This window comes from Streptomyces sp. RLA012, assembly GCF_056270325.1.
Genome location: NZ_JBWDPA010000002.1, coordinates 11,337,150 through 11,450,506, shown reverse-complemented (window position 1 = coordinate 11,450,506; position 113,357 = coordinate 11,337,150). Strand labels below are relative to the sequence as shown.

General features: G+C 68.7%; 100 protein-coding genes and 28 pseudogenes (1 of these 128 only partly in view). 65 read left to right on the top strand and 63 right to left on the bottom strand.

Features of this window, described 5'->3' with window-relative positions:
• Positions 1–998, top strand: the 3' portion of a protein-coding gene (locus tag RV986_RS52160) for a cytochrome P450 (RefSeq protein ID WP_475924101.1). It extends 199 nt beyond the left edge of the window; only the last 998 of its 1,197 coding nucleotides appear in the window; the start codon falls outside the window, past its left edge; it ends in the stop codon at positions 996–998.
• A gap of 135 nt (positions 999–1,133) precedes the next feature.
• On the opposite strand, the gene RV986_RS52155 is transcribed toward RV986_RS52160, so the two are convergent.
• The 3 genes from RV986_RS52155 to RV986_RS52145 form a co-directional block, all read right to left on the bottom strand.
• A complete protein-coding gene (locus RV986_RS52155; RefSeq protein ID WP_475915735.1) occupies positions 1,134–2,075 on the bottom strand; it encodes an IS3 family transposase in 942 nt (313 codons plus the stop codon).
• A complete protein-coding gene (locus RV986_RS52150; protein ID WP_102914224.1) occupies positions 2,063–2,353 on the bottom strand; it encodes a transposase in 291 nt (96 codons plus the stop codon). The genes RV986_RS52155 and RV986_RS52150 overlap by 13 nt, the downstream gene beginning before the upstream one ends.
• 66 nt (positions 2,354–2,419) lie before the next feature.
• Positions 2,420–3,055, bottom strand: a complete 636-nt coding sequence (locus RV986_RS52145) for a TetR/AcrR family transcriptional regulator (RefSeq protein WP_475924100.1) — start codon at positions 3,053–3,055, stop codon at positions 2,420–2,422.
• A gap of 98 nt (positions 3,056–3,153) precedes the next feature.
• Between RV986_RS52145 and RV986_RS52140 the strand changes: the two are divergent.
• A pseudogene (locus tag RV986_RS52140) lies at positions 3,154–4,155 on the top strand (PAS domain-containing protein); the annotation flags it as partial.
• Complete coding sequence (locus RV986_RS52135) at positions 4,077–5,969, top strand: ATP-binding SpoIIE family protein phosphatase (RefSeq protein WP_475924099.1); 1,893 nt, start codon at positions 4,077–4,079, stop codon at positions 5,967–5,969. The pseudogene RV986_RS52140 and the gene RV986_RS52135, both read left to right, overlap by 79 nt.
• A gap of 132 nt (positions 5,970–6,101) precedes the next feature.
• Here the strand turns inward: RV986_RS52135 and RV986_RS52130 are convergent.
• From RV986_RS52130 to RV986_RS52115, 4 genes and pseudogenes are all read right to left on the bottom strand, one after another.
• A pseudogene (locus RV986_RS52130) lies at positions 6,102–6,754 on the bottom strand (TetR/AcrR family transcriptional regulator).
• A gap of 679 nt (positions 6,755–7,433) precedes the next feature.
• Positions 7,434–7,886 (bottom strand): annotated as a pseudogene (locus RV986_RS52125) (SRPBCC family protein); the annotation flags it as partial.
• Positions 7,887–8,019: 133 nt separating this feature from the next.
• Positions 8,020–8,343 (bottom strand): plasmid stabilization protein, encoded by a 324-nt coding sequence (locus RV986_RS52120; protein WP_475924098.1) that lies wholly within the window; start codon positions 8,341–8,343, stop codon positions 8,020–8,022.
• Between the two features lie 647 nt (positions 8,344–8,990).
• Positions 8,991–9,833: an ANTAR domain-containing protein gene (locus RV986_RS52115; RefSeq protein ID WP_475924097.1), complete on the bottom strand. Its 843-nt coding sequence runs from the start codon at positions 9,831–9,833 to the stop codon at positions 8,991–8,993.
• A gap of 134 nt (positions 9,834–9,967) precedes the next feature.
• Here RV986_RS52115 and RV986_RS52110 point away from each other — a divergent pair, with 134 nt between their 5' ends.
• Positions 9,968–10,396 (top strand): helix-turn-helix transcriptional regulator, encoded by a 429-nt coding sequence (locus tag RV986_RS52110; protein WP_475924096.1) that lies wholly within the window; start codon positions 9,968–9,970, stop codon positions 10,394–10,396.
• 280 nt (positions 10,397–10,676) lie between these two features.
• Here RV986_RS52110 and RV986_RS52105 read toward each other — a convergent pair whose 3' ends face one another.
• The gene (locus RV986_RS52105) at positions 10,677–11,372 is read right to left on the bottom strand and encodes a VOC family protein (protein WP_475924095.1); all 696 of its coding nucleotides are present in this window, start codon (positions 11,370–11,372) and stop codon (positions 10,677–10,679) included.
• On the opposite strand from RV986_RS52105, the gene RV986_RS52100 reads away from it, so the two are divergent.
• The 6 genes and pseudogenes from RV986_RS52100 (at position 11,260) to RV986_RS52075 (ending at position 15,783) form a co-directional block, all read left to right on the top strand.
• Entirely contained in the window at positions 11,260–11,646 is a 387-nt protein-coding gene (locus RV986_RS52100) for a hypothetical protein (RefSeq protein WP_475924094.1), read from the top strand. The genes RV986_RS52105 and RV986_RS52100 overlap by 113 nt on opposite strands.
• Positions 11,639–11,899: a Na(+)/H(+) antiporter subunit B gene (locus RV986_RS52095; RefSeq protein ID WP_475924093.1), complete on the top strand. Its 261-nt coding sequence runs from the start codon at positions 11,639–11,641 to the stop codon at positions 11,897–11,899. Before RV986_RS52100 ends, RV986_RS52095 begins: the two co-directional genes overlap by 8 nt.
• A pseudogene (locus RV986_RS52090) lies at positions 11,896–12,638 on the top strand (MnhB domain-containing protein). Before RV986_RS52095 ends, RV986_RS52090 begins: the two are co-directional and overlap by 4 nt.
• Positions 12,638–12,984: pseudogene (locus tag RV986_RS52085) on the top strand (sodium:proton antiporter). The pseudogenes RV986_RS52090 and RV986_RS52085 overlap by 1 nt, the downstream one beginning before the upstream one ends.
• On the top strand, positions 12,984–14,732 hold the full coding sequence (locus RV986_RS52080; RefSeq protein WP_475924092.1) for a complex I subunit 5 family protein: 1,749 nt from the start codon (positions 12,984–12,986) through the stop codon (positions 14,730–14,732). Before RV986_RS52085 ends, RV986_RS52080 begins: the two are co-directional and overlap by 1 nt.
• 64 nt (positions 14,733–14,796) lie before the next feature.
• Positions 14,797–15,783 (top strand): YihY/virulence factor BrkB family protein, encoded by a 987-nt coding sequence (locus tag RV986_RS52075; protein WP_475924091.1) that lies wholly within the window; start codon positions 14,797–14,799, stop codon positions 15,781–15,783.
• A gap of 398 nt (positions 15,784–16,181) precedes the next feature.
• Here RV986_RS52075 and RV986_RS52070 read toward each other — a convergent pair.
• A protein-coding gene (locus RV986_RS52070; protein WP_475924090.1) for an IS3 family transposase occupies positions 16,182–17,419 on the bottom strand; the annotation gives its coding sequence in 2 pieces (ribosomal slippage) (positions 16,182–17,146 and positions 17,146–17,419; 1,239 coding nt in all).
• Between the two features lie 359 nt (positions 17,420–17,778).
• Between RV986_RS52070 and RV986_RS52065 the strand changes: the two genes are divergently transcribed.
• A complete protein-coding gene (locus RV986_RS52065) occupies positions 17,779–17,952 on the top strand; it encodes a hypothetical protein (protein ID WP_475924089.1) in 174 nt (57 codons plus the stop codon).
• Between the two features lie 647 nt (positions 17,953–18,599).
• Here the strand turns inward: RV986_RS52065 and RV986_RS52060 are convergent.
• From RV986_RS52060 to istA (RV986_RS52050), 3 genes and pseudogenes are all read right to left on the bottom strand, one after another.
• A pseudogene (locus RV986_RS52060) lies at positions 18,600–19,592 on the bottom strand (IS5 family transposase).
• 464 nt (positions 19,593–20,056) lie between these two features.
• Positions 20,057–20,830, bottom strand: coding sequence for an IS21-like element helper ATPase IstB (gene istB / locus RV986_RS52055; protein WP_475920473.1), 774 nt, complete (start codon positions 20,828–20,830; stop codon positions 20,057–20,059).
• Positions 20,827–22,366: pseudogene (gene istA, locus RV986_RS52050) on the bottom strand (IS21 family transposase). Before istA (RV986_RS52050) ends, istB begins: the two are co-directional and overlap by 4 nt.
• Before the next feature lie 98 nt (positions 22,367–22,464).
• Here istA (RV986_RS52050) and RV986_RS52045 point away from each other — a divergent pair.
• On the top strand, positions 22,465–22,686 hold the full coding sequence (locus RV986_RS52045) for a hypothetical protein (protein WP_475924088.1): 222 nt from the start codon (positions 22,465–22,467) through the stop codon (positions 22,684–22,686).
• Between the two features lie 128 nt (positions 22,687–22,814).
• Here the strand turns inward: RV986_RS52045 and RV986_RS52040 are convergent, their stop codons facing one another.
• The 6 genes from RV986_RS52040 to RV986_RS52015 form a co-directional block, all read right to left on the bottom strand.
• Positions 22,815–23,219: an actin-binding ADF family protein gene (locus RV986_RS52040; protein ID WP_475924087.1), complete on the bottom strand. Its 405-nt coding sequence runs from the start codon at positions 23,217–23,219 to the stop codon at positions 22,815–22,817.
• A 457-nt stretch (positions 23,220–23,676) separates the two neighbouring features.
• A complete protein-coding gene (locus RV986_RS52035) occupies positions 23,677–23,844 on the bottom strand; it encodes a hypothetical protein (protein WP_475924086.1) in 168 nt (55 codons plus the stop codon).
• Positions 23,845–23,985: 141 nt separating this feature from the next.
• Positions 23,986–24,237 (bottom strand): CYTH domain-containing protein, encoded by a 252-nt coding sequence (locus RV986_RS52030; protein ID WP_475924085.1) that lies wholly within the window; start codon positions 24,235–24,237, stop codon positions 23,986–23,988.
• A gap of 247 nt (positions 24,238–24,484) precedes the next feature.
• Entirely contained in the window at positions 24,485–24,862 is a 378-nt protein-coding gene (locus RV986_RS52025) for a hypothetical protein (protein ID WP_475924084.1), read from the bottom strand.
• A complete protein-coding gene (locus RV986_RS52020) occupies positions 24,862–25,533 on the bottom strand; it encodes an Asp23/Gls24 family envelope stress response protein (protein WP_475924083.1) in 672 nt (223 codons plus the stop codon). The genes RV986_RS52025 and RV986_RS52020 overlap by 1 nt, the downstream gene beginning before the upstream one ends.
• Positions 25,524–26,102 carry an RNA polymerase sigma factor gene (locus tag RV986_RS52015; protein WP_475924082.1) on the bottom strand — a complete coding sequence of 193 codons (579 nt, stop codon included), beginning with the start codon at positions 26,100–26,102 and terminating at the stop codon, positions 25,524–25,526. Before RV986_RS52015 ends, RV986_RS52020 begins: the two co-directional genes overlap by 10 nt.
• A 157-nt stretch (positions 26,103–26,259) precedes the next feature.
• On the opposite strand from RV986_RS52015, the gene RV986_RS52010 reads away from it, so the two are divergent.
• The 11 genes and pseudogenes from RV986_RS52010 to RV986_RS51960 all read left to right on the top strand — a co-directional run bounded on the left by RV986_RS52010 (position 26,260) and on the right by RV986_RS51960 (position 34,116).
• Positions 26,260–26,742, top strand: a complete 483-nt coding sequence (locus tag RV986_RS52010) for an Asp23/Gls24 family envelope stress response protein (protein ID WP_475924081.1) — start codon at positions 26,260–26,262, stop codon at positions 26,740–26,742.
• Positions 26,743–26,823: 81 nt separating this feature from the next.
• Entirely contained in the window at positions 26,824–26,994 is a 171-nt protein-coding gene (locus tag RV986_RS52005; protein WP_475924765.1) for a hypothetical protein, read from the top strand.
• A complete protein-coding gene (locus tag RV986_RS52000) occupies positions 26,991–27,404 on the top strand; it encodes an Asp23/Gls24 family envelope stress response protein (protein WP_475923287.1) in 414 nt (137 codons plus the stop codon). Before RV986_RS52005 ends, RV986_RS52000 begins: the two co-directional genes overlap by 4 nt.
• A gap of 52 nt (positions 27,405–27,456) precedes the next feature.
• Positions 27,457–28,167 carry a DUF6286 domain-containing protein gene (locus RV986_RS51995; protein ID WP_475924080.1) on the top strand — a complete coding sequence of 237 codons (711 nt, stop codon included), beginning with the start codon at positions 27,457–27,459 and terminating at the stop codon, positions 28,165–28,167.
• A gap of 23 nt (positions 28,168–28,190) precedes the next feature.
• Complete coding sequence (locus RV986_RS51990) at positions 28,191–28,808, top strand: alkaline shock response membrane anchor protein AmaP (protein WP_475924079.1); 618 nt, start codon at positions 28,191–28,193, stop codon at positions 28,806–28,808.
• Positions 28,809–28,965: 157 nt separating this feature from the next.
• On the top strand, positions 28,966–29,154 hold the full coding sequence (locus RV986_RS51985; protein ID WP_475924078.1) for a CsbD family protein: 189 nt from the start codon (positions 28,966–28,968) through the stop codon (positions 29,152–29,154).
• Between the two features lie 128 nt (positions 29,155–29,282).
• Positions 29,283–29,741: pseudogene (locus RV986_RS51980) on the top strand (glutamate synthase-related protein); the annotation flags it as partial.
• Between the two features lie 75 nt (positions 29,742–29,816).
• A pseudogene (locus RV986_RS51975) lies at positions 29,817–31,474 on the top strand (thiamine pyrophosphate-dependent enzyme).
• A 367-nt stretch (positions 31,475–31,841) separates the two neighbouring features.
• The gene (locus RV986_RS51970) at positions 31,842–32,651 is read left to right on the top strand and encodes an alpha/beta fold hydrolase (RefSeq protein WP_475924716.1); all 810 of its coding nucleotides are present in this window, start codon (positions 31,842–31,844) and stop codon (positions 32,649–32,651) included.
• On the top strand, positions 32,651–33,901 hold the full coding sequence (locus RV986_RS51965; RefSeq protein WP_475924715.1) for a SpoIIE family protein phosphatase: 1,251 nt from the start codon (positions 32,651–32,653) through the stop codon (positions 33,899–33,901). Before RV986_RS51970 ends, RV986_RS51965 begins: the two co-directional genes overlap by 1 nt.
• Entirely contained in the window at positions 33,898–34,116 is a 219-nt protein-coding gene (locus RV986_RS51960) for an STAS domain-containing protein (RefSeq protein WP_475924077.1), read from the top strand. The genes RV986_RS51965 and RV986_RS51960 overlap by 4 nt, the downstream gene beginning before the upstream one ends.
• A gap of 254 nt (positions 34,117–34,370) precedes the next feature.
• On the opposite strand, the gene RV986_RS51955 is transcribed toward RV986_RS51960, so the two are convergent.
• Both RV986_RS51955 and RV986_RS51950 read right to left on the bottom strand, forming a co-directional pair.
• Positions 34,371–34,724, bottom strand: coding sequence for a VOC family protein (locus RV986_RS51955; protein WP_475924076.1), 354 nt, complete (start codon positions 34,722–34,724; stop codon positions 34,371–34,373).
• A 4-nt stretch (positions 34,725–34,728) separates the two neighbouring features.
• Complete coding sequence (locus tag RV986_RS51950; RefSeq protein WP_475924075.1) at positions 34,729–34,923, bottom strand: MerR family DNA-binding transcriptional regulator; 195 nt, start codon at positions 34,921–34,923, stop codon at positions 34,729–34,731.
• An 87-nt stretch (positions 34,924–35,010) separates the two neighbouring features.
• Here RV986_RS51950 and RV986_RS51945 point away from each other — a divergent pair, with 87 nt between their 5' ends.
• The 5 genes from RV986_RS51945 (at position 35,011) to RV986_RS51925 (ending at position 40,095) form a co-directional block, all read left to right on the top strand.
• Complete coding sequence (locus tag RV986_RS51945) at positions 35,011–36,264, top strand: IS4 family transposase (RefSeq protein WP_475918579.1); 1,254 nt, start codon at positions 35,011–35,013, stop codon at positions 36,262–36,264.
• 297 nt (positions 36,265–36,561) lie between these two features.
• Positions 36,562–37,742 (top strand): IS3 family transposase gene (locus RV986_RS51940; protein ID WP_475924074.1). Its coding sequence is split into 2 segments (ribosomal slippage): positions 36,562–36,826 and positions 36,826–37,742, totalling 1,182 coding nucleotides; the frame shifts between segments, so codons are not numbered across the junction.
• A gap of 109 nt (positions 37,743–37,851) precedes the next feature.
• Positions 37,852–38,379: an MFS transporter gene (locus RV986_RS51935; RefSeq protein WP_475924073.1), complete on the top strand. Its 528-nt coding sequence runs from the start codon at positions 37,852–37,854 to the stop codon at positions 38,377–38,379.
• Positions 38,380–38,414: 35 nt separating this feature from the next.
• Positions 38,415–39,655 (top strand): IS3 family transposase gene (locus tag RV986_RS51930; protein WP_475916178.1). Its coding sequence is split into 2 segments (ribosomal slippage): positions 38,415–38,688 and positions 38,688–39,655, totalling 1,242 coding nucleotides; the frame shifts between segments, so codons are not numbered across the junction.
• Positions 39,598–40,095: an MFS transporter gene (locus RV986_RS51925; protein ID WP_475924714.1), complete on the top strand. Its 498-nt coding sequence runs from the start codon at positions 39,598–39,600 to the stop codon at positions 40,093–40,095. Before RV986_RS51930 ends, RV986_RS51925 begins: the two co-directional genes overlap by 58 nt.
• Positions 40,096–40,179: 84 nt before the next feature.
• On the opposite strand, the gene RV986_RS51920 is transcribed toward RV986_RS51925, so the two are convergent.
• On the bottom strand, positions 40,180–41,907 hold the full coding sequence (locus tag RV986_RS51920; protein ID WP_475922758.1) for an IS1634 family transposase: 1,728 nt from the start codon (positions 41,905–41,907) through the stop codon (positions 40,180–40,182).
• A gap of 173 nt (positions 41,908–42,080) precedes the next feature.
• Here RV986_RS51920 and RV986_RS51915 point away from each other — a divergent pair, with 173 nt between their 5' ends.
• Positions 42,081–42,440 (top strand): hypothetical protein, encoded by a 360-nt coding sequence (locus RV986_RS51915; protein ID WP_475924072.1) that lies wholly within the window; start codon positions 42,081–42,083, stop codon positions 42,438–42,440.
• A gap of 215 nt (positions 42,441–42,655) precedes the next feature.
• Here the strand turns inward: RV986_RS51915 and RV986_RS51910 are convergent.
• A pseudogene (locus RV986_RS51910) lies at positions 42,656–42,998 on the bottom strand (transposase); the annotation flags it as partial.
• A 244-nt stretch (positions 42,999–43,242) separates the two neighbouring features.
• Here RV986_RS51910 and RV986_RS51905 point away from each other — a divergent pair.
• From RV986_RS51905 to istA (RV986_RS51895), 3 genes are all read left to right on the top strand, one after another.
• Positions 43,243–43,650 carry an ester cyclase gene (locus RV986_RS51905; protein ID WP_475924071.1) on the top strand — a complete coding sequence of 136 codons (408 nt, stop codon included), beginning with the start codon at positions 43,243–43,245 and terminating at the stop codon, positions 43,648–43,650.
• 807 nt (positions 43,651–44,457) lie between these two features.
• Positions 44,458–45,711: an IS4 family transposase gene (locus RV986_RS51900; RefSeq protein ID WP_475918579.1), complete on the top strand. Its 1,254-nt coding sequence runs from the start codon at positions 44,458–44,460 to the stop codon at positions 45,709–45,711.
• 328 nt (positions 45,712–46,039) lie between these two features.
• Complete coding sequence (istA, locus tag RV986_RS51895) at positions 46,040–47,320, top strand: IS21 family transposase (RefSeq protein ID WP_475924070.1); 1,281 nt, start codon at positions 46,040–46,042, stop codon at positions 47,318–47,320.
• On the opposite strand, the gene RV986_RS51890 is transcribed toward istA (RV986_RS51895), so the two are convergent.
• Positions 47,257–49,071 (bottom strand): AAA family ATPase, encoded by a 1,815-nt coding sequence (locus RV986_RS51890; RefSeq protein WP_475924069.1) that lies wholly within the window; start codon positions 49,069–49,071, stop codon positions 47,257–47,259. The genes istA (RV986_RS51895) and RV986_RS51890 overlap by 64 nt on opposite strands.
• 158 nt (positions 49,072–49,229) lie before the next feature.
• On the opposite strand from RV986_RS51890, the gene RV986_RS51885 reads away from it, so the two are divergent.
• The 5 genes and pseudogenes from RV986_RS51885 to RV986_RS51865 form a co-directional block, all read left to right on the top strand.
• Positions 49,230–50,105: an alpha/beta fold hydrolase gene (locus RV986_RS51885; RefSeq protein ID WP_475924068.1), complete on the top strand. Its 876-nt coding sequence runs from the start codon at positions 49,230–49,232 to the stop codon at positions 50,103–50,105.
• 19 nt (positions 50,106–50,124) lie between these two features.
• A complete protein-coding gene (locus RV986_RS51880) occupies positions 50,125–50,820 on the top strand; it encodes an SDR family oxidoreductase (RefSeq protein ID WP_475924067.1) in 696 nt (231 codons plus the stop codon).
• A 33-nt stretch (positions 50,821–50,853) separates the two neighbouring features.
• Positions 50,854–51,723 carry a DUF427 domain-containing protein gene (locus tag RV986_RS51875; RefSeq protein ID WP_475924066.1) on the top strand — a complete coding sequence of 290 codons (870 nt, stop codon included), beginning with the start codon at positions 50,854–50,856 and terminating at the stop codon, positions 51,721–51,723.
• Between the two features lie 34 nt (positions 51,724–51,757).
• Positions 51,758–52,951, top strand: coding sequence for an MOSC domain-containing protein (locus RV986_RS51870; RefSeq protein ID WP_475924065.1), 1,194 nt, complete (start codon positions 51,758–51,760; stop codon positions 52,949–52,951).
• A pseudogene (locus RV986_RS51865) lies at positions 52,924–53,046 on the top strand (Na+/H+ antiporter NhaA); the annotation flags it as partial. The gene RV986_RS51870 and the pseudogene RV986_RS51865, both read left to right, overlap by 28 nt.
• A gap of 195 nt (positions 53,047–53,241) precedes the next feature.
• Here RV986_RS51865 and RV986_RS51860 read toward each other — a convergent pair.
• A complete protein-coding gene (locus RV986_RS51860; protein WP_475924064.1) occupies positions 53,242–54,240 on the bottom strand; it encodes an NAD(P)H-dependent flavin oxidoreductase in 999 nt (332 codons plus the stop codon).
• Positions 54,241–54,333: 93 nt separating this feature from the next.
• Positions 54,334–54,591, bottom strand: a pseudogene (locus RV986_RS51855) (cytochrome P450); the annotation flags it as partial.
• Here RV986_RS51855 and RV986_RS51850 point away from each other — a divergent pair.
• A pseudogene (locus tag RV986_RS51850) lies at positions 54,567–54,986 on the top strand (transposase); the annotation flags it as partial. The pseudogenes RV986_RS51855 and RV986_RS51850 overlap by 25 nt on opposite strands.
• A gap of 293 nt (positions 54,987–55,279) precedes the next feature.
• Here RV986_RS51850 and RV986_RS51845 read toward each other — a convergent pair.
• Entirely contained in the window at positions 55,280–56,272 is a 993-nt protein-coding gene (locus tag RV986_RS51845; RefSeq protein ID WP_475924063.1) for a hypothetical protein, read from the bottom strand.
• Positions 56,273–56,689: 417 nt separating this feature from the next.
• On the opposite strand from RV986_RS51845, the gene RV986_RS51840 reads away from it, so the two are divergent.
• Positions 56,690–57,193, top strand: a complete 504-nt coding sequence (locus tag RV986_RS51840) for a class I SAM-dependent methyltransferase (RefSeq protein ID WP_475924062.1) — start codon at positions 56,690–56,692, stop codon at positions 57,191–57,193.
• Between the two features lie 531 nt (positions 57,194–57,724).
• On the opposite strand, the gene RV986_RS51835 is transcribed toward RV986_RS51840, so the two are convergent.
• Both RV986_RS51835 and RV986_RS51830 read right to left on the bottom strand, forming a co-directional pair.
• Positions 57,725–57,919: a hypothetical protein gene (locus RV986_RS51835; protein ID WP_475924061.1), complete on the bottom strand. Its 195-nt coding sequence runs from the start codon at positions 57,917–57,919 to the stop codon at positions 57,725–57,727.
• Positions 57,920–58,061: 142 nt separating this feature from the next.
• Positions 58,062–58,913: a class I SAM-dependent methyltransferase gene (locus RV986_RS51830; RefSeq protein ID WP_475924060.1), complete on the bottom strand. Its 852-nt coding sequence runs from the start codon at positions 58,911–58,913 to the stop codon at positions 58,062–58,064.
• Between the two features lie 366 nt (positions 58,914–59,279).
• Between RV986_RS51830 and RV986_RS51825 the strand changes: the two genes are divergently transcribed.
• Entirely contained in the window at positions 59,280–59,720 is a 441-nt protein-coding gene (locus RV986_RS51825) for a carotenoid oxygenase family protein (RefSeq protein WP_475924713.1), read from the top strand.
• Here RV986_RS51825 and RV986_RS51820 read toward each other — a convergent pair.
• A complete protein-coding gene (locus RV986_RS51820) occupies positions 59,650–60,105 on the bottom strand; it encodes a DUF2690 domain-containing protein (protein WP_475924059.1) in 456 nt (151 codons plus the stop codon). The two genes, RV986_RS51825 and RV986_RS51820, sit on opposite strands and share 71 nt — an antisense overlap.
• Before the next feature lie 561 nt (positions 60,106–60,666).
• On the opposite strand from RV986_RS51820, the gene RV986_RS51815 reads away from it, so the two are divergent.
• The 6 genes and pseudogenes from RV986_RS51815 to RV986_RS51790 all read left to right on the top strand — a co-directional run.
• Positions 60,667–63,852, top strand: coding sequence for an AfsR/SARP family transcriptional regulator (locus tag RV986_RS51815; protein WP_475924058.1), 3,186 nt, complete (start codon positions 60,667–60,669; stop codon positions 63,850–63,852).
• Between the two features lie 127 nt (positions 63,853–63,979).
• Positions 63,980–64,237 carry an EF-hand domain-containing protein gene (locus tag RV986_RS51810; RefSeq protein ID WP_475924712.1) on the top strand — a complete coding sequence of 86 codons (258 nt, stop codon included), beginning with the start codon at positions 63,980–63,982 and terminating at the stop codon, positions 64,235–64,237.
• 241 nt (positions 64,238–64,478) lie between these two features.
• Positions 64,479–64,721, top strand: a pseudogene (locus tag RV986_RS51805) (hypothetical protein); the annotation flags it as partial.
• 329 nt (positions 64,722–65,050) lie between these two features.
• Positions 65,051–65,500 (top strand): DUF3618 domain-containing protein, encoded by a 450-nt coding sequence (locus RV986_RS51800; protein ID WP_475924057.1) that lies wholly within the window; start codon positions 65,051–65,053, stop codon positions 65,498–65,500.
• A 5-nt stretch (positions 65,501–65,505) separates the two neighbouring features.
• A complete protein-coding gene (locus RV986_RS51795) occupies positions 65,506–65,778 on the top strand; it encodes a DUF4235 domain-containing protein (protein ID WP_475924056.1) in 273 nt (90 codons plus the stop codon).
• Positions 65,779–65,964: 186 nt separating this feature from the next.
• Positions 65,965–66,376 (top strand): annotated as a pseudogene (locus RV986_RS51790) (CocE/NonD family hydrolase C-terminal non-catalytic domain-containing protein); the annotation flags it as partial.
• A 69-nt stretch (positions 66,377–66,445) separates the two neighbouring features.
• On the opposite strand, the gene RV986_RS51785 reads toward RV986_RS51790, so the two are convergent.
• From RV986_RS51785 to RV986_RS51770, 4 genes and pseudogenes are all read right to left on the bottom strand, one after another.
• Positions 66,446–66,730, bottom strand: a complete 285-nt coding sequence (locus tag RV986_RS51785; RefSeq protein ID WP_475924764.1) for a hypothetical protein — start codon at positions 66,728–66,730, stop codon at positions 66,446–66,448.
• 41 nt (positions 66,731–66,771) lie between these two features.
• Positions 66,772–67,179: pseudogene (locus RV986_RS51780) on the bottom strand (hypothetical protein); the annotation flags it as partial.
• Between the two features lie 91 nt (positions 67,180–67,270).
• Complete coding sequence (locus RV986_RS51775) at positions 67,271–67,531, bottom strand: hypothetical protein (protein WP_475924055.1); 261 nt, start codon at positions 67,529–67,531, stop codon at positions 67,271–67,273.
• Between the two features lie 916 nt (positions 67,532–68,447).
• Positions 68,448–68,687, bottom strand: coding sequence for a hypothetical protein (locus RV986_RS51770; protein WP_475924763.1), 240 nt, complete (start codon positions 68,685–68,687; stop codon positions 68,448–68,450).
• Between RV986_RS51770 and RV986_RS51765 the strand changes: the two are divergent.
• A pseudogene (locus RV986_RS51765) lies at positions 68,577–68,960 on the top strand (FAD-dependent oxidoreductase); the annotation flags it as partial. The gene RV986_RS51770 and the pseudogene RV986_RS51765 sit on opposite strands and share 111 nt — an antisense overlap.
• 59 nt (positions 68,961–69,019) lie before the next feature.
• On the opposite strand, the gene RV986_RS51760 reads toward RV986_RS51765, so the two are convergent.
• Positions 69,020–69,523, bottom strand: coding sequence for a hypothetical protein (locus RV986_RS51760; protein WP_475924762.1), 504 nt, complete (start codon positions 69,521–69,523; stop codon positions 69,020–69,022).
• Positions 69,524–69,768: 245 nt separating this feature from the next.
• Positions 69,769–70,458: a cysteine hydrolase family protein gene (locus RV986_RS51755; RefSeq protein WP_475924054.1), complete on the bottom strand. Its 690-nt coding sequence runs from the start codon at positions 70,456–70,458 to the stop codon at positions 69,769–69,771.
• A 54-nt stretch (positions 70,459–70,512) separates the two neighbouring features.
• On the opposite strand from RV986_RS51755, the gene RV986_RS51750 reads away from it, so the two are divergent.
• From RV986_RS51750 to RV986_RS51740, 3 genes and pseudogenes are all read left to right on the top strand, one after another.
• Positions 70,513–71,025, top strand: coding sequence for a PadR family transcriptional regulator (locus RV986_RS51750; RefSeq protein ID WP_475924053.1), 513 nt, complete (start codon positions 70,513–70,515; stop codon positions 71,023–71,025).
• A gap of 36 nt (positions 71,026–71,061) precedes the next feature.
• Positions 71,062–71,631 (top strand): annotated as a pseudogene (locus RV986_RS51745) (transposase); the annotation flags it as partial.
• Between the two features lie 121 nt (positions 71,632–71,752).
• Complete coding sequence (locus RV986_RS51740) at positions 71,753–71,971, top strand: PLDc N-terminal domain-containing protein (protein WP_475924052.1); 219 nt, start codon at positions 71,753–71,755, stop codon at positions 71,969–71,971.
• Positions 71,972–72,065: 94 nt separating this feature from the next.
• Here the strand turns inward: RV986_RS51740 and RV986_RS51735 are convergent.
• The 4 genes and pseudogenes from RV986_RS51735 to RV986_RS51720 form a co-directional block, all read right to left on the bottom strand.
• Positions 72,066–72,760: pseudogene (locus RV986_RS51735) on the bottom strand (IS5 family transposase); the annotation flags it as partial.
• A gap of 9 nt (positions 72,761–72,769) precedes the next feature.
• Positions 72,770–72,985, bottom strand: coding sequence for a transposase (locus tag RV986_RS51730; protein ID WP_475924051.1), 216 nt, complete (start codon positions 72,983–72,985; stop codon positions 72,770–72,772).
• 256 nt (positions 72,986–73,241) lie between these two features.
• Complete coding sequence (locus RV986_RS51725) at positions 73,242–75,656, bottom strand: penicillin acylase family protein (RefSeq protein WP_475924050.1); 2,415 nt, start codon at positions 75,654–75,656, stop codon at positions 73,242–73,244.
• A 514-nt stretch (positions 75,657–76,170) separates the two neighbouring features.
• Positions 76,171–76,824, bottom strand: coding sequence for a TetR/AcrR family transcriptional regulator (locus RV986_RS51720; protein WP_475924049.1), 654 nt, complete (start codon positions 76,822–76,824; stop codon positions 76,171–76,173).
• A 94-nt stretch (positions 76,825–76,918) separates the two neighbouring features.
• Here RV986_RS51720 and RV986_RS51715 point away from each other — a divergent pair, with 94 nt between their 5' ends.
• Positions 76,919–77,674 carry an SDR family NAD(P)-dependent oxidoreductase gene (locus RV986_RS51715; protein ID WP_475924048.1) on the top strand — a complete coding sequence of 252 codons (756 nt, stop codon included), beginning with the start codon at positions 76,919–76,921 and terminating at the stop codon, positions 77,672–77,674.
• 111 nt (positions 77,675–77,785) lie between these two features.
• Here the strand turns inward: RV986_RS51715 and RV986_RS51710 are convergent.
• The 3 genes and pseudogenes from RV986_RS51710 to RV986_RS51700 all read right to left on the bottom strand — a co-directional run.
• Positions 77,786–78,022, bottom strand: a pseudogene (locus RV986_RS51710) (IS5/IS1182 family transposase); the annotation flags it as partial.
• Positions 78,023–78,092: 70 nt separating this feature from the next.
• Positions 78,093–78,446 (bottom strand): PRC-barrel domain containing protein, encoded by a 354-nt coding sequence (locus tag RV986_RS51705; RefSeq protein ID WP_475924047.1) that lies wholly within the window; start codon positions 78,444–78,446, stop codon positions 78,093–78,095.
• A gap of 296 nt (positions 78,447–78,742) precedes the next feature.
• Positions 78,743–78,904 (bottom strand): annotated as a pseudogene (locus tag RV986_RS51700) (hydrophobic protein).
• 152 nt (positions 78,905–79,056) lie between these two features.
• Here RV986_RS51700 and RV986_RS51695 point away from each other — a divergent pair.
• Positions 79,057–79,580 (top strand): annotated as a pseudogene (locus RV986_RS51695) (flavodoxin family protein); the annotation flags it as partial.
• Positions 79,581–79,825: 245 nt separating this feature from the next.
• Here RV986_RS51695 and RV986_RS51690 read toward each other — a convergent pair.
• From RV986_RS51690 to map, 4 genes and pseudogenes are all read right to left on the bottom strand, one after another.
• Positions 79,826–80,059 carry a hypothetical protein gene (locus tag RV986_RS51690; RefSeq protein ID WP_475924046.1) on the bottom strand — a complete coding sequence of 78 codons (234 nt, stop codon included), beginning with the start codon at positions 80,057–80,059 and terminating at the stop codon, positions 79,826–79,828.
• A 4-nt stretch (positions 80,060–80,063) separates the two neighbouring features.
• Entirely contained in the window at positions 80,064–80,198 is a 135-nt protein-coding gene (locus RV986_RS51685; RefSeq protein ID WP_475924761.1) for a hypothetical protein, read from the bottom strand.
• 97 nt (positions 80,199–80,295) lie between these two features.
• A pseudogene (locus RV986_RS51680) lies at positions 80,296–80,550 on the bottom strand (helix-turn-helix domain-containing protein); the annotation flags it as partial.
• Positions 80,551–80,811: 261 nt separating this feature from the next.
• On the bottom strand, positions 80,812–81,579 hold the full coding sequence (map, locus tag RV986_RS51675; RefSeq protein WP_475924045.1) for a type I methionyl aminopeptidase: 768 nt from the start codon (positions 81,577–81,579) through the stop codon (positions 80,812–80,814).
• A 62-nt stretch (positions 81,580–81,641) separates the two neighbouring features.
• Here map and RV986_RS51670 point away from each other — a divergent pair, with 62 nt between their 5' ends.
• Positions 81,642–81,917: a helix-turn-helix domain-containing protein gene (locus RV986_RS51670; RefSeq protein WP_475924044.1), complete on the top strand. Its 276-nt coding sequence runs from the start codon at positions 81,642–81,644 to the stop codon at positions 81,915–81,917.
• A gap of 170 nt (positions 81,918–82,087) precedes the next feature.
• Here the strand turns inward: RV986_RS51670 and RV986_RS51665 are convergent.
• Positions 82,088–82,525: pseudogene (locus RV986_RS51665) on the bottom strand (ISAzo13 family transposase); the annotation flags it as partial.
• A 150-nt stretch (positions 82,526–82,675) separates the two neighbouring features.
• Here RV986_RS51665 and RV986_RS51660 point away from each other — a divergent pair.
• Complete coding sequence (locus tag RV986_RS51660; protein ID WP_475924043.1) at positions 82,676–83,029, top strand: hypothetical protein; 354 nt, start codon at positions 82,676–82,678, stop codon at positions 83,027–83,029.
• 150 nt (positions 83,030–83,179) lie between these two features.
• On the opposite strand, the pseudogene RV986_RS51655 reads toward RV986_RS51660, so the two are convergent.
• The 5 genes and pseudogenes from RV986_RS51655 to RV986_RS51635 form a co-directional block, all read right to left on the bottom strand.
• Positions 83,180–83,479, bottom strand: a pseudogene (locus RV986_RS51655) (transposase); the annotation flags it as partial.
• A gap of 43 nt (positions 83,480–83,522) precedes the next feature.
• A pseudogene (locus tag RV986_RS51650) lies at positions 83,523–83,771 on the bottom strand (hypothetical protein); the annotation flags it as partial.
• Positions 83,740–83,922, bottom strand: a complete 183-nt coding sequence (locus tag RV986_RS51645; protein WP_475924042.1) for a hypothetical protein — start codon at positions 83,920–83,922, stop codon at positions 83,740–83,742. The pseudogene RV986_RS51650 and the gene RV986_RS51645, both read right to left, overlap by 32 nt.
• A 441-nt stretch (positions 83,923–84,363) precedes the next feature.
• Positions 84,364–84,738, bottom strand: coding sequence for a hypothetical protein (locus tag RV986_RS51640; RefSeq protein WP_475924711.1), 375 nt, complete (start codon positions 84,736–84,738; stop codon positions 84,364–84,366).
• Positions 84,739–84,934: 196 nt separating this feature from the next.
• Positions 84,935–85,429: an RICIN domain-containing protein gene (locus RV986_RS51635; protein WP_475924041.1), complete on the bottom strand. Its 495-nt coding sequence runs from the start codon at positions 85,427–85,429 to the stop codon at positions 84,935–84,937.
• A 518-nt stretch (positions 85,430–85,947) separates the two neighbouring features.
• On the opposite strand from RV986_RS51635, the pseudogene RV986_RS51630 reads away from it, so the two are divergent.
• The 9 genes and pseudogenes from RV986_RS51630 to RV986_RS51590 all read left to right on the top strand — a co-directional run bounded on the left by RV986_RS51630 (position 85,948) and on the right by RV986_RS51590 (position 98,600).
• A pseudogene (locus RV986_RS51630) lies at positions 85,948–86,728 on the top strand (IS5 family transposase).
• A gap of 287 nt (positions 86,729–87,015) precedes the next feature.
• Positions 87,016–87,863 (top strand): annotated as a pseudogene (locus tag RV986_RS51625) (PhzF family phenazine biosynthesis protein).
• A 178-nt stretch (positions 87,864–88,041) separates the two neighbouring features.
• Positions 88,042–89,052, top strand: coding sequence for a LacI family DNA-binding transcriptional regulator (locus tag RV986_RS51620; protein WP_475924040.1), 1,011 nt, complete (start codon positions 88,042–88,044; stop codon positions 89,050–89,052).
• Positions 89,053–89,327: 275 nt separating this feature from the next.
• A complete protein-coding gene (locus tag RV986_RS51615; protein ID WP_475924039.1) occupies positions 89,328–90,662 on the top strand; it encodes an ABC transporter substrate-binding protein in 1,335 nt (444 codons plus the stop codon).
• 7 nt (positions 90,663–90,669) lie between these two features.
• A complete protein-coding gene (locus tag RV986_RS51610) occupies positions 90,670–91,620 on the top strand; it encodes a carbohydrate ABC transporter permease (RefSeq protein ID WP_475924038.1) in 951 nt (316 codons plus the stop codon).
• Positions 91,617–92,474, top strand: a complete 858-nt coding sequence (locus RV986_RS51605; protein ID WP_475924037.1) for a carbohydrate ABC transporter permease — start codon at positions 91,617–91,619, stop codon at positions 92,472–92,474. Before RV986_RS51610 ends, RV986_RS51605 begins: the two co-directional genes overlap by 4 nt.
• A gap of 55 nt (positions 92,475–92,529) precedes the next feature.
• On the top strand, positions 92,530–95,259 hold the full coding sequence (locus tag RV986_RS51600) for a glycoside hydrolase family 38 N-terminal domain-containing protein (protein ID WP_475924036.1): 2,730 nt from the start codon (positions 92,530–92,532) through the stop codon (positions 95,257–95,259).
• 56 nt (positions 95,260–95,315) lie between these two features.
• Positions 95,316–98,303 (top strand): glycoside hydrolase family 2 TIM barrel-domain containing protein, encoded by a 2,988-nt coding sequence (locus tag RV986_RS51595; protein WP_475924035.1) that lies wholly within the window; start codon positions 95,316–95,318, stop codon positions 98,301–98,303.
• Positions 98,304–98,429: 126 nt separating this feature from the next.
• A complete protein-coding gene (locus tag RV986_RS51590; protein ID WP_475924034.1) occupies positions 98,430–98,600 on the top strand; it encodes a hypothetical protein in 171 nt (56 codons plus the stop codon).
• An 81-nt stretch (positions 98,601–98,681) separates the two neighbouring features.
• Here RV986_RS51590 and RV986_RS51585 read toward each other — a convergent pair whose 3' ends face one another.
• Positions 98,682–99,419 (bottom strand): SDR family oxidoreductase, encoded by a 738-nt coding sequence (locus RV986_RS51585; RefSeq protein ID WP_475924033.1) that lies wholly within the window; start codon positions 99,417–99,419, stop codon positions 98,682–98,684.
• Between the two features lie 93 nt (positions 99,420–99,512).
• Between RV986_RS51585 and RV986_RS51580 the strand changes: the two genes are divergently transcribed.
• Entirely contained in the window at positions 99,513–100,376 is an 864-nt protein-coding gene (locus RV986_RS51580; protein WP_475924032.1) for a LysR family transcriptional regulator, read from the top strand.
• Here RV986_RS51580 and RV986_RS51575 read toward each other — a convergent pair.
• The 8 genes from RV986_RS51575 to RV986_RS51540 form a co-directional block, all read right to left on the bottom strand.
• Positions 100,371–100,529: a hypothetical protein gene (locus tag RV986_RS51575; RefSeq protein ID WP_475924031.1), complete on the bottom strand. Its 159-nt coding sequence runs from the start codon at positions 100,527–100,529 to the stop codon at positions 100,371–100,373. The two genes, RV986_RS51580 and RV986_RS51575, sit on opposite strands and share 6 nt — an antisense overlap.
• Before the next feature lie 107 nt (positions 100,530–100,636).
• Positions 100,637–100,816 carry a hypothetical protein gene (locus RV986_RS51570; RefSeq protein WP_475924030.1) on the bottom strand — a complete coding sequence of 60 codons (180 nt, stop codon included), beginning with the start codon at positions 100,814–100,816 and terminating at the stop codon, positions 100,637–100,639.
• 44 nt (positions 100,817–100,860) lie between these two features.
• Positions 100,861–102,597 (bottom strand): asparagine synthetase B family protein, encoded by a 1,737-nt coding sequence (locus RV986_RS51565; protein ID WP_475924029.1) that lies wholly within the window; start codon positions 102,595–102,597, stop codon positions 100,861–100,863.
• Between the two features lie 136 nt (positions 102,598–102,733).
• Positions 102,734–103,270 (bottom strand): hypothetical protein, encoded by a 537-nt coding sequence (locus RV986_RS51560; RefSeq protein ID WP_475924028.1) that lies wholly within the window; start codon positions 103,268–103,270, stop codon positions 102,734–102,736.
• 40 nt (positions 103,271–103,310) lie between these two features.
• The gene (locus tag RV986_RS51555; RefSeq protein WP_475924027.1) at positions 103,311–104,201 is read right to left on the bottom strand and encodes a hypothetical protein; all 891 of its coding nucleotides are present in this window, start codon (positions 104,199–104,201) and stop codon (positions 103,311–103,313) included.
• Positions 104,202–104,458: 257 nt separating this feature from the next.
• A complete protein-coding gene (locus RV986_RS51550; protein WP_475924026.1) occupies positions 104,459–105,625 on the bottom strand; it encodes a hypothetical protein in 1,167 nt (388 codons plus the stop codon).
• Positions 105,625–106,581 carry a hypothetical protein gene (locus tag RV986_RS51545; RefSeq protein WP_475924025.1) on the bottom strand — a complete coding sequence of 319 codons (957 nt, stop codon included), beginning with the start codon at positions 106,579–106,581 and terminating at the stop codon, positions 105,625–105,627. Before RV986_RS51545 ends, RV986_RS51550 begins: the two co-directional genes overlap by 1 nt.
• Before the next feature lie 59 nt (positions 106,582–106,640).
• The gene (locus RV986_RS51540) at positions 106,641–107,417 is read right to left on the bottom strand and encodes a cupin domain-containing protein (protein ID WP_475924024.1); all 777 of its coding nucleotides are present in this window, start codon (positions 107,415–107,417) and stop codon (positions 106,641–106,643) included.
• A gap of 389 nt (positions 107,418–107,806) precedes the next feature.
• On the opposite strand from RV986_RS51540, the gene RV986_RS51535 reads away from it, so the two are divergent.
• Positions 107,807–109,210: a PQQ-binding-like beta-propeller repeat protein gene (locus RV986_RS51535; protein WP_475924023.1), complete on the top strand. Its 1,404-nt coding sequence runs from the start codon at positions 107,807–107,809 to the stop codon at positions 109,208–109,210.
• A gap of 951 nt (positions 109,211–110,161) precedes the next feature.
• Here the strand turns inward: RV986_RS51535 and RV986_RS51530 are convergent.
• Both RV986_RS51530 and RV986_RS51525 read right to left on the bottom strand, forming a co-directional pair.
• On the bottom strand, positions 110,162–111,310 hold the full coding sequence (locus RV986_RS51530) for a WD40 repeat domain-containing protein (RefSeq protein WP_475924022.1): 1,149 nt from the start codon (positions 111,308–111,310) through the stop codon (positions 110,162–110,164).
• A gap of 394 nt (positions 111,311–111,704) precedes the next feature.
• Positions 111,705–112,844, bottom strand: a complete 1,140-nt coding sequence (locus RV986_RS51525) for a hypothetical protein (RefSeq protein WP_475924021.1) — start codon at positions 112,842–112,844, stop codon at positions 111,705–111,707.
• Between the last annotated feature and the right edge of the window lie 513 nt (positions 112,845–113,357).

Genomic DNA, 113,357 nt, shown 5'->3' with positions numbered 1-113,357 from the left:
CGTCGTCCGAGGAGACGAGGCGGCCGCCGTTCCTGCGGATCGACGACCCCGAGCACCACAGACTGCGCACCCTGACCATGCGGCCGTTCGGGCCGCCGCACACCCCCGGCCGGGTCGACGCCATGCGCGGCGAGATCGCCCACATCACCGGGGAACTGATCGATGCGCTCCGGGACCGCGAGCAGTTCGACGTCGTCGACGACTTCGCCTACCCCCTGCCCATCACCGTCATCTGCCGGCTGATGGGCGTCCCGCGCGAGGACGAGGCACTGTTCCAGGGATGGACCGACGTGATCGTCGCGGCCGCCGACATCGGGCCCGACGAGGACACCACCGAACGGGACAAGGCGGGCCTGCAGGCCCGCCAGGAGATGGGCGGGTACCTGGTCAACCTCGCCGAACGGCGCCGCGGCCGTCCCACCGGCGACATGCTCTCCGACTTCGTCAACGAACCGGACCCCGCCCTGCGGCTCACCGTCGACGAACTGGCGGAAACCACCATCCTGTTGTTCATCGCCGGACACGAGACCACGGTCAACCTGATCACCAACGGCGTCCTCACCCTGCTGCGCCGGCCCGACGAGCTGGACCGGCTGCGCCGCGAACCCGGCCTGCTGCCGCGCGCGGTGGAGGAACTGCTGCGCTACGAACCCCCGGTCCACATGCGCGAGAGGATCCCTCTCGCCGACATCGAGGTCGCCGGCACCACGATCCCCGAGGGCACGTCCGTCATCCTGGCGCTGGCCTCGGGCAGCCGCGACCCCAAGCGGTTCCACGAGCCCGACCGGTTCGACCCCACTCGCCCGGACAACCAGCACTTCGGCTTCGGCAGCGGGATCCATCTCTGCTACGGCGCGCCACTCGCCCGCATCGAAGCCGAGACCGCACTCGGCGCGCTGCTTCCCCACCTCGGCACGGCCCGCCTGGTCCAGGACCCGCCTCCCTACCGGCAGAACGCCATGCTCCGTGGACCGCGCCACCTGCCCATCCAACTCTGAGACTGAGGGGCGGCGACAGCAGGCGAGAGAGACCAGCCACCCCGGTCTATTACGCAGGCCGCGGGAACCGGTGCGCAGTCGGCGCCAGTCGGCCGGTGCGCAACTGTCAATCCCCTGGTTGCGTAGAGACGTTGGTTATGCGGCCCGGCCTTCCTGATCGGTCCGAGCTCGCGCTTCCTGGATGATCCGTTCGAACTCGGCGGGTGGCTTCCCCCCGGCCGCGCTGTGACGGCGTTTCGTGTTGTAGAAGTCCGCGATCCACGTGGCGGTCTTCAGCCGGGCCTCGGTGCGGGTGGCGAAGGTGTGCCGGTGGATGTACTCGACCTTGAGGACCGAGTGGAACGACTCCGCGGCGGCGTTGTCCAGCGCCGACCCGACGCGCCCCATCGACTGCACCACGCCCCACCTGCCGCACAGCTGCTGGAACGCCTCGGACGTGTATTCGCTGCCGCGGTCCGTATGGAAAATGACGCCGTCGACCTGGCCGCCCCGGGTCGCGATCGCCATCTGCAGGGCCGCGCTGACCAGCGCGGCGTCGTGCCGCGCGCCCATCGCGTAGCCAAGGGCGCGGCGGGAGAAGGCGTCGTGGACGGATGCGAGGTAGAGCTTGCCCTCTCCGGTCTCGATCTCCGTCATGTCGCCCCACCACAAGACGTCGGGAGCGATGGCGTCGAACTTGCGTCGCACCAGGTCAGGAGCGGTCTTCCGCTTGCCTGGGCGGGTGAGCGAGCGGCGTCGACGAGGCGGCTTGCGGCCCTGCAGGCCGAGTTCGGCCATGATCTCGGCGACGGTGTTCTGCGACACCTGCCAGCCCTCCTCCCACAAATCCAGCGTGATCCTCGGCGAGCCGTACGTCCGGCCGGAGCAGTCGAAGAAGTAACGGATCCGCTCGGCCAGCTCTGCGCGTCTGATCTCGCGTTTTGTCGGCTCGGACGGCCTGCGGCGCCACTTGTAGAACCACGCCTCCGACACGCCCAGGGCCCGACAGGAGGTGCGGTGCGAAATGCTGTGCACGGTCTTCTGGTCGCTGATCACCCCGACAAGCAACGCCGGGTCCGCCACAGCTACTTCACCCACAAGACCATGCAGCGTTTGAGCACATCACGCTCCATGGCCAGCTCCTTGTTGTCCTTCTTCAGCTGCGCGTTCTCCCGCCGCAGCCGCGCGAGCTCCTCGCTCTCACCCGTCGCCGTGGCCCCGCCGGCCCTGCGAGCCCGCGACACCCAACTCGCCAGCGTGGTCTCGTTGATCCCGAGATCCTCCGCGACCTGCGCGATCGGCTTGCCGGTCTCGGCGACGATCCGCACAGCCCCCTCACGGAACTCCGCGTCGAACTTCCGCCTCTTGCCTGCCATGACCCTCAACTTCCCCTGCAGTCAGGGTCTCTACGCTACGAGGGGAAGGTCACAACCGGATCCTCTTCACGCTGCAGCGGGAAGGGGCCGCCGGGCGAGGTCACGGGCCTCATCCGGGGAGAGGCCGAGCATGTGCAGGATCATCTCGGCCATGGTGCCCGCGGCCTGGTCGCCATCGGCCTCGGGCTGGTTGCACCGCAGCTCCAGGAGCGCCAGCAGGCTGCCGTTCAGCACGGTCAGGGCGATCACCGGGTCGACCACGGTGAACCGGCCTGCGGCCATGCCCTCGTCCACGTCGCGCTTGGCCCGCGGAGCCAGTCCGTCGCCGGCGCATATCCGACCGAGCTGGCTGTGGCACAGGATCTGCATGATCTCCGGGTACGACTCGGCCATGCGCGCGCTGAGCCGCACGCCCCCAGCGAGGCGCTCGGCGGGATCATGGACGCCGTGCAGGCGTTCGTCGACGGCTTGGGCGTACTCCTCGAGTGCATCGGCCACGGCCGCGTCGAACAGGTCCGGCTTGCCCGTGAAGTGGTTGTAGAAGGAGCCGAGGCCCACGTCTGCTCGCTCCGCGATGGCATGGATGCTGGCGCCGACGCCACCGGACTCGGCCAGGATCTTCCGCGCGGCGCGGACGAGTGCCTGGCGGGTCTCGGCACGACGGCGTTCGAATCGGTTCCTGCGTAGGTCTGACATCGGCATGCTCCATAGATAAGAGCAGCAGTTCTGATGAATTCATCATCACATCACCCGCCTCAGGTGTCCACCCTGGACGGCCATCCCGACTCCGCGGTCACACGATGCGACAGCGCACGGTCACATCTGATGCTTTGATCAATTCCGGGGGACTTGACGATGAAGCGTTCGTATCTGACTATTTCATCAGAAGTGGACAAAGTGGTCCAAGGCTGGCAGACGTCGCGCCGGTGGACCACTCAACCATCGGCGAGGCAGCGCGCTCCATCGCACGCCCGTCGCGGCCGGTCCCGTCGGGGCGCTCCTCAGCCCCCGGCCACGACCGTTCCACCACGGCTGCAGATCGGCCCGACGCCGCACATTCCGACGCTGTCTCACACCTCCGCACCGATGGGAAGAACCGGATGACGAACACCGACTACACGCCACTCGCCGAGCCGGTGAGCCCCCGAGAGATACCCGATGCGGCAATAGCGATGCTCGATGCGGAGGGGGCCGTGGTGGGGTGGACGCACGCCGCCGAGCAGCTTGTCGGGTACTCGGCCGGGGAAGTGGTGGGCCGGTCCGCCGCACACGTGCTGCCGCCCGCCGAGGACGCCCCGAGTGCTGCAGCGTTCGCCGAGCAGTGCCGTGCCCAGAATGGCTGGTCCGGCGCCGTGACGGTCCGCCACCGCGACGGCCACGCCATCAAAATGACGCTGCGGATCTCGCTGTTGTGGGGGCAGGACGCCGGCACCCGGTGGCTGGTGTCCGTGACCGACATAGGCACCCTGTCCTCGGGGGCGTCCAAGGGGGCTGTGCGGGAGTCGCTCCTGGCCCGCGCGCCGATCGGCATCGCCGTCTATGACCCGCAGCTGCGTTGTACCTGGGTGAGCGACGCCATGGAGCGCCACGTTGGCGTTCCTCGTGACCGATGGTTCGGACACCGCCTGAAAGATCTGTTCCCTGGCTTCGAGGCGGAAGCGCTCGAGTCAGTGATGCGGCAGGTGCTGGAGAGCGGCCCCACCAAGGTCCACGAGTACCGGGCGTGGCCGTCGGCGGACCGGGGCCGGGCGCACGTGTTCTCGGCCTCGTTCTTCTGCCTCCAGGACGCGGACGGCAAGGCACTGGGCGTGTGCTTCATGAGCGTGGATGTCACCGGCAATCGGCGGGCGCGCGAGCGCCTTGCCATCCTCAGCGAAGCCGGCACGCGCATCGGCAGCACCCTCGATTTGATGCAGACCAGTCAGGAACTGGCCGACCTTGCCGTGCCCCTGCTGGCCGACCACGCCATCGTCGACCTGGTGGAGTCGGTTCCGTTCGGCGTGGAGCCCTCGGCACGGATCGGCACAACGAGCGACCGCCCTGTGTTGCGCCGTGCCGGGGTGGCCTCCACCGAACAAGGTGTCCTGGAGTCCGCCCTGTGTTGCGCCGTGCCGGGGTGGCCTCCACCGAACAAGGTGTCCTGGAGTTGCCGGCGGTGCGCGAAGAGGTGGTCCACGTCCCCCCGACCTCGTCATTCGCCGCCGCCCTGCGCACGGGCAGGTCTCACCTGGAACCGGTGCTGGACACCCATGCCGGCCCATGGGTCGACCACGACCCATCGCGAGCGCAGAAGGTCCGTGACAGCGGGATCCACTCTTTGATGGTCGTACCCATCCGTGCGCGGCGCTGCGTGCTGGGATTGGCGCTGTTCGGCCGCTCCACGGAACAGACGCCCTTCCAGGAGGACGACCTCCTCCTCGCCGAGGAGCTCGTCACCCGGGCCGCGCTCAGCCTGGACAACGCTCTCCAGTACGCCCGCCAACGCACCGCGGCCCTGACGCTCCAACGCGACCTGCTCCCCCACCATGTGGGAGGCGGCGCCGCCCTCGATGTGGCCTCGCGCTATGTGCCGGCTGACATGGACCACGGCGTGGGAGGCGACTGGTTCGACGTGATCAAGCTGTCCGGCGCCCGGGTGGCCCTCGTCGTCGGAGATGTGGTCGGACACGGCATCAACGCCGCGGCGACGATGGGCCGGTTGCGCACCGCCGTCCGCACGCTCGCAGACATGGAAATGCCTCCCCACGAACTGCTGGCGCATCTCGATGACACGGTCAGGCGGCTGAGCGAGGAAGATGCCGACGCTCCGGACCAGTTCCCCGCGGCGGTGGGCGCCACGTGTCTGTATGCCGTCTACGACCCGGTCACCCGGCGGTGCACGATGGCGCGGGCCGGGCATCCCCCGCCCGCGATCATCGACCCGCAGGGCCATATCACGTTCCCCGACATGCCCGCCGGGGCCCCGCTCGGCCTCGGCCTCGGTCTGGTCCCCTTCGAGTCCGTGGAACTGGACCTGCCCGAGGGAACTCTGCTCGCGCTCTACACCGACGGTCTGGTCGAGTCCCGCGACGACGACATCGACGTGGGCCTGGATCGCCTGGGCGCCGCCCTGGCACAGACAGGTTCGTCCCTGGAAGACCTGTGCTCTCACGTGATCGAGACCTTGCCGACTCAGTCCCCGGCCGACGATGTCACCTTGCTCCTTGCGCGGACTCGCGGACTCGAACCGGCTCAGGTCGCCTCCTGGGAACTGCCGAACGATCCGGCCGCCGTCCGCGTCGCCCGGCAGGCAACCGCCCGTCAGCTCAGCGAATGGGAGCTTGAGCATCTGGTGGGCACCGTGGAGCTGATCGTCAGTGAACTGGTCACCAACGCCATCCGCTACGGCGGCGGACCGATCCGCCTACGGCTCATCCAGCACCAGGTCCTGACGTGCGAAGTCTCCGACAGCAACACCAGCCACCCACGCCCCCGTCAGCCCCACATCATCGACGAGAACGGCCGCGGTCTTTTCCTCGTCGCTCAGTTGTCCCGCAGGTGGGGCTCCCGCTCCACAACGGACGGCAAGGTCGTCTGGGCCGAGCAAGACCTGCCCTCCAAAGCCGTCGCGGTGTGACGCGCTGCCGACCGGGTGGCCGACGGCCGGACGACCTGCGCGGCGCCAAGGAGATGCCGACGTCCGGCCGGATACGGCTGTGGCACCAGTGCGGCGACACCATCGATGTCACCTTCCGGACCGCAACCGGGATCATGTGCCATTACCGAAGCCCGGCTTGGCATTGATCACGGAAGAGACGTCCACGACCACGTCACTCGCACGTTTTTCCGGCACCCCGGCAGCGGTCAGGGGGACGATGACGAGTGGGACGTCATCATCATCCAGTACCCCGTCATTAACGCTGTCCAGCAAGGCGACGGTCAGAGCTTCCAGTCCGGCGCTGAGCGCCACGGGTGGCAGGTGGGAATGGAAAACTCCCTCCCGCTGTCCCCTTTTCAAAATGTCCGTCGCCGCGTCCCGGATCGGAGCCAGGATCTCCGTTACGCGTTCGGCTCCCAAGTGCTTGCGAGCCAGCGACAAGAGCATCCGGTACCTGTCTCCCACGGGCCGCATCCCAAGGAACAGCCTCGCCAGAGCCCGCTCGGCCGGCTCATCCAGCCCACCGCTTCCTACGCCGCCTCCCGCAGCGCTGCAGACGCCTCGTCGGCGAGCGCAACCCGCAGGGCTTCCCGCCCGGGAAAATGCCCAAAGAGCGTGCGCCGCACGACACCGGCGGCTCGCGCGAGCTCCTCCATCGTGATGTTCGGGTTCCGGCCGAGCTCCTGGCGGGCCGTGACCAGGATGCGCGCCCGGTTGGATCGTGCGTTGCGGCGCTGAGGCGCACGGGCCACGGGCTTGGTCACGACAACCTCGGTAGATCTGTATTGCGGGGTGGCGGCGCAGAGGCCAAGCGGTAGTACGTCCGATTTTCGCAGAAGCGGGAATCGCCTGCTCTCTCAGCTCATCGCTGTGCACCATTCTCGTCGGCAGCCGCCGCCTGTGGAGTTCGCACGGTCGATGCCGACCCATGCGGGCCAGAGCTCTCAGTCTCGCAGACAGTCCTCGACGCCGCGGTGGTAAGGGCCGCGGATACCGGGGCACATGGGTCAGTCGAGCGAGATCAACCCGCCCGGCAGCCCCCTCCCCCCGTCCCGTCCCAATAGCCGTCCAAGAAATTGAGCAGCTATACGGGATCGGCCGCTGCCTCCGCCGACCCGGCGACACCGTCGCCTCTGGGGTGGCTTCTGGACCGAGCACCAGATCCCGGCGGCTTGGTCAGACAACTGGGCGGGGTGGCCCCGTCGCCGGACAGGAAGTAGCCGCAGGTGGACACGCCTACCAGATCCCTTTCGGAGCGGTGACGGTCCTGAGGCCGGGTGCTGGTCAACCGTGCCGCATGTCGTCCGGGTCAGCCGGAAGCGATCCCGGGAAACCCTGCGAGGCGTCCTCGGGCCCGACCGGCGCCCCTTCACCGGTCATCCGGGACTGCGGCGTCTCCCTGATCGGGGTGTCCCCGGCGGACGGCCCGGCGTCGGTGCCGACGGGCCTGATCCGGCCACGCCAGCCGCCGCTCTCCTGCCCGCGCTCTTCGATGAAGCCTTTGAACCGCCTCAGGTCACCCTTGACTTCCCGGTCGAGCACACCGAGCATGTCACCCGCCTTCTCCGCCATGCCATGGGGTTCGAACTCCATGGCCAGGCTGATGCGGGTGTGCGCGTCGTCGAGCCTCTGGAACGTGACGACGCCCCTCTGCTCAGCCTCGCCGCCCACAGTGCGCCAGGCGATCCGCTCATCGGGCAGCTGGTCGACGATCTCAGTGTCGAACTCGCGCCGGGCACCAGCGACCTTCGTCGTCCAGTGGCAGTGCTCGGCATCGATCTGACGGACCTCCTCGACGCCGTCCATGAAGCGCGGGAACTCCTCGAACTGCGTCCACTGGTTGTACGCACGGTGCAGCGGGACGTCGACATCGATGGATTCCTTCACAGTACTCACGGCATCCTCCCCACATTCGAACATTCCGGATATTCCTGGTCAAAGCACGCGTTCCCCGGTCGGTGGTCCCTAATCCCGGCAGTTCGGCAAAGGCCCGTGCGACACCGACACCCGAAGACGGCAGGCCCCCGCTCTACTTGCCGAGTTTCTCCTTGAGCTGGGCCTTGTTCATGGACGAGCGCCCTTCGATGTTGCGACGCTTGGCCTCCTCGTACAGCTGATCGTAAGTAGGACCTTGAGAGCCCCTCTGCGAACGCCGACCGCCCCGCTGGGACGACGACTTGTGCTGTGTGGACGTCCTGCTCGCTGTCTTCGACTCGCCGGTGCGGGCCCGTTCCTTGTTGACCGTGCGGGAGGCGATCTCCTTGGCCCGCTTCGTGCTCTCGCCGCGCTGCTCGGCACTTTCCTTGATGTGTTCGTACTGCCGCTCCCGTTTGGGGCTCGACCCACGAGGCATGATCACTCCCTGAATGGCTGTCGGGGCGCCTTGCTCACCCTGTGCGCCGCCGGGGCGAAGTCGCAAACGCATGTACTGCGTCCGGGCCGCCTGCACTACCTGGGCCGCCGTCGAGTACTCCACCGAAGCGTCTCGACGACTCGGTGCACCTGTCGATACCGATGGAGCCCTGACCACCTGCTCTCCGTGGCGGCAACCGCGAAGTCGAATATCGTCGGACAGGGGACGAGCCAACTGGCCGCGGTCCAGCGGCGGCCTCTCTCACTTCGCTCCCCTACTATGTGGCCGACCAGTGCCGAGAGAGTTTCGGCTCGGAGGCCGACGGGATGCCTCGGGCACACGGGCCCTGGCCATCCATAGCCACCTCGTCGACTGCTGCTCGGTCGCGAGTGCGGCACGTTGCTGTCCAGTGCGCCGCCCTGGGGCTGTCGGCCTGGGCCTTGCGCGGCAGGTCCGCGTCGCCTGTATCCCGTTCACACTCCGCTACAGCCCTGCATCTACTCGCTGGAGCAGCACATCGCCGGCCGACCGTGCCACCGGCGACAGACACCGGCTCGGACGAGCATGAGCGGACAGCATCCACAGTGCTCCGGGTCTAGCAGCGGCTGCCGGAATCCAGTGTCGGCAGTGGACGCCTTGAGGAAGGGTCACGGCGCTGGGCTGTCGCTGTCCGGTGGCGCGGGTCTGCCGGTGGGAGAGGTCCAGTCATGGCGTCGGTGGTTCGGGGAGAGGGGGTTGAGTGTTTCGGTGACCGCCGCGGAGATCCCCTGCTGCAACCGGTCGGACAGCGGAGCGTCGTTGACCGCCCCCACCAACTCATGGGCCAGGTGGTGGAGTTTGGTGTTGGTGCGCTGCGAGACCTCGACCAGGACGCTCCAGGCGTCCTCGGCGTTCAGACCGAAGGAGGCCATCAGGACCCCACGGGCCAGATCGATGACCGGCCTGGTTTGCATGGCCCGTTTGAGCTGGCCGATTTCGATGCGCAGGTCCTCCTCGACATCCTTGGGCAACCCGTCCGCCTCCACGGGGCTGGGGGTGGTACCGGTACACATGCCCCGGCCGTATGCGGCCACGCCGGGACCGGCGTCATCCCGGTGCACGAAGAGCGGCCAGGTGCGGGTAAGTGTGAGCAGGCACTCGACCGCGATCCCCGCGGTCTGGATGCGGACCGTCTTGGCCTCCGCCAGGGCCAGGCGGCGGATGTACAGCAGGACGTTGAGGCCGGAGCAGTCACAGAAGTCGACCCCGGCGAAGTCGAGGTCGAGGCCGTGGACCGACTGGGCCAGTGCTTCACTCAGGGCGTGCCGCAGCGCCTGCTCCGTGTCGATGTCGAGTTCACCCGCGACCGCCACAACCGTCCGCTCGCCGGCGGGGTATGCCGCGACCTTCAGGAACGGCGAGGTGTGGGCTCCGATCGCGCCATCCGCTTGCGTTTCGTGGACGGCTTCGTCTGCGCCCCTCGCCTGGGAAGAAGGCAGATGTTCTTGCATGGGAGTCGCTCCCGGGGCATTCACTGGTCTTTGCCTCCTCCAGGCTCGACCTCCCCCACCTCGCACGTCAAGAGATACATGAACTCATTTTCACCCTTTTGAATACGTGAACGTCGGGCACTACGCTGAGAGGCATGGGTGGAGTACCTGAGGGACACAGCGGCTGGACCTTCCTGACCAACCACGCCCGAGTGCTGGCCTCGATCGCCGACGATCCGGGCACCCGTATCCGTGACATCGCCGCGCGATGCCGGCTCACCGAGCGCGCTGTCCAGAAGATCATTTCCGATCTTGAGCAGAACGGCTATCTCACCCACACCCGGCAGGGCCGCTCGAATCGCTACCGCATCGAAGAGGGAACCATCCTCCGGCATCCGGCCGACGCCGGCCTCACCGTGGCGGGCCTGCTGGCCGCCCTCGACCAGCACGAGAACGCACACGAAACCCAGCCCGGGCAGGGGGCAAGGCGTCAAGGGAGCGATGGAACGGAGGGGCCTGCTGACGACGACAGCATGACGGCCACGAGATCCGTTCAGGTCGGCCGTCACCGAGTGAAGTCATGACTCGCGATGATCGACCTTATGGGGACGGCTCACCAGCAAGGCCACGGGGTGCGGCCTGGGCTCAATCGCCGATGCCTTCGAGGGGCGGCAGTATCTCAGTCGGCCCTCGATCGAGGAGGATCCGGGCGCGGTGATGCCCGCGCAAACGTCCCGGCAGCCCCGTCGCCCGTGCACGGCTGGGCGCTCAGCTTCCCGGGGAAGCTGGTGTGCTGGCCGCGGGGGCAAGGCACGCGGCATGCCGGTCGGCGTCTGCTCCACGGCCTCGACAACTGCGCGACCCTCAGAGCGCCCTTCGCGCGGTCACAAAGAAGCGGGCCCCGTCGGGGTCGGTCAGGATGGCCTCGGTCGAGCCGAGGCCCTGCTGGTGGGCCGTGCCGCCGTGGGCGCGTGCGGCTCGGGCGGCGGCCTCGACGTCGTCGACGGCGAAGTCGACGGTGAAGTCGATCTGCCAGTGCGGCCGGATCGTCGGGTCGGGCGCCGCCTCGACCGCGCCGGAGTGGATACGGGCCACGACGTCGCCCCGGCTGCGCAGGACGACCTCGTTGTCCTCGTAGCGCACCTCGCAGGACCCGGGGGCCGAGGACGCCAACTCCAGGACCTCCGCGTAGAAGATGGCGGCGTCGAAGGCATCGCGGGTGTGCAGCCGTACGAAGACCGGTGCCGCCCTGCGCCACTCCTCCCAGCCGGCCACCAGCTCGCCCTCCCAGATGCCGAACACCGCTCCGTCCCGGTCGGCCAGCAGGGCCGCCCGGCCCGGCGGGAACGACGGCGGCCCCACCGCGGTCGTACCCCCGCGCTCCTGGCTACGGGCCACCGTCTCGTCCGCACTCGCCACCGCGAAATACGGCGTCCACGCGACGGCCGTGTTCACCCCGAAGTTCACTTCCGAAATCCCTGCGACCGGGACCCGCCGCACGCTCGCGACCCGGTACTGGTCGCCCATCGTGCTGCCCGTGCGCCACTCCCAGCCCAGCACTCTCGCCCTGCTCCTGGCCCTGTTGGGGCCGGTCGGCACCCTCGTCTTCGCCCGGCTGCTCGCGGAGGATCTGGCGAACGGTCCGCCGCGGGCGTGGGGGCTCACGTACGCGGTCGCGGCGTTCGGTGGCGGCGTCGTGTTCACCGTGTGCGTGGCCACGGGTCCGGGCCGTGCGCTGGTGAAACTCCTGGTCGTCGGTGCCTTGTTGATCGGCGGGAACCTCACCGCGTCCCGTGCCCTGTCCGGCGGCTTCACGGGGAGCCGGCGTGGATGACCCGCTGATCGTCGTGGCGCTGCTGCTGGTCGCGGCGTCCGCGACCGCCGCCGTGGCCACCCGTGATCCCTCGCGGCAGGCACTCGTACTGGCGGTGCTCGGAACGGTTCTGGCCGTTCTGTTCACCGTGCTCCAGGCCCCCGACGTGGCGCTCTCCCAGCTTGCTGCGGGCTCCGCCCTGGCTCCCCTGCTGCTGATGCTGTCCGTGCGCAAGGTCCGGCGGCCGCAGCGGCGGAAGGAGAAGGAACGGTGACCCGACGGGTGCGGCTGATCGTCCTGGCCGTCGGCGGTACGGGCCTCGCGGCCCTGCTGGTCGCCGCCTGCTTCGGTCTGCCGGGCTTCGGCGGGGACCGGCACCCGTACGGGGACCGGGTGGTACGGGCCTCCCTAGCCCGGCACACCGCGAACACGATCGCCTCCGTCAACTTCGGCCAGCGCGCCTTCGACACCCTCGGCGAAATGAGCATCCTCTTCGCGTCCGTCCTCGGCACCGTCGTCCTGCTGCGCCAGACCCGCGACGAACACCGCGCCGAGCCCGAACCCGAGGAGGTCTCGCTCCCCGTACGCCGGTACGCGCTCGTCGTTCTGCCCGTCGCCGTCCTCACCGGCCTGTACGTGATCGCGCACGGCCGGCTCAGCCCGGGCGGCGGCTTCCAGGGCGGTGTCGTGGTGGCGACCGCCCTGCACCTGCTCTACCTGGTCTGGGCGCCGACTACCGCGCACTGGAGCGCATCCGCCCGGTCGGCTCCTACGAGGCCGGCGACGCCCTCGCGGCCTCCGCCTACCTCGTGCTGGGCCTCGTCGGCGCCGTCGCCGGCACCGCCGTCCTCGCCAACTTCCTTCCCTACGGCACTTTCAACACGCTGTCGTCGGGCGGCACCGTCCCGCTGCTGAACGCGGCCATCGGCATGGAGGTCGCCTGCGCGGTCGTCGCGCTGCTCGCCCGTTTCCTGGACCAGGCCGTGGAGATCGAGAAAGGAGACGGGAAGTGATGTCGGTCCTGCCGTATCTCGTCGCAGCCTGGGTATTCCTCGTCGGCTGCTACGGGCTGGCGACCAGCCGGAATCTCATCCACGCCGTAGGCTGTCTCGCGGTCTGCCAGTCCGCCACCACGTCCTGTTGCTGGCCGTCGGCTATCGCGACGGCGGCACCGCGCCCGTCTTCTCCGACCTGAAGCCCGGCTCGCGCCCCGTGGTCGACCCGGTGGTCCAGGCCCTCGCCCTCACCGATGTGGTCGTGGGGGCGACGGTGACCGCCGTACTGCTCGCCCTGGTTCTCCACATCTCCAAACGCCATGGCACGGTCGACCCCGACGAACTCTCCGAGCTGCGCGGCTGATGCACCACCTGCTGCCGGTGCTCGTCGCCGTCCCCCTGCTCGGAGCCACTCTCCTCGTCGCCGGCGGGCACCGCCTGCCCCGCATCGTCGCCGAGACGGTGGGGTGCGCCTTCGCCGCGGGGACGGCCGGACTCGCGATCGTCCTCCTGCTCAACTCCTCGCCGCCCCTGACCGAATGGGTGGGCGGCTGGACCCACGAGGGCGGCGAGAGCGTCGGGATCGTCCTCGTCGGAGACGGCCCCGGCCTCGGCACGGCCGCGCTCGCCTCGCTCCTGACCGTGCCGGCTCTGGCGTACTCCTGGCACTACTTCGACGAACCGCCCCGTCGCCACGCAGGCTCCTTCCCCGCCCTGATGCTGCTCTTCCAGGGCGGCATGTCCGGCTTCGCGATCGCGGGGGACCTGTTCGACGCCTTCGTGTTCTTCGAGTCGATGAGTGTCGTGGCGTACGCGTTGACCGGTCATCGCGTCGAGGAGGCCAAGGCCGTGCAGGGCGCGTTGTCCTTTGGTGTCCTCAACTCCCTTGGCGCGTATGCCGTGTTGATGGGCATCGGTCTGTTGTACGCGCGTACCGGCGAACTCGCCCTGGTGAAGATCGGCCAGGGTCTCGACCGGCACGGCGGCCCCGACGCCCTCGCCCTCGCGACCTTCGCGCTGGTCCTGACCGGCCTGCTGGTGAAGGCCGCGGCCGTGCCGTTCCACTTCTGGCTGCCGGACGCGCACGCGGTCGCCCCCACGCCCGTGTGCATGCTGCTGTCCGGCGTCATGGTCGAACTCGGCGCCTACGGCGTCTGGCGGATCTACCGGACGGTCTTCTCCGGCCCCGCTGGAATCCTGGCGTCCGACCTGGAGCGCGCCCTCGTCGTCCTCGGCGTACTGACCGCCGTGGTCGGCGCGGTCATGTGCTGGTACCAGCGGCACGTCAAACGGCTGCTGGCGTACTCCACGGTCGCCCACATGGGGCTCTTCCTCATCGGGATCGGCAGCCTCGGTCCCGAGGCCGACGACGGGGTCGTGCTGTACATCCTGGGCCACGCAGGGGTGAAAGCCGCCCTGTTCGCCTGTACCGGTGTACTCCTCGACCGGTACGGCTCGGTTGACGAACACGCCCTGCACGGGCGCGCCCGCAGGCTGCGCGGAGTCGCCGTACTGTACGTCGTCGGCGCGTTGAGCCTCGCCGGTCTGCCACCCTTCGGCATCGGGCTCGGGAAGGCGCTGCTGGAGGAGTCGGTCGGCGGCCCGTTGACCGTGCTGTTCGTCGCCGTTTCGGCGGTGACCGCGGGCGCGGTACTCCGGGTCGCCGCGCGGGTGTTCTTCGGCCTCGGCACCCAGCCCGGCGACGAGTCGTCGTACGAGACCACCGGCATCAGAGAGGCACCGGAGACTCGGCACCGACTGAGCCGGGTACCGGACACCATGACCGCGGTCCCCGCCGTGCTGCTCGTCGCGTCCCTCGCCGTGGGCGCGGTACCCGGCTTCGCCGCCGCGATCGGGCACGCCGTGTCCGGCGAGGCCGCCCCATCGCCGCACTGGACCTTTGCCGGACTACTCCTCGGTCTCACCTCGACCCTACTGGCCCTCGGCCTGGCCACGCTCGCCGTGACCCGCCCGAAGCCGCTCGGTGAACCGTCACGGACGGCTCCGCTACGACGCCTGCAGTCAGGCCACATCGGCGACTACGTGGCGTGGATGCTGGTGGGCACGACGCTGCTGGCGGCGCTGGCCCTGCCGGGCATCCTGAACGGCTGAGCGGACCAATGCAACAAAGGCGACGCCGACGCATGATCGAGCCGGACCGGGATACCCCAATGGTATGGCACGGACACCGGGACCCGGACAGCAGGTCGAGCGCCCTACACCGGACAAGCCCAGCAAACTGCCGAAGCGGTCCTGGTGGGCGGTACTCAAGGGCACGATCAGGGAATTCCAGAACGACGAACTCGCTGACCGGGCCGCCGCGTTGACCTACTACGGGGTCCTGTCGCTGTTCCCGGCGCTGCTGGTCCTGGTCTCACTGCTCGGTATCGCCGGCAGGTCGGCGACCCAGCAAGTCCTGGACAACATCGAGAAACTGGCGCCGAGTTCGACCCGGGACATCATCAGCGACGCGGTACGGCAGCTTCAGGCGCCAGGCGGCCTCGGCTCGATCGTGGCCGTGGTCGGCATCGTGCTGGCGGTGTGGTCGGCCTCCGGCTACATCGCGGCGTTCATCCGCAGTGCCAACGTGGTGTACGACATGCCCGAGGGACGCCCCGTGTGGAAGGTGCTGCCGATCCGGGTCGGTGTCACGGTGGTGCTGCTGGTCCTGACGGTGATCAGCGCACTGATCGTGGTGTTCACTGGCGGCGTGGCCCGCGCGGCCGGTTCGGCGCTCGGAATCGGGGACGCCACGCTGAAGGTGTGGTCGATCGCGAAGTGGCCGGGGCTGGTCATCCTGGTCATGGTCATGATCGCGATCCTGTACTGGGCGGCGCCGAACGTGAAGGGCCGCGGCTTCCGTTGGGTCACTCCGGGCAGTGTGCTGGCCCTGCTGGTCTGGATGATCACCTCGGCGGGGTTCGCGTTCTACGTGGCTCACTTCGCGTCGTACAACAAGACGTACGGCACGCTCGCCGGCGTGATCGTTTTCCTGATGTGGCTGTGGTTCAGCAATATCGCGGTCCTGCTCGGCCTCGAATTCGACGCGGAACTGGCCCGCCAGCGTGCCGTCGTCGGCGGACTCCCGAAGGGGGAAGAGCCGTACCTCCCGCCCCGTGACACCCGCGCCTGGAGCAAGAAAGACCACCGCCGTACGGAGTGACGCCGCTCGCGACCGAGAAGGCAGCCGAGCACGCGGGGGGGCTACGCGCTCTCAGCAGACACCCTCTGGACCGAAGCCGTAGTCATGCGGAACGCGAGCTCCAACGCCGACGATCGTCTGGTCGCCAGGCTCCACGGCGTGTCGCGGCGGACCGGGACACGCACAGCGGCATGAGCGGAATTGCTGAGCGGTGCCGCCCGGCAAACCGGTCCGCTGTTTCCACTCACCCGCCGCCTGCACCGCTGACCGATGGCGGAAGGTGTTGACCGGACGCCCGCAGGACCGCTGGCGCTACCGTGGACGGGTCTCCGCCGGCCACCCACCGGAAGCGAGCCACCATCATCAGGTTGTCGATGTTCTCCCGCACGAACTGAACCGTTCCGGATTCGGTAGAGACTCTAGATTGTGGCTGTGGCCTGCAGATTTGGCTGCTGTTGGTAATAGACGGCTTCGTATTCGGCTGGCGGGACGTGGCCTATCTCACCGTGGAGTCGGCGGTGGTTGTACCAGTCGGCCCACTCCGCCGTGGCCAACTCGACGTCGCTGAGGGCCTTCCATGGCCGCTGAGGCTTGATGAGCTCGGTCTTGTACAGGCCGATCGTCGATTCCATCAGTGCGTTGTCGAGGGCGTCGCCGACGGTGCCGATGGACGCCGCGATCTGTTCGGCGGTCAGGTGGGCGGCGAGGCGGAAGCTGGTGTACTGCGATCCGGCATCGGAGTGATGGATCAACTCCCCTGCGATGACAGGGGTGTTCGCGCGGTCACGTTGCCACAGGCCCATTTCGAGTGCGGACAGTACCAGCGGCGTCTGCTTGTTCGTCGCGGCGGACCAGCCGACGATCCGGCGGGAGAAGGTGTCCACGACGAACGCGACGTAGATGGTGCCCGACCAGGTGGCCACGTAGGTGAAGTCGGCGACCCACACCCGGTTGGGGGTGCTGGCCACGAACTGCCGGCCCAGCCGGTCCGGGGCCCGGTCTGCTTCCTTGTCCGCCCTGGTGGTGACGGCCTTCTTCCCGCGCACCGCTCCCGTGATGCCTTCGGCCTTCATCAGGCGCTCGACAGTGCACCGGGCCACCTGATGTCCTTGCCGTTTCAGTTCGGCCCAGATCTTGCGGGCTCCGTGGACGCTGTAGTTGTCGCGGTAGATCTTGGTGATGAGCGGTGCCAGTTCCGCGTCCCGCAGTGAGCGGGCCGACGGCATGCGCTTCTTGTGTGCGTAATAGGTGGACGGGTGGATGCTGCAGTCGTGCTCGGTGAGCGTCCTGCAGATCGGCTCGACTCCGCCGAAGCGGTCGCGGTGCTTGTCGATGAACGCTACGAGCGTGTGTGTGGCCGGTCGAGCTCGGCCGCGAAGAAACTCGCCGCAGCCTTCAAGATCTCGTTCGCCCGCTTCAGCTCGGCGACTTCTTTCCTGAGGGACTTGAGCTGGGCGGATTCCCCGGTCGTGGTACCGGTCCGGGCACCGGCGTCGACTTCGGCCTGACGCACCCAGTTCCGCAGGGACTCCGGCCCGATGTCGAGTTTCGCTCCGATCGAGCGGATCGCCGCGGACTCGGTCTTGTACTGATCACGAGTCTCCAGGACCAGACGCACGGCCCGCTCCTTGAGCTCCTTGGGGTATTGCTTCGCCATAACGGACTCGATCCTTCCAAAAGATCGAGCCTCGATCAAACCCGGAACGGTTCAATCGGCGGCCGCCACAACGTGTGGGCTCGGTGGTCGATGATGCGGCCCACGCGTATCCCGACGAACGCCGAGACGAGCAGGGCGGCGGAGGACGCGGCGGCGGCAACCTCGGCAGGCGAGGCGCTGGCCTAGGTGATCTGCGAGAGCAGTGGGAGCGCCCGGTCTCTTGGACACTCACCGGAGCGGGAGGACGTGCAGGTAGAGGTTCACGCTCTGCCCAGGGTGCGCAGAGCGGACGAGGTTCCTGCACGTCTCATTCGAGCGGCGTCAAACGCGAGAACCCGCTACTGAGGGCCCCCGAGCAGGTGGACGAAGCAGTCGCCGACAAGCAAGGGCACCAGGTCCCGCAACGGCTGCCACAGTGGATCCATCTGCGTGACGCCACCGGCCTCGCCGGAACCAGCGGGCCCGTGGTCATGCCCTTGTGGCGCGGCCGGCTCACGGACGTGTCCGGCTGGTCCCTGGGCAGACCCGAGTAGCCGCGAAGACGGGCGCCATTCCGGCAACACGCTGCATCGACTCCCTCATCGCCTGCCATCCCACGGTGAACCACGCACTGGAGACCTGATCGCGCAGCCCCACGCGGATCCCGGGCATCGTCTGCCGGCCCGTCTCCGCCGTCGCAGAGGCGATCCGGGCCGGATTCCAAGCGGACGAGCCCCCTGATCTGATCGAGAAACGCATCCGCGCCGCCGAGGAAGCAGGTCTGCCACTCACGCTCTGGTGAGAAGCAGCCGTAGCGTGCGAACACCAGCAGCGACATACCTCTCCTTCTGCATTGCCCCACCAGTCCTTGACCCGCGGGACGATGCACGGCGCGGCCGTCGCACGCAATGAAGGCGCCGCCATCTGCTACCTCCCGCATTCCGACCACCGGATCGACCTACTGCGGGGCGCGATTAGCGGAGCCACCTTCCGCTAGAGGTTTCTCCTACCTTGCAAGGCATGGGTCTGATCCGATCATTCGTACGATCGGAGGGCCCGGGGGCTTCGGGAATGGCTGTAAAGGTTGAGCCGCTGGATGGCTTACGGGATTTGGCCGCCCGGAGCCCGCAACGACTCGACCGCCAACGGGGAGATGCGACTCGATCGCTACTGGAGTACCAGGGCGCGTATCGAGTCGTGATCATTGGGTGACCCGGGTGAGGTCTTTGAGCCAGATCATCGAGGCGCGCAGGTGGAGGCCAGCGAGGTAGCTGTTCGGGGTCTTGTCGTACCGGGTGGCGATGCCTCGCCAGGCCTTGAGCTTGTTGATCAGGCGCTCGACGGTGTTTCGCTCCTTGTAGAGGTCGGCGTCGTGGCTGACGGGCCGACCGCCCCCGGAGCCCCTCCTTCTCCGGTGGGCGGCCTGGTCCCTCTTCTCCGGGATCACTGCCTTGATGCCGCGTCTGCGCAGGTGGGCCCCGATACCGCGGGACGAGTAGGCCTTGTCCCCGGTGACCACGTCCGGCCGGGTGCGGCCGACGGGGCCGCGGACTCGGATCTTCCCAGCACGGGGATGAACTGCGGGCTGTCCGCGGCCTGGCCCGCAGTCAGGGCGAACGCCAGCGGCCGGCACCTGCGGTCGGCGGCGATGTGGACCTTGCTGATCTGTCCGCCCCTGGAGCGTTCCAGCAGGGCGGCCTTCAGCCGCAGCTTTCGCCGACGCCAGCTGCGTCGTCGCTCTTCCCGCTCGGGATCGATCCCGGGCCCTGTCCGTTTTGCTCTTCGAGACAGCCTCCTTTGACCTGGCCTTCTCCTCAGCGGCGGCCTTCTCCAGGGCGGTGATTACGTCCTGGTCCGGGTGCATCCCGGCAGCATCGTGGTGAGCATGCGCGGTGACGGAGTCGACGCTGACCAGGGACAGGTCCACCTCACCCCGCTTCTCAGGCTCCGCGATCAGGCCCTCCAGCAGAGCCTCGAAGACACCCGCGTCACGCCACTGCCGGAAGCAGTTGGAAACGGTCGACCACGCGCCGAACTCCTGCGGCATCTCCCGCCGCTGCCCGCCGGTCTTGAACCACCAGATCATGCCCTCGAACTGCTGCCGCAGCCGCTCGGGGTACGGGCCGTACTCGCCGATCGGCAGGTACGGCCCGACGAACCCCCACTCCTCGTCCGTCAGTTGCACGCGCGTCACGCAAGAAGATCCAGTGGTCCAGGCCTCCGCCGCGAGTCAGCGGCCGACTGGAGTGCGGAGCACGCTTTGCGATCGATTGCTTTGCGCCAAGTTGGCAAGTCGACATAGCGGCAGACAATGAACTCGTCACCACAACAGCACCAACCGGCTCAATGGATTCGATCTCGGGTGTCCTACGGCAGGGGACTCGCAGGACCGAGGGGAAACGTGCAGGGGTGCGCAAGGGCAAAGGGGGCGCACCCCTTTACTCGCCGCTCGAGCAGGAAGGACCGCTCTCACTATGACCACGCCGCCGACAAAGCACGTACCCCGCCCTCCAAGGGCCCCAGGCCAGGTCACCATGTACTGCGCCGCGCTGGGGTGTCAACGGTCATTGAGATGCCCAGGTAGGTGGCCGTTGGAGGCCCAGGCTGGTGGCCATCAGAAAGCCAGGCGTGTGGCCGGTGGTGTTCCTGGGGTGGGGGTCAGTTCAAGGGGACCACTCCCTTCCCTGCGAGGGCCTCGGCGAGGCGATGCGAGTCCCCGGTGGTGTTCACAAGGTGTGCGTGATGCATGAGGCGATCGGTGCTCGCGCCCGCGAGAGTCTTCGGCATGATCGTGTCGAAGCCCGAGGGGTGGATGTTGCTGGTCACCGCGATGGACCGGCGCTCATAGGCGGCATCGATGATCCGGTAGAACGCCTCGGCGGCGTCCTCACCGACCGGCAGCAGGCCAATGTCATCAATCACGATCAAATCAGCCCGGCAGATCCGGGCGACAGTCCGTGCGGTGGACCCATCGACCTTCGACTTGCCGATCGCGGCGCTCAGCGTCTCCAGAGTGAACCAGGACACCCGCATGTCGGTTTCGATCGCAGCCTGGGCCAGGCCCTCGGTGAAGTGGCTCTTGCCCGTCCCCGACGGGCCGGCGATCACCAAGTTTTCGGCGCGGCCGATCCATTCCAGGGTGGTCAGGGAGTTCTGGGTGGGTTCGGGGATGGTGGAGTCCTCGGCCCGCCAGGAGCCCAGGGTCTTGCCGGTGGGGAAGTTCGCCGAGTGGCGGCGAAGACGCCGGGTGGCCGCGTCGCGGCCGGTGACCTCCTCGGCTATCAGCAGCCGCAGAACCTCGGCGGGGTCCCAGCGTTGGGCTCGGGCGGTGGCCAGGACGTCCGGGGCCGCTTTGCGCATATAGGGCAGGCGCATCCGGCGCATGAGCTTGTCGAGTTCCTCGGGGATCGCGGGCGGGTTGGGAAAACTCATGGAGGTGCCGTTCTCTTGGGTGAGGTGTCGTCAGAATGATGTGGTGGGCTGCGTGTTGGCTCAGTTGCCCAGGGCCTGCCAGCCGATGGTTCCGTTCTGGACGGAGTGGGCTTCGTCCGCGCGGACGACCTCGCCGGCGGGCTTGCTGTCCGCGATGTGTCCCAGGATCGAGAGCAGGTCGTCGTCGGCGAAGCGCCCGGCCGTCGCCGCAAGTCCGAGGGCCTGGTCGACCTTGTCGTTGCCCAGGACGGTGGCCAGCTCGACCGCGCGGGCCATCTTGGCGCGGATACGGACCGCGCCGGCGGGTCCGGCTTCCTTGAGCCAGCGTCCGGCTCCGGGGCCGATGCCCACGAACGCGATCTCCGCTTCCGAGCGGGGCCGCAGCCTGGGCTGGTGGATGCTGCGGCCGTCGGGATGGTCGGGATAGTGGGCGTCGATGATCTGCGGAACACCCGGGGTGGAAAGCCTGTGGCGCCAAATCTCCGAGAGATCACCGGAGTTGGTACGGGCGGTGATGGAGAGTTCTTCGCCGACCACCCGGCACCACACCCTCACGCCGGTATAGCCCGGCGGGGTCGAGTAGCGCACCGCGTTGAAGCTGATCGTGCGGTCCGAGCCGACCAGCCTCTCCTCGCCCAGCGCGAGCGCGAGCGGCTCGATGGGCAGGACATGCAGCGTGGTGCGTTCGACGTCCAGACGGCTCGCGGGTATCTGTCCGGTCGCCCGGTGACGGCGCGAGTTCACCGCATCGCACCAGGTCAGGCAGGCATCGGCGAGATCGGTGAAGGTGTCGTAGGCGGCCAGCAGGTTCGCGCTGGTGGGCACCAGGTCGGCCTTCGCGATGCGGACCGTGGCCTCCGCACCGCCCTTCGACTCAGGGTCGTAGGGCACGCAACTGACCACCTGGCAGCCGTAATGCCCGCCTGCGGCGACCATCTGCGGATGACGTACCGGGATCCCGGCGATGTGCTCGACGGTCACCGTTTTCGCGTTGTCGGTCAGCACATACGTCGGAGCCCCGCCGATCCGCCTGAGCGTGGTGTCCAGGCAGGCCACCAGCGTGCCCAGCGTGCAGTCCCAGACCGGGATCACAACTCGGAACCGCGACCAGGACAGCCACGCGCAGAACAGCCAGGTCCGCCGGCCGCCGATCCGCGGCCCCTCACCCCAGTCGAACTGCAGCCACCGGCCCGGCTCGGGAATCCACGGCCGGTAGGTGCGGCGCTTACCCGCCTTCCACGCGCTCTTCGACGCGTTCACCGCACGCCTCGTCGAACGCTCGCTGCCCCGGTAGCCCATCTTCACGAGCTTCTCGTGGACCACATCGGCGCGGATCGTCGCCTTCGACTGCTCGACCCACTCCTCGACCTTCTCCCCGAACGCGTCGATCATCTTCGGCCGGGGCTCTCGCTCATAGGGATTGCGCCCGCCGTTGCGGGCCTCGACATACCGCTTGACCGTCTTCGGGTCGTGCCCCGTCAAGGCCGCCGCCGACCAGACCGTCCCGGTCAGGTCGTACGCCTCAAGGATTTCCATAATCTCCGTGTCAGACTTCGTCACAGGACCTCTCCGGCCGGTAGCTGATGCGCGCAAACACCAGCAAACGGTCGGAGGGGTCTCCTCCAGTTAAGGAAGTGATCAGGAACACCACTGGTCAGACGGCCATCCACCTGGAATTCCGGTGGCCATCAGCCTGGACTCGGCTGGCCGCACATCTGGACTTTGCCACGGCCGCCGTCATGGGGGCTGGAGTGATGTTGGTGCTGTTCGGTCACGCCAGTCCTGTCGAGGCCACCGGTTATGTCGCCCCGTTCCTCGTGATCTTCGAGCGCACCCACCGGGGCGGCGAGGGCTGAGGAAGAGGTACTCAGCGCTCGCGCATCTCTGACTACCGCTCCCATCGTCACAGTCTGCGCACCAGCGGCGATAGGACCTGGATTCCGCCCGGCGCGATCACCTGCCACCGCCAAGGAGTAAAGGTGGATCAAGAGGCCCGGGATACGAGTGCCTTGTACGCCACGTCGGACAGGTCTGTGGCCTGTGCGTATACCTGGACACCGTCGAGCAGGTTTCGGAGCGTGCTGTAGCCGGAGGAGTGCGCGATCCTCTCCTCGGCCTTCGTCCCCGCCGGGCACCAGGAGATCAGCACGATCTTCTCCTGACGGGTCCCGTCCGCTGTCGCGAAGAGCAGGTCGTGGACGACGTACCGGGGCTCGTCGGCCGGCAGGGCCTTCAGCAGTTCGTCGTGTGTCAGGTTCCCCTTGGCGTCGGGGATGACGGTCTCCAGGTTGTCGCTGAGCCGGTAGATCACTGTGTTGATGTCCCGCCTGCTTTTCAGCTCCTGGAAGGCGCTGATACAGCTGTCGTCCACTGGGATACCACCGCTCACGACGAGTCCTTCTGATCATTGGGAGAACAGGCCTAGCGGCTCAACGAACTGACACCCCGGGAGGTTCTGGGCCGCTTGCCCTGAGCACCTGTTCCGCTCCCCGGTGCCCTGGCCGGTAACCGGGCGCCGACGGAGCAGCGCTCCGCCGTACGCGGGCGGCCCGCATCCAGGCGTGACGGTCCAGGACGTCCCGAGCAGCCCGCAAGGAAGCGGCGCAGCACGCTGTCGCGGGTGAACGGGCTCACGGCCAATCGCTCAACGGCCACGGCGGTCACGATCAGGCGCTTGCGTTCCGTGAGGTAATTCCTGCTGCCGCGAGAGGTCGGCGATCCCGCCCCTCCCACCGACAGGGGGCTGGCGCCTCAGCCGAACGGCCGTGCTTCCCAGCTCGCTACGCGTCTCTCCTCGGCCATGCAGGCGATACGGAGAACACCGACGACGCCTACTGTGACCTGCGCTAACTCGGACGCGTGTTCGGCAGGCGCGACGTTCCCGTTCCTGTTTCCTCCACGGCCCGGCTCAGCTTGGACGGACAACTCGCACGGTCGATGTCCTTCTTGCGGAGCGCCTTGTCCACGAGGTCGAGCAGCAAGGGATCGGCGTCCTCAGCGAGTTCGACCTCCATCTCCGTCCATGAGGTCCGTTGTGGTCGTGGTCAGAAGGGACTAGGCGCGGACCTTGTCGAGGCTCAGCTCAGCGAGGACCGCGCCTTCGGAATCGACGAGGTTCCGCGTGCTGCGAGTGGACCGGATACGGACGACTGGCCTCAGCTCCGCCCCTCGGGTGCGAGAAAGGCCAGGTCACGCACGGCTTCCGGAACCACGTCGGACAACGGCACCTGCACCTCCTCCCGGCTGTCCCCGGACATGGGCAGTTTGAAGTGCCCTCCCGCGTCAGCCCCACCGGTCCTTCGCCGGAGCGTTGCCGACGCTCCGACCGGGCGCAGGCCGTCGGTGTCGTAGTACACGACGTCCAGTTCGTCGAGGCCCTTTCCCACGACCGATGCGATGCCGTCCACGCGGGTGAGGTCCGGCAGCCACGAGGTGTCATCGGCCGACGGGGCTTCGTCCTTTCGCTCTGTCTCTCGCTTCGAAATGGCCCTGCGGGGGTCGTCCATCAGTCTCGGCAGCACATTGCGTCAGGCGCATCCTCGTGGCGAACAGCTGAAGCATGAGCACACCTGAGGCGATCACCGCCAGGAGCACGCCCATTATCGCGGAGGCCTTCAAGGCGGTGACGGTTCGCGAAGCCGGTGCTCGCGGCGCTCATGCCATGGCGGGTCGGGCGGCGATACGCGTCACCGAGACCGCGACGGTGACCGGCTCCGCAACGCCGTGGGTGGCGAGGTGGGAGCTGACGGCGGTCCGAACCCGGTTGTGGACGTTCCTTGCGGTGTCCAGGGCTCGGTGGCCCTCGACCAGGACGCAGCGCACCTCGATACGCCATCCCGAACCGTCCGGCGCCCGGTCGGCGCGGATGCCCGCCTCAGGCGGCATGCGGTGCGGCGCGGTGTCCGTCCGGGTAGGCGCGGCGACTGCCGCGAGGCAGTGGGCCAGGCGGGGCTGCAGACCGGACACGCCGGGAACCGCGAGGGCTGCCTCGGCCGCGACGCCGAGGAGCATGGTCATGCCGGAGGCGGTCATCACGTGCCCCTGCCCGTAGGGTCGCCGGGGCTCAGGGGTGGCCAAGGCTCCAGAACGTCGACCACGGTGATGTCGACGGCCGTCACGGCCAGACCCAGGTCCCGTCCGGCCGAGTCGAGGACCGATTGGCGTACCCGATCAACCCGGTCGGGCAGCGGGCGGTCGAGGGCAGCGGCCAGTTCCATGGTCACCCGCACGTCGGTGCCCTCGCCCGCGGGTACGAGCCGGCAGGTCGCGGCCCTCACACCGGGGACCATGTCCGCGGCCTGCCGCAGTACCTTCGCAGCAGCGCTCTCGGCGATCCGCAGATCCCGGTCCGGGTCGGCCAGGGGGAGCAGCCGTCCGAGCCGGATCTCTGCCCTGACGACGTTCATGACACGGTCGGCGAGCGCCTGCAGGCCGGGAGGGTCTTCCGCACGCAGCGCCTGGGCGGCCGCGTTCACCGTGGCCAGTCCCTCGACCGCCTCGCGGCAGTGAGGACAGGACACCGTGTGCGGGTCCGCGACCGGCGCAGCGTCCCGCGCCTGTTCCCAGGCCCGGCTGAGCAGGCGGCCGCAGGGCAGTACCTCATCACCCGCGAACGGGGGCAGGCCGGCGGCGGTTGGGCTGGGGCGGGGCCCGTCGGCGCGGGGCGGCTCAAAAGGCCAGGCGTGCGGGTCGTCTAGCGCCATGGGTCCATCGCCTCCCGCAGGGATCGGCGTGCTCTGAACAGTCTGCCGCGCACCGTCTGCTCACTGGTCCGTGTCACGTGGGCGATCTCGTTGTAGGGCAGGCCCTGCAGTTCCCGCAGGATCCAGCAGATCCGCTGGCCGGCGTCCAGCTCGGCGAGCGCGCGGGACAGCGCCTCGGTGGCCGCGTCCTGCTCGGCGGACCGGGCGGGCTGGCTCCTCGCGTCGCCCGTCGCGGGTTCGGCGACGGTGTCCAGAGGGAGGGGCGGCGGTCGGCGCCGCCGTCGCATGGTCAGGCAGCGATTGATGGTGATCCGGTACATCCAGGTGCGGAACTCCGCACTGTGACGGTACTCCGGTAGACACCGCCAGGCGCTGACAAAGGCGTCCTGAACGGCCTCTTCGGCGTCCTGGGGGTTGCCGAGCATGCCACGGGCCAGGGCCAGGAGGGACCGGTGGTGCCGCTGGACGAGAACGGCGAAGGAGTCTTCGTCTCCCTCGGCCGCCCGCACGGCAAGCACTCCGTCCGGCAGGTCGCATCCCAGCCGTGGGGAAGCAGTACGTTGAATCATGACGTTCTCGCAGGGGGCTCGGAAAGAGCGTGTACCCCCGCCACGCCTGTGTGACGCACATCACATGTCACGTCTGTGAGAGGTACGCCGCCCCGGGTGTCCAACGTCTTGAGAGACACCACGCAGGTGTCACACCGAGCCACTCGAGGCGACCGCCATGACGGACAACATCACCAGCGTCGGCGGGGGCAGCCGGCCCGACACAGGCGTGAGCGCGCTGAAGGGCCGTACCGGGGCCGGAGCACCGGCCGAGACACGGGGGAAGACCACCATCGCGGACGGTGTGGTGGCCAAGATCGCAGGCATGGCCACACGCGAGGTACCGGGCATCCACAGCCTGGGAGCGGGGATGGCCCGCGCCTTCGGCGCCATGCGGGAACGCGTCCCGGGCGGAGGCGGAGGCGTCACGCGCGGAGTGAAGGTCGAGGTCGGCGAGCGCCAGGCCGCGGTGGACCTGGACGTCGTCGTCGAATACGGCGTCTCCATCGTCGACGTCGCCGGCGCCGTACGCACCAACGTGATCAGCGCCGTGGAGCGGATGACGGGCCTGGAGGTCGTCGAGGTGAACATCGCCGTCGACGACGTCCACCTCCCCGACGAGGAGGAAGAGGCCGAACGGGACGAGGGCCGCGTGAGGTGACCGACCGCCGTGACCACGGCCATGCCCTGAGCATGAGCAGGTGCTCACACGGACGATCACGTTCGCGAGACGGGTGAGTGCATGATGAACGCAGCAACGACGGGCCTCGCGGCCGGCATCGCCCTGGGCTTCGCCGGATACTTCGGCGGCTTCTGGGCATTCCTGCTCGTCCTGGTTCTGGGTGCGGCGGGGCTGTTCGTCGGCCTCGTCGTGCAGGGCGACCTCGACCTCCATATGCGGAGGCAGCGGTGAGTACCCGGCCCGGTTCCCAACCCCCGGGCGAAGGGGCCGGCCCACCGGGGCGATCCGCCGACCTGCCGCCCCCGGCCGAACGGGGCGCCACCGTCATCCCGGACAGGGTGGTCGCCCGTATCGCCGCCAAGGCCGCACGCACAGCCCAGTCCCGGCGCGCCGCCATACCGCCCGACCGGAGCGGACCGGCGGCACCCAGCGCCTCCGCAGCCGTCCGTACCGGATCGGTGCGCCTGCACCTGGCCATGGACCTGCCCTACCCCACCGACATCCCCCACGTCTGCGAACGGATCCAGCACGACGTCGCCGAACGGGTGACTCAGCTGACCGGCCTGAAGGTGGGAGAGGTCACCCTCACCGTCCGGCGGCTGGTGACCGCCGCCGACGCGAGCCGGGGACGGGTCCGATGAGGCGCCACGCGACCCGGGCCGCCGGGCACGCCGCGCAGAAAGGAGGACCGGAATGACACCCGACCCGGACCCTCCCGCACGCAGCTCCACGCCATCCGCGCGCCGTGCCACCGTGCCGATGACGAAACAGCCCGAGGAGCCGAGGCAGCCGACAGAGCCCGGTCCACCCGAACACAACCCGCCCCTTCCGCCGGACCCGGTAGCGAGCGAGCACGACAGACGGCACCGGACCCACCGCCCGTGGTCCGCGCGCCGCATTCCGGCCGCGCTGGTCGCCTCGGTAATTCTCGTGGCGGCGGTCGCGGCGCTGTTCGACGTCGTCGCCGTACGGGCGGGACGCCCTGCGGCAGCCTGGCGACGGCACCTGGCCGACGAACTGGCCACCCGCCCCGTAGACGACGTGTGGGTGCTCACGGGAGCCGCCGTGGCCGCCGCGCTCGGCATCTGGTTGATCGTCCTGGCCCTCACCCCCGGCCTACGCCACTGGCTGCCCCTGCGCTCCCCCGCGCCCGGGCTACGGGCCTCCCTGGACCGCGACGGCGCCGCCGACCTGCTGCGCGACGCCGCCATCCGAGTCCCAGGAGTCAGCACGGCTCGCATCCGCGTGCGCCGCCACCGCGTCAAGGCCCGCGCGGACGTCCGCTTCCGCGACCCCCAGCAGGTGAAGGACGACCTCACCGCCGACCTCGACGAGGAGCGCGATCAGCTCGTCCTCGCCCGCCCTCCCCGCATCGTCGTACGAGTGCGGCAACGCACCCACTGACCCCCCGCACCGGAGCCCACACCATGACGCAGCGAACCGTACTCAACCGCAGTCTGCTGGCCCTCGCCGGACTGGTACTGCTCGGCGGCGGTCTGCTGATCCTCTTCGCCGGGCTCGACGTCTACCGGCGACACGATCTGGTCCCGCCCGTCGGCTGGCCCCTGACCACCCCGCCCGACGTCCTGCTCGGCTCCGCCGACCGGGCCCGCTGGAACAGTCAGGGCTGGTGGTGGTGGCCCGCCGTCATCGCCGCCCTCACGATCGTCGCCCTGCTCGCCCTGTGGTGGCTGCTCGCCCAACTGCACCAGCGCCACCCCGGAGCGCTGCCCGTCGGCGGCACACCCCCGCAGGAAGGCGTCGAACTGCGCGACCACGCGCTCAGCGACGCGATCGCCGCCGAAGCCGGCGCCCTGCCGGGGGTTGAGCATGCAACCGTGCACATCACCGGCCGACCTGCCCACCCCCACACCCACATCACGCTCGCTCTCACCCCCCAGGGTGCACCCGGCGCCGCCCTCGACGCCCTGTGCGAAGGCCCGCTCCGTACCGCTCGTCGGTCCACCGGCTCCCCCGACACCCCCCACATGCACACCGACGTCCGCCTACGGATCGCCCACCATAAGCCGCACCGCGCACAGTAAGGCGGGGCACCGACGGCCTGCCTCAGCAGCGGATCCCGCTTGCAAGCACGAGGTGCTCCCAGTTGCCGGGCCCCGCGGGCAGGCGCACGGTGAACAGAGATGTGTCGGTCCTGGACGGGCCGCGTTTCCCAGCGTCTTCGAGAGGACGGCGATTCCGATGGCCAAGGCCAAGGCCAAGGGCAATGCGAAGGTGCATCAGATCAGGGGCAAGATGAAGGAGACTCTCGGCAAGGCCCTGGGGGACTCATCGATGCAGCAGGCTGGACGTGGGGAACAGCTGCGTGCCAAGGCACATGAGATGACGGAAAGGGCGACGGGCCACCTCCGTAAGCGGAACGGGCGCTGATCGAGGACGTACGGCTGGTCCGCATCTTCGGGGGCTCGTGTCGTCACCGTCGATACCGCGCCGGACGGGAGTGATCGCGCAGTGGTTCAAGCCCCGCGCCCGCGCCCGTCCGATGGCTTCTCCAACCGGAGCAGATCCGGATCGGGGCCAGCGGCAAGGTCGCCACCGGCAGCGACCTCGTCAAACGCCTGATTCAGGGAGCCGATTACACCAACACCGCCCGTGCCATGATGTTCGCGATCGGATGCATCCAGGCCCAGCGCTGCCACACCAACACCTGCCCCGTCGGGGTCGCCACCCAGGACGAGCGGCGCGCCCGCGCCGTCGACGTTCCCGACAAGTCCCAGCGCGTGCGGCGCTATCAGCAGGCAACGGTCAAGAGCGCTCTGCAGATTATGGCCTCGATGAGCGTCGACAACCCGCGCGGGCTGCAACCTCACATGCTGCTCCAGCGGATGAACCCGCACACCGTCCGCTCCTACGCGGACCTCCACGAGTGGCTCACCCTCGGACAACTGCTCACATCGGCGCCCTCCAACTGGGCAGCTGACTGGAAGGCGGCAGACCCCGACCGCTTCACCCACTGAACCCGGCACTCGTTCCGAGGGCCGGAACCGGACCGAAGGGCACTCCCGTGGCACGAACCGTCGCCCGCGTGATACGTGATAGTCGATGCACTCAAGGACCTGGGCGTCCAGCACGTCTTCGGAGTAGTCGGAGGCGCCTTGAACCCACTGGCCGACGCGATCCGCACCACTGACGACCTGAACTGGGTCGGCTGCCGGCACGAAGAAGCCGCGGCCTTCGCCGCCGGAGCGCAGTCCCAGCTTTCGGGAACCCTGGGGGTGTGCATGGGAACGGTGGGACCCGGCTCCGTACACCTTCTCAACGGGCTCTACGACGCGGCCAAGAGCCGTACGCCCGTCCTCGCGATCTGCGGTCAGGTTCCCCTCGCCGAGGTCGGCAGCGACTACTTCCAGGAAGTCGACAACGACCTGCTCTTCCGTGACGACGCCGTGTACCGCGCCACCGTCTCCTCCCCCGACCAGATGCCGCGGATGCTCGAGTCCGCCGTACGTACGGCCGTCAGCCAAGGCGGAGTGGCAGCGCTCACCGTGCCCGGGGACCTGGGTGACCGGAAGCTGAGCGACGACCGGGCCGCCCGCTTCGCCCTCGACCGCCCCGTCGCCCGCCCGGACGACCCGGCGCTCGCGGCGGCCGCCGAACTCCTGAACACCGCGGACCGCGTCACCCTGCTCGTCGGCCGCGGAGCGCGCGCCGCCCGCGCCGAGGTCCTTCGGACCGCCGACGTGCTTGCCGCGCCGATGGTACTCACCCTCAAGGCCAAGAAGGGGTTCGAAGGGGACAACTACTTCCAGGTGGGGCAGACCGGTCTGATAGGCAACCCCGCCGCTTCCCACGCGCTCGACAGCGGCGACGCGCTCCTGATGCCGGGTACCGACTTCCCCTACCGGGACTGGTACCCGACGGGGTGCAAGGTCGTCCAGATCGACACGCGTGAGGAGCACTTGGGCCGCCGGGTCGCCGTGGACGTGGGTCTGGCGGGTGACGTCGGTGCGACGCTACGGGCTCTGCTCCCGCTGCTGAAGGCGGCCCCGGGCCGCGGCCACCTGAACGACGTGCGGGAACGGTTCACTCGCTGGCAGGAAGGACAGCAGCGCCTGGCCGACCCCGGTCACGAGCGCCGCTGGACCGGGAGGCTGCGGACCGCTCTGGACAACCGTGACCACGAGATCCGCCCCGAGGCGCTGGCCGCCGCGGTGGACGCGTACGCCGCGGAGGACGCCGTCTTCACCTCCGACACCGGCATGTGGCCACCGTCTGGCTCTCCCGCTTCGTCACCATGCGTGGCAGTCGGCGCCTGATCGGCTCGTACAGCCTCGGCTCGATGGCCAATGCCATGCCCCAGGCCCTCGGGGCCCAGCTCTGGGCGCCTGATCGCCAGACCGTGGCCTTCTGCGGCGACGGCGGACTGAGCATGCCGCTCGGCGACCTCATGACAATCAAGACGTACCAACTGCCGATGAAGCTCGTGGTCTTCGACAACCGCCGACTGGGAATGGTCAAACTCGAACAGGAGCAGGCCGGCCTGCCTGAATTCGGTACGGAACTCGACAACCCCGACTTCGCCGCGGTCGCCAGCGCGCTCGGCCTCACCAGCATCCGCGTCACCGACCCAGCCGATCTCCACGACAGCGTGCGCCGGGCCCTCGACACCCCTGGGCCGGTCTTGCTGGACGTGCTGACCAACCCCGAGGAGGTGGCCGTGCCGGGCAAGCCCACCGTGGCACAGAGATGAGGTTTCGCGATCGCCAAGGTCAAGGAAATTCTCCCGAGCCGCGAAAGCTGACCGGGAGCGTCAGCGTCTTGCCCCGGGAGCGGCCCGGTTGACGAGCAATGACCAAAGATGCCCAGCGCGAGGCAGATCTCCGCCCGGCCGCCGCCCCGGAGTACGGTCACTGACACCGCCCGTGCCCGGCGTACCCCCACCGGGTCACGGGTCCCCTCCGGAGCCGGATGAGCGCCGCGAGGCGCAGCGCAGCAAGGCCTACCAGTTCACCGCGGAGACCTGGACGAGGTACGCGAACAACCGCTGGGTGCACTACCTCGGCGCCCCGTCACGACTGAAGCCACTCGGTCCCCCTGGGGGGTGCGAGGATGGCCGTATGACTGTGCGGAGCAGAAATCATGTGACGGTGACCGGCCGGTCCGGTCGCCCCGTGCTGATGCTGGCGCACGGGTTCGGGTGCGACCAGAACATGTGGCGGCTGGTGGTACCGCTTCTGGAGCGCGACTTCACCGTGGTGCTCTTCGACCACGTGGGAGCGGGGCGTTCCGATCTCACGGCGTGGAGCATGGAGCGTTATTCCTCGCTGGAGGGATATGCCGATGATGTGCTGGAGATCTGCAGTGCGCTGTCGCTCGGGCCGGTGACCTTTGTGGGTCACTCGGTGAGCGCGATGATGGGCGTTCTGGCTGCGGCGCGGGAGCCGGAGGCCTTCGCCGGTCTGGTTCTGCTCGCCCCGTCGCCGTGTTTCATCGACGATCCGGCCGCTGGCTATCGGGGCGGGTTCAGTGCCGAGGACATCGATGAGCTGCTGGAATCGCTGGATGCGAACTATCTGGGCTGGTCAGGCGCCATGGCGCCGGTGATCATGGGTAATCCCGAGCGTCCGGAACTGGGCGAGGAGCTCACCAACAGCTTCTGCCGGACCGATCCGGACATCGCCCGGGCCTTCGCCCGGGTGACATTCCTGTCCGACAACCGCGACGACCTCGCCAAGGTCACCGTGCCCACTTTGGTCGCGCAGTGTTCCAGCGACGCGATCGCGCCTCCGGAGGTCGGAGCCTTCGTACAGGCGCAGATCCCCGGCAGCCACCTGGTCACGCTGAACGCGACCGGGCACTGCCCCCAGCTCGCCGCCCCGGAGGAGACGGCGGCCGCGATCACCGCCTTCGCGGGTGCGAGCCGATGATGTGCAAGACCGGTGACGGCGAGAGCAGCGAGAACCGTGACGACCACGCGGCGTTCTCCGCACTGCTGGAAGACAGCGCAGAAGACCTGTACGAGCGTGCGCCGTGCGGCTATCTCTCCACCCTGCTGGACGGCACGATCGCGAAGATCAACACCACGCTGCTCGACTGGCTGGGCTACCGACGTGGCGACCTGGTTGGCCACCAGACGTTCTCCGATCTGCTCACCGTGGGAGGCCGGCTCTACCACGAGACGCACTTCGCTCCGCTGCTGCGCATGCAGGGAGAGGTCAGCGGAATCGCTCTGGAACTCAAGACAGCCGACGGCAGCCGTCTGCCGGTACTGGTGACCTCCACGGTCAAGACCGGCAGCGACGGGCAGCCACTGCTGATCCGTACCACCGTCTTCGACGCCCGCGACCGCCGCGCCTACGAAACCGAGCTGCTGCGCGCCCGGCAGGAAGCAGAACGCGAACGCGAAGAACTCAAGCGCCTCAACGCCACCCTGCAACAGACCCTGCTGCCCCCGGCCCTGGTGAATGTGCCCGGCTTGGATGTAGCCGCGCATTACCACATCGCCTCCACCGACAAGGTCGGCGGCGATTTCTACGACCTGTTCCCTCTCGCCGCCGGGACGTGGGGACTGTTCCTGGGTGACGTGTGCGGCAAGGGCGCAGCCGCAGCGGCCGTCACCTCCCTGACCCGCTACACCCTGCGCGCCGCCGCCGTCTACAACCCCGACCCGGTCGCCGTCCTGAGCAACCTCAACACGGTTCTCAACCACGAATACAACGGCGACGACCCGCGGTTTTGCACGGTCATCTTCGGACTGCTCACCCCCGACGCCGACCGAGGCGGCTTCCGTGTCACCCTGGCCAGCGGCGGCCATCCCCCAGCCCTACTCATGCGCGCCGACGGCAGTGCCGACTACCTGCCCACCCCCGGCGGGCAGCTCATCGGCGTCCTGCCCGACGCCTGCATCGCCACGACCACCGTCCGCCTGGACCCCGGCGACACCCTGCTGCTCCACACAGACGGCCTCACCGAAGCACACACCGCCCAGATCACTGACGGCAACCGCTACGGTGACGACGCTCTTCTCGACTTCGCCCAGGTCCTGGCACCGACGACCGCCTCCGACGCCATCGCCGCGGTCCGTGACCTTCTCGACACATTCGGCGCCGGAGTGGACGACGACACCGCCGTGCTCGCCATCAGCGTGCCCCGACCCGCCAGTGAAGAGCAGCCGTGACCCAGCTGACCGTCCACACCCGCGCCACCCCCGCCGGGCCCGTCATCGAACTGACCGGAGAACTCGACAACGACAGCGCCCCCGACGTACGTGCGCTCCTGCCCCGCCTGGCACTCCAGGCAGGCCAGCAACTCGTCATCGACCTGACCGGCATCACCTTCTGGTCATGCCGAGGGCCTCGTGGGTCGAACCGGTGCGCAGGTGGACCAGGCTGACCAGCAGTCGGTCGGTGAACACCAACGCGTATTTTGTCCCGGCGCCGGCCTGGCGCCGCCGGTCGCCGCCCGCGGCGTCCGGGCTCGCATCGCGCCTCCCACTGCGGCGCGAGTTCGGTGACAAGCTCACCAAGGTGTTCCCGTGACAGCCCGCAGAAGGCGTAATGGGACATGGCCGCGCGGGCCTGCCCCAAGGGCTCACACCTCGACAACCCAGTGGTCCACCCGCACGTCACCGCCTGCTGAAGACGCGGTCAGGCGGGCTGCCACAGCTCGACCCGATTGCCCTCAGGATCGGTGACCCAGCCGAACCGGCCGACACCTTCCATGTCCTGCGTTTCTTTGGCCACGTCCGCTCCCTTGGCGCGCAATTGCACGAGCATCGCATCCAGGTCGCGGACCCGGAAGTTGAGCATGGTTTGCTGGGCGCGGGACCCGAAGTAGTCGGTCTCGGACTCGAACGTCGCGAACACCGTCGGCCCGGCTCCCTGACGCCACAGGCCGTTCTCATCGGCGTCCAGGCCCAGGCAATCGCGATACCACGCGGTCAGGGCCGCCGGGTCTGCGGCCCGCATGAAGTATCCACCGATTCCAAGCACATGTTCCATGCCGCTATCTTGCCAGGACGGCGATCGGGCGGGCCGGCACCACACCATCGCCCGCTTCACCCCCCGTCTCAATCGCGGGGGAACGCATTGGCACAATCCGCCGCACGGTGCTCGCCGGATAGAAGCATCGGCCGGAGACTCGCCGGGCGGGTGGCAGCAAGCCGATGCTCTCGTAGTAGCGCAAGGCCGAGGGGCGCATCTTGACCCAATGCCGCTAAGTTAGGCGGCTCGTGTCGTCCGCCTGACGATGGGGCAGGGGGGCAGCCGTCTCGCTAGGGTGCGGTTCGTGGCGCGAGTTGGGCAGGTCAGTGGGGACGAGCCGTCGGGCGGGCGGCTGACGGACCACATCGAGTTGGGTGTGCTCGCCCGTACGTTTCCCCGGGATCTGCTGGAGGAGGTCCTGGACGTCACGGGTCGGCGGGAGAGGCGGGTGCGGCGGCTTCCCGCTCATGTGATGATCCGTTACGTGATCGCGCAGGGCTTGTTCTTCGGGAGCGGGTCGGAGGAGGTCATGCGCCAACTGGTCGGTTCCCTGCGGCATCTGGGCTCGTGGAGTGACGACTGGCAGGTGCCCAGCACTTCGGCGATCGCGCAGGCCAGGGCCCGGCTGGGGGCCGAACCGCTGCGGGAGTTGTTCCGACGCGCGGCGGTCCCGGCGGCCGGACACGGCACCAAGGGCGCGTGGCTGGCCGGCCTGCGGCTGATGTCGATCGACGGAACCGGCCTGGACGCGGCCGACACCGAGGCCAACGTGGCCGCGTTCGGACGGATGAACTCCGGGCCCAAGGCGTCGGCCTTTCCCAAGGTGCACCTGGTCACCCTGTCCGAGTGCGGTACCCACGCTGTGGTCGCGGCGGAAATCGGCGGCTGCCGGACCGGGGAGCGTACGCTGGCGGCCGGTGTGCTGGACGCTTTGGAGCCGGACATGCTGCTGCTGGCCGACGCCGGTTTCTACAGCTGGCAGCTGTGGCACGACGCCGCCGCCACCGGCGCTGCCCTGGTGTGGAGGATCGGCGCCGGTGTGAGTCTGCCCGTCGTTCGTGCCCTGCCCGACGGCTCCTACCTGGGCCTGCTCTTCGACCCGTCGGTCAAGACCGCGCGCCGCCAGGCACTCCTGACCGCCGCCCGGGCCGGGCAGGAGGTGCCCGGGGAACAGGCGCAGCTGGTGCGGGCCGTGGAGTTCACCGTGCCCGACCGAAATCCCGACGGGGAACTGGTCTGCCTGATCACCACCGTCCTGGACCCCGCCCGGATCAGCGCCACCGAGCTGGCCACCGCGTATGCCCAGCGGTGGGAGCACGAGTCGGCGCTGGACGAGATCAAGACGCATCTGCGTGGTGGCGGCCAGATCCTGCGCAGCAAGTCTCCCGACATGGTCGAGCAGGAGATCTACGGACTGCTCCTGGCGCACTACGCGGTCAGGGACCTGATGTGCCAGGCCGCGGACGAAGCAGGCCACGACCCCGACCGGCTGTCATTCGCCCGCTCCGTCCGCGTCGTCCGCCGCCAGGTCACCGACCAGGCGGCCTTTCCCCCCTGAACACCTGCCCACGGCAACCGCCCACACCCTCGCCGAGATCACCGAGCGGCCCAACCCCCGGCGTCGCCACCGCACCTACCCCCGCGTCATCAAACGCGCCCGCCACAACTCCTACCGCGTGAAACGCCCCACCGACGTAGCCCTCAAACACACCGGACCACCCACACCGCAACTCATCCGAGCCACCTAACTTAGCGGCATTGCATCTTGACCTGCCGCGCAAGGTGACCGTGAGGGGCCACGAAGTTTCCGGACAGGGACCCAATAGGGTTGTCCTGAACAGGAAACGAGGAAGAAGTGGCGCCACCCAGTAAGTACTCGCCGGAGTTCCGCGAGGAAGCCGTCCAGATCGCGTTGAGGTCAAGCAAGACGATCTCCGAAGTTGCCCGGGAGCTTGAGCTGAACTCGGAGACGCTACGCGGTTGGGTGAAGAAGCACCAGAAGCAGCAGGAACCGGCTCCCGATGCAGAATTGACGGTGAACGAGCGGGCACGCTTGAAGGAACTCGAACGGCGGAACCGTGAGCTGGAGATGGAAAACTCCTTCCTGAAAAAATGCGCGGCGTACTTCGCGAAGGATCCCCGGTAGCAAGCAAGTACGAGTTCATCGATGAGATGCGGCTCGACACTGCGGAGTGCGCATACAGCGTCGAGTTCATGTGCGGCCGACTCGGCGTCTCCAGATCCGGCTACTACGACTGGCGATCCCGCCCGGAATCCACGACGGCCCAGCGGCGCGAGGAACTGAAACTGCTCATCAAGAAAGCCTTCGACATGTCCGACAGCACCTACGGCCACCGTCGCATCCAGGCCCAGCTGCACCGCTGGGGCATCAGCGCAGGCCTGGAACTGGTCCGCCGCCTGATGCGCGAGCTGGGACTTGAGCCCTGCCAGCCACAGCCGAAGAGGTTCAACCTCACCAAGGCCGCGGCCGGCCAGGTGCCGGACCTCGTCGGCCGCAACTTCACCGCGGACGCACCCGGCGAAAAGCTCGTCGGCGACATTACCTATATCGCGACCGGGGAAGGCTGGCTGTACCTCGCGACGGTAATCGACTGCTGCACGAAGGAAGTCATCGGTTACGCGATGGACGACCACTACCAAACCCCACTGATATCCAGGGCGATCCGCAACGCGGCACGGAACAGGAGCCTCTCGGCTGGCGCGATCTTTCACTCCGACCGCGGAAGTAACTACATGTCAGCCGAGTTCGGGAAGACGCTCGACCGGTTTGGACTCCGCAGATCTTCCGGCCGCACCGGGATCTGTTTCGACAACGCCATGGCCGAATCTTTCTTCGGTTCCCTGAAGAACGAGCGTGCATCAAGGGTGACTTACCTGACTCGCGAAGCCGCCCGGCAGGACATCACTCGATACATCGAATTCTGGTACAATCGCAAACGCCTCCACTCGGCGGTGGGTTACCGCCCTCCGCGCGAAGTCCACGCCGAGTACGAGAAGTTGCGAATCGCCGCGTGAAATAGACGGTCAGACTCCTGTCCGGGAAACGCGAGGCCCCTCACCGATGCCCAGCTCTCGTACTGATCCCCCTTGACTTCCAACGCGTTTGAACCACGAATCTGACCGGGTGACCCTCCCACCGAGAACTCGCCTGCTGCCGCAGACGTATCAGCCGCTGTTCGCTCATTTCGAGTTCCGACGGCTCTTGCCGGCCCTGGCAGCCTCCGACCTCGGTGATGGGATGAGTGTGGTCGCCGTGGCGTGGCTCGCCGTGCTGATCGCGCCTCCTGATCAGTCCGGACTGGTCGTCGGCGCTGCGGTTGCCGCCTATGCCCTCCCCGGGGCCGCTGGAGCGCTGGTCTTCGGCCGTTGGCTGCGTCGTCTGCCTCCCCGGCGGTTGTTGGCTGCAGACAGTTGGCTCCGCGCGTTGCTTCTCGGTTGTGTGCCCTTGGCCTGGGCTGCGGGAGTGTTGCACCCGGTTCTCTATGTCGTTCTGCTCGCCGGATCGTCGGTGCTGCATGCCTGGGGCAGCGCGGGAAAGTACTCACTGCTTTCCCAGATGTTCCCCGCGGACCAGCGTTTGGCCGCGAACGCGCTGGTCAGCTCAAGCACCTCGGCGTCCGTCATCGTCGGTCCTGAACCGTTCCGGGTTTGATCGAGGCTCGATCTTTTGGAAGGATCGAGTCCGTTATGGCGAAGCAATACCCGAAGGAGCTCAAGGAGCGGGCCGTGCGTCTGGTCCTGGATACGCGTGATCAGTACAAGACGGAGTCCGCGGCGATCCGGTCGATCGGAGCGAAGCTCGACATCGGGCCGGAGTCCCTGCGGAACTGGGTGCGTCAGGCCGAGGTCGACGCCGGTGCCCGGACCGGGACCACGACCGAGGAATCCGCCCAGCTCAAAGCGCTCAAGAAAGAGGTCGCCGAGCTGAAGCGGGCGAACGAGATCCTGAAGGCCGCAGCGAGTTTCTTCGCGGCCGAGCTCGACCGGCCACACACACGCTCGTAGCGTTCATCGACGAGCACCGGGACCGCTTCGGCGGAGTCGAGCCGATCTGCAGGACGCTCACCGAGCACGACTGCAGCATCCACCCGTCCACCTATTACGCGTACAAGAAACGTCCCACGTCGGCCCGTGCCCTGCGAGACGCGGAACTGGCGCCGCTGATCGTCAGCATCTACCAGGACAACTACAGCGTCTACGGAGCCCGCAAGATCTGGGCCGAGCTCAAGCGCCAGGGCCATCAGGTGGCCCGGTGCACCGTCGAGCGGCTGATGAAGGCCGAGGGCCTGGTCGGGGCGGTGCGCGGCAAGAAGGTCGTCACCACCCAAGTGGCGGACAGGGACGCCGAGCGGGCTCCGGACCGGCTCAGCAGGCAGTTCGTGGCCAGTGCTCCGAACCGGGTATGGGTCGCGGACTTCACCTACGTGGCCACCTGGTCCGGCACTGTCTACGTCGCCTTCGTCGTCGACACCTTCTCCCGCCGGATCGTCGGCTGGTCCGCAGCGACGAACAAGCAGACCCCGCTGGTGCTGTCCGCACTGGAAATGGGGCTGTGGCAGCGTGACCGGGCCGGAAACCCCGTCACCGCAAGGGAGTTGATCCACCACTCCGATGCCGGATCGCAGTACACCAGCTTCCGGCTCGCCACCCACCTGGCCGCCGAACAGATCGCCGCGTCCATCGGCACCGTCGGGGACGCCCTCGACAACGCCCTGATGGAATCGACCATCGGGCTCTACAAAACCGAGCTCATCAAGCCGCAGCGGCCCTGGAAAGCCCTGAGCAACGTCGAGTTGGCCACCGCTGAGTACGTCGATTGGTACAACCACCGTCGACTCCACGGTGAGATCGGCCACGTCCCACCCGCCGAATACGAAACCACCCACTACCAGAACACGCAAAAACAGCAGGTCACAGCCACAATCTAGAGTCTCTACCGAACCCGGAACGGTTCAGTCCCGCACTCGCCGGATTCCTTGCGACTGTCGTCAGCCCAGCCTGGATCATCGGCCTCGACGCCGCGTCCTTCGCCATCCTTGCCGTCCAGGTCGGCCGGCTGGGCGACCTGACCAAGGCGATACCGACGGCTGTGCCGATCGACACCGGCCGATCGGTGGCCGACCTGCACTTGTTGCGCAGGCAGCCCGAACTTCTTGGGGTTCTCGCCCTGACGTGGTTTTTCAACTTCCTCTACGGACCCGTAGAGGTCGCGCTCCCGCTGCACGTCACCGATGATCTTCACTCCGGCGCAAGCCTGCTCGGGCTGTACTGGACACTCTTCGGGGTGGGTGCCTGTCTTGGCGCCCTGGCTGCCGGTGCCCTGCGCAAACTCCCGCTCTCCCGGGTTCGACATAATTCGGCGGCCTAGAGAGCCGAAAGTGCGGCCTGGCCTGCGGGAACATGACTGTGACCGCCTGGAGGGCGTGTCTCTAGGCGGTGGTGTTATGGCTGGTCAGCGCGGTGCGGGCTGAAGGCTGGCGATCTGCCTGGGCGCGGGGATGCCGAGCTTGGTGAGCAGGTCCTGTTGAGGCTTGGTGGGGGTGGTGACCTGCTGGAACGTGCCGGCGGGGCCGGTGAAGGTGCCCAGGTGGAGACGGTCGAGTTCGCGGCGGATCCGGGGCCAGGTGTCGCCGGTGGTGGTCTCGGCGATGCGGATGAGCAGGAGGGCGAGCCAGCACAGCAGGACGTGGGCGCGGATGCGTTCCTCGAGCCGGTGGTAGACCGGCCGCAGGTCGATGATCTGCTTCATGTCGCGCCAGCCGCGTTCGACTTCCAGGAGAGCCTTGTAGCCGCGCGCGATGTCCTCGGCCGAGAGTTTGGGGTCGGAGGATCGCAGGAGGTACTTGCCGTCGAGGTTCTCCTCGGTCTTGATCCTGGCCTGGTCGACGCGGAGCTTGCCGGCGGGGGTGGTGCGCAGGTAGCGGTTCAGGCCGGGCTTGTCGGCGATCTTGCCGCGCAGTTCGCCGCGCTTGAAGTCGCTGAGCTTGTCGGAGTCGGCGATCAGCTCGGTGAGCTGGGCGACGAGTTGCTCGCGTATGTGTTGGTCACGGACCGCGGCTTCGGGGTTGTGACAGATGACGAACCGTTCGGTGTCGCTGATCCGCACTTCCTTGACACGCATGTTCCCGGTGATGTCCTGGTAGCGGCCCTGCCGGGACAGGGCCTGCTTGACCTCGGGGGATGTGGTGCGGAGCTTCTCGCCGATGATGTAGGCGTCGGTGCCGCTGCGCAGGTACCGGCGGTTGCGGTCGGAGGAGAAGCCGCGGTCGGCGACCCACACGATCTTGGAGAGGGTCCAGTCCCGCATGTCGTCCTTGACCTGCCGGATCAGGGTCTGGTCGGAGGCATTGCCGGGCCACGACCAGACGCGGACCGGGATGCCGTCGCGGGTGACGGCCATGCCGATCACGATCTGTGGCAGGTCGTCGCGGGAGTCCTTCGACCTGCCGTGCGTGCGGAACCCCGCCGGCTTGGCCACGTCCCCGTCGCCCGGGCTCTCATCGTCGGCGTCGTTCAAGCGGTGGCCCTTCCCGTCGCGGGCGATGGGCTCGTCCGGCTCCTCCAGCTCGAAGTAGGTGCTGGTGGTGTCGAAGAACAGCAGGTCCACCTCGAGGTTCAGCAGGTGCGCGACCTCGTCGAAGACTTGCTTCTCCAGGTCGTCCTTTACCTCGTGGAGCCAGTCCATCGCTCGGTAGCAGGACTGCTCGCCTGCCTCGGGCAACGAGTCGATGTGCACGTCGTGGGTGATCCATTCGGCAGCCGCGAGCTTCGAGGAGGGGGCCAGCGCGCGGTTGGCGACCAGCGCGAACAGCACCCGCTCGGTCACGGACATGTCCCGGGGCCGGCCCCGCTTGGGCTGCCCGACCCCGGACACGATCTGGTCGATCTTCAGTCGGTGCCACAGGTGGTCCAGGACGTAGGCGCCGCCGAACGGGACCGAGCCGGTGAACTCCAGCCCCGGCACGGCGTTCACGGCCAGGGCCTCGCCGGGCTCCAGCAGGCGCGACAAGGACGCGACCAGGCGCCGGATCGCGTCGCGGTCCAACTCGTCCTCCCGGCCGAAGGTGAACAGCACCTTCGGCACGGCCCGGCCCTTGATCGGGTCCCACTCGTTGTGGGCCAGGTGCAGGTAGCGCACCGTCCCGGACTTGTTCTCCCGCTTGGTCGTCCTCACATACACGACTCCAGACCATACGGGACAAGGCCAGGCCAGTGCAGAAAAATCAGGGAAATCGTGTCTCTAGGCACTTTCGCGTGCGACTCCAGCCCACGCGCACTTGACCAGCAGTTTCACCCTGCCACTGCCTCCAGAACCCCCGAATTACGTCGAACCCGGGGCTCTGGCCGGTCACCTTGGGCATCGTCGCCGGCTGGGGCCTGACACTCGTGCCCTTTGGTCTGGGAACGTCGGTATCCGTCTCCGTCGCATGCTTCGCTCTGGGCGGCCTGATTTACGGACCCTTCACTGCGCTGTCCTTCACCCTGTTCCAGGACCGCACCCCGGCAGCGTGGCTGACCACGGTTCTGGCCGCCCGAGGCGCCGCCCTTCTCACCGCCGCGCCTGTGGGCACCGCGCTCGGAGGCCCCCTGACCGCCGCCCTGGGCCCGCGGCTGGTGCTGGCTGCCTCGGGGATCGCGACCATCACCCTTGCCTTCGTTGCCGCCGGGGTGCGGGCCTGGGGGAAGCACCGGGCGCATTCGAGACTTGCTTGAGAGGCGGCTTGCTCAGCCCCGCATTCCTCGACTCCACGGCACAGGTCCAGTGCCGGCAGGGGGCACTCGGCTGATAGGGCGGGAGGGGGACGAGGCGGAAGTCCTGGGCGGGCCTGTTTCGGGTAGGGCGGGTGGTCTCTTCCGGATAGAGCGCTCCATGGGAACGCGGGTAGTAGCGGGCGAACTCGTGGCGGTCGGGCCGCCCGGCCGCCCCTTTTCCCGAGTTCCAGCAGCGTGCTGATGACCGCGGCAGACGGTGGAGTCCGCCGATGCTGTCCAGCCGATGTCGGCGGCGGCGTCCGCCGTGGCCAGGACGGCCGCGAGGATCCGTTCCCAAGTGCCGTCGCCGGCCCACCGGATCCGCCGCTTGTCCGCGGTCTGGGAGGACCCGAGTTCGTCAGGCAGGTCTCGCCAAGGCGAGCAGGTGCGGTACTTCCACGCGATGGCCTCCCACATCCGCCGGTGGTTGGCCCACCGGCGGCCACGGACCGGATCCGCCGGCATCAGCGGCTCGATCCGGTCCCACATCGCATCACTGATCAGCAGCCGTACAGACATATCCGACACATCCGATCAGCTGAGCAGCCCAACAAAGAGACACGCTCCAGGCGACATCGGCGCAGTCCAGAAGCGCGGGGTTGTCGCATTCTCGGCTTGCCTGCCCGCGAATACTCGCGAGGGTCTTCACCTCTCGTTCCAGCAGGCCGCCTCAGGCCGCCAGACCTATCGTGGAGGGGAGGAAGGGGCGACTGCACATCCTGGATGTGTATGCGCCCAGGACTGCAACGTCAAGGAGCGCGTCATGTCGCGCAGCAGCAACGTCGCCGTCTTGGAGAGCTTCGGATCAGCGGTGAACAGTGACCACCTCGGCGAGCTCGAGGAATGCGTGGCGCCCGACTCTGTGGACCACGACCCGGCCCCAGGACAGGTTCCGGGACCCGAAGGGTATGAGGAGATGTTTGCCACGATGAGGCGGGCCTTCCCCGATCTGCACATCGAGGTCGAGCACGTCATGACCACCGACGACGAAATCGCGCTCGCATACACCATCACGGGCACACATCTCGGTGAACTGATGGGGCACAGCCCGACGGGTAAGACGGTGAGTTACCGAGGCATGCAGATCAGCCGGTTCGCCGACGGGAAAATGGTCGAGCGCTGGGGCAGCAGCGATGAGCTCGGCATGCTGCGTCAGCTCGGTCTCACCTGACCACCGCACGTCGCCCGCAGGCGAACCTGGCCCAGGAGCTCGTGCGCGTCGCCGAGTTCGGTTGTGGGCGTTGGCCACAGCGTGCGGTCGTAACCGATTTTTTCGACCTGGCCGACGTCAAGCGGTGTGCTTCGACCGCACGTACTACGTCGCTGCCGGCAGCAAGGAGTGCGCCAAGGTGTACTTACCGGGTGGGTGTCAGTTCAGCGGCATCACTGCCTTCCCAGCATCGGCTTGGCAGAGCCTGAACCCGAGTAACAGTCTGGAGCCGCACGCTCCTCACCGGTCAATGGCCAGACTTCAACCCTCTGAGTGCCGCAGTTGGTTGTGACCGCACTTGGCCACTACACACTTCAGCGGGCCGCTCTGACGTACAAGGCCGGGGTTGCGAGCTGTGCCTATGGGCTGCTCGGTGGCGCATAGGACGTATTCGCAGGCACGGTTGAAGCCTCCCTTGCGCGGGCGGGAGAGACGGATTGCACCAGGGGGCAATGTTGGCGCCTGGTGGAATTAGCTGTGCCCGCGCTTACGCGTCTGAATGACGCGCTTGATTGGATCGGCCACTCAAAAGACTACCAATATCACAAAAGGGAGCGCCGCAAGGATGAAAATAACGCCAAAGACCGTGACAAACAAGAAATCGCCCCACCAGCGCACCCAGGACCCTGAAAACTCGAAGCTTCCGCCGTAGCCATCGGGGTTCGCCAAATCTGAAAGCATCAAGATCCAATGCCGCTAAGTTAGGCGGCTCGTGTCGTCCGCCTGACGATGGGGCAGGGGGGCAGCCGTCTCGCTAGGGTGCGGTTCGTGGCGCGAGTTGGGCAGGTCAGTGGGGACGAGCCGTCGGGCGGGCGGCTGACGGACCACATCGAGTTGGGTGTGCTCGCCCGTACGTTTCCCCGGGATCTGCTGGAGGAGGTCCTGGACGTCACGGGTCGGCGGGAGAGGCGGGTGCGGCGGCTTCCCGCTCATGTGATGATCCGTTACGTGATCGCGCAGGGCTTGTTCTTCGGGAGCGGGTCGGAGGAGGTCATGCGCCAACTGGTCGGTTCCCTGCGGCATCTGGGCTCGTGGAGTGACGACTGGCAGGTGCCCAGCACTTCGGCGATCGCGCAGGCCAGGGCCCGGCTGGGGGCCGAACCGCTGCGGGAGTTGTTCCGACGCGCGGCGGTCCCGGCGGCCGGACACGGCACCAAGGGCGCGTGGCTGGCCGGCCTGCGGCTGATGTCGATCGACGGAACCGGCCTGGACGCGGCCGACACCGAGGCCAACGTGGCCGCGTTCGGACGGATGAACTCCGGGCCCAAGGCGTCGGCCTTTCCCAAGGTGCACCTGGTCACCCTGTCCGAGTGCGGTACCCACGCTGTGGTCGCGGCGGAAATCGGCGGCTGCCGGACCGGGGAGCGTACGCTGGCGGCCGGTGTGCTGGACGCTTTGGAGCCGGACATGCTGCTGCTGGCCGACGCCGGTTTCTACAGCTGGCAGCTGTGGCACGACGCCGCCGCCACCGGCGCTGCCCTGGTGTGGAGGATCGGCGCCGGTGTGAGTCTGCCCGTCGTTCGTGCCCTGCCCGACGGCTCCTACCTGGGCCTGCTCTTCGACCCGTCGGTCAAGACCGCGCGCCGCCAGGCACTCCTGACCGCCGCCCGGGCCGGGCAGGAGGTGCCCGGGGAACAGGCGCAGCTGGTGCGGGCCGTGGAGTTCACCGTGCCCGACCGAAATCCCGACGGGGAACTGGTCTGCCTGATCACCACCGTCCTGGACCCCGCCCGGATCAGCGCCACCGAGCTGGCCACCGCGTATGCCCAGCGGTGGGAGCACGAGTCGGCGCTGGACGAGATCAAGACGCATCTGCGTGGTGGCGGCCAGATCCTGCGCAGCAAGTCTCCCGACATGGTCGAGCAGGAGATCTACGGACTGCTCCTGGCGCACTACGCGGTCAGGGACCTGATGTGCCAGGCCGCGGACGAAGCAGGCCACGACCCCGACCGGCTGTCATTCGCCCGCTCCGTCCGCGTCGTCCGCCGCCAGGTCACCGACCAGGCGGCCTTTCCCCCCTGAACACCTGCCCACGGCAACCGCCCACACCCTCGCCGAGATCACCGAGCGGCCCAACCCCCGGCGTCGCCACCGCACCTACCCCCGCGTCATCAAACGCGCCCGCCACAACTCCTACCGCGTGAAACGCCCCACCGACGTAGCCCTCAAACACACCGGACCACCCACACCGCAACTCATCCGAGCCACCTAACTTAGCGGCATTGCATCAAGATCCAAGTTCCGCTTGTCGGCGACGGGTGAATCGTGACCCTCTGACGGCGGATCAAAACTGACCCCACTTCGTGGTCTTCTGACCAACCTGATCTTGATCGAAGGTCAGGAGAAGAGGGTGATTTCCGTGGAGGACTGGGCAGAGATCCGCAGGCTGCACCGGGCCGAGCAGATGCCGATCCGGGCGATCGCCCGGCACCTGGGCATCTCGAAGAACACCGTGAAGCGGGCGCTGGCCACGGACCGGCCGCCGGTCTACTCCCGGCCGCCGAAGGGCTCGGCGGTCGACGCGGTCGAGCCGCAGATCCGGGAGCTTTTGAAGCAGACTCCGACGATGCCGGCGACCGTGATCGCCGAGCGGATCGGCTGGGAGCGCGGGATGACCGTCCTCAAGGAACGCGTACGCGAGCTGCGGCCGGCCTATCTGCCCGTCGATCCGGTCTCGCGCACCACCTATCAGCCCGGCGAGCTGGCCCAGTGCGACCTGTGGTTCCCGCCGGTCGACATCCCGCTCGGTTACGGGCAGTCCGGTCGGCCGCCGGTGCTCGTGATGGTCTCGGGCTACTCGCGGATCATCGCCGCGCGGATGCTGCCCACCCGCACCACCGGCGACCTGATCGGCGGGCACTGGAAGCTTCTGACCGGCTGGAATGCGGTTCCGCGGATGCTGGTCTGGGACAACGAGGCCGGCATCGGCCGCGGCAGGGTGACCGGCGACTTCGCCGCGTTCGCGGGCCTGCTCGCCACCCGGATCTACCTCTGCAGACCCCGCGATCCAGAAGCGAAGGGGCTGGTGGAGCGGGCCAACGGTTACCTGGAGACCAGCTTCCTTCCGGGCCGCACCTTCACCGGACCCGAGGACTTCAACACCCAGCTGACCGCCTGGCTGGCCATCGCCAACCGGCGCCAGCACCGCACCCTGGGCGCCCGGCCGGTCGACCGGTGGGAGGCCGACCGGGCCCAGATGCTCACTTTGCCGCCGGTCGATCCGCCGCGCTGGTGGCGTTTCGCCACCCGCATCGGCCGCGACCACTACATCCGCGTCGACACCTGCGACTACTCCGTACACGCCCTGGCCATCGGCAAGAAAGTCCAGGTCCGCACCGACACCGACGAAGTCATCGTCACCCTCACGCCCGGCGGGGCCGAGGTCGCCCGCCACCCGCGGTGCTGGGCCAAGCAGCAGACCATCACCGATCCCGTCCATGCCCGCGCCGCTGCCCTCCTGCGCGGCGACTACCGCCATCACCAAGCGTCCCAGGCCCGGGCCGCCAGCCGGCACAACGCTGCCACCGCCAGTGATCTCGTCGAGGTCGAACAACGCCAACTCGGCTCCTACGACCGCATGTTCACCCTCATCGAGGGCGGCGGCCAAGCCGATGATCCGGAGGTCTCCTGATGCCCGCCACCACCAAGACCGCCACCGCGGCGGGGCCCAGAACAGGCCGTCAGACCGCCGCCGACCTGTCCTTCCTGGCCCGGGCGATGAAGGCCCCGGCCCTGCTGGACGCCGCAGAGCGGCTGGCCGAACGCGCCTTGAAGGAGACCTGGACACACACCGAGTTCCTCGTCGCCTGTCTCCAGCGGGAGGTCTCCGCCCGGAGCGCGCGGGGCGTGCGGCGGCGGGGGTGCCGCGGTGGCCGCGCGAGCCGCCTCCAGGACATGACCTCCTGGGCTTGCCAGGCGGCCTGCGAAGATCGCGGCGGACACCGCGTCCAGGTAGGTCGCTCGGGACAGGTCCGCGTCGATGGGTTCGAGCCGCCTGGCCGCCTTCAGCAGCAGTGTCGGGGCTTCACCGGCCCGGCTGGTGTTGAACGCGAGCTGGGCCCGCATCATGTCCGCACTTGCCTGCTGGAAGTCGCTGAGCCGGCCGGATTCGGCCATCGCCAGCAGGTCCCGAGTCGTGTCGAAGGCTCCTGCCTGGATCGTGGCCTGTGCGGCGTCCAGCGCCCGGCCGGCCCTTTGGGCCGGGTCGAGCGTGAGCGTTGCCGCCTGTTTCAGGAATGCGGCTGCGGCGGCCAGGCCGCCGCGTGCCCGGGCCCGGCCGGCCGAGTGTTCGAGCTCGGCGGCGAGGTCCTCGTCCGGCCCCGGGGCGGCCTGCGCGCGGTGCCAGGCCCGCCGGTCGGGATCGAGCTGCTGGTCGGTGGCCTCGGCCAGGGCACGGTGCGCCTCGTGCCTGTTCTGGGCCGATGCCGACCGGTAGGCCGCCGAGCGGGCCAGCGGGTGACGGAACCGCACTCGTGTGCCGAACTCGGCCAGACCGGCATCGGCCGCGGATACAGCCGCGTCGGAGCAGATCCCGAGCAGGCCGGCTGCCCGCCACACCAGTGCCGGGTCGCCCGACGGGTCGGCCGCCGCGATCAGCAGCAGCCGTCGGGTCTGCTCGGGAAGGGCACCGATCCGCCGTAGGAAGGTCTCTTCGATGCCGCCGGAGAGCGGTACCAGGCCGGGAAGCCCGAACCCTCCGGCCAGCTCCACCGGCGCCAGTCCCCGGGTCAGCTCCAGCAATGCCAGCGGGTTGCCCCGCGCCTCGATGACGATCTGGTCCCGCACCCGCGCGTCGATCGGCCCGGTCAGCACCGCATCCAGCAGTGCCCGCGCATCGGCCTCCCGCAGCCCCTCGACCGCCAGGTCCGGCACCCCGGCAAGGTCGCCGCTCTCGACACGGGCCGCGAAGACCAAGCCGATCGACTCCGTGCCCAGGCGGCGCGCGACGAAGGCAAGGACCTGCGCCGAGGCGCGGTCGAGCCACTGCTGGTCGTCGACCAGGCACATCAGCGGCCGCTGCTCCGCAACCTCGGACAGCAGACCGAGCACGGCCAGCCCGACCAGCCACCGGTCGGGCGGCGGCCCCTCGCTCATGCCGAAGGCGGTCCGCAGCGCATCACGCTGGGGCGCCAGGAGATGCTCGAGCCGGTCCAGCACCGGCGCGCACAGCTGGTGCAGCCCGGCATATGCGAGCTCCATCTCCGACTGGACTCCGGCGGCGCGCACCACACGGCAGCCCAGCGCCTGAACAGCCAGATACTCCAGCAACGCGGTCTTGCCCACGCCCGGTTCGCCGTGCACCAACAGCGCCCGGCTCTCACCTGCGCGAACCGATCCGATCGGCCGGTCGAGCACCCCGCACTCGCCGCGGCGGCCCGTCATCGCCGCCGAGCGTCTCCGTCCCGGAGGATCCACGGGCACACGCACGCCACCACGCTGTCCCCCTGAGCGCGCTGGCGGCGATGGCCAGCCAGTGGCGGATGCGGCTGCTGTCCCGCCGGGCGCAGGCTTCAAGTGAGCCGCGAGTGAACGGAGCAGCCGTGAACGCAATCCATCACCGCTACGCCACCGTCGGTGGACAGCGGCTGTTCTACCGGGAAGCGGGACCGGTCGGTGCGCCCACCGTGGTGCTGCTGCACGGCTTCCCCACCAGCTCGTTCATGTTCCGGAACCTGATCCCGCTGCTGGCCGACCGGTATCACGTGATCGCCCCGGACCACTTGGGCTTCGGCCTGTCCGACGCCCCGCCGACGGACGAGTTCGACTACACCTTCGACGCCCTCGCGGACCTCACCGCGGACCTCACCGCGGGCCTGCTGGGACAGCTGGGGGTCCGCCGGTTCGCCCTGTACGTCCAGGACTACGGGGCGCCCGTGGGTTGGCGGCTCGCCCTGTCGGATCCGGCCGCGGTCACGGCCATCGTCACCCAGAACGGCAACGGCTACGAGGCGGGTTTCGCTGAGGAATTCTGGAAGCCGGTACGCGCGTACTGGCAGAACCAGAACCCGGGGACCGAGGCGGCGGTGCGTCAGGCGCTGACCCTGGAGGTCACCCGGTGGCAGTACCTGCACGGCGTGCCGGACGAGAGCCTGGTCAGCCCGGACACCTGGTACCACGACTTCGCCCTGCTGTCCCGGCCCGGGAACGACCTGGTGCAGCTGCGACTGTTCGCCGACTACGCGAGCAACCTCCCGCTGTATCCGAAGCTGCACGCCTACCTGCACGACAGCCGGGTACCGCTGCTGGCCGTCTGGGGCCGCAACGACGAGATCTTCCGCGCCGAGGGCGCGCTCGCCTTCGCCGACGACGCACCCGGCGCCGAGATCTGTCTGCTCGACGGCGGCCATTTCCTGCTCGAAAGCCATCTCGACGCCGCGGCGGGCTGCATCCGCCGCTTCCTCGAAAGGACACTGTGATGACTGGACCACTGAAGTGATGACTGGACCACTGAAGGACGAGACCGTCCTCGTCATCGGACGGGGCGGCGGGCTCGCCCGCGCCGTCGCCTTCGCCGCCCGCGACGCGGGAGCCCGCGTCATCGCCGCCGGCCGCGACCGGCACGCCCTCGCAGACGCCTACGCCGGCGAACCCGACATCACCACCGAGACCGTCGACCTCACCGACGAAGCCTCCATCGCCGCCCTCGGTAAGCGGCTCGGCACCGTCGACCACGTCCGTGGTCACCTCGCCGACCTGGACCGGGACGCGGTCAGGCTCTCGTTCGACACCAAGGTGATCGGCCCGCTCATGCTGGCCAAGCACCTTGGCCCCCGCATCGACGAGGGCGGATCGTTCACCCTCTTCTCCGGTGTCGCCGCGGCGAAGATCGCGGTCGGGACCCTGGCGGTGGCTATCACCAACGGTGCCGTCGAAGTCCTGGCCCGCTCCCTCGCCCTGGAGTTGGCCCCGGTCCGGGTCAACGCCGTCTCCCCCGGAGTGATCGACACCGGCGCCTGGGACGCCCGGGGCGAGCAAGGCAAGGTGGACTACTTCGCCGATATCAGCGCCCGCAACCCCGTACGGCGCATCGGCACCGCCGACGACATCGCCAATGCCGTCCTGTTCGCCATGACCAGCACCTTCCTGACCGGCGTGACACTGCACGTCGACGGCGGCGAGCCGCTCACCTGACCTCACCCGGACCAACCGGAAAGGAACGAAACGATGGGCCTCTCCTGGCAGCAAGGACCGCTCGCCCCCGGAGCGGTCGGCCGGTTCCTGGTCCCCGATCCGCTGCCCGACAGGATGCTGTTCGCCGAACCACTGCGCCGGCGCATGCGCGTCCGGTTCGGCGACGCGTGGATCGCCGACAGCGAGGACGTCGTGCTGCTGCACGAGCCCGGCCGCTATCCGGTGGCCTACTTCCCGCTCGGCGACATCACCGCCGACGTCCTGCAACCGGGCGAGCACACCACCCGGCACCGTGACCTCGGACCGACAGCTTGGTACACCGTCCGCGCCGGGTCCCAGAGCAAGCAGCGCGCGGCCTGGCAATACAGCGAACTACCCGACCACGCCAGGGATTTGAAAGGCCGGGTGGCCTTCGCCTGGCGGGCGATGGACGCCTTCTACGAAGAGGACGAGCGGATCGTCGGCCACGCGGCCGACAGCTACCACCGCATCGACATCCGTACGACCAGCCGCCATTTGGTCGTCCGCAGCGGCGAGCGGGCCGTCGCCGACACCACCCGCCCCCTGGTGCTGTACGAGTCCGAGTTCGCGCCACGCTGGTACGTGCCGCGCGCCGACGTCGACGGGTCCGCGCTGACCCCGGTCGAAGGCCAAACCTTCTGCCCGTACAAGGGCCTGGCCGGCTACTACGACATCGCAGTCGCCCGCCGCGCGGCCTGGTCGTACGAGGACGCCTGGACCGAGGTGCGCCGCATCTCTGGGCTGGTGTCGTTCGAGCCGGACCAGATCGAGGTGTACCTCGACGGCGTCCGACTGCGGCTGGAGCCGGGCCAGACCGTCGTCCCGCACGGCGTCGACCGCAACCTCGATCTCGACGAGACGACCGCCGCCCGGCAGCCATGACAGGCACTGCCGGCACCACAGGGAGGAGCGACCGATGCCCACCTTGCTGTCGGTGAACGTCGGCATGCCGAAAGACGTGCCGTGGCCGGGCAGGACCGTCCACACCGGCGTGCGCGACGACGACTTCGGCTACGGCTACGGCTACGGCTACGGCTACGGCTACGGCTACGGCCAGTTCGGGGAGAACCTCACCGTCGGCGAACTGCCCGACGACGAGGTCTGCATCGGCGACCGCCACCGCATCGGCGAGGCCGAGTTCGAAGTCACCCAGCCGCGGGTCATCTGCTACCGCGTCGCCCTGCGCCTCGGTGAACCTGAGTTGCCCGTGCCGCTCGTCAGCCACCACCGACCTGGCTTCCACATGCGGGTCGTCCAAGAGAGCCACATCCAGGCCGGCGACCAGATCGTGAAGGCCAGGACCGGTCCCGGCGCGTTGAGCGTGACCGACACCGACGCGCTGCTGCACCTCCCTGACCGTGACCCTGCGAAGCTGCGCCTCGCCCTGCAGGTTCCTGTCCTTGGTCCAGGTTGGCAGGGCTCGTTCCGCGAACTGCTCGCCGCTGCCGACAGCTCAGGCACTGCCACCGGCCCAGTCTGGAACGGCTTCCGCGCGTTGCGCGTGGCCGACGTCATCACCGAGAGCACGACGGTCACCTCGCTCCACCTCGCCGCGCCCGACGGGACCCGCCTCCCGGCTGCCCGCGCGGGTCAGTACCCGACGCCGCGGATCTCCGGCGCAGGTCGGCCCGCCCCGGTGCGCAGCTGCTCCCTGTCCTCGGTGCCTGATGCCGGCTACTACCGGATCAGCGTCCAACACGAGCCGCACGGCACCGCGAGCAGCTGCCTGACCACGAAACTCCGGCCGGGCGTGATCCTCGAAGTCACCGCCCCTCGCGGCGACTTCGTCCTCACCGAGGGCACCGGCCCGGTTCACCTCATCTCCGCCGGTACCGGCCTCACGCCGGTGCCGGCCATGTCGCGCGAACTTGCCGCCCGGGGCAGCAACCGCGAGGTCTGGTGGATCCACGGTGCCCGCGGGCCTCGGGAACATCCGCTGGCCGCCGAAGCACATGCCCTGCTCGCCTCACTGCGGCACGCCCGCGAGCACGTCTTCTACAGCGCGGCCACACCCGAGGAACGGCGGCCGGGTACGACGCCTTCTGTACGTGGTAGCTGCCGGTGCGGGTCAGCCCGCTGTCGACGAGCCTGGACCTGTGCGACTGGGTGAACAGCGGCCTGATGACGATGTTCTTCCTGATCGTCGGTCTGGAGGCGCGACGCGAGTTCGACTTCGGCGAACTGCGGAACCGCCGACGTCTTTCACAGCACGGTGCCCCTTGCTGCCGTACGTCTTTGGCTCCGCTCCCGACACCCCGAACACCTGGTGTGCTGCCATGCGCGACGACACGCCTGATGAAACGTGCCGTATCCATGGGTGCGGCGCCTTGGATTCTGAGGGTCCGGGCCACACAGCACGGGCGTGTGCGGCCGTTCCATCGGGGCCGACTGCCACGCCGATCAGGTTGCCGGTCGGCCGAGCAGCGAGCGAGGCCGCGAGTCCAGGATCGCCTCGGCCTCGTCGCTGATCGCGCGGACCACATCAGCGGCCGGGCGCACGCCATCGACGAAGGCAGCGGACTGGCCGTAGATGATCTCACCCGTGTCGGGGTCGGGCGGTGCCCCGAAGGGGTTGGCACCTTCCGCAGGCCTGAATTCCTCCGCGCGATCCCGCAGTGTTGATGCGCGCTCCGACCACTCGTCGGTGAACCGGTTGCGGCGGACGCGTTCGCCGATACCGGTCGGCCACGGCAGTCCTGACACGATGTCGTAGGCCCGTGTCCACACGGTGTCGCCCCCGTCGCTCTCGACGATCAGGCGCTTGTGGAGGTCGTGCACCTCGACCGCCTCGGGTGTGGCAAGGAATGCCGTGCCCAGCCAGGCACCGTCCGCGCCGGCGGTGAGGACGGCAGCGAGCGTTCGTCCGTCCCCAATGCCGCCTGCGGCCAGCACCGGGACATCGGGGTACCTCCGCACGATCCCGGTCAGAAACGGCAGCAGGCCCATCGTCCCGGTGTGACCGCCGGCTTCATTGCCCTGCGCCACGAGGACGTCGACGCCTGCGGCAACCGCCGCCTCGGCGTCCTTGTAGTTCTGGACCTGGCACATCACCCGGGCTCCCGCGTCCTTGGCCCGGGCAAGCCACGGCCGGGGATCGGCGAACGACAATGCGACGACGTCCGGCCGCTCCTCCAGCGTGGCGTCGAACAGCGGCTCGGTGAAAGGGAGGAACGGCGTAATGAACCCGACCGCGAACGGCCGGTCCGTCGTGGCACGGATGGTGGCGATCTCCGCACGGATCCAGTCGGGCCCTTTCCAGGGATGCGTACCCCCGAAACAGCCGAGCCCTCCGGCGGCGGAGACCGCGGCAGCGAGTGTCCCGCCGCTGTGCAGGGCCATGGGGGCCGACATCACCGGATGGGCAAGCCCGAACATATCGGTGAATCTCGTCTGCAACATAAACGAACACTAGCGGATCGATGAAACACCGACGGGCGGCATGTCAAAAGGGCCGTTGAATGTCTGAATCGAATGCGACCCATCGGACACGCCCTAGTACATCACTGGGAGGGCGAGCAGCCCCCGGGATCGCATCGACGGTCGCCATCGGAGTTCCTTCTCCGGTACGGCAAGTGCGAGTCGCGGGAGGCGGTCGAGGAGCGCAGTCAGCGCGGTCTCGATCTCCAGTCGGGCCAGAGGTGCGCCAAGGCAGTAGTGGATGCCGTGGCCAAGGGCGAGGTGACCGGTCGTGTCACGGCCGATGTCGAGCCGGTCGGGATCAGTGAAACGGCGCGGATCGCGGTGGGCGGCCCGACCGGAACGGTCTGCCCCTGTCACTGGGCATCTCCGCCGCCAACACCCATGACAGCGTCGGCCTGCAGCCGCTCGTGCGTGGCATACCGCCCATCCGCTCCCGTCGTGGCCCTCGCCGACGTCGGCCCGCCGACGAGCGTTACGACTACGACTACCTACGCCGATGGCTCCGACAGCGCGGCATCCGCCAGCGCATCGCCCGCAAAGGTATCGAGTCCTTCAAACGACTGGGCCGACACGGCTGGGTAGTCGAGAGAACCGTGTCCTGGCTGGCCGGCTGCCGACGCCTGCATCGCCGCTACGAACGCAAGCCCGAGCATTTCCTCGGCTTCGTAACGACGGCCGCCGCCCTCGTCGCCCACCGCCGCCTCAGCGGACGAAGCAAGGTCTGACGCGCGGTGCTTGCAGCCAGGATCATGCTTCACTCTCCAGCCCTAAACAGGGCAATCATCAATCCCGTGAATATTACGGCCGAAACCATGCTAAGAGCGATATAAATGATCCTGGACCACCGCTCAGGACTCACTGAGCTCCCCCTCCCTGGACAACCAAGTCCGGTAACCCTAGGGCCGCGTCAGTCCAGACGTACAGGCGCCTCGCCATAAGAAGCGGCGTCCGAGCTGACGCTCGCAAACTCTGCTGGGCTTCGTGGCCTTGGGTGGGTTCGACGGCTGTACTCGCCATGTCACTGCATGTTCTGCACATGTGGGTGGTCGTAGGAAGCCGTGCACACGTACAGCTGCAGGCTGTACCCGCGGCCGATGTTGAGCTGCGTCGCATTGGCCGGGCCGAGGAAGTGCAGGCCGACGTAGCCGGCGTCTTCGACTGGTCGCCAGCTCCTGCTGCCGCCGTCCCACTCGCTGCCGTCGATGGTGAGCAGCGGACGAACGTCCGAGCCGCACTCGGGGCAGACCATGGGGAACGGGTCGGAGAAGCTCCACGGAGCGTGGCCGCCGACCTTGCAGCCTGGGGAGACACCGAGGTCGTACTGGTAGTCGAAGTCCCGTTGCTCCTCCCAAGCCTCGATCCGCTCCGCCAGTTCCTCGGGCAGCTCGTGCGGGGCTGGGTACTCGGTGAACGTCTCGGGGTGCAGCACGCAAGGTTCGGGCAGGTAGTCGTCGTTGCCGATCACCGACGCCTGCGGAGCAGCGCCGAGCGGGTCGGTGACATCGGCGGTGGTCCGCCAACGCAGTTCGGTCCGGGGCAGATAGTCCTCGTCGTGGTCGAACGGGCACCACAGTAGCTGCAGCAGATCAGCACCCTCCGGGCATGGCAGACCAGGCACGTCCGCAGCGTAGAGCTGGGCCACCGGCACCATCGGGACCGCGCCGTCCTGAGGGATCCGCGAGCTCTTGCTGATGCGGTCGACTGTCGCGCGTTCTTCCGCGCTCAGCAGGTCGGCGCCTTCCTCCCTGGGCCGACGCCACGCCTCGGCCAGAATCCGTCGCCGCAGCCGTACGTCCTCGGGCGCGACCCCATCCTGCCGAGGGCCGCCGTGCTCCGGGCAGGTGGGCCAGGGTTCCCGTGTCGGCCACAGCAGCGGGCCGCCGATCGAACTGTCCGCCGCCGCCGGGGCGCCGGTGCGGGGGTGCAGCCGTACGGCGCTGCGGGCCAGTGGTGCGAGTTCGGGGAAGTACACGGTGACATCGACCGGGCGGGGCGGAGTGGTGCGGAGCATGCACGAGAGGCTATGCCTGACCGGTCACCTCGTCATGGACGAATCCGGGAAACGGTACAACCCGCCTTGTCGAGATTGAGACTCAAGCTCAGCGCCTGTCACAAAGCGGTCGCCGGCTACGTGGACTGGCAGGCGACGCCTTGGGAGCACGGGTAATGGCGGACCTCGTGTCGGTGGAACAGAAACTGCCTGGTGAGGTGGTGGCGGCTGTTGCAAGGATGACGGCATGAGAGCCGAGACCGCATACCGCGGTGATATGGGCAAGCACTTCGCCACCCTCGCTACGGACCACACGTATAACGCACATACCGATCGGCCGGCCATGCTGAGGCTGGCCGGTGACGTAACCGGATTACGAGTTTTGGATCTTGGATGTGGGGCCGGTCACTACGCCGCCGAGTTACTGAAGTCGGGGCCGTGCAGGTCGTCGGTGTCGACGGGAGCGAGACCCTGCTGCGTGCGGCGCAGGAGCGGCTGGGCGACGGTGCCGTCTTGCATCAGCATGATCTGGAGGAGCCGCTGGCCTTCCTTCCGGACCAGTCGTTCGACCTGGCCGTCATGGCCCTCGTCTATCACCACATCGACGCACGCGGACAACTACTCGCCGAGATCCGGCGCATACTGCGGCCAGGCGGCACCCTGCTCGTGTCCACCACACACCCCACCGGCGACTGGACCTACTTCGGCGATTCCTACTTCACCGATGAGCGGGTTGAGCTGCCCATCGGCGAGGGGTTCGCCATCAGCTACTGGCGGATGACGCTGGAACAGTTCCTCGGTGAGCTTCTCGGCGCCGGGTTCGTGCTGGAAAGGCTGGTGGAACCGCGGGCCACAGAGGCAGCTCGGCTGGTTGACCCACGTCGCTATGACAAGACCCACAGCCAGCCGTCCTTCCTGGCTGTGCGGCTCCGCTGCCCGTAAGAAGCCGTGGGCTGCTCACGGTTGAGGGCCGCGATGCCAGGCAGCGGTTGTGCTGCGGCCGCGGTGGCCCGCTGATGCCGTGGGCGAAGTCGACGGCGGTGTTCTGTTCGTCGGACTGCCGCTCGCGCCGATGGCGCCGGGTGCTGCACTCGCCGCTGCGGTGCGCTCTTGCCGATGGCCGAAGGCCGCCGGATGGCGCCAAGTGCCGAGGGCAGGAGGTGAGTTGGCGGTACGGATGCCTGCGATGGTCGGCAGTGTGACCCGGCAGCGGTACGACGAGCTGGTCAAGTCGAGGCGCGACCGAGTCGCCACGATGAGTGGGGCCCAAAGGCGGATCGGCGGCGCAGCGCCGGGGATCGAACCGACTCCACGGTACGCGACTACCGGTGGGGGCCTCGCGCCGGCCGAGGGAGCGCCGGCGCTCGGACGTCTCGCACACGATCCACAAGGTCCTGGAGCCCGCGTGGCGAGGAGCCCAGGTGGACGCACGACAGCGCGCGGCGGGTGGTGGTCGTGGGGGGGGAAGGTCGACTACCCGGAGAGCGTCCAGGAATAGGTGGAAGGGATCCACCACCTGGCCACCGATGACGCGGTCGCCGCCGTGGTCGCCGCCGTGGCGACCACCGAATTCCTGCGCCGTCCGGCGGTCACGCCACCGCGCGCCGAATCGTGCCGGAGCTGCCCGGCGAGCTCTACGGCGACGACCAACACGAGACGATCGGGCATGGTGGTCCTGCCCGTGTACGCGCCGCCTTCTCCGAACCAAGAACGCGTTAAACGCGCTCAACGCGCTCAACGCGTTACTGGACGGACGACGATTTCCTGCACTCGTCGCAAGGACGGGCCGCAGGCCGTCGCACTGTTGCCGTCACCGTTCGCCGTGCGGCTTGCGGCAGATCATGATCTCGGTCGGCGGAAGGTGCTCCGCGAAGCGGTTGCCGGGTGACGCCTGCCGCAGCACCGCGCGCAGTTCCCGCTCGAAGTCCTCCAGTCGGTCACCGAAGAGGTGAGGGGCGGAGCTCGAGCAGGAGAACACCCACGCCACGACATCGTCCGCGGTGCGGTCGACCACTTCCCCGGCCGGAACGACATGCCGTTCGAAGTTCTCGAAACCGGCGCGTGCCAGGACGAGGTCCTCCCGGTTCGGTGTGCCGTTGACGAGCGTTCCCTGCCCCGCTCGGCGTACCGGTCCCAGATATCGACGCACCAGGTCGCCGATCTGCGCGTACGGGGGCGCGGGCCGCGGTAGCGGTAGCGGCGTCGGTTCGGCGGGCGGATTCTTGAGGTCGCTCATGTGGACGAACGCCCCTCCCGGCTCCAGCATCTTGAGCACGGTGGCGGCGACACGGTCACGATCCGTCCAGTGGAAGGACTGGGCGAAAACCACGACTCGGAACTCACCCAGACCGGCCGGCAGGTCCTCGGCGCGGGCAGCCACCCAACGCGCATTGGTCACCCCGCGATGTCTGGCCTGCCGGTCGGCCTCGGCCAGCATGTCCTCATCCGGGTCAACGCCGACCACCTCGGCGAAAAACCGCGCCATGGGCAGCAGTACGATGCCCGGCCCGCAGCCGACGTCGAGGAGTCGGCCACGGCCGTCCATGCCGAGGACCGTGGTCAGTGTTTCGGCGAAGCCCGGGGCGTACGGCAGCCGACCGCGCTCGTAGTACGCCGCACTTCCCTGGAACAACGTGCTGTCCCACTGCCATCCATCAGGCATGTCAATCCCACTTCATGAGTTGGCGAAGCCGCCGCCAGCTCCGAGCGCCTCGGCGTCCAGTCGGCTGAGCATCGGGTCCTCACCGAAACAGCGCTTTCGTGTCGAACTGCGACGACAACGATGCGCCGCACGCCAGACGCCTGGCGCCAAACGCCCTGTGTCCTGTGTCCTGTGTCCTGTGCCCTGTGTCCGAAGATCCCGTCCCGCTTGCGCGACATCCTGACCCGCCTCCGAGCGGCATACCGAGACGGACGCCCTGCCGACCGTAGACCGCTGACCGTCTCTTCGGGAGGGAAATACATAGGCCGCGCCCATACGGCGCATCGATTTTGGGTCGTGGACTCCTGATCTGTGGCCCGGTTCACCATGGCCCAACGCCGGCGCGGACCGATCGGGCTCGGTGTCGCCACGACCACCTCCCTGGACAGCACCGCCGTCGTCGCGGGCCCGGACGGGCTGACCAGCCCCGGCGAACCGGTCTTCGTCGCCCGTGTAAACGCCCATGCCGAGGACGACGGCTACCTGGTCTCCCTGCGCTGTCACCGCTCCACCGACCTGACCGAACTACTGATCCACGACGCCGGCCGCGCCCTTCCACCAAGTCCTCTCGACCGCCTCGTGCCCGTGTGCCCCCAACTCCTCGGCACCGCAACCACCGCCGATGAGACGGCAGTTGGCGGGGCGGGCCGCGGACTCCCGTCGCCCGCCCCGCCCCGCCCCGCGCCGTCGCCCGCGATCAGTACGCGGAGGTCCGGCCCTCGTAGATTCGCGCTCCGCTGTCCCACATACCCCTGGCGTAGGAAGTGACGTTGATGTCGTTGACCATCTTGGTGTAGCAGCCCGTGCCCGTGGTCGGCACGGCGCAGGTGTACTCGCGACCGTCGGAGTTGCGGTGGACAGTGGCATACGGGGTGAACTGGTCGAGGGTGTCGTAGTTCGCATGGGAGATACGCGCCCAGGCCGCCCGGCAGCTCGGGCTGTAGCGCAGTTCCACGTACGCCTGGCCGAGCCACACCCCGCCCACCGGGGAAGTCGCGTCGCCCGCGCAGTACTGGTTGGGGTCCTTGCCCTCGCAGGTCGACCCGTAGCATCCGGCGGCAGGAGCGGCACTGGCGGGGGTGGCGATGGCGGTGCCCGCCCCCGCCATGATCAGAACGGACACGGACGCGGCCCAGCGCCGAAGGTTGTTCATGTCTCTCCTTGGTGGTCTCTTCCGACGACCGTGCGTCGACTCATCACGGCCGTTTGAGCTGTGGGGCGCGAAGGCGGCCGGTCGGCGCGGCGCGAGGACGCGGCGGGGGTCCCTGCTGAACCCCGTACAGCAGGGACCCCCGGCAACCGGTGCGCCGGCCGCCCGATGGCTCGGTTGCTCGCTTGCTCGGTTGCTCGGTTGCTCGGAGCACCGACAGAGGCAAGGTGTCGGGAGAAGGAGTCGGCTCAGCCCGTACTGCCGCACCACCACGTCATCGCCTTGCCGCAGACGGGATGCCTCCATGTGCTCTCCCCTCCCCCGCGTGGTGGGCGGACGGACGCGCCGTCAGAAACACCCGTGGCAGAGCGGTTCTTGCGCCGAATCGCCTGACGACCTGCAAGGCGAGGTTCTACGGTGAACCTTGCGAAAACCTTGTGAAGGTCGGCGATCCGTCGGTCGTGATGCAGTCACCGGAGGGCCTGTGGAATCCCCGCTTCAGTGCGGTCGGCGATCAACGCCGACACCGTTCGGGCGGTACGGAGCCGGGTCGTGTGAGGCCCGGTGAGACTTCACTTACTCGGTCCCCTGGAACTGTGGGTCGCGGGGCGGGGCTTCGATGTGGGACAGCCGCGTCGGAGAGCGGTCCTCGCGGCCCTGGCTGCCGACGCGGGACGGCCCGTCTCGGTGGACGCCCTGGTCGACCGTGTCTGGGACACAGCCCCTCCCGACGGGGCACGGTCGGTCCTCTACTCCCACATCAGCCGGCTACGGCGGCTCCTCGACGAGGCCGCGTCCAGTGCCACGTCCACGGGCACGTCCACGGCCACGTCCGCGGACGACGGCCGGGAAGCAGGAGAGCCGACGATCCGCATCAGCAGAGCCTCCGGTGGATACGTCCTGGAAGCGGACGAGGACGCGGTCGATCTCCTGCGCTTCCGCGCGCTCGTCGCGCAGGGACGTGAGCGGCTCTCCGACATACAGCGCGCCCGCGTCCTGGAGGAAGCGCTGCGGCTGTGGCGCGGTGTGCCGCTGCCCGGACTGCCGGGAGCGTGGGCCGAGCGTATGCGGACCAGTTGGACCCAGGAGCGTGTCGAGGCGGCGCTCTCCTGGGCCGAGGCCTCGCTGCGGCAGGGAAGGGCGGAGGAGGTATCGGGTCTCCTCCGGCCCCTGATGGATGAGCACCCACTGTCCGAGGCCCTGGCCGGGATGCTGATCCGCAGTCTGTCCGCCTGCGGGAGAACGGCGGAGGCGGTGCACACGTACACCGAGGTACGACGGCATCTGTCCGACGAGCTGGGCGTTGCTCCGGGTGGCGAACTACGGTCGGCCTACGAGGAGTTGCTTCGCGCAACAGCGACGGAGAGGCCCCCGGCAGAACAGCCCGCACCTGTGACGGTCACCGCGCCCACGCCGGTCCCCGCCCAACTTCCCATGGAGGTCCGGGCCTTCACCGGCAGGAAGGACCAACTCTCCGACCTGACCCGGCATCTGATCGCCGCGGAGGATGCCGAGGATGCGAGGGATGCGGAAGTCACCGAAGATGCGGTACGTGCGGAAGGTGCCGACCGGACAGCCGCGGTGGTCGTATCCGCCGTCTCAGGCACCGCGGGCGTCGGCAAGACCGCGCTGGCCGTCCGCTGGGCCCATCAGGTGCGGGACGCCTTCCCCGACGGGCAGCTCTATGTCGACCTCAGGGGCTACAGCCCGGAGGAACCGGTGTCCGCGGCCCAGGCGCTCGCCGGGTTCCTCACCGCTCTGGGCGTTCCGGGGCAGGACATTCCCCTGCGGCTCGACGACCGGGCCGCGCGCTACCGCACCGCCGTCGACGGACGGCGACTGCTCGTTCTGCTCGACAATGCGGCGTCCACGGCCCAGGTCAGACCGCTGCTGCCGGGCAGTGCGACCTGCAGGGTCCTGATCACGAGCCGGGACTCCCTGGCGTCCCTGGTGTCGATGCACGGAGCGCACCGGGTGATCCTCGACGTCCTCCACCCGGACGACGCGCAGGCTCTGCTGCGCGCACTGATCGGACCGCGTGTCGACGCCGAGCACACCGCGGCCGCGGACCTGGCCGAGCAGTGCGGGCGCCTGCCGCTGGCTCTGCGGGTGGCGGCCGAGCTCGTACTGTCCCGCCCCGTCGAGCCCCTGGCCGTCCTGGTGGCCGAACTGAGGGACCACCGCAGACGCCTGGACCTGCTGGAATCCGGCGACAGAGATCCCAGGGCCGCCGTACGCGCCGTCTTCTCCTGGTCGTACGAGCGCCTCCCCGACCTGCCCGCACGCCTGTTCAGGCTCCTGGGTCTGCACCCCGGACCCGATGTCGACGCCCACTCCGCCGCCGCCCTGGCCGGCGAGTCCGTGGACCGCACCCGGCGCGCGCTCGACGTCCTGGCCCGTGCACACCTGCTGCACCGGACCGGCCCTGGCCGCCACGGCATGCACGACCTGCTGCGCGCCTACGCCGGTGAACTCGCCGGCCGGCACGACACTGCGGCGGACCGGGATGCCGCCATGACCCGCCTGCTCGACCACTGTCTGGCGGCGTCCGCGGCGGCCATGGACACCCTGTACCCCGCCGAACGGCATCTTCGTCCCGCCGTCGACGTACCCGCAGCCGGTCTGCCGCCACTGCGGACGGCCGAGGAGTGCCGCGGCTGGCTGCGCGCCGCGCAGCCCACCCTGGTGACACTCTGCTCCCGGACCGAGGAGCCCGGGCCCTCCGGGCACACCGTACGGCTGGCCACCACGCTCCACCGCCACTACGAGCGGTCCGGGCACTACGCCGACGCTCTCACCATCCACACACACGCTCTCCGTGCGGCCCGCTCGGTGGCGGACAGCCACGGTGAGGCCGACATCCTCGCCTGTCTCGGGGCGGTCCACCGGCGGCTCGGGGACTACGACAGCGCCCACCGGCACCACGAGACCGCCCTCGCGCTGTGCCGCCGTATCGGGTACCAGGCCGGCGAGGCCCGCCATCTGACCAACGTGGGCGTGCTGCACGAGCTCCGGGGTCAGTACCGTGAGGCCGCCGAGCAGCACGAGCGGGCGGCCGAGCTGTTCCGCATGGCCGGTGACGTGCCCGGTGAGGCGGACGTACTGAACAACCTGGGCATCGTGCACGAGTTGCTCGACGACTACCAGGCGTCGATCGAGTACTACCGGCGGGCGCTGGACCTGTACCGGGCGACGGACCACCAGGTCGGCGAGGCCAGCACCCTCGGCAATCTGGGCATCGTACTGGCCCGGCTGGGCGACCACACGTCCGCAGCCGGGCACTTCGAGCGCGCGCTCGCCCTGTTCCGGCGCCTCGGGTACACCGGCGGAGAAGCGCATGCGCTGTCCGGCCTGGGCAACGCGCTGTGCGGTCTCGGCCGGTACGACGAGGCAGCCACGCACCAGCACCAGGCATTGGACCTCTTCCGGCGGACCGGTGAGCGCTACGGCGAGGCCGGTGCGCTCAACGGCCTGGGCGAAGCTCTCCGCGGCAGCGGGCGGCATGCCGAGGCGATCGACGCGCATGCCTCGGCACTTGAGGTGGCGCGCGGAATCGAGGAGCGGGAGGAACAGGCCCGCGCCCACCTCGGTACGGCGCTCGTCCGGCAGGCGCTGCGGGACCAGGCCCGGGCCGTGCACCACCTTGAGCAAGCCCTGTCCCTGTACACGGCACTCGGCTCTCCGCGGGTGGACGAGGTGCGCAAGACACTCCTGATCATGAAGTCCGGGCCTGCTGCCGGGGGCGTGTAGGGGGCCGGCTGAGATGGCTGGGCCGTCCTGTGCCCCTGAGCGGAACCGGAGCGGGATGCAATGCGTTCTCGTCCGTGAGCGCGTCGGGGCGGCCCGGCTGCCCGCCGCCGAGAGGAACGAGACCGACGTGACGAGTGACAAGGCGCGGAAACTGTTCGATGCGCTCGACCTCGACGAGAACGGGACCCTGACCCGCGAAGAGGTGATCACCGCCTTGCGGACGAAGGGCCCGTCCCTGGCCGCCTCGGGGGACCTGCCGTTCTGGGGTGTGGGGGACGCCGACGCCTCCTCCGCGCTGTTCGACGCCGCCGACCAGAACGGGGACTCGGTACTGACCTTGGAGGAGTTCGCGGCGGTGGTGGACCGCCGTTTCGGCTGGCGCTGAGAACGGACCGCCGCCCTTCGGTGAGTGTGGTGAGTGCTGCGTCCGGTCGTGGCCGGCGAAGTGACCACCGACAAGTGATCGACGGGGCCCTGGCCATGGCGTGTCACCTGGCCAAGGCGTGTCATGGGGCGGGCAACGCTCACGGTTGGCAGAGGCTGCCCAGCACGTCGACGGCGAAGCCGCGCCGGCCGACTTCATCGGCGCCGATGACACCGCCCTCGAACTCGTCGAAGACTTCAACGACCTGGCAATCCTGCTGAGTCTGGAGTTCGACGCCGAGGCGGTCCGCCGGCGGGCTGTCGCCGACGGCCACCCGCCAGGTGCGGAACCCTGCGCCCAGCCGCGTGACACCCGTTCTGTCCCCGTTCCTCTCCCTCTCCATGCCCATGCCCATGTCCCTGGGGGTGGCGGAATCGCTGCCCACGTGCACGCGCCGGTACAGGAGCGCGTGGAAGACCTGACCAGTTCGCAAGCACTGCCCTGAACCGCTCTGTTCGGGGTACTCGCCTCCTCACTGACTGCCGGGGCGCATCACAGGGCCCCGGTAAGGAGAAGGGCAGAGGAGAAGGGCAGGCGCTACGGCACGAGCGGCGGACTGTTCGAGGGCCCCGGTGGCCAAGTTCTTGAAGCCATCGGACGGCGAGGCGCTCAGAGCCATACCCGAAACCCCTGGGCCCGACGATCTTACGAATGACCGTCTGCGACCCACGCTCGAAAGGTGGGACACGCAACTCAGACGGCGCCGCCCGCGCCGGAGCAGACAATCGAAAACGTGAAGGCCGACGTGGCCGAGATCAAGAGGAGTGCCCACCGATGAGCAACCCGTCCGATCACGAGCAGTCCGCTTCCACCCCCGACGAGCTGCGTGAGCAGGTCGAGCTGACCCGGGCCGAGCTCGGAGAGACGGTCCAGACACAGGCCGACAAGGCTGACGTCAAGGCCCGGGCCAAGGAGAAGACCGCCGAGGTCAAGGAGCAGGCTGCGGCCAAGGCCGAGGAGCTGAAGGCCAAGGCCGCCCACGCTGCGCACTCGGTCCAGGACAAGCTGCCCGACCAGGTCAAGGACAAGGCGGCTCAGACCGCCGACCTTGTCCGGGAGAAGACCTCTCAGGCCGGAAGCGTGTGGGAGGAGAAGGCTCCCGAGCCTGTGCGGCAACAAGCTGCTCAGGGTGCCCGGGTGGTACGGGACAACCGCAAGCTGCTGCTGGCAACCGCGGGCGCAACAGCCTTCGCGTGGCTGGCGTTCCGTCGCAAGAAGGGCTAGAGCCGGTGAAAGCCTCGAAGATCCCCTACAAGCCGGTCGGCCTCGCCCTGGATGTCGTCAGCGGCATGCTCGCCGGTGCAGCCTTCAAGCAAGCCAGGAAGATGCTTGCCCACGCCGAGGATGCCCCCGATGCCACCGCCGAAGACCGTACGTGGAGTGAAGTCCTGCTCGCAGCCTCCCTGCAGGGTGTGATCCTCGCCGGAGCCGAAGCCGCCGCCGACCGCGCCTGGGCCGGTGCCGTCGCCACCCGCCGCGTGACCGGTACCTGGCCAGGCTGACGGCGAACGCACATGGCGCACGGAGCCTCACCGACCTGGCCGCCGGCACAAGTACACGGAAGTCCCCGGCCGTAACGGCGCGGGGACTTCCGCCGTTCACTGCGATGCCCCGAAGACGGTCGGTGCACGTTGAGTGACAAGCCCCGTCGACGGTTCTCCGGGAGATGGCCCGAAAATAGTCGGACGGTGGTGGCACGGCTGTCCGACCTGAGCCCCTACGGTCGCGCCGCCCACGAGTCCTACGGCATCCTGAACCTCACCGGCCTGGACAACACACGGGAGCCCGCGCCCCTGGAACCCGGCCGCCGTTACCGGACGACGCTCCAGCTCAACGGCGTCGGCCAGGCGTTTCCCAGCGGTCACCGGATCCGATCCGGCTGTCCCTGTCCACCTCATACTGGCCGCTCGCCTGGCCACCGCCGAAGCCGGTCCTGCTCAGCGTCCACGCGGACACGAGCACCCTGACCTTGCCCGTGCGCCCGACGGGCGATCCCGACGAACTGCCGCCCCATCCCTTCGGGGAGCCCGAAGGGACACCCCCCTCGCCTCCACCCAGCTCCCGCCCGGAGAGGAACGCTGGGACGCCAAGCGCGATCTCGGCGTGATAGGCCGCGCTGAGCTGCTCGTCGTCGTCAGGGGCGCGGTCATCTCCGGTGTCCTGGACCTCTCACAGTTCGTGCAGGGCGGGAAGCAGCTTCTGCTGGGCCCACTCCAGGTACGGTTCCTGGTGGTCGCCGCAGGGAATGGACCGGGCCACGTCCTCGGGCCGTACGAACCGGGTGGCACCGGCGAATCCGGCAGGCCCGGGCAGTTCGGAGTTGACCGGCCAGCCGCTGCCGAACCAGCAGAACTGCTCGTGGACGCGAGCGACCGCCGCGTCGCGGTCGGTGACGTAACAGATCGGCAGTTGGCCGACCTTGGGCCTGCCCGCGCCACCGTGCAGGTCGAACACGGAGATCAGTGCCTGCTTGGGTTCAGTGGCGATCAGAAGGCCTCCCAGTCGGTGGCATACGGGACCGGTAGAGAACCTCATGGCGACGCGCGGAGCCTGTGGTGAGCTGAAGGGTGGCAGATCCTTGCGGGCAGAGGCGGCCTCGGCTGATGTGCGAGGCGGGGTCGCCCTCGATCTGGACCACCTTGCGTCCTTGACGTAGATCTGCCGGCCACAGCAGACCGCGCAGTAAGGACAGATGGAGGAAATCACCCGTTCGGCGGTTTCGATACGCGGCCTGAGCTGCCGCGTGGGTGCCGACATGGCGGCCCGGCCTCGCGCCGACGGGTCGGCTCCGGTCAGCTGTCGACAGACGGGGGAACAGTGCCGACCACTGCCGGTGACGGCGTTGACATGGCCGGTGCCGCGCCACCGACGGGCCAGTCGCCGGCCCAGGTGCGTACACCCATGACGTGTCCTCTCGGGCGGCCGGACTCCTGTCGGCAGCCGCAGGCGTCCCTTCCAGCCTCACCTGCCGGGGCGCCCGCGGCGGGCGGAGCGTCAGGCGGGCGGTTCGTCGGGCACGGGATGCCCCGGACGTCGGCTGCCGGAGTGCGGGGCGCCCTTGCGGCCAGTGCCGACCTCGTCCGTATCGGGGATCTCCGGGTCGGGCTGCTCGTCGGCGGTGGACTGCATCGAGACGACGGCGACGTCCCAGGGGTCCTCGTCGGCGGTGGCCTGCTGATCGGGCAGATCCCTGGGGATCGGCTTCGGTATCGGCCCCCCGCTGTTACCAGGGGCTTCAGGTCGGCGCTCGCTCACGGCGTTCTCGCTTCCTCGCGCAGGGGGGTGGCGTGAGGCGCAGGTACCCCGGCGGCCGACGATGATGCGTGCGATCGAGGCGCCGCCCCGAGGCTGGTCGGCGGGTGCGCAGAGCGTTGCAGAGCGTTGAGGAGTTCCCGCTCGGTCGTGCGCGACCGCCCCAAGACTTCGTTTGCGGTCAGAGCTGCGCGGCGGGGACGGGACCGAGAAGGCAGCCGCCGTCGGCGAAGCCGTGCAGGGTGCCGACCATCAGGATCTGGACGAGCCCCCGAAGCCGTAGCGCGTCACCGTTCAACGGAACACTGTCGTCGGCCCAGACCGACGCCAGAGATTCAAGCGTGCCGTCACCACACCTCAGGCCCGCCGCCGTACCACTCGATGACCGGCGAGTCCGCCACATCGATCTCATCCAGACCGGCCCAGCCCGCCTGCCGCATGATCTCGGCCAAGCCACGCAGACTACAGGCCGCCCCCGCTGGCTCCCCGTCCACGCGCACTTGGCGCCCCTCCCCCTTGACGGGCGGACAAACGATCACGGAACGCTCGGTCATTCGGCAAGCATCGCCCGCAGCCACACACCGCGCATCCGGACGTAGCCCGCGGCGCCGTACCAGACGCCGTGCGACTCCAAGAGGCGTACAGGTTCGTCTGGACACGTGTGCGAAGGTCGCGCTCGATACCTTCGCCGAGGTGGCCGAGGGCTGGAGATCTCATCGCTGCTGTCCAGGGCCAGAGGCGTCCTCAAGCCTGTTCCCGAAAGCCTGTTCCCGAACCCATGGTGGTCGCGTTTTCGGTGTCCCTTCTGCCTGACCGCCGCTCTGACGCGTAAATAGCAGCAGGTCACGGCGGGTGTGGGCGTGTTTGGGTGCCCGGTGGGCGGGAGGTCGCCGGGTGTCGGGTGCCGGGCTGTGGTGGGTCAGGCCGCTCCCTCGATCGGGTTGAGAGTGACGGTGTAGCCGAGCTGGTTGAGTGCGGTGATCGCGCGGTGGGTGGCTCGTTCGGGGTCGCGCTGGGTGAAGTAGGTGCCGCCGAGTTCCTGGTAGGCGAGGTACAGCGCGGTGAGCTGCGGCAGATGCTGCTCGACGCGCTCCCGGAGGGCACCGTCCGGTGGGGGCACAAGGTCCGCGGTGTCCGTAGCCTCGGCGAGGGCCGTCATGAGGTGACCTTCGCCGACGGCAGTACCGTCGTCACGAGCCTACTGGTCGGCGCGGACGGCGCGTGGTCGCGGGTCCGGCCTGTGCTTTCGGATGCCACCCCTGTGTACGCCGGAACGTCGTTCGTCGAGACCTGGCTGTTCGACGCCGATACCCGGCATCCTGCTGCTGCGAAGGCGGTCGGTGGCGGATCGATGTTCGCGGGCGACGAGGGGAAGAGGCAGACCGGGGCTCAGCGGGAGAAAGGCGGAACCCTCCCCACCCACGCGATGCTCTCCGGTCGGCTGAGCCGAAGGGCCCGGCAGGACGATGCTTCAGAGCAAGCGGGAACGGATCAGCTTTCCAGCATGCTCAGGGCCCCTGCCAGGATGCCGGCCAGCCCCGTGCCGGCCTGGAGCAACCTGGTCCTGGTCGGGCCCGCCGGGCTCCCGAGGAGACACACCACCAGCAGCAGAGTCCCGCCAACAACGAAGAACCAGTCGCCGAACGAGTCGTGCCACTGGCCGAAGGAGTGGAAGCGGCCCAGCGCGACCGCGACACCCATGACGACCAAGAGTACGGAGATGAGGGCAGCGCCGGTTGGCGTGCGGTTCGTCAGACCGTCCACCAGGAAGCTGAGTACCACCAGCGAGGCGGCCACCGGGGTCACCAGCATGGCCTGTCCGGTCCACCACGGCACCACGAGGCCGATGCCGCAGGCGAGATTGAAGCAGGACACGAGGACGGCGGCCACGTTGTTCTGGGCCATGCCCCTGCGGATGAGGGACGGCATCGCCAGGAACGACAGCAGCAGGAAGACGGCGATAGCCCACTGTGCAATCCACAAGAGGGTGTTCAAGACCGGGACCTCGCTTCAACTCGCCGCTCGTTGAACGAGTTTGGGGGATCTGGTGGGCTGAATCAAGGGCCGGCCCCGAGCAGGTGTGCCTTTCAGTGCGTGGTTTCATCCCCGGCCGTCTTCTTCGCGGCCCGGGGCGACGGGACGATCCGGCTCTCGCTGTCCGAGCCATGTGACGAAGCACCCCGAAGGGCGAGGGCGCCTCGGGCGAGTACCGTTTTGGGGAAGCCTTCGCCAGTGCCGCATCAGGCAACGTTCGCCCGCTCCTCGGCCTCTGACGCCGAGGTGGCTGCGGCCAGTCGGTTGGCGATCTCCTCCGCGGTCAGCACGAGCGCGAAACCCTTGCGCAGGACAGCGAGTTCGGGTTCTTGCCGGGACTCGTCGTCGGTGGCCGTGACGTCGGATCCGAAGACGACCTTGTAGCCACGTTCGTATGCCTGCCGGGCCGTGGTGCCACAGCAGTAGTTGGTGAGCGTTCCCGTGACGATGACCGTGTCTCGGCCGAGGTTGCGGAGCATGGTATCGAGCGGGGTGTCGTAGAACGCCCCGTAGGAGGGCTTGCGGATCATGGCCTCGTCGGAGTGGCGGCCCATCGGGGCCCACACCTCGGCAGGGCCCGGCCGGCACCAGTCGGTGTCGGCATGCGGGAGGAACCGTAAGGCGTGCGGCCGATCCAGTCCGAGGTGTGTGTCGTCGAAGATGGTCCACAGCACCGGGACGGAGGCGGCCCGGCATTCTTCGGTCAGCTGCCGCAGCCGAGGCGCCATCCGGGTGGCCGCGGGCACCCAGTAGGGGCTCCAGCCGGGCCGGACGAATTCGTCTTGCATGTCGATGACGAGCAGCGCCGCCCGTTCGGGCCGTACGTCGAACGATGCCCGGCCGCGCTCGTAGGCGTTGCGCGCCCGCGCGGTCACCCATTCCTCGGTGTACGCCATCCCGCCTCCTGCATCGATTCGAGGCACCTCGTTTCGATGTGCGAGAGTAGCAGCATGCTCGGACTCGCGATCCTCGGATTCCTGGCCCAGGGGCCGCTGCACGGCTATCAACTGCGCCACCAGATAACGCACTTGTCCGGCCATGCCCGGCCGGTCAGCGACGGCAGTCTCTACCCGGCGATCAGCCGGCTGGTCAATGCCAGGCTGCTCGACCGGCGGACCGAACCGGGCGCCTCGGCCGCTCAGCGGCACACCCTGAGCCTGACCGACGCCGAACGCCGCGAGCTGCTGTGCCGACTGCGGGATGCCAACGGCCTGGACATCAGCGAGAGCACCCGGTACTTCACGTTCTTGGCCTTCCTCTCCCACCTGCCCGCCACCGCTGACCGCCACGCGGTACTGCGTCGGCGGCTGGAGTTCCTGGAACAGCCCGCGAGCTTCTTCCACGACGGTGACCGCCCACTGGGTGCCGAAGACACCGATGCCCCCTACCGGCGCGGCATGCTCACCATCGCCCGCGCCACCAGCCGCGCGGAAAGGTCCCGGCTTCGGGAGGTGTCGGCCTGACACCGCACCGGCAGGCACCTCGCCCGTTCTGAACCCGTGCCCTCCTCTTCACGAGAGATTGTGCGGGTGGCAGAGCCAGTACGGGTCCGGGATGTGATCCACAACTTCAACGCCGACGGCTTCGGCTCCCTCCACCCGAAGTACAAGGGCGGTCGGCCCAAGACCTGTACCCAGCCTGAGCGCCGGGAGTCAAGAAGATCGCCAAGTCCAAAAAACCTGGAAGACCTCCCGTGACCCGGACTGTGCCCCCAAGAAGGCCCGCGCCGAACACCTCTACGCGATCGCTGACGGCGAGGTCATACCCGAGGACGGCGAGCCCGATGTGGTGCTCTGCCTGGATGAGTTCGGGCCGCTGAACCTCCAGCCCCACACCGGGCGGCAGTGGGCCGAACGCGGCGGGAAGCACAAGGATCCCGAACGCAGGCCCCGGCCCCGCAGGCGGGCCACCTACACCCGCCCGCACGGCGTCCGCCACCTGTTCGCCGCCTACGACCCGACCTCGACCAGGACAAGCTCTATGGGCACATCAAGCACATCAAGCACATCAAGCCGAAGAAGAACCACACAAGGTTCCTGGAGTTCTGCCGCTACCTTCGCAGCCTCTACGGTCATGGCAGTCAGGGTGCCTCTTCAGCGCTCTTTGACATACCCGTTAGCACGGCCGACCAGCGAGGCCAGACCGTGCCGCACACAAGCGGGCAGGTGCCCTTGCACATGAGGTGGCCGGATGACGTCACTGCTGGTCTACGCGATTTACCTAATAGTCGCGGCGTTGTACGTGTATGCCGTGGTCGACTGCATCAGGACACCGGCGGCGCGTATTCGAATGCTGCCCAAGGTGGGCTGGCTGGTCATCGCGGTCCTGTTCCCTGTCCTGGGCGCTATCGGCTGGCGAAACCTGGGCAAGCGGTCCGCCCGTGCCGAGGAGCAGCCGTCTGCGGCCTGAGTCCGGTTATCCGCCTCACTTCCATCGTTGCGGTGCCGGTCACAGCCACTCGTTAATGACTGCGACCAGCACGGTCGCCTCGGGAACCGAGCTTCCGGCGAATGCGGACTCGGTCCGCAGGAACCGGGATGGTCGCCTTGATCCCACGTCTGCACAGATAGGCCCGGTTGCGGCGAGAGTCGTACGCCCTGTCGGCCCGCACTCGGTCCGGTCGTTTGCGGGGCCGCCCTCGACCGGGTCGGGGCACCCGGATCGCCTCCAGGACCGGCTCGAACTGCGGGGAATCACCCCGCTGCCCGGCCGTGATCAGCACAGGCAGAGGCTTCGGCCCCTGCTCGACGGCGAGATGGATCTTGGTGGTCAGCCCGCCTCGGGAACGTCCAAGGCCGTGGTCGGCCGACTCGACGACAGTGCCGCCGGGCGGCTCCTTTTGCAGATCTCCCTTTTTCGACGCACCGGCGGCGTGCTGGTGAGCCCGACAAACGGTGGAGTCGACGTTCACGTCCCAGGTGATCAGGCCCTTCGCATCAGCCTGGACCTGGAGCTGGGTGACGATCCGTGCCCAGGTGCCGTTGCGCCGCCACCAGCGGAACAGCTCGTAGACCCGGTCCCATGGGCCATACCGCCGCTCCGGCACATCACGCCAGGGAGCACCAGTCCGGGTCCGCCACCGTATGCCGTCCATCAGCTGCCGCCGTGTCCACACCGGCGGACGGCCCGGCTTGATGCCCCGCGGCAACAACGGCGCCAGTCCGGCCCACTAGCGTTCCTCAAATCACCACGCCCCACGGAGCATGATCACCCATGATCAAGATCCACTACCGTCGACTTCACCCTGCCCACCGCGTCGGCGCGGACCTGGACGTGCTCCAGCAGCTCCGCCCAGGTCCCGTCCGCCTCCCGACGGACGAACCACTCGTACACCGTCTGCCACGGCACATACCGCTCGGGCAGGTCCCGCCACGGCGTCCACGCCCGTCCACGCCCGGGAGCAGCGGTTCTATCCGCTCCCACGCCGCATCCGTCAGCTCGCCTCGACCCACCACAAGATCAATTGTCAGACAGGCCCCAGCGGAGCCCCAGCCCGCAGGACCGTGCTTCGCCCATGACTCGACCATCCATTCGACCCGGACTTCTTCCATGGCGGACGGCGTCGTCCTACGGCGTGCAGTAAGCAGTAAGCAGTAAGCAGTAAGTAATCGAGAGTTCGGGCCGGTTCGGGGGCTGGTGGTCACGGCACCCTAACCGGCCCGCTTTACGTTGGGCCGTGTCAGCTGTGCAAGGTCGTCACCTTCAGGGCCGGGTCGCCGGCGATCTCCGCTTCTGTGAAGCGTTCGGTGACCCACTGCTTGCGGGAGAAGAGGCGGGTCTGGTCCGTGTAGTGGGGTGAGGCCGGGTTCGCCGACTGGCCATAGGTGAGGAGGGTGTGGGCGTGGGGGCCGTCGGGGGTCAGTTCGACGGCCATCAGGAAGCTGGTGCCGAAGGCGCCGACGGGCGGGGTGCCGGTGCCCGAGTCGGGGCCTGCGTCCACGACGTCGAAGCAGCCCACGTCGCAGCCGGGCAGCGGTACGCCCGCCCACTTCTGTACGGCGCCGAGCTCGGTGTCGACCGGGAGGTCACGGGCGGCGAAGTCCTGGACGGCGTCGGCCAGGGCGCGCTGGACGCGTACGTCGTCGCCGTTGATGCCGCGTGGCGTGGTGAGGGGCTGGGCCGGGTCGTAGGGGACGCGGCGCCAGGTGTCGGGCGGGCCGCCGTCGAGGAGAAGGCCGTAGAAGGTGTCCCAGAGCGCGGCGCCGCGGCTGTCGGTGTCGGCACGGGTGTCCCAGCGGGCGAGGGTCGCGCAGGCCTGCCGTACGTCGATCTCCTTGCCGTCCGTGGTCGTCAGGCTTGGGTGGGCGCGGCACATGCCGACCACGTCGTCGCGGCCGGTCTCGGCCGGCAGGACGCGGTTACCGAGCATCGACGCGCGCAGGGTGTCCTGGGTGAAGCCCGGGGCGCCGAGTCCGTCCGTGCCGTCCGCGCGATCCGCGATCATGCGGAGTCCGAGCTGGGCCCGCTGGTCGAGGCGGGGGGCGATGTCGTACACGCCCGGGAGGCCCGTGATGGGCGCCTCGGGGTTGGTGTACTGGGGTCCGTTGTTGGAGTTGGCGACGTAGTCGGTACGGCTCAGCCTCGGCTGGTGCGACGGGCCGTAGATGCCCGGCACGAGCGCGTCGGGATCGCTGCCCCAGGCGCAGGCCGACGTCGAACCGTCCAGCGCGGCGGGCCCCTCCTCGCCGGCCGGGAGAGTGCAGCGCTGCAGCTGTTCGTCGGTGAGATGCGGGACGACCGAGGAGTCGGTGAAGTAGGTGCCACCGCTGGTGTCGGCCGCGAGGGTGTAGGTCCAGGGGATGCCCTGGTAGGTGTTCTGGGCGGTGCGCAGTTGGGCGAGGTTCTGGGCCTTGCCCATGGCCAGCCAGACGTTCATGGAGCGCAGGTTGTCGGCGTTGGCGTCGCGGACCGCGTAGGCGGTCTTCGTGGTCCAGCCGGAGGACAGGACGGAGCCGAACCGTGAGGTGTACAGGGTCCGGTCGACGGTCGACAGCTTGCCGTTCCTGTCGCGGACGGTGACCGGGACCGTACGGCGCTTCATCTGCTCGGCCTTGCCGTCGAGCAGATAACTGGTCGGGTCGCCGGGCACGAGTTTCAAGGCGTAGAAGGAGGCGTGCTGGGCGTCGCTCGCGGTGTGCGTCCAGGCGAGGTTGCGGTTGTGGCCGATCTCGACCAGAGGGGTGCCGTACAGGCCGGCGCCGGACACGTCCAGGGTGCCGGGGATCGTCAACTGCACTTGGTAGAAGCGGAAGTTGGCGGCGCCCCAGGGAAGGTGCGGGTTGGCGAGGACCATCGCGTTGCCGGTGCGCGTGGCGTCCCGGCCGAGCGCCCAGCCGTTGCTGCCGACGTGGGCTGCGGCCGTGCCCTGCCCGCCCGCGGTGACGGACGCCGCGGCCGTTGCACCGGAGGCCTCGGAGAGCGCCGTGTCCTTGCCGTCCGGGGTCCCGGAGGCCGCCGTGCCGTTGGCGCTCGCCGCCGGAGGCTTCGCGTCGCCGATGTCCGGCGCCAGCGGCACCGCCCCGGTCGCCCCGTCGACGTCGTACACGACACTCCACAGGTCGAGCGGGGTGATCGGCCGCACCCAGGGCTTGCCCTTGCAGCGCGGGTCCGGCAGCTTGTCGACGCCCGTGTCCCGCAGATAGCGGTTGTACCCGGCGGCGTACCCCTCGACCATCCGGCGCAGCTCCGCCGTCGGCCCCAGCGGCGCCTTCCGGTCGAGCAGCCGCTGGACGGTGCCCGCACCCAGTTGCCCGTTGTAGTACGTGTCGCTCGCGAGGTTGGAGCCCTCGCCGGATTCCCCGTCGGAACCGAAGAACCGGGACCGCTCGCCCCGCAACGTCACCACCTGGTCGGCGAGTTCGCACACGTTGTCCTGCGCGAACGCGTAGCCGTAGCCGTATCCGAGCCCGTCGAAGTCCCGGGCCAGGATGTGCGGGATGCCGTACTCCGTCCGGCTGATCCGGACCGTGTGCCCGCCCTCGGACATCGTCTCGCCGTCCGGCCCCGTCGCGGCGGACGAGGGCGCGGGCAGCAAGGCCACGGTGGCCGAGGTGAGACAAAGGGCGGCCGCGACGGCCGCCAACCGGCCTGCCAAGGACCTCTTATGACGCTTCGTCAGTGTTCTGGGTTCACCCATGGCTGCCACCCTTCAGGGTGAACCGACGGGCGGCATCGAGCCCGCGGCGGATTTCCGAGCGGCGTGTCAGTCTGGGGGTGTACGCCTCTGGGCTCTATCGGCCGTCCGGCCCGCTGTCCGTTGCGTCCTTGGGTCAGGCCCGCCGCCCATCGAGCGTCCCGTGCGAGTTCGGTGTGCGGCCGAGTGAGCCGAAGACCTGGGCCGCCACATCCTCGTGGCGCAACTCGCGGTCTGGCGCGTCGGCTGCGAGCCGGGCCCGAGCAGGCGATTCACGCCGCAGTCTCCAGGTCGGGGCGGCCGCCGTGGCCGTAAACGCTGGAGCTACCGCCGGAAGAAGACCCTCAACGCCTTCGACGGACGCCTGTCCCTCTGACGGTCGCGAGCCGACAAGCCCTCACCATCCAACAAGATCAACGCCTATGCCGCGCAAATGGCGTCCCACGAACGACGTGATGCCCCCCGACCGGGACGGTCAGCCCGCCGACGTCGCGCGCGCCATCGCCTGCGCGGGCGGGGGCAAAGGCAGGGGCGACGGCGGGGCGAGGAGCTGCTGGATGCCCAGATCCAGCGCCGCTTCGAGGTGTGTGAGGGAGCCGGTGGACATCATGATCAAGACGCCCCCCTGGATACCGGCCAGCAGAGCTGCCGAAGCCCGGTCGGCATCAAGGCCGGGTGAGATCTCACGCTGGTCCTGCATGACCCGGATGCCGGCGGCGATCTGGGCCTGCCACGAGGCGATCAGTTGCCTGGTGACGGCCTGCGCGCCGGGCGTAGTGGGGGTCAGCTGGGACATGAGCGCGCCGAGCGGGCACTGCTGCCCCTGCCGGCGGTAGCGGTCGACGACCGCGTCCCGCCAGTCACGCCAGGCCCGCCAGGAGGTGAGCTCACCGAGGTGGGGCTGCTGGTCGGACAGGACGCGGCCGGCCTCGTGCCGGGCCACCGCGAGTAGGAGCTCCTCCTTGCCGCCGGGGAAGTAGTGGAAGAGCTGGCTCTTGCTGGTGGCCGTGCGGGCGCGGATGTCGTCCAGGGTCGTCTCGGTCACGCCGCGCTCGCGGATCTCCTCCGCGGCTCCTTCGATGATGCGTTGCCTGGTGGCCGCGCCCTTCGGGGTCAGTCGAGGTGCCATGCCGCCATCCTGCCACTTACTGGACTTGCGGGTCCATTTTTTGGGTGGCAGGTTTGCCGTTCCCAGCCGGTTCGGTACAGAAAGGCACGGCACCATGACCCAGCGACTCACGGGGCGGACGGCCCTGGTCACCGGTTCCACCACGGGCATCGGCGCCGCCATCGCGGCGGCCATGGCCGCCGAGGGCGCGTTCGTCGTCGTCAGCGGACGTGACGAGCGGCGCGGCGCAGAGGTGGTGGCGCGCATCGAGAAGGACGGCGGTACGGCGGCCTTCGTCAAGGCGGATCTGTCCGCGGGCGCCGATGTGATCGGCCGTTTCGCCACCGACGCGGTCGCCGCGGCCGGCGGGCGGATCGACGTGCTCGTCAACAACGCGGCGCTCCTGCTCGCGCCCACCCCCACCGCCGAGGTCACGCAGGAGACCATCGACGAGGCACTGGCCGTGAGCGTGCGGTCGATGTTCCTCCTCACCGGCCTCCTGGTACCGCCCATGGCCGAGCGCGGCCGTGGCGCTGTGGTCAACCTGGGGTCCATCAACGGCATGCGGGGCATGGCGCATTCGGCGCTCTACAGCATGACCAAGGCGGCCGTGCACTCGCTCACCGCGTCGTGGACCGCGGAGTACGGGCCGCACGGCGTCCGGGTCAATACCGTCGCTCCCGGCCCCACCCTGACGGAGAAGGTGACGGCAATGGAGGAGCTCCTGGCCCCGATCATCGCGGGCATGCCCTCCCGCCGCGCCGGTACCCCGGAGGAGGTGGCCGCCGCCGTCGTGTTCCTCGCGAGCGACGAGGCGTCCCAGGTCCACGGCGCCACCCTCACCGTCGACGGCGGATTCACCGCGGTGTAAGTGGCGCGGCGGGGTGGTGCGGCGGGGCGGGCCGCGGCAGCGGGCGCCGGGGACACGCCTGCTGAAGTGGTACATCGGTGGCCACTCGGTGGTCCTCCCGTTCCAGTTCCAGGTCGCGTCTCGCAAAGATCGACTAGCAGGTTCACGAAGCCACAGGCCGAGAGTCGAGGGCCGAGGATCGAGGGCCACAAGGAGCAGTCCGGCGCGGTATCGCGCACCGAGTTCGTCGAACCGGGTGGCGACTGCGCGGAACTGCTTGAGGCAGTTAAAGCAGCGCTCAACCATGTGCCGGCCCTGGTAGGCGTCAGCATCGAAGGCTGACAGGCGACCTCCCTCGAGCCATCGTCGCCGGGGCACGCAAAAGTCCCGGGACTCTTCGAAGAGTCCCGGGGCCGCGTTGCTCAGAACAGCCGTCGGATCAGGCGAGCGGGCGGCCGCCGTAGTAGGTGCCCAGCTCGTCGTGGTAGTCCCGGTCGCCGAGGTGCTTGTCGCGGTGGAACTCAGGAGCGTCCTTGATCTGCTGCTTGGTGCGGTCGACAAAGACCTTCTGCTCGTCCGGGTCGATGCTGACGACCGTACTCGCCGGGAGCAGGACCTCCTTGCCGAAGATCCACACACCGGTGTCCACCACCAGATAGGCGTCATCGACCTCGTCGGAGTGCTTGTCGACCTTACCGATGCTGCCGTCCGTGGCCTCGACCTTGTAACCAGTGAGGTCGGCGCCCATCAGAAGACCCTCAGTCGACTTGTAACTCCACACATTTCCAGTCACGCGAAAACAACTCCTCCGGTAAACAGAGGACAGCAGGGATACCCGCTGTTCCTCCTTTTTCTTTCCGTACGTCGTCCACAGCAGTTTCTTTGACCGCCTTCAATGCGAGTGCCCCCGTCCGGGGGTTCACACATCCGTTGGAGCCGGGATGCCCTCCGGTGTTTGTATGGGAATTACTTTCGACCCGGCATCGGCGAACCAGTGGTGACTCCTGCCGTCATGGCGGTGGCCGCCGCCTCATCAAGAGGACGACGGGCCACCGCCATAATCCACTTGGACTGCACCGAAGCACTCGCCTACCAGCGATACCAGCGGCCACTCCCACCCTTCGGACGGGCGACGAAGCCGACCAGCCACAAGACCAGCACCGCGATCGCGATCCACTAAAGAATTTTCAGCGCGAAACCCGCCCCGAAGAGAATCAGGGCCAGCAGAAGAACAAGAAGCAAGGGAACCATGATTGTCAACCTCCGAACCACCACCTGCCCAGCTATTCTCCGCCCACACACACGAATTACAATTCGCCTGCGTTTCGACCGCTGAAGTCACCGCCTGACCTGCCTCCATACCGAACTTGGCTATGCGGGTGAAACGGGGGTACGCCTGGGCCATGGGCACCACAGAAACGACCCCGTTACGCGCTGCCGCACTCGTCTGCACCTTGTCGCCTTCACCCGCCGCGTCCAGTTCGCAGCTGCTGGCCGAGCAGACCAAGGCGGCGCTGGGCAAGCACGCCGTCACCGGCAAGCTGATCCGTATCACTGACCACGACATACGGCCCGGGATGAAGACCGACATGGGTGAAGGGGTCATGGAGCGCCTGAACGCCGAGGTTTCCGAGACGGACGACGAGGGGCGGATAACTCACCTACGGGAAGGTCGCCGCGGCATGCGTCGTTGGCAACGAAGACGGTGCTCATAAGGCCAGCGCCGACCTCTTTCAGGGGCTCAGCGACGTGGGTTTCTCCCTCGCCCCCGAACGCGGCCACCTACTGGGTCGGTGAAGCCATGCAGGGCATCGACTACCAAGACCTCGACAGAACCCCCGAAACCACGTCGGGCACGACAGTCACCCTGGCGGCCAACACGGCTCACCTCGCCCGCCGACTGAAGTCCGCCCCGTACCCGCCCAGCGGGGTACATCCCGCGGAGGTGCTGCGTCACCCGCACTCGGGGAACTCGGGCCCCATGAACACCGTACGCAGGTGACACGCACACAGGCGATCAGAAGTCGTACTTGATCGAGACGATTCCTCCGGGGAAACTTCACCCGCCCCTGGACACCGATCTCGCCGTCGCCGTCGCCGTCGCCGTCGCCGGGCGGGGATCGCAGGACTGAGTGCTGCGCACACCCTCGTCCACGACCGGCTACGGCGGACTCACGAGGCCGAGGCCGCGAAGCTGTACGCGCGCTCCCGCACAGAGGCGATCCGACGCGCTGCAGCGATCATCGTGGCGGCCAGGTAGGCCGACGCGCTGCCGCAGCCGTACTCGTGGTTGACGCGCGTCGCGCGGGCCTGGCCCGGGGCCAGGGCCGGGTGGCAGCGGCAGCGTGCCTGGATCGAGGTCTTCTCGTCACTGGAGACGGCATACTCGTCGTCGCTGAGAGGCACGCCTTCACACGCCTTCAATGGTGCGGGCGTACAGGTCCAGGACACGTTGGGCCTTGGCGCGGAAGTCCAGGTCGCGGATGAAGATCCAGGGCCGGTACTGCCAGGGCTTGATTGCGTCCTGGTGCAGTCGACGACGCACCGTGGACGCCGAGATCGTGTCGGTGGTCCCGCGCGCGGTGAGTTCGGCGGCCGACTCCGGGCATGACCAGCGTGACAGTGGGGTCCCGGCCTCGCTCGGCGGGTAACTGGCAGGCCACCGCCTTGGCCTCGGCAACCTGCACGGGTGTGAATCGAGCTGGGCGTCCGGTGCGCTTGCGGTCGGCCAGGGCCGGCAGGCCGCCGTCGGCGAACCGGCCCCGCCAGGTCCGCACCGTGTCCACGTGCAGGTGGGTCTCCGCTGCTATTCGTGCGTTGGAGTGCCCTCGGGCCGCCAGCAGCACGAGCGATGCCCGCTGCCGGGCTTGATACTCGGTGTTTCGACCGTAGGCCATCGTCTTCACCCGGTGGTGCTCGGATGCGGTCAAGGTAAGCGACGCAGCTCGGGCCGCAGGCGTGGAAGGGCGACGGCCCATCTCGGGGCGTCGTGCGGGACGGTCAAAGCGCCTGAGTGCGCTGACGCGATCCGCTCCGCGGTCAAGGGTGCGTGGCTGCCCGCAGGGGAATCGACGCCGGTGGGAGCCTGCGATCGCAGGTCTGTTCTTCCCGAGAGAGTGGCCGGCGTCATCCGCTGCCGCGTGCGAGCGGGTTCGAGGTCAGGGCAGGGTGAGGATGCGGGGGCCGTCCTGGGTGATGGCGATGGTGTGTTCGATGTGGGCGGCGCGGCTGCCGTCGATCGTGCGCAGGGTCCATCCGTCGGGGTCAGTGCGGTAGTCGTTGCGTCCTCCGGCCATGAGCATGGGTTCGATGGCGAGGGTGAGGCCGTGGCGCAAAGGGAAGCCGCGGCCGGGTCGTCCGTGGTTGGGGACGTGGGGGTCTTCGTGCATCTGACGGCCGATGCCGTGGCCGCCGAAGTCGGCCGGCATGCCGCAGTCGGCCTTGCGGGCGACGGTGTTGATGGCGTGGGAGATGTCTCCGATGCGGTGGCCGACGGTGGCCGCGGCGATGCCGGCGTCCAGTGCCTGCTGGGTGGCGGCGATGAGCTCCAGGTCGGCGGGGCGGGGGGTGCCGACGGTGAAGCTGATCGCGGCGTCGCCGGTCCAGCCGTCGAGTTCGGCTCCGCAGTCGATGCTGACCAGGTCGCCGTCGCACAGGCGGTAGTCATCGGGGATGCCGTGCACGAGGGCGTCGTTGACGGAGGCGCAGATTACCGCTGGGAAAGGGGTGGGGGCGAAAGAGGGCTGGTAGCCCAGGAACGGAGAGCGCGCCCCGGCCTTGGTCAGGACAGTGCGGGCGACTTCGTCGAGCTCGCGCAGGCGGACCCCCACGGCTGCCGATTGACGAGCGGCTGCGAGGGCCTGGGCCACGACGCGTCCGGCTTCACGCATCGTCTCCAGTGCCGTGTCGGTCTTGATCTCCACCATGTGCCGTGACTCCCTGCGATGCGACGCTACCCAATACTTATACCGGTATTAGTATCACGGACATGGTGAGAGTTCCTTTGAGTCCGCAAGAGCGGCAACGTGGAGAGCGGTTCGGGGCCCTGCTCCGCCAGGCCCGCGGTGACCGCAGCATGGTGGACGTGGCAGCGGCGGCCGGGGTGTCCGCGGAGACACTTCGCAAGATCGAGACCGGCCGGGCCCCGACCCCGGCCTTCTTCACCGTGGCGGCCCTGGCCCACGCGCTGGACCTGTCACTGGACGACCTGGCCACAGCCTGCGCAGAGGATGCCGACAGCGGCGGCCAGGCCATGTCGGCGTGAACGTCAGGAGACCTGCCGTCCGACCGAAAGGCGGATGTTCCTGACATGGCACGGGAGTGCCGGCCTTCGCCGCATGGCACCAGTTCGACGCTGTCCTCTCCGCACGGCGCGGACCCTCAGGTCAACCCCCGAAAGACTTCGAGAGCGGACCACTGAAGGCCTGCAGGTCCTTAACACGTTGTCTTGATCTCTTGTTGCTGGGTCTGTCGGTCTGGGTGAGGACCCGGGCCTGGAGGGCTGCCGGAGCTACGGGTGGGGTCGTCGCGGGAGCGATGACGATGACGATGCCGTGTGCCTTGAGCAGTCTCCGGTTGTTCAGGAGTGTGCGGTGCGTGGCGGTCCGGCTGCCGGCGAACAGTACGGCGAGAGGTTCTGCGGCAAAGGCGAATCGCAGGTGGAGCACGGTGGCCAGGACTTGTCCGGGGAAAGCCGAGCGGGGTGGGCGGCCACGTTGAGTATCACCATCCGCGGCCAGGACCTCGGTGAGGCCGTTGAGTTACTGGTGGGACATCCCGGTCAGTGCGGGGTCGGACAGCAGGGCCTGGGGCCCGGTCCAGTTCCGCTGTCTGCGGGGTCCGAGCGGCTGGGATCGTGGGGCATGGCTGTGGGGGTGCAGAGCAAGTTCCAGCAGTCCCATAACTTCTGGTCACGGCGATGACCTGGTGGGGAAACTACGTAGCTGTTGAGTTCCCGGCGCCGGTATCGTCCGTCTCAGACCAGCCGTACCAGCGGCTTCCCGCGTTCAGAGAGTGATTCACATGACCAGCCAGCGAGCAACGACGGCCCTGTGGCGCCCCACCGGCCCCGAGGAGCTGGATCTGGTCCGCAAGCTGAACTGGCATGCTTGGCCTCCTCGGCTCCCCGAGCAGCCGATCTTCTACCCGGTTCTCAACGAGGACTACGCGATCAAGATCGCGAGGGACTGGAACGTGAAGCACAGTGGTGTCGGCTTCGTTACCCAATTTGACGTCGAGTCGGAGTTCTTGAGCCGGTACCCCATCCGGCAGGCCGGGGGGCGGACGATCCTCGAACTGTGGGTTCCGGCCGAGGAGCTGGACGACTTCAACGCTCACATTGTCGGCGATATCCGGGTGGTCCACGAGTTCCGCTGAGGCAGGGCGGCTTGCTGACTGGGCAGGCCGCCCCGGAGCGACGATCCCAGCGTGGTTGGTGTGATCACATCTTGTGCTCGCTATCCACACGGTCAGCAGGGTCTGCCCGATCGTCCCCTCGTCCAGCGGCGAGTTCCACATCTTCGCGAACTACCCGTCAGTGAGGACCTCGCGCTTGTGCAACAGGCGTCGTCGGGCCTTCCACTCAGGGTCGGTGGCGCGTCCACGCCGACCACGGACCTGTGCGGTGGTGCGGTACCGGACCAGGGAGGGCATCTTGTTCGCGAGTTGCACGACGTGGAAGTGGTCGACCACCACGGTGGCGTCCGGCAGGCCAGTGCGGATCGCGGCGCGGTAGGTGGCCGACAGGTCGATGGCGACGTGGCGGATGTTCTTGTTCTTCCTCCGGGCCGGCGGTGCGGTGGCCAACCAGGCCAGGACAGGACATCGGCGACGGTGCGGACCTCGACCTGGCCGAGCACATCACGGTCGGCCAGGACAGACGCAGATCGCGGGCGGCCTGGATCACGGTGGCGCCGTCGTCGCGTGCCCGCCGCGCAGACGCGACCCGCAGCCGGACCGTGCTCCTGGCACCGGCGGGTATCTGCGGGATCTGCTCGGTGAAGGTACGCCGCGAACAGGTCGACTCGCGGCAGAACCAGAGGCGCTTGTGCCAGAACAACTCCACCCCACGCTCCCCATAAGGGAGATCACGCGGCCGGATGATCGCGGCCCCCTTCACCCGGGAGGCGAAGACCCCGCAGGCCGGACAGGCCCGCGCCCCCCTCGTCCGCCGTCGCCAGATGCACCCGGCGCGTACCGTGCTCAAGCCGCTCGACCCGTATGACGGACACCCCGTCGAGGTCCAGCGGCAACGTCGTGTCACTGGCCAAGCCCGTGGCTCCCCAGTGATCCTTCTGCCTCAGGAACTGAAATGATCACTCAGGACCACGGACGTCCTGCGTCCAGAGTCCCTTGCCACCCCGCAGGTCACAGACCGTGACAGGCAGTCAGCACATCGAACGACATACACCGCTCAAGTTCGAAGACCCGCCATACACAGCAACGGCGACTTCGACACCTACTGGCGCTTCCAGGTCGCTCGCGAACACGAGCGCTTCCATCAAGCTGCCAGCCAGGGTGAATACGCCCGCAGCACCTAATTCCTCAAAGCAGCCGTTCCCAATAGGAGTTCCGTGGCATCCATCAAGGACTTCGTCTTCGACAGCGCCCATCTTGCCTCCACAGCCCGATTCCGGGCGCAGGCCCTGGCTCATCCCACTGACGGCTTTGCATGCTGGGGGCGAGCGTCCTGGCCGAGTGTGAGAACTGGATCACCATACGGGATCCCGACAGCAATGAGTTCTGCGTGATGCGCTCGTAGCCGGATCCGGGTCGCGACCGTGATGTGAAGCGGACTCCAGGTGAGCGGCCGGAGTCCACATCCTCGGGTCATCGACGCACGGAATACCGAGCGTCCACAAGATGCCGATCGGCTGCGACGACCGCGGCGGTGATATCCCGGCCAACTCGATGAGCTGGCGGGGTTTACCGACTTGGGGCTCGCAGTGGCCCCCCGCTCCCCTGCGGAGCACCAGACAGGGCGCGTTGCCCGTGACTTCCTCAGCTACGGCCGAGCCGAACCCGCCTGGCATCCAATGCTCTTTCACCGCCACGATGTCTGCAGTCTGCCGGGCTGCGGCGAGCACCACATCCCATCAGCGACCTCACTCGAAACGAGCCGCACCCAACCCGGCACCCACCCGACGCGACATCCGGGCCCCACCTGCCCAAAGCAGCCTTGAACGAACAGAAAGGGTCCGTCAGCAAGCTGACGGACCCTCATGCACGATCGAGGCTAGGCGTGGGCCAGGCGTACGCTAGGCGACGCGGCGGCCGTTAGCTCTAAAAGAACCACGACCACTGCTGCTCGGGAGCGCCATTGCAGTCATAGATGACTGCATTCGTATTGTCTCCTGTCGCGCCACCCGGTGTCGACAGGCATTTGTTAACGTTTTTCCCGCTCAGCAGTTGCCCGTCATTCAGGAACCAGCTTTGTTCGGCTCCTCCGTTGCACGTGTACTGAATCGCCTTGGTTCCGTTAGCCGTCGACCCACCATCCGCGAGCGACAGGCACTTGCCGCTCTTGCGGTTTACATACGCGGTTCCTTGAGGTTCCCAAGACTGCTCCGCCGCTCCAGAAATGCAGGTATAAAGAATGGCCGAAACATTGTTGGCGGTCGACCCGCCATTCGCAAGCGACAGGCACTTGCCGCTCTTGACGTTGGTTATGGGTGCGTAGATTTGAGGCTTGGCGGAAGCCACTCCGGTACTGAGAGTAATAGCGGTCAAGGCACCCAAGGATACCGAGATCAACGCACGGTTCGAAATCTTGAACATGGGAACTCCCTTTCCTTCGTTCAGTAGATGACCATGGAAACGCTAGCGTTGAGAAGATGAAATGAAAACAGTCAAACCGTTAAGAGGGAAAATAAACGAGGCCCGCCAGAATTTTGGGTGAACGGTGGGCGGCCTGTAAATTCATGCGTACGCGTAGGCGGTCCAGAAAGTTCAGAAAGTCCAGAAATCTGGTGGGGTAGCGGTCGTCGTCCAGCGGGAGGGTTCAGGCAGGTTCAGCCGTGTCGACGACGACCGGCGGATTCTCGGCGATACGGCCCGGCGCGGCTGCTCCGACTTCGAGGGCGGCAGGCCGGCGAGCCCGTACCGGGTCCGGCCGCGCCAGTAGCTGCTGATCAGCCCGTTCTCCTCCAGCGGCATCCCGGGCGGACGGTTCAGGATGGCCCCTTCCCGGCCAGGGGCGCCGCTTTTGCAGAGTCGTCAGCCCCTCTGTTTCGGTTGGGGCCGGCTGAGTTGGGCCGACGCGGTCGGTCAACGCCGTTGCGTTTACAGGTCATTTCATTGGGTGTGTTCCTGCGGGATACTGCCTGGCGCCTCCGGCGCCGTCACGCCCACAGGGCGAAGGCCGTCGTCGGTCTCACGGTGACCGGGAGGTCTTGGTCGCCACTGTGTTCGTGGCCACGTCCGGCTGCACATGGAACCAACTTCCGCCTGGCATCGGCCCGTCGGGCGTCACCGCGTTCCGGAGGTTCACCGAGTAGTCCCGGGCCCGTGTCCGGACCAGACTCCATCGCCTGGTGCTCGACGAACTCGACGGCCGGGGCGAGCTGGACTGGTCACGGTGCGCCATCGACTCCGTCAGCGTCCGCACGGTCAAAGGGGGCCATTGAAGGGACCGAATCCGACCGACCGTGGCAAGAGCGGATCGAAAATCCACCTCATCGTCGGCCGGAAGAGCCTGCCCCCCTCTCCATCGGCATCTCCGGCGCCGCCGTGCACGACAGCCAGGTCTTCGAACCGCTAGTCCGCGGGATACCGCCCATCCGCTCCCGACGCGGACCCCGCAGACGATGCCCGGCGAAACTCCACGGCTGCAAGGGATACAACTACCCGCCCCTGCGCCGATGGTTGCGGGCGCAAGGGATCACCCCACGCATCACCCGCCGAGGAGTCGAAAACTCCCAACGGCTCGGCCGACACCGGTGGGTCGTAGAACACACCATGGCCTGGCTCGGCGGATACCGACGTCTACACCGCCGCTACGAACGCAAGGCCGGCCACTGCCTGGCCTTCACCACGAACGCGGCCACACTCATCTGCTACCGCAGACTCCCCACATGAAATAGCCCGTTGTCCGGTACAGCCCCTCTGGGTCCGGCCGTCGCGCCGCCTGCCTCAGCGATCTTGAGGGCCTGCATCCCCGCAGCATGCCCGCATCCGGTTCGCACCCGCTCGATCAGCCGGGCCCCGGCGGCCACCGCCTCTCCCAGCTCAGGATCCGCTCCGTTCAGGGGTGGAGGAGGCCACGGGGGCCCTGTACCGGAGGGCCCTGTCCCTCAGGGTGCGTCACTCCGCTCACCCAGGATTGGGCTCGGTGGGACTTCGATTGGCATTGCTACGGCCCTGGCATGCGAATGCACATTGTCGACGCCGTCACTGATCGTCCGTTCGCCGGGAACCCGGCGGGTGTGTGTCTCCTGCCCGCCGGGGAGTGACCGGAAGATGCCTGATTGCAGCAGGTTGCGGAAGATTGCGGCAGTTTGCGAACGAAATGAACTGCTCCGAGACTGCGTTCGCTCTCCCGCTGTCCGTCAGGGCCGAGGCTGAGTGGGCCATCCATTGGTTCACCCCGCTCGTCAAGGCCAGACTGTGTGGCCATGCCGCATTGGCCACGGCGCACATGCTGCGTGCCGAGCAGGGGCTCATCGGCACCGTGCGATTCAGCAGTCGGCAGCACGGCATCCTTGTCACCCACGCCGACATGGAAGGCAGCATCACTTTGGACTTTCCGGCCGCACCCTGCATCGAAGTCCCCATGCCGGAAGGCCTGTCCGAGGCACTGATGGTCAGATTTGAGGCCACCTTCCGTACCGGCGCGCTCGGTGATCTGCTGACAGTCCTGACCGGCGAGGTAACCGTCCGAGCCGTGACTCCCGACCTGGACGCGGTAACCGCCCTGACACGCCGCGAGGGCCTGCTCGGCTTCATCATCACGGCACCGGCGGCCGAGACCGGCCTGGAGTACGACTTCGTTTCCCGCTTCTTCGCGCCCGCCAGGGGCATCCCCGGGGACCTCATCACGGGCAGCGCTCACACCGTGCTCGCCCCTCACCGGTCGGCGCGACTTGGCCGCGACGGGCGCACCGGCCTCCAGGCGTCCGTGCGCACTGGGCCGCTCCGCACTGCCGGGCACGGCGATCGCGTCCACCTCACCAGAAACGCCGTCACGGTCTTGGACGGCACCCTGCACGCCTAGCTCGTCGTCCAGGGCGTGGTCAGGTCAGCAGGGGCGATCCGACTGATGAGGTACGGCAGCGGCCTGAGCGTCTCTGCCGATGAGCAATGGTCCTGATCTCGCGTGGCCGCGCCCCGCACAGGCATACTCGGGCCCTGCGGACGCGTCGGCGTTCGCAAGAAGACGCAGGAGGTGGGCGATGGTTTCGTCGTCGGTGTCAGGCACGGAGCCCCGGAAAGTCACGATCCATGACGTCGCCCGGTCCGCCGGTGTGTCCCGTCAGACCGTGTCGCGGGCGCTGAACGACAAGGGCGAGATCGACGGCTCCACCAAACAGCGCGTCCTCGACGCCGCCCGCGCCCTCGGTTACCGGCCGAGCCGGTTCGCCCGCGGTCTGGTCCGGCAGGACACCACCACCATCGGGCTGGTCATCCCCGACCTGCTCAACCCGTTCTTCACCGAGGTCGCCGCGGCCGCGCTGGAGGCAGCCCGGAGCCGTGGCTGGCACGTCGTCGTATACGACACCGCGGACCGGGCCGAAGAGGAGCTCGGCACGCTGCAGGTGATCAGCTCGCAGGTGGACGCGGTCGTCGGCTACTTCAGCTGTGCCGAGCACGAGCTGGAGCTGTTCACCCGAGGCATGCCTGTGGTGCTCATCGGCCGCGAGCACCACACCGCGCGGTTCAGTTCGATCCGGATCGACGGCGAGGAGGGGGTGCACTCCGCGGTCGCTCACCTGGTCGCAAAGGGCCACACACGGATCGGCATGCTCGACCACTCGGGCCGTGCCGAGCCGAGCATCCGGCGCGAGTGGTTCACAACGGCCGCGGTGTCACACGGGATCGACGCCGGCATGGTGATCGGCGCGGACCAGTCGGCCGACGGCGGCGGAGCGGCGCTCAGGGCCCTGCTCACTGCCCATCCGGATGTCACCGCGCTCTTCACCTTCAACGACATCATCGCGATCGGCGCCCTGCGCGAGTCGCGCCGACTGGGCAGGAGCGTCCCGCAGGACCTGGCCGTGATCGGCTTCGACGGCCTCCAGCTCGGCGCGCTCGTCGAGCCTCCGCTCTCCAGCGTCGCCCTCGACACGCGCAGGCTCGGCGCGCTCGCCATCGACCAGGTCGCACGGCTGTTGACCGGCGTGGCTCCGCTGGGGGACGACGACCTCGTCGTCCGGGCCGAGCTGCGGCTGAGCGGGTCCGCTTAACCTGCCGGACTCGTGTGTGACTCCGAGTCTTGACACCTGACCGCGCCTGAGCGCAGACTTCCCAGCACTTCATATGCCCGTGAGCGTTCACGTGAACGCTCACGTGAACGCTCACGTGAACGCTCACGGGCATCGAGTACGCAGTTGCGAATTCCCACCACGGCGCTTGACCGACACCGTGGTGTCTTGTCCCTTCCAACCAGAAGGCATCCCTGCCCGAGGTGTCAACGTCGACCCGTCTAGCACCGTCGCTAGTCGTCTCTGGAACGGAAAATATGAGCAACACAGTCACGCGCATCCGCCTCGCCGTCGTCGCCGCGACAGCCGGTGTCACCGTGCTCGCCGGATGCTCGTCTTCAGCCCCGTCGGATAAGGCATCCGCAGCTTCCTGCACGCCCGCGAAGGGCAAGGTCACGCTCCAGTACTGGAACACGGTTCCGGGCATGGACCAGGTCATAGCCCTGTGGAACAAGAAGAACCCGGACATCCAGGTTCAGATGAAGAACATCTCCAACGACCAGTACGGCACCATCGGCAACGCCCTCAAGGCGGGCAAGGCGCCGGAGCTCGCCCAGGTCGGCTACGACGAGCTCCCCAGCCTGCGCACCCAGAACGCCTTCGTGGACGCCTCGGCGTGCTCGGAGGCCACCGCGGCCAAGTCGAAGTTCGTACCGTGGACCTGGTCGCAGACCAGCTTCGGCGGCACCGGAGTGTTCGCCCTCCCGCAGGACACCGGCCCGATGGCCCTCTACGTGCGCAGTGACATCTTCACGAAGCACGGCCTCGCGATCCCGAAGACCTGGGACGAGTACGCAGCGGATGCGCAGAAGCTGCACAAGGCGGACCCCAGCCTCACCATCACGTTCTTCGACCCGAACAACGCCGAGTGGTTCAACGGACTCCTCTGGCAGAACAGTGCCAAGATGTACGACTACTCCGGCGACAAGTGGCACGTCACCGTCGAGTCGGACCAGAGCAAGCAGGTTGCGGAGTACTGGCAGAAGCTGATCTCCGACAAGCTCGTGCGCACCGACCTGGCCAATGGCTCGACGCAGATGTACGCCGCATACCAGAAGGACCAGATCGCCAGTTACGTCGGCGCCGCCTGGGGCTACAGCATGTTCCGCGACAACCTGCCCAAGCAGGCCGGCAAGTGGTCGATCGTCCCGATGCCGACGTGGGGCACGAACGGCGCGTCCGGCGACTGGGGCGGATCGACCGTCGCGTTCATGAAGGGCAACAAGCACCTGTACGAGTCCGTCAAGTTCAACACCTGGCTGAACTCCGACCCGGAGGCCCTCGCGCTGGAGAACAAGCTGGGCGGCCTCTACCCGGCGGCCAACGACGGTCTGCAGCTTCCCTCGCTGTCGAAGGGCGTTCCGTACTACAACAACGAGAAGATCTTCGACGTCTTCGCCGCCTCGTCCAAGAGCATCGACACCAGCTTCGCCTGGGGACCCACCCAAAAGACCGTGAACCTGAAGCTGCAGGACGCCATGGCCAAGGCGGCGGCCGGCGACGGCACGCTCTCGGACGCGCTCTCGGACGCCCAAGCGGCCGCGCTGAAATCGATGAAGGATCAGGCGATCCCGGCCGCGGCGGGCAAGTGACCGCAGGATGACTGACATCGCAACCCGCTCAACCCGCGTGGTGGCGTCGCCCGGGGGCCGCCGCCGTCGTCTCGCCGGCGGCGGCCCCCGAGTGGGCACCGTCGTCGCGTTCCTGATCCCGTTCTTCCTCCCGTTCGTGCTGTTCTACCTGGTGCCGGTCGGCTACGCGCTCTGGCAGAGCTTCCGGGTCGTGCGCCGCACCGGCGGCCAGTACGGGACGTCGTACACGACCTTCGGCGGTTTCGAGCAGTACGTACAGGTCTTCCAGAACACCGAGTTCTGGGCCAGCATCGGGCGCATCGGACTGTTCGGCGTCGTGCAGGTGCCGGTCATGCTGTTCGTCGCGCTGGTCATGGCGCTGCTGCTGGACACTCCTGTGCTGAGGCTCAAGGCGTTCTTCCGCATCACGGCGTTCATGCCCTACGCCGTGCCCGGTGTCATCGCCGCGATCATGTGGTCGTACCTCTACTCGCCGCAGCTCAGCCCCATCGTCGATCTGCTGAACCGCATGGGGCTGCAGCCCGACTTCCTCGGTCCGGGTGCCGTGTTGTGGTCGGCGGCGAACGTCTCCACCTGGCTCTGGACCGGCTACAACATGCTGATCATGTACTCGGCCCTGCAGTCGATCCCCCAGGAGCTCTACGAGGCCGCCAAGATCGACGGTGCGAGCAACTGGACGATCGCGTGGCGGATCAAGGTTCCGATCATCGCCCCGTCGATCGTCCTCACCACGGTGTTCTCGATCATCGGGACACTGCAGCTCTACGCCGAGCCGGCCGTGCTGCGCCAGATCTCCTCGAACATCTCCAGCACGTTCACCCCGAACATGCTCGCGTACGCGGTGGCCTCCGGGAACAACTACCAGCAGGCCGCAGCGATCTCCGTGGTCATCGCCGTCATCACCTTCGTCTTGAGCTTCGGGTTCATGCGACTGACCTCGAAGAAGGCCGGACTGTGAGCAACCAACCCGTGATCCGTGAAAGCCGCGTCAGCCGCACGGCCGCCTTGGCCCTGATGTTTCTCCTGGCGATCTACTTCCTGCTGCCGGTCTACTTCCTGATCGTCGCCGCGACAAAACCCCAGGGCGACCTCGCCTCCACCAACGGGCTGGCGTTCACACACTTCAACCTGTTCGAGAACCTGCGGATCCTGTTCACCCGCAGCGACGGGATCTTCGGACGCTGGGCCGTGAACACCGTCATCTACGCGGTGCTGGGTGCGGCCGTCGGAACTCTGATCTCCGCGCTGTGCGGCTACGCACTCGCCAAGTTCACGTTCCGCGGCCGCGAGTTCCTGTTCTCCGTCATCCTCGGCGGCGTCCTCGTTCCCACCACCGCGCTCGCGCTCCCGCTGTTCCTGCTGTTCTCGGCGACCGGGATCGTCAACACCTATCTCGCGGTGTTCCTGCCCAGCATCGTCAGCCCGTTCGGCGTCTATCTCGCGCGCATCTTCGCCAACGCCTCCGTCCCCCAGGAGCTCATCGAGTCAGCACGGCTGGACGGCGCCGGCGAGTTCCGCATCTTCTTCTCAGTGGCGTTCAAACTGATGTTGCCGGCGCTGGTGACGATCTTCCTGTTCCAGTTCGTCGCCATCTGGAACAACTTCTTCCTTCCGATGGTGATGCTGCAGAAGGAGCAGCTCTTCCCGATCACGCTCGGCCTGTACGAGTGGAATGGTCAGACGGCCCGCGCCCCGCTCCTGCAGGAGTCCGTGATCACCGGCTCACTGGTGTCGATCGTGCCCGTGATCATCGTGTTCATCATCCTTCAGCGGTTCTGGCGCACCGGACTCGCCGCCGGCTCCCTCAAGTGACTGCGCGCCCCCGCACCCCGTTCTCGCCCTGACAGCACAGAAGGTCCCTCTCGCCATGCAGAACTCCGCCGTCTTCGTGCCCCATTTCCACTGGGACCGTGAGTGGTACGAGCCATTCCAGGTGTTCCGGCACCGGCTCGTCGCCGCCCTCGACACCGTGCTGGAGACGGCCGAGGCGAACCCGGACTTCCGGTTCACCGTCGACGGGCAGATGGCCGCGATCGAGGACTACCTGGAGGTGCGGCCGGAGAACCGGGACCGCGTCGTGACCCTGGTCAGCGAGGGCCGGCTCGCCATCGGGCCGTGGCTCATCCTGCTCGACGAGTTCCTCTGCTCCGGCGAGACCATCGTGCGCAACCTGCAGATGGGATGGGCTGCCGCGGCGGACCTCGGCGGCTCGATGCCCATCGGCTACCTGCCGGACATGTTCGGCCACATCGCGCAGATGCCACAGATCCTGGCGCGCGCCGGAATCGAGCACGCGGCGCTGTGGCGTGGTGTGCCCGGCTCCGTCGACGGTCACGCCTTCCGCTGGCGCGCTCCCGACGGCTCCGAGGTACGCACCGAGTTCCTCTTCGACGGCTACGACAACGGCCTCGACGTCCTGCTGGTGCCCGACCGGATCGGCCGCGCGCTCGGCGAGTACGCGGAGATGACGGCCGAGCGGTGGGGTGGCGACCCGGTGCTGGCGATGGCCGGCACCGACCACAACGCGCCCGACCCGCACCTCGCGGCCTGGCTGCGACGCGCGTCCAGCGAGGAGCGCGCCATCACCATCGCGACGCTCGACGAGTACATCCGCATGCATGTGCGCGACGAGGTGTCCACCGTCGTCACCGGTGAGCTGCGCAGCCATGTGCGCGGCAACATCCTGCCGGGCGTACTCTCCGTACGGCTCGGGCTCAAGCAGCGTATGGCCGTCGCCGAACGGACCGTCGACCATGCGGAGCGGATGAACGCCCTGTGGTCCCGGCGCGACGACTCTCCGTTCCTCTCGCTCGCATGGCACAAGATCATCGAGTCGACCGCGCACGATTCGGTGGTCGGCTCCGGCACCGACGAGACCTGCGATCAGGTCGAGGCACGGCTCGCCGAAGCCGCGCAGGCCGCGCGCGCTGTTCGGGACGCGGCCCTCGCCGAGCCCGCCGCCCTGGTGCCGAGCGACGGCTATCTGGTCGCCAACCCGCTGCCGTTCCCGCGAACGACGCTGGTCGAGGTCGACGTCGTGGCCCCGGCGGAGGGAGCCGCGCTCGGCGCGCTCGCCGCCGACGGCTCGACGCAGCCCGTGCAGCTGATCTCCAAGGCCCCGACCGTGCTCAGCGACGAACACATGGACGCCTCGCATCTCGAACGCGTACTGCGCCGGATTCACCGCCGCGAGCTCTTCGGCCGACTGATCGACCACTACGAGCTCACCCCGGGCTCGCTCGTCTTCCACCTCGCCGAGGTGCCGGCCGGCGGACCGTTCGACCTGCTGATCCTGCGCCGCGAGGTCGCCGCCGCGGCCGCCGCGCATCCGGGTGAGTGGCGGGTGCTGACGCTGGAGGAGGCGCGGGCCACCGCGCTGGTGCCCGTACACCTCCCCGCATCCGGGCTGGCGAGCTTCCGGGTCGAACCGAGCGACCGGCCTGCCGTGCTGTCGACGACGCCGGCACCCGCGAGGGCGGCGGATCGCGCACTCTCGAACGGACTGGTCGAGGTCGTGGTCGCCGCCGACGGCACCCTGGACGTGACCGGGGCCGACGGCACCGTTCTGCGCGGAGTCGGCCGCCTCGTCGACGGCGGTGACCGCGGCGACAGCTACAACTACGCTCCCCCGGCTCAGGACGTGCTCGTGTCCGAGCCGACGGAGATCGCCGTCGAACTCCTCGAAAGCGGCCCGCTGCGTTCGAGGTTGTGCGTCACGCGCGTCTACGAGTGGCCCACCGCGCTCTGTTCCGACCGCGATCTGCGCGGCAGCCGGACGGTGGCGACCCCGGTGGAGATGCTCGTGGAAGTGCGCGCGGGTGAACCGTTCGCCCGTGTCTCCACGTCGTTCTTGAACCAGTCCGCCGATCACCGGCTGCGCTTCCATGTGCCGCTGCCCGAGCCCGTGGCCGGGTCCGCGTCCGCCGGGCAGTTCGCCGTCACCGAGCGTGGGCTCACCGCCGAGGGCGGCTGGGGTGAATACCCGCTCCCGACCTTCCCCGCGAGTTCGTTCGTGTCGGCCGGCGCCGCCAACGTCCTGCTCGACCACTCCAGCGAGTACGAACTCCTCGACGACGGCTCGGAACTCGCCATCACGCTGCTGCGCGCGATCGGCTCGATCAGCGTCAACATCCATCCCCTCCGTGACGAGCCCGCGGCGAGCGAGATCCCCGTACCGGGCGCGCAGGATCTCGGCATACGCGTCGAGAACCGCTTCGCCGTCGTGCCTTCGGCGACCGGCTGGCAGGGTGCGAACGCAGTCGCTCTCGCCGAGGAGTTCCGCAACGACGCACTCGTCGCCCGCGGGACCGCACCTGGAGGAGGGCTGCTGCCTCCAGACGCGACGGGCGTACGGGTCGATGGCAGGGACGTGTTCGTGTCCAGCATCCGCCGCGTCGCCGACGACGATCGCGGGGCCGGCACCGAGGTACGGTTGGTCGCGATGAGCGACGCGGGGGCGACCGTCCGCGTGGCCGGCGCGTTCACCGAAGCCACCACGGTCGACCTGCTCGGACGACCACTTTCCGAGACGACGGCTCCCGACGGCCTCGAACTCTCCCTCGGCCCCTGGGAGATCCGCACAGTGGTGGTCCGGTAGACCCCGCAACCGGCGTACGCATCCCCCGCCTGCTACCAAGAAAGAGTTGTGACCTCTTGTCCTCCGAGCTCTGCGCATACGTTTCGGACACCGCACCAGGGCGTGGCGCGCTACGCCCGGCGCGCTCGTGGCTGCACTCCGACGCCCCCTCTCGTTCGCTGAACGGGTCTTGGCGCTTCCGTCTGTCGCCCACGGCGTCGGTGGCGGAGGACTTCGCGGCCGAAGGCTTCGACGACCACGGCTGGGACAGCATCCCGGTGCCCTCTCACTGGGTCCTCCAGGGCGATGGTGCGTACGGTCGGCCGATTTACACGAACGTGCAGTTCCCGTTCCCGATCGACCCACCCCATGTCCCGGACGACAACCCCACCGGTGACTATCGCCGCGACTTCGGCATACCCGCCGACTGGTCGGACGCCGAGCGCGTGGTGCTGCGGTTCGACGGTGTCGAGTCGCTCTTCAAGGTGTGGGTGAACGGCGTCGAGATCGGCAGCGCCAGTGGCAGCCGACTCGCCCACGAGTTCGACGTGACGTCGTCGGTACGTCCGGGCAACAACGTCGTCGCCGTACGGGTGCACCAGTGGTCGGCGGCCAGCTACGTCGAGGACCAGGACCAGTGGTGGCTGCCGGGCATCTTCCGCGATGTCACCCTGCTCGCCCGGCCGGCCGGCGGCATCGAGGACGTGTGGCTGCGGACCGGTTTCGACAACGGGCACGGGCACATCGACCCGGAGATCACCGCCGACGTGGCGGCATTCCCTGTCACCCTGCGCATCCCCGAACTCGACGTCGAGAAGGTCTGGGCCACTGCGGCCGACGTGGCTCCGCTCGACATCGAGGGCGTGAAGCCCTGGTCCGCCGAGCGGCCTCGTCTGTACGACGTCGCCGTGTCGACCGCGGCGGAGAGCATCGCCCTTCGGTTGGGGTTCCGCACGGTCGAGATCCACGGTGGCCAGTTCCTGGTCAACGGCCGCCGTGTCGTGTTCCACGGGGTGAACCGCCACGAAGCCGAGCCCCAGCGCGGCCGCGTCTTCGACGAGGAGCACGCCCGCAAGGACCTGGCGCGCATGAAGCGGTTCAATGTGAACGCGATCCGCACCAGCCACTACCCGCCGCATCCACGGCTGCTCGACCTCGCCGACGAGCTCGGATTCTGGGTCGTCCTCGAATGCGATCTGGAGACGCACGGCTTCGACAAGGTCGGCTGGGTCGGCAATCCGAGCGACGACCCGGAATGGCGCGGGGCGTACCTCGACCGGATCCGGAGGACGGTCGAGCGGGACAAGAATCATCCCAGCATCGTGATCTGGTCGCTGGGCAACGAGGCGGGAACCGGCAGCAACCTCGCCGCGATGGCGTCCTGGGTCCACGCCCGTGACGCCGGACGGCCCGTGCACTACGAGGGCGACCACGCCGGCGAGTACACCGATGTCTACTCGCGCATGTACACGTCTGTATTGGAGACCAAGCGGATCGGCACCGACGGTTCCCACTCGACGCTGCTGAACTGCACGCCCGCGCAGAGCGCCCGGCAGCGCACCAAGCCGTTCCTGCTGTGCGAGTACGCCCACGCGATGGGCAACGGGCCGGGAGCGCTCGATCAGTACGAGGCGCTCGTGCACGATCATCCGCGGCTGCACGGCGGCTTCGTCTGGGAATGGCGCGATCACGGCATCCTGACGACGGCCCCGGACGGTACGCCGTACTACGCGTACGGCGGCGACTTCGGCGAGGTCGTGCACGACGGCAACTTCGTCATGGACGGGATGCTGTTGAGCAACGACGTCCCGACGCCCAGCCTGCACGAGTACAAGGCCGTCGTACAGCCGATCCGCTTCGCCTTCGACGGTGACAAAGTCGCGATCACGAACCTGTGGCACTCGGCCGACACCTCCGACCTGCGCTTCCGCTGGCGCGTCGAGCACGACGGGACACCCGTGACTTCCGGGGACCTGGAGGTTCCCGTCCTCGCCGCGGGCGAGTCGGGACGGGTGCCGCTGCCACGGATCCCGGTGTCCCAGGACTCGGAGACCTGGCTCACCCTCGACGCGGTGCTGGCGGCCGACACCGCTTGGGCGCGCGAAGGGCATGTGATCGCGACCGTCCAACTGGACCGCTCGACGCGTCGTCCCGTGCCTGCGGTCCGGCCCCGGACCGATTGGCGGCCGGGCAACGGAACGCTGACCCTCGGCGTCGCCGAGTTCGTCGACGGGTCCCTCGTCCGCCTCGCCGACCGCGCCGTGACGGGTCCGCGGCTGGAGCTGTTCCGTGCGCCGACCGACAACGACGAAAGCGCGTCCGACGAGGTCGAGGAGAGCGACGCCAGCATCGCCGGGGTCTCCAACGCCGCGCTGTGGCGTCGCGACGGGCTCGACCGGCTGACCACGCGACGCGTGTCCGTGGAGTACGCCGCGGGCGCCCTGCGCACTATCGACAAGGTCTCCGCGGCGAACTCCGCGTTGTCGGTGATGCTGGAGTCCGTGTGGTCGCTCGAAGGCGACGAACTGGAATTGCGTGTGGAGATCGAGCCTTCCAGCGGCTGGCAGACGGTGTGGCCACGGATCGGGATCAGTTTCGAACTGCCGGACGGCGCGGCTCCCGTCGACGGCGCCGAGTGGTTCGGCCTCGGCCCGTTCGAGTCCTACCCCGACAGTCTGCGCGCCGCACGCACCGGCCGCTTCTCCTCCAGCGTCCGCGACCTCTCGGTCGACTACGCCCGCCCCCAGGAGACCGGGCACCGCTCCCGGCTGCGCCAACTGGCGCTGACGAGTGCCGGCACCGAGGTGCTGGGCATCGTGGCACTCCCCGACATACACGGACGCCGTCCCGGTTTCACGCTCAGCCGTCACACCCCGCACCAGATCGCCCGGGCGGGGCACCCGCATGAACTCCCGGATTCGACGACGAGTCACCTGATCATCGACGCCGCCCAGCACGGTCTCGGCTCACGGTCCTGCGGACCGGACGTGTGGCCCGAGTTCGCACTCCGCCCCGAGTCCCGCACGATCAGGCTCCGCATCGCGGGAGGCTCATCCCAGGGGTAACGACACCGTGTCGCCCCGCGGTCGGCGCGTGGCGGGGAGTTCCAGCCGCCGAAGACCTCTTCGACCCCGCCAACGCCTGCTCAATACACCGGGATTGCGACAGCTCTTGGGGTAACCGTGCGGGTGATGGTGAAGTCCCGGTACAAGGAGCCCGAGAACGTACGGAAGTACTTCCCGCCCTCGGCGGAGGCGATCGCCGAGGTCACGAGCCTGCTCGCGCCCGGCGTCCGCCGCACGCCGACCACACGATCGGGTGGTCGGCGTGCGGCGGACGGCCTGTCGGGCGGGGAGCGGTAGTACCCCATGCCACTGGCCTCGGTATCTGCGGTCGCGTCGAGCCACACCAGGACTCACGGCATGATCACGACAGGTTCGGGGTCACCAGGGGATGACGCCGTCGTCCTCGAAGAACGAACCGGTCGGGCCGCCGTCGGGCAGCGTGGCAAGCCGGATCACTGTGGCTGCGCCCTGCTCAGGAGTGCGGGGCCCTTGGAAACCGGTGAAGTCGGTCGCGACCAGGCCCGGGCAGGCGGCGTTGATCAGGATGTTCGTATCGGCGAACCGCCGGGCGTACTGCACGGTGACGGCGTTGAGGAACGACTTCGACGGCGAATAGGCCGCCATGACAGGGCCGATCTCGATGTCCGGGTCCGCCTGCCGGGTCAGGGAGGCGACGGCACTGGAGACGTTGACGATGCGTGGCGACGTCGAGCGCCGCAGCAGCGGCAGCATCGCGTTGGTCACCCGGATGACACCGATGACGTTGGTCTCCACGACCGTGCGGACCAGGTCGAGGTCGAGTGTGGTCGGGTCCTGCACCCACCCCGGACCCATCTCTCCTGAGATGCCGGCGTTGTTGACCAGGACGTCCAGGCGCCCGGCCTGCCGTTCGATCAGTTCGGCGGCATCATTGACGCTCTGGTCGCCGGTCACCTCCAGCGGCACCCCGAACGCGTCCACCCCTGCGGCGCGCAGCTTCTCAACGGCGCTCTCGCGCCGGGCCTCGTCACGGGCTCCCACGCCCACGCGGTACCCGAGGGCGCCCAGCCCGGTCGCGATTTCGTACCCGATTCCCTTGTTCGCACCGGTCACCAGCGCGATCTTCGTTTCGCTCATGCCGTTGATGTTCACTCGCGGACGAGCGGTGCATCCAACACCGATACGGTGTCCTGTCATACCCGACAGGTATCACTGAGGAAGGCTGTGGCCGTGGACACCTTGGAAACCCGCGAGTTGAGGTACTTCGTCGCCGTCGCCGAAGAGTTGCACTTCGGCCGCGCCGCCGAGCGCCTCGGCATGGCCCAACCACCGCTGTCCCGGGCGATCCAGCAGCTTGAGCGCCGCCTCGGCGTCTCCCTGCTGGAACGCAACCGCCGCGGCGTCTGTCTGACCGGCGCCGGAGAGGTGCTGCTGCACGAGGGCCGCGCAGCCCTCGACGCGACCACCGCTGCCGCTCGCCGCACCCGTCGCGCCGGTGGCGCCGACAGTCCGGGTGACTCCCGCAATCGCCTGGTGCTGGCGGTGAAGGCCGCCGGGTCTCACGAACTGCTGCAGAAGATTCTCGACGCCTACGCGGCCGAGCCCGATGCCGCCGAGATCGAGGTGCTGCCGTGCGGCATGTGTGAGCAGGAAGGGCTGCTGCGCGATGGCCGCGCTGATGTGGCGCTCATGCACGCGCCGTTCAACTCCCTCGCCGGGTTCGACAGCGAGGAACTGCTGACCGAGGGGCAGATCGCTGTCCTGCCCGCCGGGCACCCCCTCGCCGCGCGCAGGACTTTGTCCCTGGCCGACATCAGCGACGTCCCCGATCTTCCGCTCGCCCGCTGGCCCAGCCACGGCACGTACCCACCCGGCCCGGGCCCCGAGATCCACGACCAGACGCAACTGGCCCAGCTGATCGCCCTCGGACGCACCGTGGCCGTCCTTCCCGACTCCGCCCGCGCCTGGCTATGGGCCGACCACACCGCCGTCCCCTTGACCGACGCACCCCCTGTGGTCACCCACATCGCCTGGCCCGCGCACAGCCGCTCCCTCGCCCTCGCCGGGCTGATCCGCACAGCCGCACAGCTATGACCCTCCGGCGTCCTCGTCGCGGACGTCGAAGCCGTCGGCGCGCAGCTGGTTCTGAGCTTGTTCCTCTTTGGCGAACTCCCGGTCCGACACTGTTTGGTAGTAGAGGCCGAACAGCGTGAGCCGGTCCGGTGGCAGCGTAAGACGTTTCTCCACGACCAAGGACATGATTACCTGGCTCCGGGGGCCCTGATTGCACCCACTCCGGCATGCCAGGGGCTCCTGAACACCAGGTCCTCAACAGCACCTGCGGCAGCCCGCCCTCACTGGCCCCGCTTGGCCAGCGCACCGGCGTCGACCTTGAGATGCGTCCCAGTGGTGAAACGGGATTCGTCGGAGTCGGACACGAGGAAGAGGACGGCGTTGGAGACGTCGGAGGCTGCCACGTAAGCGGTCGGCATGGCATTGATGCGGGCCTCCTCGTGCCGATGGGTTGTGCCCATGAGTTGCGCCGATGGGTTGCGCCGACGAGTTGCGCCGATGGGCTTCACAGTCCGTACGACCGCAGCCACAGCTCCAGGGTGAGGAGGAGCCACAGCTTGCCGCCCTGCCGTGGCAGCAGTGCGCCTTCGCCTCTCATCCAGGTGCGCACGGTGTCGGGCCGGAACAGTCCCCGCTGTCGTGCCTCCCTGCCGAGCAGCAGGTCCCCGCCCAGGTCCCTCAAGGGGCCGCTCAGCCACTGCTGCACGGGGACCCGCATCCCGCTCTTGGGCCGGTCCACGACGGTGGCGGGCAGTAGATCGCGCACGGCCTCCTTCAGTACCCACTTCTCGGCCGTGCCGCGGAGTTTGAAGGCGGGCGGGGTGGCGAAGGCGCAGTCCACGACCCGCCGGTCGAAGAGCGGGGCGCGGCCCTGGAGGCCCTGGGAGGCGGTCAGGCGCTCGACCTTGGTGAGGATGTGGTGGGCGCCCTTGGTCCGCAGATTGCAGTGGAGGAGCTGGTTGAGCAGACGCGTCATCCGGTCCGGGCCGGTGAGGTAGGGCTCGACGAACCGCTGGAGCGGCGGGGCACTTTCCAGGGCGCGCAGGGCGTCGGGGGTGAGCAGATCGGGCATGTCGGTCCAGCACTTGCGGTACGAGCGCAAATAGGCCGTGGCGCGGTCCTCGGCTCCGCCGGATCCGTGGTGCATCTCGTGGACCAGTATCGGCAGGTTCTTGGGACCGCCGAAGACCGGGTCGCCGCCCTCGCCGTTCAGGACGATCCGCAGCCCGTCGCCCGCGACAGCCTCGGCGAGCATCAGGTTGGGCACCGTCAACGGGTCACCGACCGGGCTGTCCAGCAGTGCCGCCGCCTCGGCGAGCCTGGATGCGACGGCGTCGCCGGAGACGGTCAGGACGCGGTGACGGGTGTGGCAGTGGGCGGCGACAAGGCCCGAGTAGCCGAGTTCGTTGGGGAGTTCATCGCCGAAGCTGATGGAGTAGGTGTGCACGGGGTGGGCGTGCAGCTTGGCGGCCAGGGCGGTGACCAGGGAGCTGTCGATGCCGCCGGACAGCAGCACCCCGACGGCCTCGGCCTCGGGCAGCCGGCACGCGGTGGCCTCTTCCAACAGGGCGCGCAGGGCCAGGACATGGCCCGACGGATCGTCGGACGCGGGGTCCGTGAGGTGTTCGCTCGGCTCCCAGTGCACGTGCTCGGTGACGGTGCCGTCCGACGCGAGCCGCAGCACCCGCCCGGGCAGTACCTCGCGTACGCCGCGCAGCAGCGTCTCCTCGCCGGGCAGATAGGCGAAGGTCAGGAAGGAGCGCACGGCGGCGAGGTTCAGGCCGGTGCCGAGGGCGGGCCAGCGGCGCAGCGCGCGCAGTGAGGTGGAGGCGGCCCAGGAGTCGTCGGCGCGGGCGTAGAAGAGGGTACGGGCACCGACGTGGTCGCGGATCAGCACGAGGTCGGTGCCGTCCAGGACGGCGAGCGCGAACATGCCCTCCGCCAGGGCGATTCCGCGTTCGCCGAGCCGGGCCCAGCAGCGCAGCAGCAGTTCGCCGTCGGAGCAGTCGGGCGGCGCGGGGGTGCCGTCGGCGGCCAGGGCGGCGTGCAGCTCGGCACGGTTGTGCAGGGTGACCTCGCCGACGGCGGTCAGCCCGTGGGCGGCGAACGGACCGTCGGCGTGGCCGGGTTCGCCCTCGACCAGGGCCAGGCCGGGTGCCTTGCCGCGGGTGGCCCCCATTGCGGCGAGGTGGTCCTCGGCCCGCGCGGGGGCGGGTGCCAGGCAGGCGCAGAAGCGCGCCATCAACGGCTCCTTCCATGTGCCACGTTCACGCGTGTCTGCGTCAGCCGAAGCCGTCTTGCAGGCATGTCTGGGTCAGCCGAGGTCATCTTGCACACATGTCTGTGCCAGCCGAAGTCGTCTTACAGGCATGTCTGCGTCAGCCGAAGTCGTCGTCGCTCCAGCCGCCGCCCTCGTCGGTGTCCCAGGACACGTCCCACTGGTCGTCCCCGCCGCCCGGATCGCCCCCACCGCCGTCCCCTCCGCCGCCCCCGGACGACGACCTCTGCGCCTGCTGGCGCAGCTCCGCTTCCTCCTCAGGCGTCACGTTCAGCGGAGGCAGCTGCGTGGCGGTGATGGCCAGGCCTGCCAGGCCGAGGCCGACGAGGATCGCGCCCAGTCGGCCGCCGAACGACGTCCGGTTGATCATGACGGTCTCGCCGCGGCCCCACAGGGTCCGGCCGTAGCCGATGTCCCGGCCGTAGGTCACCGTGCCATCGGTGAGTACGCGCTTGATGATCCGCTCCCCGAGGAGTTCGTCGGTGCCGGAGGCGCCCTGGTTGTCGTGCCAGTGCACGACATGGTCGATGTTGTGGTCCCGGCGGCGCCATTCCTGTCGCCCGTCCTCGTAGGTGCGGTGAACGCTGCCGTCGGCGAGCAGTTCGTCGGTGTAGCCGATCTCGCGTGGCCGGATCATCGTCTCTGGTCCTCGGGTCTGCCGCGGTTCAGGAGGGGGATCACTCGGCCGGCCAGGTCATGAAGCCCGCGCCGCGCATGTCGCGCAGCTCGGTCCAGACGGAGTTCCGGGGTGTCCGCGATCCTCGGGTGAGTCGCAGCACGGTGCGCAGCAGCCGGGCCGGCCGCACCGCGGCGACCTCCGTGAACCGGCCCTCCACCAGCCACGCGACCTCCCGTGGCCGCAGCCCGGCGGGCAACGACCCGAGGGCCGGCAACGGGTCCGGCACGGGGTCCGGTCGGCGCCCGGACATCAGATGCAGCGCTTCCGCGTGCCGGGGTGCGAGGCCCAGCGAGGCGACCCGTACCCCGGGGACCGGGCCGAGTCCGGCCCGTATCCGCGCGGGCAGGGCGAGACCGGCCGGGCTCGCGTCGTGCAGCACGTGCGCGGTGGCCCCCTCTGCTCGTTCCAGGGCCGCCACGAGCCGGGGGTCGAGCGGCAGATCGTCCTCGGCGGCCAGCACGGGGCAGGCCGCCTCCAGATGCACATGGTTGGCCAGCAGCATCCGTGCGATCGCCCGGTCCTGACAGACCAGCAGCCGGGGCAGGCCGTAGTCGTACAGGTCCGGCTCCCGGGGCGGCGCCCCGCCGACGGACGGGGTCGCGACCGGCTCCGGCAGCAGCCCGGGTATGTCCTCCCTGCCCCGGGCGTCCAGCGCCCACGTGAACCGGGGCAGCCGCAGCGGCGGGGGCGGCGTCCGCGGGATCCGCCGCGCCAACCCCTTCAGCGGGGCGGGGCGCAGTACCCGGCACGTCTCGTAGTACAACTGCCGCTCCGTGAAACGGATCCCACCCGGCGCACCCGCCCGCGCGGCGCCAAGCGTGATCGCCCGGCCCAGCAGCGGGCCCCATGCCGAGCCCGGCCGCCACACCATGCCGCGTCGCGCTGTCATCGATCGGCCCCGCCTTCTCTCAAGTTCCCTCCGGCACCGGGCAGTTGCCTCAAGTCCTTGCCCACTCCGGGCAGTTGTATCAAGTCAGCGCCTGTCCTGGGCAGTTGGATCAAGTCCCGTCCCGGCCTGGACAGTTGACTCAAGTCCTCGCCTGGCCATGGGCAGTTGAGTCACATCCATGTCCACTCCGGACAGTTGGCAGCCCAGCGGCCGAGAGCCGCGGCGCCCACTCTTCGGCACCCGGACGCACAGCACGCTCATCCGGTGCTCCCGTCCTGGGCCGAGGACGTGCCGGACGGCTCCGGCCACGTCAGAAAGCCGACCGAGGCGGCAGCGTGCCGTACCCGGTCCAGTTCCAGCGCGCGTTCGACCGCCCGCTCGACGACTGACTCCAACAGCACCGGGGGTATCGCGGCGAGGGGACTCCACCAGCCCGCGGCCAACCACTCGGCCTCCGTCAGGGTCAGGCCGGCCTCTTCGCACAGCCGGGCCACAACGGTTGACCTGGCGTCCCCGGCCGGTTCCGTGTGCAGCCGTACCGCGTGCGTGCTGTGCATGACCCTGCGGACCGGCGGCGCGACGTCCACGACCACTCGCTCCGGACGGGCCGCGCGCAGCTCCGGGGCCAGCAGCGCGCCCTGCACGCCGACATCGTGCAGCACCACCACCGGCACGTCGTCGTCCGCAAGGTCCTCGGTGGTGGCAGCCAGGGCGAGATCGAGGCGGCCGGGCAGGCCGTTGGCGTTGAGGAAGGCGGTGACGGACCGGTCGAGGCTGAGCAGTACGGCCCTGGGCCGCTTCCGGGGCGCGGACCCGGTGTACGGTCCGTCGTCCATGATCCCGGCCGGCAGACCGCCGTACACCTGCGTCCACCGCCCGATCATCATGGACCGGAACGCCTCGTACGAGGGCACGACCTCCGCTCTCGCGGGCTGCTCGGACGTGCGCGCCGTGCGCTTGCCGCCGAAGTCTTCGCACTTGTCGATCACCCACCGGCACATGGCGGGGCATCTCGCGACAACGAGGTACCCCAGCACGAGGGCGACGACCCACACGCCGACCTGGTGCCGGGCGATGGCGCGTTCGAGAAGTCCGGCGAGCACCGCTCCGACGAGTACGAGCAGTCCGGTGAGCATCGGGACGATCGCCAGCCACCGGACCCACGACGGCTGTACCGTCGAATAGGTCAAGGTCGTCGCCTGCCGCGCAGGGTTCCCCGTTCTGGCCAGGTACCACAGCTGGGTGAGGGTGACCCGCAGCCGTCCACCGTCCGTCAGCCGGTGGACCAGGCGCTCGATCCGCAGGTCGTTCATGCCCGTGCCGTGCTCTCTCGGGTCGAGGGCGAACCGTCGGCGGCAGTGGCCGCACTCGCCGCCGGTACGTTCCTTGCGCCGGACCGTGGCCCGGCAGTGGGGGCAGATCATCAGGCCTCCCTCGGCGGAGCCGACGGCATCGGTGGCACGGGCGGTGTCGGCGGCACAGGCGGTGTCGGCCAGGTCAGAAAGCCGACCGAGGCTGCGTGCCGACGGTTCGGGTCCGCGGCGGTGGTCACCCCTTCGGCGACTTGGCCGACGACGGCCGGCAGCCGGGCGGGCGGCACCCCGCCGAGCGGGTACGTCCAGCCTTTGGCCGACCATTTCAGCTCGGCGGAGGGGAACTCTCCGGAGGCGGCAAGTCCCGCCATGTCCTCTTCGCGTAGGCCGGTGTCCCCGTACGGCACCGCGCGCTCCCGCTCTCGCAGGGGGCGCAGCGGCGGTCCGGCGTCGAACACGGCACGCCCGAGCAGGGCGGCGCGGAGCCGGCGTACGAGCAGCAGGCCCTGCGCGCTCGCGTCGGGCAGGACGGTCACCGGGCCGGATCCGGTCGGCCGGCGCCGGCCGACGAGAAGGGTGAGGCTGTGGCGCGCGGGCACACCGGCGACGGACAGGTCGGGGCGGAGCAGCACGGCGGTGGAGCCACCGGCCGGTACGGCCCGCGCGACCGGGAGTCGGTCGTCTTCGGCCATGCCTGGTGGCAGCGTGTCGTAGACGCGCCGCCGCACCGCGAGCGGACCGGACCGGAAGGTGCTCCGGACGACCTTCGGCCCGCCCCGGCCGAGACCCGGCTTGACCGCGATCACGAAGCTGAGAGAGGCCGGCCCGGCAATGCCGAACGTGACCCCGAAGTAGGCCGGGAGAGGCCCCCAGTTGGGCCGGCCCCAGCCCTCACGCAGCGACGTGCGCGACAGCACGTACCACAACTGGCCGGAGGTGCGGGGTACTTGTCCCTCGTCGGTCGAACCGGCCATGACTCTGCGCACCCGCAGTTCACTGAGTCGCACCTCGCCGGTCTTGGGATCCAGCCCGTACGCGCGCCTGCAAAAGCCGTGGAAGTTGCACAAGCTGCAAACGTTTCCGGGCCGCTCGTTGCAGAGGAGCGGCTTCTCGCAGTGCGGACAGATCACCGTGGCCCCTCCAGCATGCTCGCCACCCGTCGCAGCCGCGCCGCCAGCCGTTCTCGTACGGTGGTGCCACCGATGCCCCGTATCCGCTGGGCGTCCTCGATGGCCCGTAACTCGGCGGCGAGCGCGCGGTAGTCGGTGCCGGCGCAGGTGACCGTGGTCAACGGTGTCGCCGGCTCGTCGCCACCGGAGGAACCAGAGGGAACGGAAGAATTGGAAGAGCTGGAAGAACTGGAAGAAGGTGACGAGCCCTTCGCACGACGCTCCGCCTCGCGCGCGGTGATCGCGTAGTCCTCGTGGTCGATGCCGTAGCCGGTGTTGGCGGCCAGGATCGTCAGTGGCGCCGCACCCCGGTTGGCGAAGGAGTGCGGCATCATCTCCGGGATCCGGATCATCATGCCTGGTGTCAGGGGCACTTCGGTGACCTCGCCGCGTACCGCGTCGTACAGGCCGCACGCCGCGTACCCCAGGCTCAGCACGAAGTGTTCGCCACCATGGGCATGCGGGGTGAACGCGCTGCGCGGGCCGACCACGCCCAGCTTGACGGTCGCGTTGGAGGGCCGCTCCGGCGAGGTCGCCGCGTCTCCGACGAGATAGTGGGCGAACTGTCCGTCGTCGATGAAGCGGAGGAAGTCCCGCTCCGGTCCGAGTTCCCGCACGCCCTCCCGGTCCGCGAGCACGATCCCGCCGTCCGGCCCGAGGAGGTACACGTCCACCCCACCCGGCAGCCTCCCGGTCAGCAGCCGGAGCGGTGCCGTGTCAGGTGTGCCGACCATAGAGCCTCCCCAGTGCTCTCTGCGCGCGCATCCGCATCGTACGGCGCAGATCCGAAACAGCAGGGGCATACAAGCGGAAGCACGGGCAAGCCACGGGCGAACGGTGCCACGACGAACACCGTGACCGAATCACGACTATGACGCCGACAGGCCACGACGGGCGACTCCACCACTGCCTACCGCACCGCAAGCTGTTCGACGATCACTCCGCGCTCTCCCACCGAACTCGCCGCCGCGGCTTGACGTGTTGGCATCCCCCGTACAACGGCGCGAGGCGGCGTCCCCACCACCAGAATGGCTGAAGTGCTCCGTCAAGCACCGTCGGCTGGGCGAGAATGGTGTGCCAGGACGGGCCATGTGTGGCGGGTTGGGGCGGGGGAGCTGACGGGATGACGACGGCTGACGGGGCGGCGCCGGGGCGGTTCACCGGGCGGCGACGGTTCATGGTTCTGGGCGCGGGTGGCCTGGCGGCAGCGGCCGGCGGGGTCGGTGTCTGGCGACTCTTCGACGGCGACGCGGCACAGTGGCCGTGGAAGCAGGTGTGGTCCAAGTCGCTGGACGGGTTGTACCCGTCGGCGCTGAACGCGCACGCCGGGATCCTGTACCTGTCGGGTTTCGGCGGGGTGGCGGCGGTGGAGCAGTCCGGCGGCGGCAAGCGGTGGCAGGCGCTGTCGGGGCTCGACAGCCAGTCCGCCCCGGCGTTCGGCGCGGGCGTCGTCTGCATCACCGGGGTCCGCACGGGCGGACGGACGGTGGTGAACGGTCTTGAGACGTCGTCGGGCCGTGTGCTCTGGGAACGCGAGCTCGACGGTCTGACCCAGCACGCCCCGACACCGGCCGGGGACATCATGCTCGTCGTGACCGGGGAGGCCTCCGTGGCCTCGAATACCGTCCTGCACGCGCTGGACGCCGAGTCCGGCGGGACCAGGTGGCGCACCCAACTGCCCGCGACGACGTCGGGACCGTCAGCGCCGCTGACCGGAAACGGCCTGGTGCACCTGACCAGCGGGGTGCGGGACGATGGGTCGATGGCGTGGGCGTTGGACCTGGCGACCGGCACACTGCGCTGGAAGTTCCCTTCGGAAGGCTTCCTGGGGGACCCGGTCCTGGCCGGACGCGAACTCCACATCACCGCCAGCCCGAGCAACGCCAGCGCCGACGAGGGGCACAACGCGCTCATCACGCTCGACGCCGTTTCGGGGAAGCTCCTGCGGCGGGCGGGAAACCTGCCGGTCGGCACCGAGTCGACCATCCAGCGGGCGGGCGGCACGCTGTACACGGCGGTTCGCCGTTACGGGGACCAGTACCGCAGCACCCTCGCCGCCATTGACGCGTCGACCGGCCGCGTGCGCTGGCAGTCGGACACCGACATCGACCTGGTACGGACCCCCCTCATCGTCTCCGGCGACACCGTCGTGGCCGGGGGCAACAAGTTCCCCGAACTGACCGGCTCCTACGTCGTCCAGGTCTTCGACGCCGCCACCGGCCACCGCCGCTGGACCCGCGACATGGGAACCCAGGTCAGTTCAAAGGGCCCCGTCCTGACCGGCGGTACGGTCTGCGTCCCCACCCGCGCCACGAAGTACACCGACCGGGGCACGCTCACCTTCCTGGACCCCGCGTCCGGCGCCACCCGCTGGCACCACCCCCTGACCGCCAACGGCGACGCCATCGCATGCCCGGACGGCCGCACGCTCTACGTCCTGGCCCTGCCGTTCCCGGGCCCCCAGGGAAAGACGCTGGAAAACCAACACGGCGCCACGCTGTACGCACTGCGGCGCGAGAGCTCCTGACGGTACCCCGAGGAGGGCCAGGCCCAGTTCTCCGGGCTCTTCGGCGGTTTCCGCAGCCCATCGTCGCGCGGCCGACCATCTCACCCCCAAGCACCCCCTCCACCCGCTCCGGCGCATCGCCCTCGGCGGGTGCTTCGGCCAAGACCTCGGCCACCGTCTCGCGCGCCTCAGACAGCCGGGCGAGCACGCTCTCCGCCGCATCCAGCGCCGCCCGCACCCGCTCGGTCGCCTCCCCCCTCCCCACAAACGCGCCGCTTCCTCCCGGACACCCTTCTCCCGGGCCTCCAGCAAACCGAGCACCGATGGCCACCGGTCACCTCGACGAGCGGGACGAGCGGACCAACCACGCCCATCTCTCCCGCCACCAGCCGGAGTTCACGCCCACCCACCCCGAACCAACCGATCACGTGCGGAAAGCGGATGGCTTCTCACCGCATAGCCTCACAACGAGATCACCGAGTGGCCGTCGATACACCACCCCAGCGGACGGTGACCGTCTACAGACACGACGTGCCGCGTGACCCGCCACAGAACTGCTTTCTGCTTGGGCCGTTTTCCGCTTGGGCCGTTTTCCGCTAGGGCCGTTTTCCGCTAGGGCCGTTTTCCGCTAGGGCCGTTTTCCGCTTGGGCCGTTTTCCGCTTGGGCCGTTTTCCGCTAGGGCCGTTTTCCGCTAGGGCCGTTTTCCGCTAGGGCCGTTTTCCGCTAGGGCCGTTTTCCGCTAGGGCCGTTTTCCGCTAGGGCCGTTTCCGGCCAGTCCAGCGCGCTCGCCGACACCACGATCACTGAGCGGCGATGGCGACCGCCGCTCTCCGGCGCGTCTTCGCTTCCCCAGCGGGACCGTACTCCACGACGCGCGCACGCCGCCGGGCCCGGCTGACCGCGTACCGCGCCAGTGACCGCCCAGAGGAAGGGGACTCCCCCGGCCGCGTTTTCCGGCTCCGACGGCGCGGTCAGCGCATCTGCCACAGCCGGACGGTGCCGTCGTCGCTTCCGCTGGCGAGCGTGCTGCCGTCCGGACTGAATGCCACCGAGTAGACGCTGCCGGTGTGGCCGGTGAGCGTGGCGACGCCCGTGCCCTTCGCGACGTCCCACAGCCGGACGGTTTGGTCGTCGGGGTAGTCGGGGCCGAACGCACTGGACAACACGAACGCGCTGTGGCCGTGCAGACTGGCCACGCCCTTACGCCCCGCGACGTCCCACAGCCGTACGTAGTCGACGCTGTGGCCGCTGGCCAGGAGGGCGCCGTCGGGGCTGAACGCAACGGACCATGTCCAGTCGGTGGCGCTGCGGGCCAGGGTGGCTGTCGTGCGGCTGGAGGCCAGATCCCACAGCCGTATGATGTCCTTGGCATCGGCCAGGGTGGTGCCGTCCGGGTGGAAGGCGACCTCCCTCGTGCCGATCCACTGGGGGTCGGTCATGATGTCGGTCGGGCGTCCGGTCTCCGCATCCCACAGCCGGATGGTGCCGTCGGAAATGCCGCCGGCCAGCGTCCGCCCGTCAGGGCTGAAGGCCAGCGTCGTGACGCCCCCGGCGTGGCTCAGGAGCGCTACATAGCGAATGCCTTCGGTGGTACCGGTCTCTCGGGGAACCGGGGCCAGGTACTCGTCGACGGGGCCCGGGACGGCGCGGGAGCCGGGGTGCGAGGACAGCCGCGACAGGATCAGGCCGGCGGCGGAAGCGGCGGCGGCTCCGAGCCCGGCCAGCAGGAGGGAGCGACGGCGCGGCCGACTCCCGGCGGGCACACGTCCCACCTCTACGGCGATGACGTCCGCCGGCTCCCCCAGGTCCTGCGCGTCGAGCGGCTGCGCCGACAGCAGCAGCGGGCCTGGTCCCTCCCCTCCCGGCGCCGGCACCAGCCAGTACAGCCGGTACGTCGCAGGCGTGGGGAGCGGCGGAGCGCCGTCGGACACCTCGATCCGCACCCCGCCCGCACGCACCTCGAGCCCGCCGCCCGGCGCCTCGACGATCCGCCCCACCGCGCTCATGATCCGGGCCGGCGTTCCGGGCAGCAGCGCCCGCTGCGCCGGAGCCAGCCGCCCGGCCGCGTTGGCCGCCACTGTCTCCTCGTCCGTCCACGAACACGGCGCTGGCAGCTCCATCGCCGTCGTCTCCTTCCGGAACGCCCGTCTCGCGTTCCACACCGCCGTACCGGCCTCGACGTCGGCCGCAGGTCACTACAGCCGGTCGTGGCGGCCGAGCGATCGCAACCGCCCGTCCCTGACCCGGCAAGCGAAGGTCAGCCGCGATGTTCTTCGCTGTTCTTCACTCAGATTGTCCGCAGGACTCCGACGGCGACGTTGCGCCAAGTGGCCTTATGCCCTGAAGCAGCCGGTCGAAGGCGCGTTTCTGCGCCGCCGCTGGATCTTCCGGACGTGCACGTGCGCAGAATGCGGCGGGAACCGAGATCGCCGAGGCGCGTGTTGAAGCCGCGGGCTCCTCACCCCAGGCCTCCTTGGCTACCGGCGGAGCGAAGCTGATAAGTGATAGGTGATCTCAGGCTGTCGCCGGCAAGGGCGGTTCGGGTACCGGACGGTCATCGGGGGCAGCCGGCGCGGGACTATCCAGGGCCTCCGGTTCGGCCGACAGCAGCACCCCCAGGTCGGGCAGGTGATACAGCGCATACCGCCCGGGCCCGAAGAACGTCTGCGCCACCGTCGAGGCCACCATGAAGGTCATCCCGCCCGCCGACAGCTGCCACCAGGTCCCGGCCCCGCGTACCGACACCGTGTCCACCGCGCACCGAACCTGATCCGGCGTGCGCAGCGCGCGCCACAGAACCATGAGCCGGCTCTCAGCCGACCCGGACCACAGGATGACTGCGATCGGTACGGCGAAACCGGCGCCGAACGCCAGGCAGAACAGCAGGCCGACCATGTCGAGGAACCACGGACCGGTCGGCCCGGAGACGACCAGTTCCACGATGGCCGCCACACTGGGCCCCAGGAAGAGGCCGATCCCAAGGATCGCGCCCAGACCCCAACGGACGGCGTGGAGGCAGAACCTGCGGATGAGCGGCCGGCGCTGCCGGGCCGTCAGCCGACCCGCCCGGTTCGCGGCCAGGTCCCGCTGTGTCAGGCCCATCGCTTCCAGCAGCAGTTGCCCTCGCGCGGCCGCGTCTGTCGACACGAAGTCCGTGGGCGCCTCGGCCTCCTGCCGGTCCAGCGGCTGGGCGGACAGCAGCAGCGGGCCGGGGTCGGCCTTGGCCGACTCCAGCCAGTACAGCCGACAGGCTCCCAGCGGAGGCAACGCCGGAGCCCCCTCCGGCACGGACAGGCGATGGGCACCGACCCGTGCCTCAGGTGCGCCGCCCGGTCGCGCGACGACTTCACCGACCGCGCTGGACATCCGGCAGGCGACCAGGGCGGCGATCCGCCGACGGCGCCGACCGCGGGCCCGCCAGCGCGGAACCCCGGCCATGAGCACCAACCCGAGGAAGGACGGGCCCCACACGAATGTGGTCATCACCAGGGCGGCCGCAGCCCCGTCCGGGTCGCCCCCGGGACGGTCCCCCGCGACGGCGGCGTCCACCCCCATCAGCCCCTCCATGGCCAGCCACACCGCGACCAGCGCGTACGCGAGACAGGGCGGCCGGATCCGTCGGCCCGCGACCACCGCATACTGCGCCGGGGTCACCCTGCCAGCGGCGTTGGCCGCCACCGCATCCTCATCCGTCCACCAGGACTCTGTTACCGATAAGCCCTCAAGTCCGGCACCTCGTCGCCACATCCCACGCCCCCATCGCCGTCATCCGGTCTCATTCCATCCATTGCGGTCGGTCGGGTGGCCCGAGGGCCAGATCCCCTCGGGCCACCCGACCAACCGCCCCAACCACCGTTGCCGAAAAGGCTATTGACATCGCAACTCGCTGTGTAGACCGTGTGACGACGAGCATCTCGTCGTGCACGAGTTCTGAAGATTGTGGAGGCGGTGTGGAGAGCCTCGGGGGCGGAGACGACACTCTCGGGGCCGCGAGGAGCCGAGTCCGCACGGGCAGTTCGGGCACGTACCCGAAGGTGACGCTGAACCTGCCGACCAAAAATTACCACTTCTTTACCAGCGCGACGCCGCAGTCGACGGCTCCGGCTACGTCCTCGACTACGACACGGGGGCACGGATCCCGTCCCCCACTACACGTACACGGGCTGC

Coding starts and splice junctions, on each gene's coding strand:
- RV986_RS51825 (WP_475924713.1), top strand. CDS start 59,280: ATGGCCCAACGCCGGCGCGGACCGATCGGGCTCGGTGTCGCCACGACC.
- RV986_RS51550 (WP_475924026.1), bottom strand. CDS start 105,625: ATGATCTGCCCCCACTGCCGGGCCACGGTCCGGCGCAAGGAACGTACC.
- RV986_RS51540 (WP_475924024.1), bottom strand. CDS start 107,417: ATGGTCGGCACACCTGACACGGCACCGCTCCGGCTGCTGACCGGGAGG.
- RV986_RS51560 (WP_475924028.1), bottom strand. CDS start 103,270: ATGATCCGGCCACGCGAGATCGGCTACACCGACGAACTGCTCGCCGAC.
- RV986_RS51570 (WP_475924030.1), bottom strand. CDS start 100,816: ATGGGCACAACCCATCGGCACGAGGAGGCCCGCATCAATGCCATGCCG.
- RV986_RS51530 (WP_475924022.1), bottom strand. CDS start 111,310: ATGGAGCTGCCAGCGCCGTGTTCGTGGACGGACGAGGAGACAGTGGCG.
- RV986_RS51670 (WP_475924044.1), top strand. CDS start 81,642: ATGGTGAGAGTTCCTTTGAGTCCGCAAGAGCGGCAACGTGGAGAGCGG.
- RV986_RS52080 (WP_475924092.1), top strand. CDS start 12,984: ATGCACCACCTGCTGCCGGTGCTCGTCGCCGTCCCCCTGCTCGGAGCC.
- RV986_RS51620 (WP_475924040.1), top strand. CDS start 88,042: ATGGTTTCGTCGTCGGTGTCAGGCACGGAGCCCCGGAAAGTCACGATC.
- RV986_RS52110 (WP_475924096.1), top strand. CDS start 9,968: ATGGGTGGAGTACCTGAGGGACACAGCGGCTGGACCTTCCTGACCAAC.
- RV986_RS51880 (WP_475924067.1), top strand. CDS start 50,125: ATGACTGGACCACTGAAGGACGAGACCGTCCTCGTCATCGGACGGGGC.
- RV986_RS51990 (WP_475924079.1), top strand. CDS start 28,191: ATGACGCAGCGAACCGTACTCAACCGCAGTCTGCTGGCCCTCGCCGGA.
- RV986_RS51610 (WP_475924038.1), top strand. CDS start 90,670: ATGACTGACATCGCAACCCGCTCAACCCGCGTGGTGGCGTCGCCCGGG.
- RV986_RS51720 (WP_475924049.1), bottom strand. CDS start 76,824: ATGGCACCTCGACTGACCCCGAAGGGCGCGGCCACCAGGCAACGCATC.
- RV986_RS51890 (WP_475924069.1), bottom strand. CDS start 49,071: ATGACGGGCCGCCGCGGCGAGTGCGGGGTGCTCGACCGGCCGATCGGA.
- RV986_RS51970 (WP_475924716.1), top strand. CDS start 31,842: ATGACTGTGCGGAGCAGAAATCATGTGACGGTGACCGGCCGGTCCGGT.
- RV986_RS52005 (WP_475924765.1), top strand. CDS start 26,824: ATGATGAACGCAGCAACGACGGGCCTCGCGGCCGGCATCGCCCTGGGC.
- RV986_RS51755 (WP_475924054.1), bottom strand. CDS start 70,458: ATGGCGTACACCGAGGAATGGGTGACCGCGCGGGCGCGCAACGCCTAC.
- RV986_RS51950 (WP_475924075.1), bottom strand. CDS start 34,923: ATGCGCCCCTCGGCCTTGCGCTACTACGAGAGCATCGGCTTGCTGCCA.
- RV986_RS52025 (WP_475924084.1), bottom strand. CDS start 24,862: ATGACCGCCTCCGGCATGACCATGCTCCTCGGCGTCGCGGCCGAGGCA.
- RV986_RS51995 (WP_475924080.1), top strand. CDS start 27,457: ATGACACCCGACCCGGACCCTCCCGCACGCAGCTCCACGCCATCCGCG.
- RV986_RS52010 (WP_475924081.1), top strand. CDS start 26,260: ATGACGGACAACATCACCAGCGTCGGCGGGGGCAGCCGGCCCGACACA.
- RV986_RS51615 (WP_475924039.1), top strand. CDS start 89,328: ATGAGCAACACAGTCACGCGCATCCGCCTCGCCGTCGTCGCCGCGACA.
- RV986_RS52075 (WP_475924091.1), top strand. CDS start 14,797: ATGGCACGGACACCGGGACCCGGACAGCAGGTCGAGCGCCCTACACCG.
- RV986_RS51600 (WP_475924036.1), top strand. CDS start 92,530: ATGCAGAACTCCGCCGTCTTCGTGCCCCATTTCCACTGGGACCGTGAG.
- RV986_RS51635 (WP_475924041.1), bottom strand. CDS start 85,429: ATGTTCAAGATTTCGAACCGTGCGTTGATCTCGGTATCCTTGGGTGCC.
- RV986_RS51830 (WP_475924060.1), bottom strand. CDS start 58,913: ATGCCTGATGGATGGCAGTGGGACAGCACGTTGTTCCAGGGAAGTGCG.
- RV986_RS52120 (WP_475924098.1), bottom strand. CDS start 8,343: ATGCCTCGTGGGTCGAGCCCCAAACGGGAGCGGCAGTACGAACACATC.
- RV986_RS51875 (WP_475924066.1), top strand. CDS start 50,854: ATGGGCCTCTCCTGGCAGCAAGGACCGCTCGCCCCCGGAGCGGTCGGC.
- RV986_RS51835 (WP_475924061.1), bottom strand. CDS start 57,919: ATGCCCGATCGTCTCGTGTTGGTCGTCGCCGTAGAGCTCGCCGGGCAG.
- RV986_RS51585 (WP_475924033.1), bottom strand. CDS start 99,419: ATGAGCGAAACGAAGATCGCGCTGGTGACCGGTGCGAACAAGGGAATC.
- RV986_RS51860 (WP_475924064.1), bottom strand. CDS start 54,240: ATGTTGCAGACGAGATTCACCGATATGTTCGGGCTTGCCCATCCGGTG.
- RV986_RS52015 (WP_475924082.1), bottom strand. CDS start 26,102: ATGATTCAACGTACTGCTTCCCCACGGCTGGGATGCGACCTGCCGGAC.
- RV986_RS51800 (WP_475924057.1), top strand. CDS start 65,051: ATGAGCAACCCGTCCGATCACGAGCAGTCCGCTTCCACCCCCGACGAG.
- RV986_RS51740 (WP_475924052.1), top strand. CDS start 71,753: ATGACGTCACTGCTGGTCTACGCGATTTACCTAATAGTCGCGGCGTTG.
- RV986_RS52145 (WP_475924100.1), bottom strand. CDS start 3,055: ATGCCGATGTCAGACCTACGCAGGAACCGATTCGAACGCCGTCGTGCC.
- RV986_RS51870 (WP_475924065.1), top strand. CDS start 51,758: ATGCCCACCTTGCTGTCGGTGAACGTCGGCATGCCGAAAGACGTGCCG.
- RV986_RS52115 (WP_475924097.1), bottom strand. CDS start 9,833: ATGCAAGAACATCTGCCTTCTTCCCAGGCGAGGGGCGCAGACGAAGCC.
- RV986_RS51750 (WP_475924053.1), top strand. CDS start 70,513: ATGCTCGGACTCGCGATCCTCGGATTCCTGGCCCAGGGGCCGCTGCAC.
- RV986_RS51845 (WP_475924063.1), bottom strand. CDS start 56,272: ATGCTCCGCACCACTCCGCCCCGCCCGGTCGATGTCACCGTGTACTTC.
- map (WP_475924045.1), bottom strand. CDS start 81,579: ATGGTGGAGATCAAGACCGACACGGCACTGGAGACGATGCGTGAAGCC.
- RV986_RS51715 (WP_475924048.1), top strand. CDS start 76,919: ATGACCCAGCGACTCACGGGGCGGACGGCCCTGGTCACCGGTTCCACC.
- RV986_RS51820 (WP_475924059.1), bottom strand. CDS start 60,105: ATGAACAACCTTCGGCGCTGGGCCGCGTCCGTGTCCGTTCTGATCATG.
- RV986_RS51905 (WP_475924071.1), top strand. CDS start 43,243: ATGTCGCGCAGCAGCAACGTCGCCGTCTTGGAGAGCTTCGGATCAGCG.
- RV986_RS51955 (WP_475924076.1), bottom strand. CDS start 34,724: ATGGAACATGTGCTTGGAATCGGTGGATACTTCATGCGGGCCGCAGAC.
- RV986_RS51565 (WP_475924029.1), bottom strand. CDS start 102,597: ATGGCGCGCTTCTGCGCCTGCCTGGCACCCGCCCCCGCGCGGGCCGAG.
- RV986_RS51555 (WP_475924027.1), bottom strand. CDS start 104,201: ATGACAGCGCGACGCGGCATGGTGTGGCGGCCGGGCTCGGCATGGGGC.
- RV986_RS52020 (WP_475924083.1), bottom strand. CDS start 25,533: ATGGCGCTAGACGACCCGCACGCCTGGCCTTTTGAGCCGCCCCGCGCC.
- RV986_RS51590 (WP_475924034.1), top strand. CDS start 98,430: ATGGTGAAGTCCCGGTACAAGGAGCCCGAGAACGTACGGAAGTACTTC.
- RV986_RS52150 (WP_102914224.1), bottom strand. CDS start 2,353: ATGGCAGGCAAGAGGCGGAAGTTCGACGCGGAGTTCCGTGAGGGGGCT.
- RV986_RS51985 (WP_475924078.1), top strand. CDS start 28,966: ATGGCCAAGGCCAAGGCCAAGGGCAATGCGAAGGTGCATCAGATCAGG.
- istB (WP_475920473.1), bottom strand. CDS start 20,830: ATGAGTTTTCCCAACCCGCCCGCGATCCCCGAGGAACTCGACAAGCTC.
- RV986_RS51660 (WP_475924043.1), top strand. CDS start 82,676: ATGACCAGCCAGCGAGCAACGACGGCCCTGTGGCGCCCCACCGGCCCC.
- RV986_RS51770 (WP_475924763.1), bottom strand. CDS start 68,687: ATGACGGCCCTCGCCGAGGCTACGGACACCGCGGACCTTGTGCCCCCA.
- RV986_RS51535 (WP_475924023.1), top strand. CDS start 107,807: ATGACGACGGCTGACGGGGCGGCGCCGGGGCGGTTCACCGGGCGGCGA.
- RV986_RS52035 (WP_475924086.1), bottom strand. CDS start 23,844: ATGGAGGTCGAACTCGCTGAGGACGCCGATCCCTTGCTGCTCGACCTC.
- RV986_RS51965 (WP_475924715.1), top strand. CDS start 32,651: ATGTGCAAGACCGGTGACGGCGAGAGCAGCGAGAACCGTGACGACCAC.